Below are 115,343 nucleotides of genomic sequence, written 5' to 3' on the forward strand. Positions count from 1 at the left end.
CACACGCTGCACAAAATTTGAAACCAGCTAAAAACACCAGACCACACCACGGGGTGGCGGGCCCGGCAAATTCAACCAATTCAATACAATAAATTGGTATCAACAAACTTGGCACACTATTGAGTTCTCAAACAACAGACACACCCGGCACCACCACAACCAACTCGGTCGAGGATCGCTCCGGAGCAACTTTTCAAACTTACCCGGCCGCTTCACCCTAGTCAAATCGGCGATCCAAACTCAGTCTTGCCATTGGCTTCTGGGTCTTGGTGGCCGTTCAACTCCGGGGAGCAGCGCGGAAATAAACTCTACCACCACTTGGCCCGGCTGACAAAGCCGCCCTGAAGGCGGTGCAGAAAAGCCCGGAATCACGGGGATTCCGGGCCTCTCGCAGACACTCCTCGACGCGCGCCCGGTGAGGTGTCCGGGCGTTGCGCCTAGCCCAGCGGCTTGAAGTACGCGGCCCCGAGCGGAGGCAGGGTGACGGTAAGCATGGCCGGCTGTCCGTCCAGGCCTTCCTTCGTCGCGATCAGGGTTCCGGTGTTCTCCACCCCGGAACCGCCGTAGGTGGCGGCGTCGGTGTTGAGCACTTCCTGCCACTCACCGGCCGCCGGGACGCCCAGGAGGTAGTCCGTGTGCGGGCCGCCGGAGAAGTTCACGGCGCAGACCAGCGGGTTGCCGTCGGCGTCGCGGCGGATGAACGTCAGCACGTTGCGGTCCGAGTCTCCCCCGTTGATCCACTGGAAACCTTCGGGCTGGTTGTCCTGCTCGTACAGCGCCGGCGTGGAACGGTACAGCTCATTGAGGTCCTTGGTCAGGAGCTGCATGCCGTTGTGCGCAGGGATGTCCGCGAGCCACCAGTCCAGCCCGTACTGCTCCGACCACTCCGCTTCCTGGCCGAATTCGGTGCCCATGAAGATCAGCTGCTTGCCCGGGTGGGCCCACTGATATCCCAGGAACGCGCGCAGGTTTGCCAGTTGCTGCCACCGGTCCCCGGGCATCTTGCGCAGCATGGAGCCCTTGCCGTGCACAACTTCATCGTGGCTGATCGGCAGCAGGAAGTTTTCCGTGAAGGCGTAGACCATGGAGAACGTGATGGTGCCATGGTGCCACCGCCGGTTGTACGGGTCCTCGGCCATGTACTTGAGCGAGTCGTGCATCCAGCCCATGTTCCATTTGAGGCCGAAGCCCAGGCCACCGCCGCTCGTGGGTGCCGTGACGCCCGGGAAGGCGGTGGATTCCTCGGCGATCATGACCGCGCCGGGGTGGGTTTTGTAGACCGTGGCGTTGACTTCCTGGAGGAAGGAGATCGCTTCGAGGTTTTCGCGGCCGCCAAAACGGTTTGGCTGCCACTGGCCCTCTTCGCGGGAGTAGTCGAGGTAGAGCATGGAGGCGACGGCGTCCACGCGGAGCCCGTCGATATGGAACTCATCGAGCCAGTACAGCGCGTTGGCAACCAGGAAGTTGCGCACCTCCCTGCGGCCGAAGTCGAAGATCAGTGTTCCCCAGTCCGGGTGTTCGCCCAGGTTCGGATCGGCGTGCTCGTACAGGGGTTCGCCGTCGAACCGGGCCAGGGCCCACTCGTCCTTGGGGAAGTGCGCCGGGACCCAGTCCAGGAGGACGCCGATCCCGGCTTGGTGGAGTTCGTCGACGAGGTGACGGAATTCGTCCGGGTGCCCGAAGCGCGAGGTCGGCGCGAAGTACGAGGTGACCTGGTAGCCCCACGAGCCGCCGAAGGGGTGCTCGGCCACGGGCATGAACTCCACGTGGGTGAAGCCGAGCCATTTGACGTATTCCACGAGTTCCTTGGCCAGTTCGCGGTAACCCAGCCCCACCTTCCAGGAGCCGAGGTGGACCTCGTAGACGCTCATGGCCGAGTTGTGCGGATCGCGGGCGGCGCGGGCCTGCATCCACTCGGCATCCTTGAAGACATACGAGGGCTCCACCACCCGGGATGCCGTCAGCGGCGGGACCTCTGTGCCGAAGGCCAGCGGGTCCGCCTTTTCCACCCAGTATCCGTGCCGGGTCCTGAGTTCAAACTTGTAGCACGCCCCTGCTACAACCCCGGGGATGAAGACTTCCCACACACCGGTGGAACCGAGGGAGCGCATGGAGTGTTCGCGGCCGTCCCAGCCGTTGAAGTCACCCTTGACGCGCACTGCCTGGGCATTCGGGGCCCAGACGGCGAAGGACACGCCGTCGACGTCGCCCAGCGAGGACTTGTAGTGCTGCACATGCGCGCCCAGCACATCCCACAGGCGCTCGTGCCGGCCCTCGCCGATCAGGTGCAGATCCACTTCGCCGACGGTCGGCAGGTAACGGTAGGGGTCGTCCATGACCTGGGGCTCGTGGTCCTTGTAGGTCACCTCGAGCCGGTAATCGGGCACATGGCCGCGCTCGAGCGGCTCCATCACGGCCACCCAGACGCCGCTCGATTCGTGCGTCATGGGCGTCGAGCCTGCGGTCGTCACGACCGAAACCGCTTCCGCCAGGTGCTTGACCGTCCGGATGGTGACGTGGCCGTGGTCATCAAGGTGGGCGCCCAGGACCGAGTGGGGCGCGTGGTGTTCGCCGCTGGAGACCCTCGCAAGGGTCTCGCCATCCACAGGCAGTGGCGTGCCCGGCCGATCGATACGTGCTGATCCTGTCATTTTTATACCTTCCGCTGCGGCTTCGGCGGCGACGCCGGAACCTGTACTGCCGAGGAGACGACGCGATGCGTTCACCGGGATGGAGAGCCAGTCCGGCCTGTTCCGTAGTTCGTAGATGACTTCGTAGAGTGCTTTGTCGAGCCACAGCGCCACAAAGAGCGGCGAGTCCCGGTCGATGCTGCCGGGAATGACGTCGGCGTAGCCGGCCAGGAAAGCCTCAGCGCAGTCGTCCACCCAGGTTCCTGGCACCACGGCACCTGGGTTTTCGCGCACGGCGGCGCCGGCGGCGTAGTCGAAGGACCGCAGCATGCCAACAACGTCGCGAAGAGCGACGTCGGGGAAGTTGCGCTCGGAGATGGGGCGCAGGGGCTCGCCCTCGAAGTCGAGGATGGCCCAGCGCGGGGGGACCCCCGGCTCGCCCGGGACCATGCTGCCGGGAACCTGCAGGATCTGCCCGAGATGGAGGTCGCCGTGGATACGCTGGAGCGGCCCTGCACTGGTGCCCTTGAGCCGGCCGAGGAGACCGTCCAGCGCTTCTTCGTAAGGCCCGACGGCCTGGCCGGCCTGGGCCCAGGACTGGCGGACGCGCTCGGCTACTCCCGGCGCGATGTCCTGCCCCGGCGCAGATTCGGCGGCTGTGCCCAGGGCCTCGGCGAGCCTGCGATGCACGGTGGCCGTCGCCGCGCCCAGCGCGTGGGCTTCGGCAGCGAACCCGATCCCCCGGCTGGCCGCGTCCACGGCGAGCCGCCAGGCATCGAGTCCGCCGGCGAGGAATTCGTGCGCCACAGCAAGCTCGCCGGAGGCGAGACGGACAGTGGCGGGACGGACAGTGGCAGGACCGGCGGTACCGGGCTGGCCCGTCCCGGCGGCAGCCGCCGGCGTCTCCCACTCACCGGACACCCAGCCCAGGGTTGCCGGGACCTCCGAGGTGCGCCCTGCAGTCAGCGCCGCGCCGATTTCAACCTCGGGATTGTGGCCCTCGGACAGCACCCGGAAGAACTTCACGATGGCGACTGTGCCGCCGTCGTCGTCGTCCACGATCACCGAGCTGTTCGATTGCTCGCCGGAGAGGACCTTGACCTTGCCTGTTCCGGATGGCAGGCGGTAACCGGACTCCACCAGGTGGCCGGTGGCGTTGCCCGACGGCGTGGTTCCGCCGTGTCGCATGAGCTCCAGCCAGGCGGCGACGAATGAGGCGTCATGGACGCCGTCGTAGACCCACTGGTGGGCGGCATCAGCGCGGGTGCCGGGCAGTTCGCCGATCAGCGCACGCTCTGCCCCCGGCAGGGGTTCTGGCCGGAAACTGAGCGGCACCTGGACGACGTCGGTGCGGCTGCCGCCGGGCGTGGGGTAGGACACCGCGAGCAGCACCACCTCGAACGTGGCCGCACCGGCGGCCCCGCCGGCGGGTTCCAGGCGCAAACCGCCCGCTGGTTCGAAGGTGAACTCGGCGGTCTTGACAGGGAACCACCGCTGGCGCGGCAGCCACGCGCCAAGCAGTCCGCTCAAGGCCGGGGCAAGGGCTGGTCGAGTCATCTCAGCCCTCGATGGACAGGACGGGCATCGCCTGCGTGAACGGGGATGCCGGGTTGGAGGCGGCGGAACGGATCCGCAACCAGAAGAAATCGTGGCTGCCCAGGGTCAGCGTCAGCGTTCCGTCATCGCCGATGGCCGGGAAGGCCTGGCCGCCAAAGACGTCCCGGAGGCCACGGCCGGCGAAGTTCGGCACCCGCAGCGTGGCCGCCACGGGGTGCTGTGAGAGGTTGAAGGCGCACAGGATGGTCTCGGCGTCCTCGCCGGCGGCGTTGCCTTCCGGGAGTTCACGCAGGTAAGCGAGAACGACGTCGTGGTCAGCCTCCACATGCTTGAATCCGCCAAGCCCGAAGGCGGGGTGGTTCTTGCGGACGCTCAGGATCTGGCGGGTCCAGCGCAGCAGGGACCCCGAATGTGCGGCCTCGGCCTCCACGTTCGCCATGCTGTAGTTGTAGACCAGCGACTGGATCACCGGCAGGTACAGCTTGCCCGGGTCGGCGCTGGAGAACCCGGCGTTCCGGTCCGGGTTCCATTGCATCGGGGTGCGGACCGCGTCACGGTCCTCGAGCCAGATGTTGTCCCCCATGCCGATCTCGTCCCCGTAGTACAGGAACGGGCTGCCCGGCAGGGACAGCAGCAGGGCGTTGATGAGCTCGATCTCGGAGCGGGAGTTATCCAGCAGCGGGGCCAGCCGGCGGCGGATGCCGATGTTGGCGCGCATGCGCGGATCCGGCGCGTACCAGCCGAGCATCGCGGCGCGTTCGTCGGAGGTGACCATTTCCAGCGTCAGTTCATCGTGGTTGCGCAGGAACGTGCCCCACTGGGCGCCTTCGGGAATGTCCGGCGTGTCCTTCATCGTCTCGATGATGGGGGACGCCTTCTGGTCCCGCAGCGCGTAGTACAGGCGCGGCATGATCGGGAAGTGGAACGCCATGTGGCACTCCGGTTCCTCTTCGGTGCCGAAGTACTCCACCACTTCGGCGGGCGGCTGGTTGGCCTCGGCGATGATCACGCGGCCCGGGTAGCTTTCATCAACCATCCGGCGCAGCTGGCGGAGGAATTCGTGGGTCTGCGGCAGGTTCTCGCAGTTGGTGCCCTCCTCCTCGAACAGGTACGGGATGGCGTCGGCCCGGAAGCCGTCGATGCCCTGGTCCAGCCAGAACCGCACGACGTCGAAGAGCGCGTCGATGACCTTGGGGTTCTCGAAGTTGAGGTCGGGCTGGTGGCTGAAGAACCGGTGCCAGAAGAACTGCCGGCGGATGGGGTCGAAGGTCCAGTTGGATTCCTCCGTGTCCACGAAGATGATGCGGGCGTCTTCGTACTTCTCGTCCGTGTCGCTCCAGACGTAGAAGTCGCCGAACGGACCGTCGGGGTCCTTCCGCGACTCCTGGAACCACGGGTGCTGGTCGGAGGTGTGGTTCAGCGGAAGGTCGATGATCACCCGGACGCCCCGGGCATGGGCCTCGGCCACGAGCCGTTTGAAGTCGCTGATGGTGCCGAACTCGTCCAGCACGGAGTTGTAGTCCGAGATGTCGTAACCGCCGTCGCGCAGCGGTGACTGGAAGAACGGCGGGAGCCAGAGGCAGTCCACCCCGAGCCACTGCAGGTAGTCCAGTTTCTCGATCAGGCCGTGGAAGTCGCCCGAGCCGTCTCCGTTGCCGTCGGCGAAGCCCCGGACGAGGACCTCGTAGAAGACCGCCTTGCGGTACCAGAGGGGATCGTGCTGGAGGCCCGGGGCATTCAGTTCGAAGCTCCCCCTCGGGCTGAAGTGCTGGCTCGGGTTCTGCGGGCTGAAACTCACTGGCACTACCTCCGGATGCTAAGAATGTGAACGGGCTCGACGTGCGGGTCCAGGCGGACGTAGTTATATTCCCCCCATTCCCAACTCTCACCGGTCAGCAGGTCATCAACCATGAAACGGCCGTTGTGCGTGAAGTTCTCCGGGTCCAGTTCCAGCGCCGGCAGGTCCAGGGACACCGTGCTCTCCCGGGTGCCGTGCGGGTCCACGTTGACGACGATGATCAGGGTGTCCTTGGTCCCGTCCGCGAGGGTCTTGTGCTTGGAGTACACCACAGTGGAGCTGTCCGAGCTCTGGTGCACCGTCAGGTTCTGCAGGTCCCCCAGTGCGGGGTGCGCGCGCCGGATCCCGTTCAGCCGGGTCAGGTACGGGGCCAGGGTGCGCCCCGATTCTGCCGCCGCGTCCCAGTCGCGGGATTTGTACTCAAACTTCTCGTTGTCGATGTATTCCTCGGCGCCGGGACGCGCCACGTGTTCGTAGAGCTCGAAGCCGGCGTACACGCCCCAGATGGGGCTTGCCGTCGCGGCCAGGGCGGCACGGATCTTGAAGGCCGCCGGGCCGCCGAACTGCAGGTATTCGGTGAGGATGTCCGGGGTGTTGACGAAGAAGTTCGGCCGGAAGTAGGCCGCCGATTCGTGGCTGACCTCCTGGAAGTACTTCTCCAGTTCTTCCTTGGTGTTCCGCCAGGTGAAGTAGGTGTAGGACTGCTGGAAGCCGGCCCGGCCAAGGGCGTGCATCATGGCCGGGCGGGTGAACGCCTCGGCGAGGAAGACGACGTCGGGGTGCTTCTTGTTAACCTTGCCGATCAGCCATTCCCAGAACCACACTGGTTTGGTGTGCGGATTGTCCACGCGGAACACCTTGACGCCGTGGCTGACCCAGAGCATGACAATCCGGAGAATTTCGTTGGACAGCCCCGCGGGGTCGTTGTCGAAATTCAGCGGGAAAATATCCTGGTATTTCTTTGGCGGATTCTCCGCGTAGGCAATAGTGCCGTCGACGCGCGTGGTGAACCATTCCGGGTGGCTTTGCACCCACGGGTGGTCCGGCGCAGCCTGCAGGGCCAGGTCCAAGGCCACCTCGAGTCCCAGTTCGCCGGCCCGCGCCACGAACGCGTCGAAGTCCTCGAACGTGCCCAGGTCCGGGTGGATGGCGTCGTGACCGCCCTCGTGGGATCCGATGGCCCATGGCGAACCGGGATCGTGCGGTCCGGCGATCAGGGTGTTGTTCGGTCCCTTGCGGTGCTGGACGCCGATCGGGTGGATCGGGGGCATGTAGATGATGTCAAAGCCCATGGCGGCGACGGCGTCGAGGCGCTGAGCGGCGGTGCGGAAGGTGCCGGAGGTCCATTCCCCCGTGTCGTGGTTGCGCACGGCACCTTCGGAGCGCGGGAAGAATTCGTACCAGGCGCCGGACCCGGCAAGCTTTCGCTCCACCAGCAGCGGGTAGGGCTCGGAAACCGTCACAAGTTCGCGGATGGGCTGGCGTTCGACGACGGCGGCGACGTCGGCGCCGAAGCCGGCGGCGAGGCGTTCCTCGGGTGTCCGGGAGGTGTCTGAGAGGACGACGACGGCCATCCGCAGCGTCCTGCGGTCACCGGAGGGGCGGGAGGCGTCCTCGGAGGCTTCCGCCAGCAGCGCGGCACCTTCGGACAGCATGAGCTCGACGTCGATGCCGGCCTCCACCTTGACCTCGGCGTTGTGGTGCCAGGTGCCGTAGCGGTCGTGCCAGGCCTCGATGACGAAAGACCAGTTGCCGGTGGTGGGAGGGGTCAGGAGGCCTTCCCAGCGGTCCGTGCCCATTCCCCGGGGTCCGCGCGGCGGGGCGAGGCGGACCCGCTGCCGCTCTTTGCCGCGGGGGTCGAGCAGGACGGCGCTGACGCCGAGCTGGTCGTGTCCCTCCCGGAACGCGGTGGCTCCTACGACAATGGTTTGGCCCTCAACGGCTTTGGCGGGAAACTTTCCGCCCTCCACCGAAGGCTGCACGGCGGTGATCGGAAAGCGGCCAAATCGAAGGCCATCCGTGATCAGGGCCTTGGGCTTTTGCTTGGACACGGCGCTGGTTCGCGAGTTATTCGTCACGCCTCGACGTTATCTACAAAACGGCCAGAATGCTAAGGCCTCGAACGTTTTGCAGAGGTTTCCGGTCTTGGCGGACCGATATTCGTCATTTACCGGAAAGAATCCTAAAGCGGTTCCGGGGCACCGACTTGTCCGTTAGTGTTTCGCTGGTGAAGGCAATCCGCAGATTTACTGTCCGAACCGTTCTTCCGGAGTCGATCCGGCCGCTGGCCCGGCTCGCCACCAATCTCCGGTGGTCCTGGCATCGGCCCACCCGGGAGCTTTTTGAGGGGCTCAACCCCGGGATCTGGGCGGAGAGCGCCCACGACCCCGTGACTTTCCTGGGCCTGGTCAGCCGGGAAGAGCTGCAGCGCCTCGCCGCGGACCAGGACGTCGTGCAGCGTGTCCACGCCGCAGCCGACGACCTCGACCGGTACCTGGAACAGCCGCGCTGGTACCAGAGCCTGGGCGACGGCGCACCCGCGTGCATCGCGTACTTCTCGCCCGAATTCGGCATCACCGAGGTCCTGCCCCAGTACTCGGGCGGCCTTGGCATCCTGGCCGGGGACCACCTGAAAGCAGCCTCGGACCTTGGGGTGCCGCTGATCGGCGTCGGCCTCCTGTACCAGGCCGGCTACTTCAAGCAGTCGCTCTCCCGGGACGCCTGGCAGCAGGAAACGTACCCGGTCCTCGACCCCGACGGGCTGCCCCTGACGCTGCTGCGCGAGGCCTCCCCGGACGGCAATGGCAAACCGGTCCAGATCTCCCTGCCGCTTCCCCAGGGCCGGCGCCTGCTGGCGCACGTGTGGCGGGCCGACGTCGGACGCGTGCCGCTGCTGCTGCTGGATTCCAACGTTCCGGGCAACGACGAAGCCGCCCGCGGCATCACCGACCGCCTCTACGGCGGCGGCGGCGACCACCGGTTGCAGCAGGAACTCCTGCTGGGCATGGGCGGGGTCAAGGCGCTGCGGGAGTTCCAGCGGCTCACGGGCGTCCCCGCGCCGGAGGTCTTCCACACCAACGAGGGCCACGCAGGGTTCCTCGGCGTCGAGCGGATCCAGGAGTTGATGTCCGGCGCGGCGCCGCTGAGCTGGGAGGAAGCCCTGGCCGCCGGGCGGGCGTCCACGGTGTTCACCACCCACACGCCGGTGCCGGCAGGGATCGACCGCTTCGAAATCTCCCAGATTCAGCACTTCTTCGAAGCCGGCCTCGCCCCGGACGTCCCGGTGGCCAAGATCCTGGACCTGGGCCGCGAGGACTTCGCCGACGGCAACCCGTTCGTGTTCAACATGGCCGTGATGGGGCTGCGGCTGGCCCAGCGGGCCAACGGTGTGGCCAAACTGCACGGCGTGGTCTCACGCGGGATGTTCTCCGCCCTCTGGCCGGGCTTCGACCACTCCGAAATCCCCATCACCTCCGTCACCAACGGCGTGCACGTCCCCACCTGGGTGGACCCCCGCATCTCCGCGCTGGCGCGGGACCAGTTCGGCGCCGAGGCGGAGGCGCAGGGCCGGTGGGACCTGGCCTACAACGTCACCGACGAGGACCTCTGGGCATTGCGGCGCGAGATGCGGGTGTCCCTGGTGGAGGATGTCCGGCGCCGGCTCCGGGCCGCGTGGAAGAAGCGCGGCGCGGCCGACGCCGAGCTGGCGTGGACGGACTCCGTCCTGGACCCGGACATCCTGACCATCGGCTTTGCCCGCCGCGTGCCGACCTACAAGCGGCTGACCCTGATGCTGCGCGACCCGGAACGGCTCAAGGCGCTGCTGCTGCACAAGACGCACCCCATCCAGCTGGTCATCGCCGGGAAGTCGCACCCGGCGGACGACGCCGGCAAGAAGATGATCCAGGACCTCGTCCGGTTCACCGACGACCCCGCCGTGCGGCACCGGATCGCGTTCCTGCCCAACTACGACATCGCCATGGCCCGGACCCTGTTCCCCGGCTGCGATGTGTGGCTGAACAACCCGCTGCGCCCGCTGGAGGCCTGCGGTACATCCGGCATGAAGGCTGCCCTGAACGGTTCGCTGAACCTCTCGGTCATGGACGGCTGGTGGGATGAGATGTACGACGGCGAGAACGGCTGGGCGATCCCGACCGCCAACAACGATGCCTCCCCGGAAGAACGCGACGACATCGAGGCGGCGGCACTGTACGAGCTGCTCGAAACGCAGGTGGCACCGCGCTTCTACGGACTGACCGTGTCCGACGCCGCAGGCGCTGCCGGACCGTCCCAGCCCGGCCCGCAGGCGGTTCCCACGCACTGGGTCTCGATGATCAAGCACACCATGTCCCACCTGGGCCCGGCGGTTTCCGCGGAACGGATGCTCCGGGACTACGTCAACGTCCTGTACCGGCCCGCCGCGATCGCAGGACGCCGCGCTGTGGCGGACAATTACGCGCAGGCCAAGGCCCTGGCGGCGTGGAGCTCACGGGTCCGGGCCGCGTGGCCGCATATCCAGGTCGAACACGTCGACTCGGTGGGGGTCTCCGAGGACCCGCAGATCGGCGATCTGCTCCAGGTCAACGCGTACGTGGCGCTGCGTGAGCTCTCACCGGAGGACGTCTATGTTGAGGTGGCCTACGGCCGGGCCGAGGACTCCGACGAGCTGACGGACATCACGGTCGCGGAGCTGAAAGCCGCCGAGGACCTCGGCAAGGGCCGGCATCTCTTCAGCGGCACGCTGGTGATCGACCGTTCGGGGTCCTTCGGCTACACCGTGCGCGTGCTCCCCAAGAACGAGGCGCTGGCCTCCAAGGCGGAACTGGGCCTGATCGTCAACGCCTGACCGTCAACGCCTGCCGTCATGTTCCAGCCTCTTTTTAGAGGCAGACGGCAATGACGTCCAGGCTCTTGCCGGCGTAGCCTTCGGCGTCCTGCAGCGTTTCGCAGATCACGGCGAAGGAGCGGTCCGCCCGGAGCGCGGCAGGCACCTGCCAGATAAAGGTGACGGGAGCCTCGCCGTCGTCCGTCACGGTATCCGCGACGTCGTGCAGCGAATCGTGCAGGGCATCCAGGTCCGTGCCATAGTCCTCGGGGACGTCAAGGAGTTCGCCGAACGTGTCCAGGACCGCCTGCTTGGTGTCTGCGGCGGGAACCACCAGGGCGCGCCGGCCGGCGTCGCCGATTTGCGCCGTGAGTTCGTCGATGGTCCAGGTCTCTGCCGAGTAAATCTTCATGGGGTCCTTAGTCTCGAATTAATTAGGTGCGGTAGATATTGATCGTGTTGGCCTGGACGAGGTCGCGCTCACCGGAGGCGACGCGGGCGCCCTGACGCCGGTCATGGAGTTCGGACGTGGTCACCCGGAGTTCGAAGAGCCGGTGCCCGGTGCCGTCCTCGTTGCTCAGCCGCGGCAAGGTGACCTTGACGTCGTCGGCGCCGCCGTTGACCACCACGAGGCCGTCGACGTGACCGTCGTCGGACCCGAGCAGGAGCTGGATCACCCGGTGGCCGGGGTCATGCCACGTGTCTGCTGACATGGGCTTGCCGTCCACATCGAACCAGTGGAAGTAGGACTGGTTGTCACGCGCCGGGTAATCATGCGGCTGGCTGGCCAGAAACTCCTTGCGCAGCCGGATGACGCGCTTGGTGGTGCGCAGCATCGCATGGGATTCCGTGGTGCTGGTCCAGTCGATCCAGGCGAGCGCATTGTCCTGGCAGTAGGCGTTGTTGTTGCCCTGCTGGGTCCGGCAGATCTCGTCCCCGGCGGTGATCATGGGTACGCCCTGGGAAATCATCAGGCAGGCCATCAGGTTCCGCCTGCTTTGGGCGCGCCGGGCGAGGATGTCGCCGTCTTCGGTGGGGCCCTCGAAGCCGTGGTTGTAGCTGCGGTTGTCGCCGTGGCCGTCCCGGTTCTGCTCACCGTTGGCCTCGTTGTGCTTGCGGTCGTAGGCCGTCAGGTCGGCCAGGGTGAAGCCATCGTGTGCGGTGATCAGGTTCAGCGAGGCCAGCCGGGACCGGCCCGAGGACTCGAACAGCCGGGCCGAACCGGAGAGGGCGTCCGCGAGGCGGGCCACCGGGCCGCCGCTGCCGCCGCCGTCGATCGCAGCGCGGTCGGCGAGCCAGAAGCTGCGGACGGCATCGCGGAAGTGATCGTTCCAGTCCACCCACCCGGCGGGAAACCGGCCGGTCTGCCAGCCGCCGTAGCCCACGTCCCAGGGTTCGGAAATCAGCTTGACGCCGGACAGGACCGGATCGGCTCCTACGGCGACGAGGAAGGGGTGCCGCGGATCGAATTCGTTGGCGCTGTTGCGGCAGAGCGTGACGGCAAGGTCGAAGCGGAACCCGTCGATGTGGAACTCGCTCACCCAGTAGCGCAGGGAATCCAGCACCAGCTGCACCACGCGCGGTTCGCCGAAGTTCAGGCTGTTGCCGCAGCCCGTGGTGTCCACGTACCTGCCGTGGCCGTCGTTGCGGTAGTACTGCATCTCGCCCAGGCCGCGGAAGCTCAGGGTGGGACCGTCCGTGCCGCCCTCGGCGGTGTGGTTGTAGACGACGTCGAGGATGACCTCGAGCCCGGCGGCATGCAGCAGCTTGACCATGCCCTTGAACTCGTCCTGGACCGCGTGGGCGCCGGCGGCCTGGGCGGCCTCGGTGGCGTAGCCGGGATGCGGGGCGAAGAACGCGGCCGTGTTGTAGCCCCAGTAATTCGTCAGCCCGAGCTGCTGCAGGTGCGGCTCGTCCACGTGGAAATGCACGGGCAGGAGCTGGACCGCCGTGACGCCCAGCGAGATCAGGTGCTCGATCATGGCCGGGTGGGCCATCCCGGCGTACGTCCCCTGCAGGTCCTCCGGAATATCCGGGTGCAGCTTCGTCTGGCCCCGCACATGGGCCTCGTAGACGATCGTGTTGCGCCACGGGACCCGCGGGCTGCGGTCCAGGCCCCAGTCAAAATCGTTGCCGACCCGGACGCTGGTGATCAGACCCTCGCGTTCGTCGACGGCCCGGCCGTAGGGGTCCATCAGCAACGGCTGCTCGCCGACGGCATCGAAGTCCGTGCCGGGCATGGACAGCGGGAGGGCCTCATGTTCAGGGGATGCCCGGAAGCCGTAGCGCGAACCGGCGGGGATGCCCTCAACAATTCCGTGGTGGACGCCGTCCGTGAAGTTGGGCAGGGTCTTCACCTGCCAGGTTCCCCCGGGCGGCTGGTATGCGATCTCCAGGGTGGTCACGCCGGGCGCGTAGACGGCCACGTTGGCGAACGCGCCCCGGGGATCGTCCACTGCCGGCGACCCGGTATGTGGAACGCTGATCCCCAGCGGAAACGCCCGCGAAGCGTCTACGGTGGAAGCGGTATCTATGTAAGACATAACCATTGCTTAAAGCTTAGCCGGGCCAGACAAATGGCCCCCGTTTTCGTTTTCATGACGTTTTGCAGTGTACGGACCGCCGCACTGCATACTGTAATGGAGCGCCGAGTTGGAGGTAATTGTGCGCGTTGCACTAGCCCAAATCATTACCGGCCGTGACTTGGCCGCAAACCTGGACCTCGTGGACGCCTACGCGCGCCAGGCCAAGGCCGGCGGCGCGGACCTGGTGGTGTTCCCGGAAGCCACCATGCGGGCGTTCGGCAATTCGCTCCTGGATATCGCCGAGCCGCTGGACGGCCCGTGGGCATCCCGCGTCCGCGCCCTCGCCGCGGAGCTCGGCATCGTGATCGTCGCCGGCATGTTCACTCCCGGCACCGCCGGCAACGGCGCCAAGGTGCGCAACACCCTGCTGGTCACCGGCCGCCGCCTCGAGGCCAGCTACGACAAGATCCACCTGTTCGATGCTTTCGGTTTCGCCGAGTCGGACACGGTTGACGCCGGCACCTCCCCCGTTACCTTCGAGCTCGACGGCGTGACGTTCGGCCTTGCCACGTGCTACGACGTCCGTTTCCCGGACCTGTTCACGGAAAACGCGGACCGCGGCGCCGACGTCAACATTGTGTGCGCCTCCTGGGGCTCGGGCCCCGGCAAGGCCGAGCAGTGGAAGCTCCTGGCCCGCGCCCGCGCCCTGGACTCCACCACCGTGGTCCTCGCCTGCGGCCAGGGCGACCCCGCCAGCGTGGGTCACCCGGTCAAGGGGTCCGCCCCCACCGGCGTCGGGCACTCCGTGGTGGTCTCCCCCATGGGCGACGTCCTCGAAGAGCTCGACGGCGCCCCCGGCCTCCTCTTCGCCGACCTGGACACCGCCGCCGTCCAGGAAGCCCGCACGAAACTCCCGGTCCTGGCCAACCGCCACAGGTTCTAAGGCCTCGGCTACGGTTCGGCCTGGTCAGGTTTGCCTTGGTTAAGTCCCGCGGCCACCGGCGCCCTTTCCATGATCACCTCCGCGGGCACCGGCGCCCTGCCGTCGCTTAGACACCTCCCGCCGCCTACTTCGGCCGCTGAGCGGCCTCATCCGGCTCTGGTCGGCGATGCGCTCCTTTGCAGGACCCCGGCGCCCGCTATCTGTCGAGGTACTGCCGCCGGACTACTTCAGCAACAGCAACGCGGGGTCACTTCGCGCCCATTGTGGGGCCTCGGATGGGCGCGATCTGACCCCGCGTTGCTGTGGTCGTTCTCGCCTTAAACGAAAACGCTCCCCCACTAGAACTGAGAGAGCGTTTCGCCGTTTACTACCAAAGGTGAGCGAGACTCACCGCCGGAACCCGGCCCCGAGGGTTCTACTTAGCTGCGCGCTGGCGGGAGATTTCGTAGAGGGAGATGCCGACGGCCATGGAGGCGTTGAGGGATTCCATGGCGGAGTCGATCGGGATGGAGACGATCTGGTCGCAGTTTTCGCGGACCAGGCGGCTCAGGCCCTTGCCCTCGGAACCGACGACGATGCACACCGGTTCGGTGGCCAGGGTCAGCTCGGGCAGCGAGACGTCGCCGTCGCCGTCGAGCCCCAGGACGTAGATGCCCATGTTCTTGAACGCCTTGAGCGTGTTGTTCAAGTTGGCCGCGCGCGCGACGGGGACGCGGACGGCTGCACCGGCGCTGGTCTTCCAGGCCGAGGCGGTGACGCCCACGGAGCGGCGCTCCGGGACGACGACGCCGTGGCCGCTGAATGCCGAGACGGAGCGGATGATCGCGCCGAGGTTGCGGGGATCGGTAATGCCGTCGAGTGCGACGAAGAGCGGGGCGTTGGCTACGTGGCCCTTCTTCCAAGCCTCGAGGGTTTCTTCGGCGAGCTCGTAGGCGTCCTGGTATTCGTACGGCGGGATCTGCAGCACAAGGCCCTGGTGGATGGCGTCGTCGGTCATCCGGTCGAGCTCGGGCTTGCCGGTTTCCATCAGCGGGATGCCGCGTTCGGCGGCCAGCTTCAGGGATTCCTTGACACGGTCGTCCATTTCGATGCGGACGGCGACGTGCAGGGCCTTGGCCGGGATGCCGGCGCGCAGGGCTTCGACCACCGAGTTGCGTCCGGTGACGACCTCTTCGGTGGCGCGGCCCTTGGGACCGGAGCGGCCCGTGCGGGCGGCGGCGCTGGTGGTGCGGCTTCCGCTGGCGCGCTTGGCCTCGGAGCGTTCCGAGAGCTGCTTGTTCTTGAACGCCTTGTGGTAGGGGCGGTCCTCCGCCTTCGGCGTGGGGCCCTTGCCCTCCAGAGCCTTGCGGCCGTGACCGCCGGTTCCGACGGTGGGGCCCTTCTTCAATTTGACCGACCGGCGACCGTTGTTGGCCATGATTTCCACCCCTGCTTGTTACGTACTTCGTTGATAAGTCTGACCTCCAGTCTACTGACTCGAGTAAAATCCACGATTTCGGGGTGGCCCGGGAGGGACGTCAGACGGCGTGGGAGGCTCCGTTCAGCCGCGCTTGAGGCTCCAGCTCGCCCCATCCGGGCCGTCCTCGACGACGACGCCGGCCGCGGCGAGGGTGTCTCGGATGGCATCGGACGCCGCCCAGTCCTTGGCGGCCCGGGCGTGGGCCCGCGCCTCCAGCTGAGCCTCGACCAGGACGCCAAGGGCGGTGTTGGCTTGTTCGTCGGCCGCCGGCGTTGCGGTGGCGTTGAGGCCGAGGACATCCAGCATGGCGGTGACGCTGGCCAGCGCCTGACCCGCGGCGTCGAGGTCGCCGTCGGTGAGCGCCGTGTTGCCGGCACGTACGGTTTCGTGGAGCACTGCCAGTGCCTGCGGGACGTTAAGGTCATCGTCCATGGCCACCCCAAAAGCCTCCGGGACAGAACCAGCGGATGCATCCGGCCCCGGGTCAGGGAGGACCCGGCTTGCGCGGCTGAGGAAGCCGTCGATCCGCTCGACGGCGGCGGCTGCTTCCTGCAGCGACGTCGGCTGGTAGTCCAGGACCGAGCGGTACTGCGCCTGTCCGAGGTAGTACCGGACAACGCGCGGCGGGGCGATCTCGAGCATTTCCGTCGGGCTGACGGTGTTGCCGATGGACTTGGACATCTTCTCGCCGGCGTAGGTGACCATCCCGTTGTGCATCCAGAAGTTGGCGAAGCCGTGGCCTGCCGCCTGGGACTGCGCCATTTCGTTTTCGTGGTGCGGGAAGCGCAGGTCCAGGCCGCCGCCGTGGATGTCGAACTCGGTGCCGAGGTATTTGGTGACCATCGCGGAGCATTCGAGGTGCCAGCCCGGGCGTCCGGCGCCCCACGGCGAAGACCAGCTCGCCGTCGTCGGCTCCCCGTCCTTGTATCCCTTCCACAGCGCGAAGTCGCGGGGGTCCCGCTTCCTGTTGCTGAACTGAGGTTCGACGTCCGCGGCACCCTGCATGTCGTCGAGTCGTTGGCGCGTCAGCGAGCCGTACTTGGACCACGAACGCACGTCGAAGTAGACGTCGCCCGAGTCGTCGAGGGCCGGGTAGGCGTGGCCGCGGTCGATCAGCTGCTGGATGAGGGCGTGCATTTCCGGGATGTGGCCGGTGGCGCGGGGCTCATAGGTGGGGCGGGAGACGCCCAGGGTGTCGTAGGCCTTCAGGAATTCCTGCTCGTAGCGGTAGGCCAGCGCCCACCATTCCTCGTTGCGGAGAGCCCCGGGCTCGTCTTCGAAGTCGGGGCCGAAGGACGCGGCGGACTTGGCCAGGATCTTGTCATCAATGTCCGTGACGTTGCGGACGGCCGTCACCCGGAAGCCGCGGTACTGCAACCAGCGAGTCAGCTGGTCGAATGCGATGGCCGAGCGGATGTGGCCGACGTGCGGCATGCCCTGCACGGTGGCTCCGCAGTAGTACAGGCTCACCTTGCCGGGTACCAGGGGGACGAAATCGCGGACTTCGGCGGATGCAGTGTCGTAAAAGCGCAGGGTCACCGCTCCAGATTAGCTGATGGCGCTCCGCGGCCTGACCCGAGGCGTTGCCGGCAGGCCAGCCGCCGGGGACCACCGGCCCGGCGACGTACTTGGCGACCTACTTGCAGTATTGCCCGATCTTGTTGATCTGCTCGGTGAGCTGGGCTGTCTGTTCGTCCGTCTTGGTTCCCGTGGGGCTCGCCGCAACCTGCTTCATGATCTCGGCCATCTGCTGGATCGGGGCGCCCACCTCCGGCGCCACCTTGTCCGCGACCTCCTGGTAGTGCTGGCCAATCTGCCCTGCCTGCTCCTTCGCGCTCCCGGAGGGCACAAAGGTGTCGGTGTTGAGGAACTTACAGCTTTCCTCGACACTGAGCCTCGGAGTGGGGCTAGGCGTCTGGGGCGTCGTCGTGGAGGCGGCACAGCCGCTCAGCATGGTCCCTGCCACGAGTACGACGGCGGTCAGCAGCTTCTTCACGGGAGGTCTCCTGGCGGTTCGGAACGGGTGTCTCGGTTTGGCCTTCCCCTCAAGCGTAGGGGAACGCGGCCTGCGGTGCTTAGCCTGCCGGGTAGACGAGCGCTGTTGCCACGGCCGAGATCCCCTCGCCGCGGCCGGTGAACCCGAGCCCGTCGCTCGTGGTGGCCGTGACGCTCACCGGCGCCGCGGCAGCGGCGCTGAGGACCTGCTGGGATTCCTCCCGCCGCGGGCCGAACTTTGGCCGGTTGGCCACGAACTGGACGGCGATATTGCCGATTTCGAATCCGTGGGCGCGAACTATCCGGGCGGCCTCGGCCAGCAGGGTCACGCCGGACGCCCCGGCATATTCGGGCCGGTCCGTACCGAAGTGTGTGCCCAGATCCCCGATCCCGCAGGCCGAGAAGAGCGCGTCGGCGGCGGCGTGCGCCACGGGGTCGCCGTCTGAATGGCCGGACAGCCCCCGTTCCCCCTCCCAAAAGAGGCCGCCGAGCCATAGCGGCTGCGGCTCGTCCTCGGCGGCGAAGGCATGGACATCGATTCCGATCCCGGTCCTGGGAATGACCGGGGGAAAGACTGGCGGGTTGGTGGACATGCTCATCCCTCCACCCAGCGTGCGCCCAGGGGGCCTTCGAGGAGGCCTTCGGCCAGGATCAGGTCCAGGGGCGTGGTGATCTTCAGGGACTGGCTGGCGCCGCGCACCGCGTGGACGGGGACACCGATGAGCTCCACGAGCATCGCGTCATCCGTGACGAGGGCGGCCTGGCCGGCGTCGAACCCGGCGGCAGCCTCGTGGGCGCGTTTGAGGGTGCTCAAGGCGAATCCCTGCGGTGTCTGCACGGCGCGGAGCGAATCCCGGGGCGCCGTCCCGGTGACCAGTTCGGGGGCCACCGCGGCGCCGTCGCCGGTGGTCGGTTCGACGGTCTTGACGGTGTCGACGACCGGTATCACCGGAATGACGGCCGAGGCGCCGGCGCCGAGCGCCGCTGCCACGCGGTGGAAGACGGCCTCAGGCGTCAGTGCCCGGGCGGCGTCGTGGACCAGCACCGATTCGGTATCGGGCAGGAGGGCGGCCATCGCGGCGCGGACTGAAGCGGCGCGGTCCGCACCGCCGTCGACGACCGTCACAACGGGAATCAGGCCGCCGTGGCCCGACCCCGCGCCGGCGTGCCCGGCCGCAAGCTCCTGCGTGAAGGCCTCGCACAGCGCCCGCAACTCGGCGTCTCCCGGAGGGAGCGCAATGCAGATTTGCCGTGCGATCCCGGCTGCCGCCACGCCGCGAAGGGCGTGGGTGAGGATGCTGTCCCCGCCGAGAGGAACTTTTGCTTTCGGCATGCCGTAGCCCAGGCGCTGGCCGGAGCCGGCTGCCACAACAATGACCGCTGTGGCGGGACCGGCCGGTGCCGTATTCGTCGGTGCAGTATCCATGGGCACAAGACTACGTCCCCGCGCCTCGGACCATCCCGTTGCGCTATCAGTTGCGGCTGTCCTGGAGCGCTCAGGGGGACCCCAAGTGACAGGGCAACCGAGGGGCGGCGGCTGAAAATGGGCAAAAAGAAGCCCCGGCGGCTGACGCCACCGGGGTTCGATTCTTATCTGCGCCGGCCCTGCTGGGGGCCGGCCCTGTGCTAGGAAGCCAAGACCTCGTCGAGAACGCTTGCAGCCTTCTCTTCATCAGTCTTTTCAGCCAGTGCCAGTTCCGAAATCAGGATCTGACGGGCCTTGGCCAGCATGCGCTTCTCTCCCGCGGAGAGACCCCGGTCGTGATCACGGCGCCAGAGGTCGCGGACGACCTCGGCTACCTTGATGACGTCACCGGAAGCAAGCTTTTCCAGGTTTGCCTTGTAACGACGCGACCAGTTGGTGGGTTCTTCAGTGAACTCGGCCCGCAGCACGTCGAACACGTGCTCCAAGCCTTCCTTGCCCACTACGTCCCGAACCCCTACCAGGTCAACGTTTTCTGCTGGAACTTCAATGGTCAGATCACCCTGAGCCACCTTGAGCTTGAGATACATCTTCTCTTCGCCCTTGACGGTGCGCATCTTGATTTCTTCAATTTTGGCTGCACCGTGGTGAGGGTAAACTACTGTCTCGCCGACCTCAAAAACCATGTGGACATTCCCCTTTCCCGCAGACCAGTTTATCACGATTAAGGCATACAACTGGCATCAAAACGTGCCCGGAACCGCATGAATCCGGGGAAAATGGCCTCAATCCACCCCCTCAAACCCCTTGACGAATGCGGATAATAGTGCCTGCGGCCCTAACTGCCAAGAGGTTTCCGGCCCCCGCCAAGCCGGGTCTCGTCGCCGGAGGGGCAGGCTTGGCGGCACTTGTGTGTAGTCGCCGAATCCTTGTTTGCGGCCGATTGCGGCTAGGCTATGGCTGAATAATGTTCCAAGACTCTCAAGGAGTGCGTGACGTGCGTTTCACTGCGATGAACCGGGGCCAGCGCGGCAAGCTGGCAATGGCAACGGCTGCACTTGGCATCGGCCTGTTGTCCCTGACCGGCTGCGGCTACATCAACGCCCAGCAGACCACGGAGCAGTACTCGGCCTCGGACGGAACCCGGACTGATCTTGGTGCGCTGCAGCTGCGCAACTTCATCATCGTCTCCGATGGCGAGGACAAGCCGGGCCGCGTGATCGGCGCCGTGTACAACACGTCCTCCAACGACGTGGTGCTGACCATCAAGGGTGCGGAGGGCTCGCAGACCCAGGTTCCGGTCAAGAAGAACTCCTACACCATGCTCAACGACTCCTCCGACGCCGCGATCCTGGACCCGGCCGGCGCCAAGCCGGGCGCCGTCGTCGACGTCACCATCTCCGAGAACGGCACCAACAAGGACGCCAAGTTCACGGTTCCGGTCATGGACGGCACGATCGTCGACTACAAGTCGTACCTGCCGACGCCGGAGCCCACCGACTCCAGCACGGCCACGTCCACCGAGACGGCAACCTCGACCGAGACGGCCACGCCGACGCCAAGTAGCACCGACGGCCACTAGCCTCAAGGCCTGACCACACGCAAAAGGAGGGGCACCTGTAGGTGCCCCTCCTTTTGCGTGTCCCCTGATGTTCAACTGCGCCGGTCTTCCAGCTGCCCGGCGCACTGGCGGCCGGGCAGCTTCTTCAGACCCTTTAGGGCTCGAACTTGTAGCCCAGCCCACGGACGGTGATCAGGTACCGCGGCGCGGAGGCATCCGGCTCGATCTTGCTGCGCAGCCGCTTAACGTGGACGTCGAGGGTCTTGGTGTCCCCCACATAGTCGGAGCCCCAGACCCTGTCGATCAGCTGGCCGCGGGTCAGGACCCGGCCGGAGTTCCGCAGCAGCATTTCCAGCAGCTCAAACTCTTTGAGCGGCAAGGCGATCTGCTCGCCTCCGACGCTGACCACGTGGCGTTCGATGTCCATCCGGACGGGACCGGCCTGCACCGTGGTGGAGACAAGTTCCTCCGGCTCGCTCTGGCGCCGCAGGACGGCCCGGACCCGGGCCACGAGCTCCCGCGAGGAGTAGGGCTTGGTGACATAGTCGTCGGCGCCCAGTTCCAGCCCCACCACCTTGTCGATTTCCGAGTCCTTGGCCGTCAGCATGATCACGGGCACCCCGGAGCGCTGCCGGAGTTGGCGGCAGACCTCCGTGCCGGACTGGCCAGGCAGCTGCAGGTCCAAGAGCACGAGGTCGGCGCCGTTGCGGTCGAATTCGGTGATGGCGTCCAGTCCGTTGTCCACCACCTCCACCTCGAACCCTTCTTTACCCAACAGGTAGGACAGGGGGTCGCTGAAGGACTCCTCGTCCTCGACAATCAGAATCCTGCTCAAGCGGTAGCTCCTTGCTCATGGACGCCTGCGGCGTCACGTCGTTGCGGTCTGAGGTCCCGGCTGGGCTTTTGGGCAGCGGGCTTGCCCGCTTCGGGGGCGTCGCCGTCGTCCTGCCCTTCTATCTCGGGAAGTCGAATGGTGAACGTGGAACCCTGCCCGAGCCGGGACCACAGGGTCACCTCGCCGCCGTGGTTGGAAATGACGTGCTTGACGATGCTCAGGCCAAGTCCGGTGCCTCCGGTCTGCCGCGAACGGGCAGCATCCACACGGTAGAACCGCTCGAAGACACGTTCCTGGTCTTCGGCGCTGAGCCCATCGCCCTGGTCCGTCACCGAGACCGCCACGAGGCCGTCCTTGGCCCGGATGCCCACACCCACCTTGGTGTTCTCCGGCGAGTAGCGGATGGCGTTGTCGATCAGGTTGCGCAGGGCGGTCACGAGGAGGTCCTGGTCGCCGTAGACCATGGCATCGGCGTGTCCGCCGACCACGAGCTGGATGTTCTTGCTCTCGGCCGGCAGCGCGGAGCGGTCCACGGCCTCGCTGACGACTGTGTTGATGTCCACCGGGCGGCCCTGCTGCGCGACGTTGGCGCCCTGGAGCCGGGAGAGTTCGATGATGTCCTGGACCAGGGCCGCGAGCCGGGTCGATTCCTTGTGCATGCGCTTGGCGAAACGTTTGACCGCCTCGGGGTCGTCAGCGGACGACTCGAGGGCCTCGGCCAGGAGGGAGATCGCCCCGACCGGGGTCTTCAGCTCGTGGGACACGTTCGCGACGAAGTCGTTGCGGACTTCCTCGGTGCGGGTGAATTCCGTCCGGTCATCGGCCAGCAGGAGGACATATTCCTCCGTGATGACGGCGGCCCGGACCTGGACAACGATCGTTCCCTGGCCGAGCGGGCCACGCGGCAGCTCCAGCTGCTCTTCGAGGATGACGCCGTCCCGCCGCACCTTGGCCGTCAGGTCCAGCAGCTGCTGGTGCACCACCGTGTGCCCGCGGACCAGGCCGTAGGCGTAGGCGGCCGGGCTGGCACGGACCACGCCGTCGATCGCATCCACCACAACGAAAGCGCGGCCGAGGACGGCGAGCACCTCCGCGGCGCCCTCGGGCAGCGAGGGATCCTCGACGTCGACGTCGACAATGTGCCGCTGCTGCTCACTCACCCGGAACGCGAGTACGCCGAACATGCCAAACGAGAGGCCGATCAGGCCGGCGATCACGCCGATGAGCATTGGATCCACGGCTCCAGCTTATGCTCTGCCACGCGGCCGAAACCGAAATCTTCTGCGATTCGGGCGCCGGTTCAGCTAACGTTCACCTATTGGGGCGTAACAGTTCACCGGACACTGCAAGAGTTGACAGTTGGAGCGCCGGTAGGTGAACCGAAATAGGCCCGCCACTTCGATTGCAGGCAATATTTCCGAGGAAAGGACGCACACGTGCGTAAGGTTTTTCAGGAGGAGCTCGCCCAGGTAAGGGAACAGCTCGTCGAGATCTCAACGCTGGTCACAGAGGCCATCGACAAGGCCACGACAGCTTTCCAGGGCGCCGATATCGACCTCGCCGAGGACGTGATTGCCGCCGATGCCCGCATCGACTTCCTGCAGAACAGCCTCGACGAGCGTGCCATCGACATCCTCGCCCTCCAGGGCCCGGTGGCGAGCGATCTGCGCATGCTGGTTGGTTCGCTCCGGATGAGCGCCTCGCTCGAACGCATGGGCGACCTCGCCCGCCACTTGGCGCAGCTGGCGCGTCTGCGCTACCCGGCGTCGGTGGTCCCGGACCAGCTACGGGAGACCTTCAAGGCTTTCGCCGAACAGGACCTGCTGATCGCCCAGAAGCTCACGGAGCTGCTGGCAACCCGCGACCTCGGCGTGGCCCGGGAGATCATGAAGGCCAACGGCGCCGTCAACGACCTTCACCTGAGCGTTTTCCAGGCGATCGCCCGCAGCGACTGGCAGGAGTCGCCGGCCACTACGGTGGACGTTGCCCTGGCCAGCCGCTACTTCGAGCGCTTCGCGGACCACGGCGTCTCCGTGGCCCAGAAGGTCACGTACCTGGTGACCGGCGCGTGGCAGCCGAGCACGATCGAACACAACTGACTCCGGCCAACCGCGGCTGATCCAGCCGCCGGTACAACGGCACTGATAGCAACCGCGCTGGCACAACTGCGCTGATACAAAACGACGGCGTCCGGTCACCTTGGGGGTGGCCGGACGCCGTCGTTTGTGCTCTGTGCCCTGCTCAGTGCCTAATCGGGCGGGAGCCGGCTACTTCTTGCCCTGGTTGGCTACTGCCTTAATGGCCTCGGCGGCGGCCTCGGGATCGAGGTAGGTGCCGCCCGGGTTCAGCGGCTTGAAGTCCTCATCCAGTTCGTAGACCAACGGGATGCCGGTGGGGATGTTCAGGCCGGCGATGTCCTCGTCGCTGATCCCGTCAAGGTGCTTGACGAGGGCGCGGAGCGAGTTGCCGTGGGCGGTGACCAAGACGGTCTTTCCGGCCCTGAGGTCTTCCTTGATGTCAGATTCCCAGTACGGCATGAGCCGGATCAGGACATCCTTGAGGCATTCGGTGCGCGGGACGGCGTCGCCGAGGTCCGCATAGCGCGGGTCCCCCACCTGGGAGAACTCGGAATCGTCGGCCAGGGGCGGCGGCGGGGTGTCGTAGGACCGGCGCCACAGCATGAACTGCTCCTCGCCGAATTCGGCGAGGGTCTGGGCCTTGTCCTTGCCCTGCAGCGCGCCGTAGTGGCGCTCGTTGAGCCGCCAGTCGCGCTTGACGTCGATCCAGCCGCGGTCGGCTTTTTCCAGGGCCAGGTTTGCCGTGTTGATGGCCCGCTTCAACCGCGAGGTGTAGAGGATGTCGGGGAGGATGTTGTTCTCCACGAGCAGCTCGCCGCCGCGCACCGCCTCGGCACGGCCCTGGTCATTGAGGTCAACGTCCACCCAGCCGGTGAACAGGTTCTTGGCATTCCAGTCGCTGTGGCCGTGGCGCAGCAGAATCAGCTTGTAAGTCATGGTTTTCATCCTAGCCGAGCGGTTGGCGGCGGCGCCGAGCGTTACACCGCGCGCGTTTCAAAGCGTGCTTCAGGGCAACGCGGGGTCACTTCCGGCCCATCCCGCGGCCCACCACGGGACACAAGTGACCCCGCGTTGGAGGATAGGCTTGGGCGGTGGTGCAGAAGGCTGAACGGGTGCTGGCCCCCCGAAACCAGGGCGGAACGAGAAGCGGCGCGCGCGGCGGCAGGCCCGTGGGCAACGTGACCCGCGGAACCACGAACCCCAACCGGATGCGCCGCGTGGACCGCTGGCTGACCGGGCCGCAGGGCTGGCGGCTGCGGGCCGCGGCCGATCCCCTCGCCGTCGACCTCGGTTACGGCGCCTCGCCGGCCACCGCCGTCGAACTCTTCGAACGCCTCGCCGCGGTCCGCGCGGACGTACAGATGGTGGGGATCGAAATCGAACCGGAGCGCGTCCGGCACGCCCACGCCCTGGAGCGCCCGGGCCTGAAGTTCCAGCTGGGCGGCTTCGAGCTGCCCGTGACCGGAAAACCCGTGCTGGTCCGCGCCTTCAACGTGCTGCGCCAATACGAGGAAACCGACGTGGCGGGCATCTGGCGGCTGGTGCAGGACCGGCTGGCCCCGGGCGGGCTGTTCATCGACGGCACGTGCGATGAAATCGGGCGGCGCGCCGCCTGGGTGGCGCTCGACGTCGAGCGGCCGCTGAGCCTGAGCCTGTCCATGCGGTTCGGCGCCTTCGCGCTGCCCTCCGACGTTGCCGAAAGGCTGCCGAAGGCCCTGATCCACCGCAACGTCCCCGGCGAGAAAATCCACGCCTACCTGCAGGCGATGGACAAAGCCTGGCTGGAAGCGGCGCCGCTGGCGGCCTTCGGAAACCGGCAGCGCTTCGGGGCGATGTGCCGTGCACTGCTCGACGCCGGCTGGCCGATCCAGGACGGCCCGTCCCGCTGGCGAATGGGCGAAGTGACGGTCGACTGGGAAGCCGTGGCCCCGGGACCTTAGGCGGTCAGGCCGGTGTCACCAGGGGCCGTAGGGGCCCATGTTGCGGCCACGGCCGGCGTCTTTGACCGCGGGGCGGACGTCGGCGAGGTACACGGACGCGGCCGTCACGGCTGCAAGGCCGAAAATCCCGAGCGAACTGGCACCGCCGCCGCTGCCCAGCTGCGCGAGCAGGGAGAACAGGCCCACGGCGAACGCGCCGCCGGTCAGGGCCAGCCAGAAGGTCTTGGTCCGCTTCGATACGGCCTCGAACGCGTTGGCCTTGTGCCGGAGGCAGTCGAAAAACGCCCATGCCTCCAGGGCAAAGGCTACGACAGCCAGGACCAGGTAAACCCCGGATTCGACAAAGTAAATGAGTATGCGTCCGTCCACTCCCCCAGCCTAGCCGTCCAGAGTGCCCAATGCCTGCTCCAAATCGGTCCAAAGGTCTTCCACGTTCTCAATGCCCACGCTCATCCGGACCAGGTTGTCCGGCACGCTCTCCGGCTCGGCGGCGTGCCGGCGCCGGCGTTCGATCAGGGATTCCACCCCACCCAGGGACGTCGCGGGGAGCCAAAGCTGCAGGGCCCGGATCATGCGGTCCGCGGCTTCCGCGCCGCTGAGGCCACCGTCCTGCCCCACGACCGGAGCCACCTCGATGCACAGGACGGAACCAAACCCCTTCATCTGCGCCTTGGCCCGCGCGTGGCCGGGGTCCGAGGCCAGCCCGGGGAAGCGGACGCCGGCGACCTTCGGATGGCCGTCGAGCCGCTCGGCCAGGATCTGGGCCGAGGCCTGCGAACGCTCGATCCGCAGCGCCAGGGTACGGAGCCCGCGCAGCGCCAGCCACGCCTCGAACGGTCCGGCGATCCCGCCGTGGATGGTGCGGTGGTGCAGCAGGGCGGCGCGGAGACCGGCGTCGGAGGTCACCAGCGCACCGAGCACGACGTCGGAGTGGCCGGAGAGGTATTTGGTCACTGAATGCAGCACGACGTCGGAGCCCAGGCTCAGGGGCTGCTGCACCAGGGGCGTGGAAAAGGTGTTGTCAGTGACGACGATGGCGCCGGCCTCGTGGGCCGCGGCGGTCAGGGCCCGCATGTCCGCGACGCCGAGCATGGGGTTCGTGGGGCTCTCCAGCCAGAGCATGCTGGCGGCGCGCCCGCCGGCCGGGGCAAGCGCCGCAAGTACGGCGTCGGTGTCCGCGATGTCAACAGTCCGGAGCTCGAGGAACCCCTTGGCCGCCAGCTCGGTGGCCATCGTGACCGATCCCGCGTAGCTGTGCGACGGCATCACGAGCACGCCCTGGGCGGGCACCAGGGACAGGGCCGAACTCACGGCGGCGAGTCCCGAGGCGTAGAGCAGGCCCGGCAATTCCGCGCCTTCCAACTGGCCCAAAGCCTCTTCAAAGGGGTCCCACGTGGGGTTGGAATACCGTCCGTAGCCACGGTCGCCGTCGCCCAGCGGTCCCGTGCCGAAGTAGGTCGAGGACAGCACCAGCGGCGGGTTGACCGGTTCGTCGCGGGTGCGCGGCGGGCGCCCTGCCGCCACAACCAGGGAATCCGGCGAAAGCGTGGCGGCCTGTTCTTCAGTAAGACTCATGAGGACAGGGTACGTGGGCGCCCGGCAGGGTACCCAAGCCGTTACGCCGCAGACGATGCGCAGACTAGAGTGTCGGGGATTGTCGGTAGTCTAGAACCGTGACTACCCAGAGCCCCGGAGCGTCCCCTCGACAGTTGTCCGGTCAGTTGCCCGGCCTGTTGCCCGGACTGTTTATTGCCTTCGAGGGCGGAGACGGCGCCGGCAAGTCCACGCAGGCGGCTGAACTCGCCAAAGCGCTGGAATCCGGCGGCTTCACCGTGCTGCGGACCCGCGAACCGGGCGGCACCGCGATCGGCGAGAAGCTGCGTTCCCTCGTGCTCGATCACGGCCACGGCCACATCGATGCCCATACCGAGGCCCTGATTTTCGCGGCATCCCGTGCCGCGCACGCGAGCCAGGTCATCCGGCCCGCCCTGGAACGCGGCGAGATCGTCCTCACGGACCGGTACATCGACTCCTCGGTCGCGTACCAGGGCGCCGGCCGAGGCCTCGGAACGCAGGCGGTCCGGGACATCAATGCCTGGGCAACATCGGACCTGCAGCCGGACCTGACCGTACTCCTCGACGTCGAACCCGCCGTTGGCCGGCAACGGCGCACTGCCGGCGAGGCCGCCGAAGACCGCCTCGAGTCCGAGGCCGACGAATTCCACGCCAAGATCCGGACGGCCTTCCTGGACCTTGCCTCCGCCCGGCCCGAGGCGTATCTGGTGCTGCCCGCCCGCCTGCCCGTCGCCGAACTCGCCGCCCGGATCCTCGAGCGCGTCGAATCCCTGCTGGCCGTCACCCAAAGCAGCACAGCATGACAGTCTGGGACGACCTCCAGGGCCAGGACGCCGTCGTGGCCCAGCTGCGCCAAGCGGCCCAGAACGAAGGGCTCACGCACGCGTGGCTTTTCACCGGTCCGCCCGGCTCCGGCCGTTCCAACGCCGCGAAGGCGTTCGCCGCAGCCTTGAACTGCGACCAGGAGGACGTCAGCCTGCGCGGCTGCGGCGAGTGCCCGGCGTGCCTGACCATCCTCGGAGAAACCCACTCCGACGTCGCGTTCGTGCGCACGGAGAAGGTCACCATCACGATCGATGAGGCCCGCGAGCTCGTCTCCACCGCAGGGAACCGGCCGTCGTCGGGCCGGTGGCGGATCATCGTGGTGGAGGACGCGGACCGGATGGCCGAGCGGACCACCAACGTGCTGCTCAAGGCCATCGAGGAACCCACGCCCCGCACCGTCTGGATGCTCTGCGCGCCCTCCCCCGCCGATGTCCTCGTGACCATCCGCTCCCGCTGCCGCCCGGTCGCGTTGCGGCTTCCGCCCGCCGCCGCCGTCGCGGCCCTGCTGGTCAAGCGCGACGGCGTGGACCCGGCGGTTGCCGAGCGTGCCGCCCGTGCGGCGCAAAGCCACGTCGGGATCGCCCGCCGCCTGGCCCGGGACCCGGAGGCCCGGGAGCGCCGGCTCGAGACGGTGCGGTTCCCGCTGTCCCTTCGCGGCGTCACGGCGGCGGTCATGATGGCCGAGAAACTGGTCAAGATCGCCACCGAGGAAGCCAACAGCTCCAACGACGAGCGCGACGCCGCCGAGAAAACCGCGCTTCTGGCCACCCTCGGGGCCCCCGAAAGCGGCACACTGCCGCCGGCCATGCGGAGCCAGGTCAAGCAACTCGAGGACGACCAGAAGCGCCGCGCCAAGCGTTCCGTCACCGATTCCCTTGACCGCACCCTGACGGACCTGTTGTCCTTTTACCGGGATGTCCTGATCATCCAGATGGGGAACGCTGTGGAACTCGTCAACGTTGAACTCAGAAGCGAAGTCGAAGACTTCGCCTCCCGTTCCACCGCCGAAGTTACCCTTGCCCGCATGGACGCCATCAACAAGGCCCGCACGCGAATCACCACCACCAACGTGGCCCCGCTGCTGACGATCGAGTCCATGGCTTCCAGCCTTATTTGACGGTCCCTGCCGCTCAAACGATCATCTTCGCTTTCGTTCCTAGCCTCCAAGGAGAACCGCATGAAGCCTGCTCGACCCCAGCCCGCTAGATCCCGATCCCTGGCGATCGGCATGCGGGCCGTCGGCGCCGTGGCCCTGGTCCTCACGCTGGCCTCGTGCACCCTTTTCGGCGGCGGGGGCGAGAGCGGGTCCAGCGCACCGACCTCCGGGGCAGCGGGGCAGGCGGACCCGTCGATAGTGGCGGCGGCGCCGGCCGAACTGCGCAGCTACTACTCCCAGCAGGTCGACTGGAAACCGTGTGAGGGCAGCTTCGAGTGTGCCAAGATCAAGGTCCCGCTGGACTACAGCAAGCCCGACGGCGAGCGCATCGAACTGGCCGCCATCAAGCTCGCCACAACAGGTGACAAGAAGGGCACCCTGATGGTCAATCCGGGCGGCCCGGGCGGCTCGGGGTACGACTTCGTCAGGGACGCGGCCAACACCAACATCTCGGACAAGGTCCGGTCCGCCTACGACATCGTGGGCTTCGACCCCCGCGGCGTGAAGCGCTCCGCCCCGGTCACCTGCCTGACGGACAAGGAACGCGACGCGTCCCGCGCCAAGACCTACGCCCTGGATACCGACGCCGGACTGGACGCTGCCCTGGCCGACAACAAAGCCATCGCCGCCAAGTGCGTGGAAAAGACCGGCCCGGTTTTGGCCCACATCGACACCGCCAGCGCCGCGAAGGACCTCGACATCCTGCGCGGGGTGGCCAACGACTCGAAGCTGAACTACCTCGGCTACTCCTACGGGACCCTGCTGGGCTCCACCTACGCGTCGCTGTTTCCGGACAACGTGGGCCGGCTGGTCCTCGACGGCGCCGTTGACCCGTCGTTGAGCGCCGAGGAACAGACCAGCGGCCAGGCCGTGGCCTTCGAAAAGGCCCTCCACGCCTACGTCGCCAAATGCCAGCAGACGTCCGGATGCCCGCTCACGGGAAGCACCGAGGAAGGCATCCAACAGATCCGCAATGCCATCGCTGCCGCGGAAGCCAACCCGTTGCCGGCCCAGGACGGCCGGAAGGTCTCGGGGTCGACGTTCGTCAGCGGCCTCATCATCCCGCTCTACAACGATGACAACTGGCCGATCCTCACCCGGGCGCTCGCGACAGCCCTGGCCGGCGACGGGACCGGCATGCTGCAACTTGCCGACTTCGGCGCCGACCGCGATCCCAGCGGCACCTACACGTCAAACAGCACCTTCGCCTTCAACGCCATCAACTGCCTGGACTACCCGATGGTGTCCGACACCGCGTCCATGCGGGCCGAAGACCAAAGGCTGCGCCAGCTGTCGCCCACGTTTGGTTACTACTTCGCCTATGGCGGCAGCAATTGCAAGGACTGGCCGTACAAGAACGTCCGAACCCCTGCCCCAGTCGAGTACAAGGGCTCGGCCCCGATTGTCGTAATTGGAACCACGGGCGATCCGGCTACCCCCGTGGAATCGGCCAGCTCCCTGCGCAAGCAGCTTGGGAACGCCTCGCTGCTGACCTGGAAGGGCGAGGGCCACACGGCGTACGGCCGCTCCAACAGCTGCATCGGCACCGCGGTCGATGACTATCTGGTGGACGGAAAGGTCCCGGCGGACAACACCGTCTGCTAGGTCCCCGACGGCGCCGCAAGGCGGCTTCCGTCGCTCATTTTGACCCGGACGCCGGGACTCTATTACAGTTGTCTCTTGCATGATCCGCCCGGTTCGCCGGGCATTCATGTGGTTGCTTCCTTAGCTCAGTTGGTAGAGCGTCTCACTCGTAATGAGAAGGTCGCCAGTTCGATTCTGGCAGGAAGCTCGAGAAAAACCCCGTATCACCGCTGACTCAGCGGGGATACGGGGTTTTTTATTGGTTTCAGCGAGATGGCCGTGTGAGGTTAGGGCACACCTATGGCGCACTCCGTGGTTGAAGATACGATGCAGTCAAACACCTCCCGGGTGTCCCGGAGTTAAGCGCGTTGGCACTGACCGTTTTGGGGGAACACAGTGAAGCGTAGGACATGGATCATCCTTGCGGCGGTGTTGGTCGTTGGCGCCGTCGCGCTATTTCTGACCCGGTCCGCGGAAGACAGGGTCACCGCGGACGTAGTCTCCCGTACCGAGCGGTTCGTCATTCCCGCGGACTGGAAGCTGGAGGACAGCGTGGTGCGGCGGGAGATGTTTCTGTGCATGTCAACCAACCCGTGCCCCAGCATCGCCAAGCGCTGGGACGCCGGCAAAAGCCTCACCGTCGACGACTTGAAAGCCGTGAGCTCCGCAGCCGGTGTTCCCATGAACATCGAGGGCACCTGCACCAGGCGGCCGACCGTCGGCGGTACAACGACAGTCTGCAGCTCCTCGGGAACTGACGGGGAGTACTACTACAAGTTCAACGTGTCCAGCCCGGACAAAAGCGATCAAACGAACTTCGTGGTCCTCCTGGTCGAACCGCACCGCTGACCGCTCCGGAAAAGGGATGCCCGTTTTGTCTAGTCAGCGGACAAGGGCGCAGGCAGCCTGAGACCATTCGGGCCGCAACCGGGGCCTCGAGCCGTCGCCGGGTGCGCCTTTCGGTGCGGGTGCTTCGCTTTGCCGCGCGGGCGCCTTCGCTACTTGCAGGCGGCGAGGATCCCGGCGATGGCGTCGTGCTCGGGACGGGTCATCCACAACTTGTACTTGGCCTTCACAGCCGTCTGGCGGGCGACGTATTCGCACCGGAACGCCTTGTTGGCTGGGAGCCAGGCATCGGCCGAGGAATCTGACTTCTGCTGATTCGCGGGGCCGTCGGCGGCCATCAGGTTCAGCGGATCGTTGGCGAGCTGGAGGCGCTGGCTTGCGCTGATCTGCTGGGCGCCGGTCTGCCAGGCCAGGGACAGTGGGATGATGTGGTCAATCTGGACGTCGGCGGAGTTCTCGCCGCGGGTGAAGTTGATGGTCTTGCCGGTGTATTTGTCGGCAAGCTTGCCGGAGGCGATGACGCAATCCCTGGTCCCCGGCTTGGTCGTCACCTCGGTGAGGTCACGGCGGAGCATGTCGTTGCGGGTGTCGCAGCCGTTGTGGTCCACATCTGACCAGGCGGGACCGAACTGCCCGCGGCTGTAGCCGGTCTTCGGGGCCTTGCCTTTCACCGGAATGGACGCCAGCTGGGCTACGGCCGCGGCGGCCTCGCCCGGGTGCGCGGAACCAATGGCGGGAGCTTGGGACGCCGCTGCGCTGTGCACGGCGTCTGCGACTTTGGCGCCAGCGTGGGCTGCGGCATCACAGCCGGCGAGGGAGCCTGCGAGAAGCAGGCCGGTAAGGACGGTCAGGGACTTGGTGGCGGCGGAGCGGGAGATGTTCATGCCAATCATGAGTGCGGCGAAAATGATCAGATTACCCGCACTCCGATTCGCGACCGCGCAGGCCGAGCATGGAGTCGCTCACGTGCAGCTACGGCCGCGGCCCCAGGCTGCTTCTCTCGTGGTGATCAGATCGCCCCGGGAAACGCTTACCGGCGGATTCTCATGACAGCTCAGACGGCACAAAAAGGGGACCCACGGAAGTCAACGATTTCCGTGGGTCCCCTTGGATCAGGCGCCGGTCCAGGGGTGAAGTAATTGTGGACGTCGAGATACTTCACCGTGGCCGGGACTGGTACGCCGACCGTCCTCGCGCGGCCGGCTACTTCAGGGTGAGCACGGGGTTGATCGGAGCCTTCAGCGAATCCACCTGCAGGCCCACGGACAGTTTCTGGCCGGCGGCCACCTTGGTGGCCCAGTCCGAGCCGCTGCAGGTTACCGACACCTTGGGGAGGACTGTGCACGTGACGCCCCAGGAGTTGGCCACCCGGGTGACGTTCGGATCGGGCCAGCTCACGCTCCAACCGGGCGCCGCCCGGAGCCCGGTGACCTCGATATTGGCCACGTAGCCGCCGGTCCACGAACTGCCGAGCTTCCAGACCGCGGTGATCGGCGCGCCCGACGTCGGCGCGGGAGACGCCGTCGGCGACGGCGTGGGGGTCGGCGACGGCGTGGCGGTGGCGGTAGCAGCGGCGGTGGCGGTGGCGGTCGGGGACGGCGTCACAGTCGGCGTCACGGTCGGCGTCGGGGTGCCCGTCAGGATGGGCGCGAGCGCGGCGAGTTTGGCGGCCTCCGGGGTGCGCCAGTCCGCCTGGACAAGCCCGCCGGTGATGCCGCTGTTCGGGTTGAACGACCAATACGCGAAGCTCATGGAATTGGTCCCAAGGTAGGAGACGATTTTCTCCATCCACTGCTTGTCCGACGTGGTTTGCAGCGCGGTCCCGAACTCCCCGAGCAGAACCGGGGCGATGCCCTGCTTCTGGATGTAACCCCAGTTGGCATCCCACACGGCCGCCAGGTTGTTGGGGTAGCTGGGGTCGCTGAACCACTTCTGCGCAAACAACGACGCCGGGTAGTCGTGCGGGGAATAGACCACCCGGTTGGGCGTGGCCAGGGTGACCGGCTTGTTCTTGACGTCGGCCAGGCCGCCGCCCCACCAGGTGGAGGTTCCGTTTCCCTGGTTCTCGATGCCCTCAACGATGATCAGGAGATTGGGGTTGGAGGCCAAGACTGCGTTGCCGCCGCGGGTGGCCGCAGCCTGCCAGTCGGTGGCGGCGGCGCCACCCCACGTCGCCGCCCCTGCCGGCTCATTGTGAAGGTCGGCGCCAATGACAGTGGGATCGTTCTTGTAGCGGGCGGCGAGCATTTTCCAGTCAGCAATCCACCTCGACTCAGGGTAGGCGGAGGTATACCAGAGCGGGGACTGGTCGGCAGAGGACGGCCGGTGCCGGTCTAGGATGATCTGCAGGCCGTTGGCCTTCGCGCGGGCGATCACCGTGTCCATCAGGACCAGGGGCGTCTTGCCCTCCAACGCGTAGGCGCGGTTGGCCCAGTAGTTCAGATTGCCCTTGATGGATGTCGCGGCCAGGCACTCGTTGGAGAACGGCAGGCGGACGGTGTTGAATCCCATCGATTTGATGTTGGCCAAGGCCTCGTCGATGGTCAGGGTCCCCCAGAGCCCGTGCGGCATGCAGTCGGGGGTTTCCATGCCGAACCAGGACGCGGCCTTGATGGTGTGCGGGGAGTTGTTCGAGTCCAGGATCCTCCCGCCAGAGGTGTGCAGCCAGCCGGTGGGCGGCGGTGTTGTGGCGGCAGTGGCCAGGGGAAGCGAGGCCGCGGCGACGCCGGTGAGGGCCAGTCCGGCAGCCACAGCGATGCCCAGAAGTGTGGCAGTCACGCTCGGGCGTCTTCCCCCGGCGTGGAGTGGCGGATTCGAAAACGGTTTCACAGTTCCTCCGTGAGAATGGCGTGCGGGTGCGGCCTGGTATTGGTGCGGCTCTTGGCGCGTGGGGCGGCACCGAGGATGAAGGCCCCTTCCGGCTGGTGCCGGTGGGTGCCGTCCGAACTCATGGGTGTGTTGCCTTTCTGTCCGTCAATGTGGGTCCCCCCGTCCCGCACAATGCGGATCGGCTCTCAAAAAGTACCAAGCTGCCGCCAAGAAAGAACCCCTTTGGCCAATATTTCCTTCTGCGCCTCGACGCGGCCACAGGCCCCTGACCTGCGTATTGTCTTTTTCCGGGCCTTCCGTCAGCCTTAGGGAATGGAACGGCCCCGGCACAGGCGGCCAGCCCGCCAGCAACTCCCGGCGCCGCCGCCCGGAGTCCAAACCGAGAATTGGCGGCACCGGCTGTGGGGCCCGGTTATCGGCTTCGGCCTGGTCAGCCTCGCCGCGGACATGGTGTCCGACGGCGCCCGCCCGCTTGGGGGTCCCCTGCTGGCCCAGCTCGGTGCGTCCGCGCTTTTCGTCGGCCTCGTGACCGGCGCCGCGGAGGCCGCGTCCCAGGGGCTCCGGCTGGTGTTCGGCCCTTGGGCGGACCGCACCGGGAAGTACTGGACTTTCACGATGGCCGGCTATGTGCTCACAGCCGTGTGCATCCCGCTGCTCGCGTTGACGCCGTTCGCCGGGACCGCCGGGATGGCCCTGGCAGCCGTGCTCATCATCGGGGACAGGGTTGGCAAAGCCGTCCGCAGCCCGGCGAAAACCGTGCTGCTCGCCGCCGTCGCCGGGCCGGTTGGCCGGGGCCGTGGCTTCGCCGTCCACAAGTCCCTCGATCTGGCCGGGGCGCTTTTGGGCCCGCTGCTCGTCTCGGCGGTGCTGGTTGCCACCGGCTCACTGTCGGCAGCCTTTGCGGTGCTTGTCATTCCGGCGGCGGCGGCGGTGGCGATTCTCGTTTGGCTGCGTCGCCGCGTCCGGGATCCCGGCGCGGACAAGCCCGCGCCCGACGCCTCCGGCGTGCCGGAGCCGTCCCGCGGGAAGCCCGCCGGGCGGCCGCCGTCGGCGTTCTCCAGCGTCTTCATCTTGTTCGCCGTGGCCGCATTCTTCTGGAGCGCCGGACTGGTGGCCTTCGGCGTCATCTCCTATCACCTGACGACCGACGTGGCGGTCCCCGTCTCGGTGGTTCCGCTGCTGTACGCCGGCGCCATGGGGACCGCCGCCGTCGGGGCTCTCGCCAGTGGCGTCATTTACGACCACACCGGGGCGGCCGTGCTCCTGGCGCTGCCCGTGCTGATTATGGCGGTGCCGGTGCTGGCCCTGGCACCGAGCGCCGGGCTCGTGTTCGCTGGCGTCCTGGTCTGGGGCGCCGCCACGGGCATCCAGGACTCCACGGTCAAGGCGCTGGTCGCCGATCTGGTGCCCCAGCCCCGGCAGGGCACGGCGTACGGGGTGTTCGCGGCGTTCGAGGGGGCCGGCGCGTTGGCCGGCGGGGCCCTGTACGGGTCACTCTACGGCGCACGGCCGGCGCTCATCGCTGCCGTGGCCGCACTCCAAGCGACGGCCCTTGTCCTGCTGTTCGTCACGCTGCACCGGGTCCGGCACGCGTCACCTGGCCACGGGCCCGCGGATAGGCGGAGCTAACGCGCCCAGACCGAGGCCGCGCCGGAATGTCCCGTGATGATGCTCTGGTAAATGAAGAAGGCCCCCGCCAGGGCGCCGGCAACCAGGACGACTCCCCGGACAATCCGGTTGCTCCGAAGTCCGCCGAGGAACGCCAAGCGCCGGCCAAAGGGCTCGAAGGTGACTATCAACATTGCCGCGACCAGGATGAAAAAGATCACGGAAACCACTTTGAGCACGTCGCCCTGCTGGGCGTGCTCGTGGGCCAGCGCCGACGCCGGACGGATTTTCTCCAACTGTTCCCCTGCCTGTGCGGTCAGGAGTGTCACTGGCACCAGCCCCAGTGACAACACGCCCAGGGGCCAGGCCAGGTAAGCCCACCAGCGCCGTGCCACGGCATAAATGATGGCACCGAGACCTGCGATCGGCGCAAGGACCACTACGGCGTGGACCAGCAGGACATGGGCCGGGAGCCCACCAATTTCGATCACGTGAATCTCCTCCAGAACGTGAGGGCACCGGGTCTGATGACGGGGCCGCGAACTCGTGGCGGGGCCGGACTCCTATGATTCTTGCATGGGATCGCGGGAACTAGCGGGCATTGCCGGGCCGCTCTATGCATTGCCCTACGGGGAGTTCGTGGCTGCAAGGACGGCCGCGGCCAAAGAGGTCAGTTCCGTGGGCGTCACCGCCGCCGAGCAGCGTGCCCTGGCGGCCGAAGTCCGTGCCCTGCCCAAGCCGTCGGTGGCGGCATGGGCGGTGAACATGCTGGCCGCGCACAGCCCCGAAATCCTGCGGGAGGTCGCTGGACTGGGAACGTCGATGCAGGCGGCGCAGGACGCCCTGGATGCAGCGGACCTCCGGCGCCTCGCCCAGCAGCGGCGCCAGCTCCTCGCCAGCGCAGTAAGGGCGGCACACGCCCTGGCGGCCCAGCACGGACGGGCCATCAGCGCCGCCGTCGCGACGGAAGTGGAGCAGACCCTGCGGGCCGCCACCGCCGACCCGGGCGCCGCAGCCGCTGTGCAAAGCGGCTGTCTGCTCCGGGGGCTCTCGGCGGACGGGGTCGACGTCGTTGATCTTACCGGCGCCGTGGCTGTCCCGGGGAGCCATGCCGCCGCGGCGCCCGGTACTGGAGCCGTGCCGGCAACGGCCGGCGTCCGCGGGACACAACCGGCGTCCGCCGCCCGCGGGACCGAACCGCACCGGACCGCACAGGGCGGCGGAACTGCCGGCGGAAAGCCGCCAACGGAACAGCCCCGCCTCCGGGCCGTCGGGACAGCCCGGGTGACGCCCACGCCGTCGGCGGTGGAGCGGGCACGGGCCGGCCTGGAGGCAGCCGAAGTGGCCGCCGCGGAGGCCGACGAGGAAGCAGGCCGCGCGGCCGCGGAGCTGGCCGAGGCGACGGCGGAAACCACGCTGCTGGCCGATGAGGTGCGCGAACTCAGGCGGCGTCTGGACACGGCAGAAGCCGGGCTCAAAACGGCCCGGAAGCGTCACGAGCTGGCAGCGGCCCTGGCGCAGCAGACGGCACGGGCCGCCGACCGGCAGCGCCGAAAGGAAGTCCTGGCGCGGGAACGGGTGCTGCGGCTCGGCAACACGCCGGAGGAGTGAAGTCTGAGTGTCGGGGGTCGGTTGCACACTGGAATCATGGAGAACAACCAGAATTTCCAGCAGAGTTTCCACCAAGAGGCGGATTTCAACGACGCACAGGACGGCGTTCTGTATTTCGCGGTCACCTACCTGGACACTGACTGCGGCCGGATCCGCACCGAGAGCTTCGATGACGCTGCTGCCGCGGACCGCTTCGCCAGCCGGTGCGTTGCCGGCGAAGACGGCTGGGCCGTGGTCGATGCAATCACGGCGAAAGAGCGCCGGGCCGCCGCCTGACTCGGTAGTCCTTCCAGGCCGGCGCCTGGGTCCGGGCCTTCAGTCTCCGAGCGCGCGGGGTTGGCCGGTCACGGTCCCGGCCGGCGGGAGGGGGGCCGGACGCCCAAAGGGCCTCCACCCCTTGCGGGGTGAAGGCCCTGCGCAAACGCCGGCTGGCAGCCGGCGTCGCGGGAGTTGCTTAGGCGAAGTCGGAGACGGCCGGATCCGGACCGATCCGGCCGGCGTCTTCGGCGGAGCGGTCAAGCCCGTTGATGGCCTGGATGTCGGTCTCGTCGAGGCTAACGTCCAGGGCCGCGTAGTTCTCCCGGATCCGGGACTCGGTCACCGACTTCGGAATAACCACGTTGCCGATGGCCAGGTGCCACGCGATGACAACCTGGGCCGGGGTGGCGCCGTGCTTGGCGGCAATCTCGGCAATGACGGGGCTCTCGAGGAGCTCGCCGCCCTGGCCCAGCGGCGACCACGCCTGGGTGAGGATGCCCTTGGACGTGTTGAATTCGCGCAGGTCGGCCTGGCTGAAGAACGGGTGCAGTTCGACCTGGTTGATGGCCGGAACCACGCCGGTCTCATCGATCAGGCGCTGCAGCCCCTCCTTGGTGAAGTTGGAGACGCCAATGGTCTTGACCCGGCCCTGCTTCTGCAGCTCGATGAGGGCCTTCCAGGTGTCAACGTATTTGTCCTGCTTAGGCTGCATCCAGTGGATCAGGTACAGGTCCAGAGTTTCGAGGCCGAGGCGCTCCATGGATTCCTCGAACGCCTTCAGCGTGGACTCGTAGCCCTGATCCGCGTTCCACAGCTTGGTGGTGATGAAAATTTCCTCGGGCTTAAGGCCGGAACGCTCAATGGCGCGGCCCACGCCTGCTTCGTTGCCGTAGATCTTTGCCGTGTCGATGTGGCGGAAGCCGGCCTCAAACGCCTGGACAACCACCTTTTCGGCCACGTCATCTTCAACCTGCCACACCCCGTAGCCAAGCTGGGGGATGGTGTTTCCGTCATTGAAAGTCAGTTCCGGTGAAAAAGTCATATAAGTATCCTGCCAACTTCGGCGCCCTCCGGCCAGCGACAGGGCGCCGCTAAGCTAGGCGCGTAACCGGGAATACCCGGGATTTCAGGGAAATTCTGGGAATATCGGGAGCACCAACCACGCCGGGACGGTCCTGCGCAAAGACCAATCCGCGAAGCGGCTCAGGCCGGCGTCGGCCTGCTGCCGTCGGCCTCGGCAAGCCGCCGCTCGGCGTCGTGGACCTGTTCCAGCACGGAATCGGCGCGCCGGCGCACCGACGCGGCACCCGCCGGGACCGGCCCCACGGCGAGCCGGAGCATCGCGGCCGCCTCGGCCGTCATGGCCAGCGAATTGCCTGCCGTCGACAAGGCCCGGTGAACGCCTGCCAGGGGTCCCGGGATATCCAATCCGTTGCTGGGAAACCGTCGCTGGGCCTCCACGCAGACCACCCTGACCCGGGGCGCGAGTGCGGAGAGCTGGTTGGCGATCTCGACGAGTTCGCCGTACAGCGCCTCGTCCTCGACCCCCTCGAGGACCTGGTGGTAGCGGTCAAGTCCGCGGTTGAACCGGTCATGGGCGCGCCGCCAGAGCCCTTTGCCGAGTTCGGCGTCGTCTCTGCGGCCCTGCAGTGCTGCGCTGAAGAAGCCCAAGGTCGCGCTAAAGGTACTGGCCCGGACCGTGGTCCGGGTCCATGGGTTCGGGCGGCTCCGAGGGATCAGCACCGCGACGCGGTGCTGCGGCCCGGACCGGTTCGCCGTTCTCCCCGATGATGACGCCCGGCGCGATCACTGTTCCTGGGGGCAGCTGGCGCAGCTGCATCTGGGCGTAGGCGTGCTCCCTGGCGGCGTGCTGCGCCGCGATGGCCGTCTGGATGCCGTGGAAGAGTCCCTCAAGCCAGCCGACCAGCTGGGCCTGGGCTATCCTCAGTTCCGCGTCGGAGGGGGTGGCGTTCTCCGGAAAGGGAAGGTTGATCCGTTCGAGCTCCTCAACGAGCTCCGGGGCCAGGCCGTCCTCGAGTTCCTTGATGGAACGGTCGTGGATTTCAGCCAGCCGGACGCGGGCCGCGTCGTCCAGCGGCGCGGACCTCACCTCGTCCAGCAGCTGCTTGACCATCGTGCCGATCCGCATGACCTTCGCGGGTTGGTCCACGAGGTCCTGAAGTTCGCTGCCCCGGGGCGGCCTGGGCCCGGCACTGGATCCATCGGCGCGGCCGGACGGCACTGCAGCCGGTGAGGCCAAGGGCGTACCGGGCAGGGCGTCATCCAGGGGCGTGCCTTCGACGGGCACGTCGTCCGCAGTTTGGGCGCCGGACTGAGTGTCGTGCTGATCGCTCATGGCTTCATACTCTCACGCGCCCGGCGGCGCGGACCCGGCGTCCGCCGGAAGCGGAAGGGGCGGCGCCGGACACTCTCGTGCCCAACACCGACCCCTCCCCCGGCCAGAGCGGCACCCGCTCCGCAACACAGCTCAGCAGCACCGCCCTTGCGGGTTGGTGTCCTGCCGGTCGGTCTTCTCACGCCAAAACTCCCGCTCCGTCAGGGGAGGGTCGGTGTGTCCAGAGGCCTCATGGTGCTCCAGGTACTTTTTGTAGGCGTCGGCGCCCAGCACCCCGCCGAGGTACCCGGCAAACCCGCGGAAGCCGGCAAGGACCGCGTTCACGCCCGGCTCCGCATCAATGGTGCCCGGACTTTTCGAGCCGCTCTCCGGTCGGGAGTTGGTTCCACGCGGCCGCGAGGTCACGCTCCGCCGCCGTGGGGACAAACCCTGCCGGGGCGAAGACACGGGAAGCCTGCGCGGGGTCTTCGTTCTCGGCGTTGGGCAGCCCCGCGGCCGTGTTCCGCAGGGCCTTGATGGTTGCCATTACTGCCGTGATGATGACGATGATGCTCAGCACCACGAAGACGATCGAGAGCCATCCCTGGATCATCGTGTTGCGGACCACCGCCTCCATGGCGGCCTGGGTCTTGGCGGTGCCGAAGGACGTCTTGCCGTCCGCCAGCGCCTTGGTGAAGGCAGCATTGTTGGCGAAGTAGCCCACCGCCGGAACGGGCGAGAAGATCTTGTAGAAGCTCGCCGTGATGGTCACGACGGCGGCGAACGCCAGCGGCGCCGCCACGATCCACAGGTACTTCGGGGCGGTGCGTTTGGCAGCAATGGCCAGGCAGACCGAGAGGGCGATGGCCGCGAGCAGCTGGTTGGCGATCCCGAACAGCGGGAACAGGGTGTTGATGCCGCCCAGCGGGTCGGTGACGCCCATCAGCAGGACCGCGCCCCAGGCGGCCACCATGATGGCGGTGCAGAGCCAGGCGCCCGGGCGCCAGGAGTGCTCCTTGAACTTCGGGACGAAGTTGCCGATCGAGTCCTGGAGCATGAAGCGGGCAACGCGGGTGCCGGCGTCGACGGCCGTGAGGATGAAGAGGGCCTCGAACATGATGGCGAAGTGGTACCAGAAAGCCATCATCGCGGTGCCGCCGATGAACTGCTGCATGATGTGGGCAAGGCCGACGGCGAGGGTGGGCGCCCCGCCCGAGCGCGACACGATGCTTTGCTCCCCCACGTCCTTGGCCGTCTGCGCGAGATCACCGGCCGTGATGTTGACGCCGGACAGGCCCAGGCTGTTGACCCACGCGGCCGCGGTCTCGACGGTCCCGCCGGTCAGCGCCACAGGGGCGTTCATGGCGAAGTAGATGCCGCGGTCAATGGAGATTGCGGCCACGAGGGCCATGATGGCCACGAAGGACTCCATGAGCATGCCGCCGTAGCCGATCAGGCGCGTCTGGCGCTCCTTCTCGATCAGCTTCGGCGTGGTGCCGGAGGCGATCAGCGCGTGGAACCCGGACAGTGCGCCGCAGGCGATTGTGACGAACAGGAACGGGAAGAGGGCGCCGGAGAACACCGGACCGTTGTCCCGGCCGGCGAACTCGCTGAAGGCCGGCACGGTGATTTCGGGGCGGACCACGATGATGGCCAGGGCCAGCATCACGATCACGCCGATCTTCATGAACGTGGAGAGATAGTCGCGGGGGGCCAGGAGCAGCCACACGGGCAGGATTGCTGCGATGAAGCCGTAGACGATGAGGCCCCACGCGATGGTGACCTTGTCCAGGTGGAAGAACGCGGCACCCCATTCGGTGCCCGCCACGGCACCGCCGCCGATGATGGCGGCCATGAGCAGCACGAAACCGATCAGGGACACCTCCATGACCTTGCCCGGCCGGATGAAGCGCAAGTACACGCCCATGAAGAGGGCGATCGGGATGGTCATGCCCACCGAGAAGACGCCCCAGGGGCTCTCGCCGAGGGCGTTGACAACCACCAGGGCGAGGATGGCGACGATGATCACCATAATGAGCAGGGTCGCGACGAGGGCGGCCGTGCCGCCGATGACGCCGAGTTCCTCGCGGGCCATCTGGCCCAGGGAACGGCCGCCGCGGCGCATGGAGAAGAACAGGACCAGGTAATCCTGGACGGCACCGGCAAGGACGACGCCGATGATGATCCAGATCGTGCCGGGCAGGTAGCCCATCTGGGCCGCGATGACCGGGCCCACCAGGGGGCCGGCGCCGGCGATAGCGGCGAAGTGGTGGCCGAAGAGGACGTTGCGGTCCGTGCGGACGTAGTCCTTGCCGTCGGCCTTGTATTCGGCCGGGGTGGCCCGGCGGTCATTGGGCTTGGTCAGGTAACGCTCAATGACCTTGGAGTAGAAGCGGTAGCCGATCAGGTAGGTGCAGACCGACGCGAAAACAAACCAGATGGCGTTGACGGTCTCGCCGCGGACGATTGCGAGCATGAACCAGGCGACGCCGCCCAGCAGCGCGATGGCCGCCCACAGCGCGATCTTGGCGGGCGTCCAGGTGCGGTCCGCGGCGTCGCGGACGGACTCATCCACCGACGTCGGCGGGAGGGACGGGTCCGGAACGACCCCGTCGTCGAGTTGTGCGGTGCCGTGCGTGCTGGCGCCTCGCATGCTCCCGTGCGTGCTGTCGCCTTGTGTGCCATCTGGCATTGTGCCCATGTCTCCTCCTTGAGAAACCCAACGGGCAGTCCACCGGTACAGAACTGCCCCCCGCACCCTACCAATGCGGGCGGGCCCGGGCGGCAGTCCTGCGCCCGGCGGTGGGGATTGCGCGACGAGCGGTCGGCCGCGCTACGCCTGGAGGTTGCTGAGCTGCATGAGGCGGGCCTCGCAGAGGTCCAGCCAGCGCACTTCGGCTTCGGTCTGGAAGATGAGGGAGTCCAGCACCAGGAGCCTGGCGGTGTCGGCCGGGCGCTGGAGTGCGGCCGTGTCGCGGCGGGACTTGGTGTAGTCCTGCAGCGCCCGGATGGATACCGCCCGCTGTGCCTGGATGATGGCGCCGACGTCGGTCCCGGGAATCGTCAGGCCGAGGGCGAGCTTGATGGCCAGCTCATTCCGGGGCGGATTCGCGCGGGACACCGGGGCCATGAACCAGGCGCCGACCTCAGTCCGGCCGGCCGTCGTGATGCTGTAGATGACGTGCCCGTCGCCGTCGCCGCCGTCTTTGCGGACCAGCCCGTCGCGTTCCAGCCGGTCCAGGGTGGTGTAGACCTGCCCGATGTTCAGCGGCCAGGAGGATCCGGTGCGGTCCTCGAATTCGGTCCTGAGCTGATAGCCGTAGCGCGGGCGGTCCTGCAAGAGGGCGAGGAGACTGTGACGGATAGACATGGCGCCCCCCGGAATCGCGAATTCACGAAATCACACAGCATACACGCGCCCCAAGACGCGTGTATACCGCGTATGGACCTACGTTATCGTCATTGTTGCCCCGGCCGCAAAACATTGCATACTCCGACCGGAATAAGTAGGCCCCGACCTGCGGTTTAAGCCGGATCCGGCTTCCCCCTACATGACCAGCAGGACCTTGCCCACGTGGTCGCCGGAATCGAAATAGGCGTGTGCGGCGGCGACCTGGTCCAGCGGGAAGGTCTTGGCCACGAGGGGCCTGATCCTGCCGTCGGTCAGCATCGGCCACACGGCGTCGCGGACGGCGTTCATGATCACGGTCTTTTCCTCGACCGGGCGGGGACGCAGCGCTGTGGCGATGATGGCGGCCCGCTTCCGCAGCAGCTGGCCAAGGTCCAGTTCCGCCTTCGCACCGCCCTGCAGCCCGATCACCACGAGGCGTCCGTAGTCGGCGAGCGCATCGATGTTCTGCTCGAGGTACTTGGCGCCGACGACGTCGAGGATGACGTCCGCGCCTTTGCCGCCGTTTTGCGCGCGCAGGCTCGCCGGGAAACTCTCCTCCGCGTAGTTGATGGCGATGTCCGCCCCGAGGAAGGCCTTGGCGGTGCCGACCTTTTCCGCGTTCCCGGCCGTCGTGGCAACCCGGGCGCCCATGGCCTTGGCAAGCTGGATGGCCATGGTTCCGATGCCGCCCGTGGCTCCGTGGATGAGGACAGTTTCGCCCGGCTGCAGCTGCGCCGTCATGATCAGGTTGGAATAGACCGTCGCCGCGACCTCGGGCAACGATGCCGCCGTGACCAGATCCACGCCGTCGGGGATCCTCAGGACCTGGCCCGCGGGCACGGCCACCTGCTGGGCATAGCCGCCGCCGGCGAGCAGCGCCACCACCTTGTCCCCCACGGAAAACGCCTTGGTAACGCCCGGGCCGAACCCTGCAATCCGGCCGGAGACCTCCAACCCGGGGATCTCGGAGGCGCCCGGGGGCGGCGGGTAGAAGCCCCTGCGCTGCTGGACGTCGGCACGGTTAAGGCCCGCGGCCACGACGTCGATCAGCACCTCGCCGGGGCCGGCCACCGGGGACTGGACCTCACGGACTTCCAGGACCTCGGGTCCGCCGGGCTCTGAGATATAGACAGCCTTCATGGAGCACTCCCGATTCCTAACTGGCTCCGCGCACGTTCGCCGCGATCGCCAGGTCCGATCAACATCACTCCCCAGAATATGGCGGGGAGCTGCACACGTCCGCAAGCGCACCGTGTTTATGGTTTTTGTGGCAGCCGACTGCCTATGAAAGACTACTCGTTAGGGAAGGTTGTCCGAGCGGCCGATGGAGCTGGTCTTGAAAACCAGTGTGCGGTAACCCCGTACCAAGAGTTCGAATCTCTTACCTTCCGCGGGAGCGCAGATCTTGCGCGGTTCTAGAGGCCGGCCCGGGGCGATCGAAAGATCGTTCCGGCCGGCCTTACTCGTCCCCCGGCCCGGAGTGAACCTCCTCACCAGGCTCAGAATCATCATCCTGGCAACGGGGAACGGCGGGCTCACCACGAGTGCCCTTTTCAACAACCCCGCGTTCCCGACCCGGGCCGCCGCTAGAGCCTGGATGGCAACCGACCAATACGCCCAGCTTAAGGCGCTGCTCATCAGCCTGAACTACGTTTAAGGCAACTCCGGCGCCGGGTAACACGCTCTCTGGCGGGCACGAAACGTGCCCTCCCGTCAGCTGGTTGCCCGGCTCCGTTCGGTGGTGGCGTCTTCGCCTGCACTCCAGCTGGCCAGGAGGTGCAGCCGTTCGGCTGAGGGCGAGCCCGGCTCGGCGGTGTAGACCAAGAGGACCAGGCCCGGCTCCGCGGTGATCGCAAGTTCCTCGTAGGCCAGCGTGAGTTCGCCGGCCACGGGGTGGTGAAAGCGTTTGGTGCCGGACCCGTGGGTTCGCACATTATGGGCGCCCCACAGTGTCCGAAACGTCTCACTGCGGGTCGACAGTTCGCCGACCAGGTCCTGCATGGTGCGGTCGTGGGGGTCGCGGCCGGCTTCAGCGCGCATGATGCCGACGCACATCTCAGCGAACAAGTCCCAGTCGGGGTAGAAGTCGCGCGAGGCGGGGTCAAGGAACTGGAACCGCGCCAGGTTTGGGGTTCGGCCGCCGTCCCCGATCACCGGAGAGTAGAACGCCCGGCCCAACGCGTTCGTCGCGAGCAAGTTCTGGTACGGGTCGCGAACGAATGCGACGCCCTCGGTGATCGCTTCCAGCGCCCACTGGAGGCTCAGACGCGACCCGGCCTGGACGGTCGCGCGCCTGCGCGACCGCCCAGGGGCCGGGATGCCGTCTGCGGCGCGGGCCAGGTCGAACAAGTGCGCACGCTCGGTGTCGTCAAGCCGGAGGGCACGGGCGATGGATTCGAGCACGGAAGAGGACGCACCGGCGATGGAACCGCGCTCCAGCTTGGCGTAATACTCCACGCTGACGTCGGCGAGGACCGCAACCTCGCTGCGCCTCAATCCAGCCACCCGTCGGTTCGAGCCTGCCGCGAGGCCCGCTTCTGCCGGCGTGAGTCGTGCACGGCGCGACATCAGGAACTCACGCACTTCACCCCGGTTATCCATGCATCAAGGGTAAATCGCTGCGGCCGCACAAGGGGTTCCCTCCCGGTACACGTCTCATCGGGGACTCCCCCGCCCGCGAAAATCGGGCTTGACTGGCCGGAGGGTTGAGCAGTGCTTCCCGGCCTGCGGAACGGTTGACGCCGTCGGGCGACGCGCCACTTCCTGTGGCTGCGCAGCCGCGCTCGACCAACCCCAACGGTGAGGCATTACCGCCACGCACGAAAGGAACCGCATGACGACCGCCCCCACCCGGACACCGGCACAGGAAGCCAGCGCATTACGCGGCGGCATACGAGAGGACAGCGCACGAGAAGACAATGCACGGCAAAGACTGCCCCTGACCGCACTCGTGGTCCTGGCCGCCATGGGATTTATCCTCGTCGCCACCGAGACGATGCCCGCAGGCCTGCTTCCTGTCATTGCCGCCGGCCTCCACACGGGCGAATCCACGGTGGGTCTGCTGGTCAGCGCGTACGCCCTTGGAACGGTCGTCGTCACCATCCCCGCGATCATGCTGACGCGTGGCATGCGACGAAAGCCGCTCCTGCTTGGCGGTATCGCCGGTCTCGTGCTTGCCACAACGGTCACCGCAGTCTCACCCGATGTGACGTTGTCACTCGTGTCACGATTCTTTGCGGGCGCATTCTCGGGAATCATCTGGGGAATGCTCGCCGCTTACGGGCGCCGCATCAGCCCGCCCCGGCACGCAGGGCTGTCCTTGGCCATCGTGTCCACCGGGGCGCCCCTCGGATTCGCGTTCGGCACCCCACTCGGCGCCTGGATCGGAACAGCTTTCGATTGGCGCTGGTCTTTCGGTGCCCTGTCCGGCCTCGGGGTCATCGTGGCTGCGCTGATCCTCGGATGCGTCCCCGACGCCTCCGGCCAACCGCCAGCGTCACGGCTCCCCCTGGGTCGGGTGTTCAGAATCCCCGGCGTCGCCATCATCCTGGCCGTCATCGTCGCCTGGATGCTCGCCCACAGCACCATCTACACCTACATCGCCCCCTACCTCCGGGCCACCGACACCGGCCTCTCCGCCAGCCTGGTCCTGCTGGTCTACGGCATTGCGTCCGTCGTCGGAGTCGCCGTCACCGGCGCGCTGCTGGACCGCCATCCGAGGCCCCTCCTTCACCTCAGCGTCACCGTGTTCGTCGCTTCCGGACTCATTCTGCTGATCGGACATGCATCGGCAATGGCCATCCTGATCGCCGCCGCGCTCTGGGGCCTTACCTTCGGCGGCGCTTCAGCCCAAGTCCAGGGACCCCTCACCACCGCCGGAGGCGACAACGGAGACGTCGCGAATGCATTCCTCCCGGTCGCCTTCAACCTGGCCATCTTCGGCGCGGGCATTCTCGGTGCGCTCCTCCTGACGCCATTCGACGGGCTGGTGCTCCCGGTCGTCATGATCGCCCTCGGCATCACTGCCCTGCTGCTCACCCTGTACGGCCGGCGCTCGGCATTCCCGCGCCGGCTCTGACTCGCTATGCATTGAAACTGTCGGTGCCCCGTCATAGTCTCTCTGTGTCTCCACCCCGTCTCCACCACAAACCAGAGTCCGGCGGCCGCACGTCAACGGCCGCCACAGAGAGCAGGAGCTTCCATGCCCACACCCGAGCACTCCAACGGCGCACCATGTTGGATCGACCTCATGACATCCGATGCTGAAAAGGCCAAGTCGTTCTACGGTGCGCTGTTCGGCTGGACGTACCAGACCGGCGACGAAGCAAAATATGGTGGCTACATCACTGCCTGGAAAGACGGCAAGTCCGTCGCCGGCCTGATGCAGAAGCAGGAGGATCAGGCCGCCTGGCCGGACATGTGGTCCACGTACCTGCGCTCGGAGGACGCCGCTGCCACCGTCAAGGCTGCAACGGAACACGGCGGCCAGGTCTACATGGCGCCCATGGACGTCCCCGAACAGGGCAGCATGGCCATGATCGCCGACGCCACGGGCGCGTCGGTCGGCGTGTGGCAGCCGGCTGAGATGAAGGGCTATGAGCTGGCGGCCGAGCCCGGCGCCCCGGCGTGGCACGAGCTCCACGCCAAGGACTACGCCGGTGCCGTCAAGTTCTACCAGGACGTGTTCGGCTGGGACACCGACGTCATGAGCGATACCCCGGAGTTCCGCTACACCACCCTGGGCGCAGGCCCGGCGGCCAAGGCCGGGATCATGGACGCGTCGGCCTACCTCCCCGCCGAGGTCCCGTCCAACTGGCAGGTCTACTTCGCCGTGGACGACGCCGATGCCTCCATCGAGACGGCGGTGTCCCTCGGCGCCAAGGTGATTGACGGGCCGGACGACACCCCGTTCGGCAGGCTCGCGACGCTGGCTGACCCCACCGGCGCGATGTTCAAGATCGTGGCTGACACCGGACAGGGCGGGCAGTCCGCCACGGACGCCTAACTGCCTAACCGGCAAAGGCCCCGAAGCTCTTCCCACCTAATTACAAAAATTGTTGTAGGAAATACCGGCCAGACCCTTCCCCAAGGGCTACTGGCCGGTATTCTGCTGTGGAGCGTCCGGTGGAGGCACCCGGACACCGCTCACCCGCATCACCAGTCACCATTGCCCGGGGCTTTCGAGCCGCTCCGGGAAGGCTGCGGCGCGTCCCGCTGGGGGACGTTCCGCCGAATGCACGTGTAGTCCATACGTTGTTCATTCACCCCTGTTTGGATGGGCCCGGCACGACTTGACCAGGAGTTCTGGCCGGCCACTGTCCGCTGCACCCTGCGGACGCACTGCACCCTGCCCTTTACCCGGGGCACCCTAATGAGAGTCAGAGCGGATGAAACAAACACCCTGGAAAACAGCGCTGGGCACAGCACTGTCGGCGGCCCTGATCGCAGCCCCATTGGCGGCCGTGCCGGCTAATGCCACGGAACCCTCGCCGGCGGCAACCGGAACCTCGCCGGTGGTCATCAACGAGGCCTACCTCAGCGGCGGCAGTTCCGGCGCGGCCTTCAAGAACAAGTTTGTCGAGCTGTACAACGGCTCCGACGCGCCGGTCTCGCTGGAGGGCTGGAGTCTCCAGTACCGCTCAGCCCCAGGCACCGGGGCACCGAGTTCGGTGTCAGCCCTGGCCGGCAGCATTCCCGCCAAGGGCTACTACCTGCTCAAGGGCGGCAGCAACGGCACGGTCGGCGCCGACCTGCCGGCTGCCGACGCCACCGCCACCGGCTTCAACCCGGCCGGCGGCGGAGGCACGATCGTGCTGGCCAAACAGGCCGCCGCGCTCAACCCGTTGCCGACGGGCTCGGTGATCGAACCGGCCAACGTCGCGGACCTCCTCGGCTACGGCACCTCCAACACCTTCGAGGCCCAGGCAGCCGCTGCGCCGTCGGGCAACACCGACGTCAAGAGCCTGAACCGCAGCAGCGGCGCGGACACCAACAACAACGCCGCTGACGTCACCCTCAACGCAGCCATCACGCCGAAGACCGCCAATGGAGCCGCGGGCCCCGTGGATCCGCCCGTGGACCCGCCCGTGGACCCGGGCACTCCCCCCGCCAGCAAGACCATCGCCGAAATCCAGGGCACCGGCGCCGCGAGCCCGCTGGCAGGATCCTCCGTCACCACGCGCGGCCGCGTCACCGCGACGTTCCCCACCGGCGGCTTCGCCGGCTACTACGTCCAGACCCCCGGCACTGGCGGCGATCTCACGCCCGCCAACCACGCGGCGTCGGACGCGGTGTTCGTCTACTCGCCGTCCACGGTCGACTCCGTCAGGATCGGCGACTACGTCGAACTCACCGGCGCCGTCAGCGAATTCTTCGGCATGACGCAGCTGACCGTCGCCGCGGCGGCCGACCTGAAGAAGCTCACCGAGGCCGCCCCCGAGGTCAAGGCCACCGGCTTCGCGCTGCCCGCCGACGAGGCCTTCCGCGAATCCCTGGAGGGCATGCTGCTCGCCCCGCAGGGCCCGGTTACCGTCGCGGACAACTTCTCACTGAACCAGTACGGCGAGATCGGCCTGGCCGGCGGCACCACCGCGCTGGAGCAGCCCACCGCCGTCGCGGCCTTCGGCTCCGCGGAGTACACCGCCACGGTCGCGGCGAATGCCGCCCGCGGCATCAAGCTCGACGACGGCGCCACCACGAACTTCCTCAAGGACGCCGCCACCAAGGCCCAGGTGCTCCCGTACCTGACCACGGCCGATCACGTCCGGGTCGGCGCGCCGGTGACGTTTAAAACCAACGTAGTGCTCAGCTACGCGAACAGCGCCTGGAAGTTCCAGCCCCTGACCCAGCTGACGGCGGCCAACGCGGACACCGTGCAGCCGGCCAGCTTCGGCGCCACCCGGGCCGAGACCCCGGCCGCTGTGGGCGGCAACCTCAAGCTCGCCTCCTTCAACGTACTGAACTACTTCCCCACCACCGGCGACCAGGTGGCCGGCTGCACCTTCTACCCGGACCGGGACGGCAACCCCATCACGGTCAAGGGCGGCTGCGATGTCCGCGGCGCCGCGAACGCCGAGAACCTCAAGCGGCAGCAGGACAAGATCGTCGCCGCCATCTCCAAGTCCGGGGCCGACGTCGTCACCCTGATGGAGGTCGAAAACTCGGCCCAGTTCGGCAAGACCCGGGACGACGCACTCGCCAAGCTGGTGGACGCCCTGAACATCGCCACACCGGGGATCTGGGACTACGTCCGCACGCCCGCCAACGCACCCCCGCTGGCCGACGAGGACATGATCCGCACCGCGTTTATCTATAAGAAGGCTGCCGCCGAACCAATCGGCGAGTCCGTCATCCACAACGACACGGTCGCTTTCGCCAGCGCCCGCAAGCCGATGGCCCAGGTCTTCAAGCCCGTGGGCGCCGCGGATGACAAGAAATTCATCGCGATAGCCAATCACTTCAAGTCCAAGGGTTCCGCCGCCACACCGGAGGACACCGACAAGGGCCAGGGCGCCTCTAACCTCGCCCGCACCGCCCAGGCCAAGTCCCTGCTGGCGTTTTCCGACGAACTGCAGAAGTCCAAGGGCACCGACAAGGTCTTCCTGATCGGCGACTTCAACTCCTACGCCAAGGAGGACCCGATCAACGTCCTCACGGGCGCCGGGTACGTCAACCAGGACGAGAAGGCGACAAACGCCAACGGTTCCGCCAAGCATTCCTACCTGTTCGGCGGCCTCGTGGGCTCGCTGGACCACATCCTCGCCTCGCCGGCGGCCAACGCCGCCGTCACCGGCGCGGACATCTGGAACATCAACTCCGTGGAGTCCGTGGCCCTGGAGTACAGCCGCTACAACAACAACGTCACCGATTACTACGCTCCGGACCAGTTCCGCGCCAGCGACCACGATCCGGTGGTGGTGGGCCTGGACTTGCCCGTCACCCCGGCCAGCGTGGAGCTGAACTTCCTGGGCATCAACGACTTCCACGGCCGCATCGACTCCAACACGGTGTTCTTCGCGGGGACCATCGAGAAGCTGCGCGCCGCTGCCGCCCCGGGCGCCACGGCGTTCATTTCGGCCGGCGACAACATCGGCGCCTCGCTGTTCGCCTCGGCCATCGCCAAGGACCAGCCGACCATCGACGTGCTGAACGCGCTGGACCTGCGCACTTCCGCGGTGGGCAACCACGAGTTCGACGGCGGCTGGGCTGACCTGCGCGACCGCGTCACCGCCGGCGGGACCAACGCCAAGTTCCCGTACCTGGGCGCCAACGTCTATGCGAAGGGCACCACCACGCCGGTCCTGCCGGAATACACGGTCCTGGACATGAACGGCGTCAAAGTCGGCGTGATCGGCACGGTCACGCAGGAAGTGCCGTCCCTGGTCACGCCGTCGGGCATCGCGGACCTTGAGTTCGGTGACCCCGTTGACGCGATCAACCGGGTCGCGGCAAAGATCAAGGCGGACAAGCTTGCCGACGTCATCATCGTGGAGAACCACGACGGCGCCGGGTCAGGCGCACCCGACGGCGCCACTTTGGAGCAGGAAATTGCCGCCGGCGGCCCCTTCGCCAAGATGGTCCAGAAGGTCACCCCGGATGTGGCGGCGATCTTCAACGGCCACACCCACAAGCAGTACGCCTGGGACGCCCCCGTCCTGGACGCGGCGGGCCAGCCCACGGGCAAGACCCGCCCGATCGTCCAGACCGGAAACTACGGCGAGTTCATCGGCCAGATCCAGCTGACCATCGACACCAAGACCATGGCGGTGACCGGGTACAAGGCCGGCAACGTCCAGCGCACCACGAGTGCCGCGCAGCCCGCGGCCGATCTCGTGGCCGCCTACCCGCGGGTCGCGGCCGTCAAGGCCATCGTGGACAAGGCCCTGGCCGACGCCGCCGTGGTGGGCAACCAGCCGGTCGGCAAGGTCACCGCGGACATCACGACGGCGTTCGCCGGTTCCCCCGCCGTGCGCGATGACCGGGCCAGCGAGTCCACCCTCGGCAACCTGGTGGCGGACTCCCTGGTGGATGCGCTGAAGGCGCCGGACCTCGGCGCCGCCGAAATCGGCGTCGTCAACCCGGGCGGCCTGCGCAACGAGCTGTACTACGCACCCGACGGCACCATCACGTACGCCGAGGCCAACGCGGTGCTGCCGTTCGTGAACAATCTGTGGACCACGTCGCTCACGGGCGCGCAGTTCAAGACCCTGCTGGAACAGCAGTGGCAGACCAACCCGGACGGCACGGTCCCCAGCCGCGCCTACCAGCAGCTGGGCCTGTCCAAGAACGTGAACTACACCTACGACGCCGCCCGTGCCGCCGGTGACCGGATCACCTCGATCCGGGTCAACGGGGCATTGATCGACCCGGCGAAGTCCTACCGGATCGGGACGTTCAACTTCCTGGCCACCGGCGGCGACAACTTCCGCATCTTCAAGGAAGGCGCCGGCACCAAGGACTCCGGGCTCGTGGACCGCGACGCGTGGATCAAGTACCTGCAGGGCCACAACCCGGTCTCGCCGGACTTCGCCCGCCGCTCCGTGGCGGTCGTGAACACGACGGCGGCCGAGGTCAAGGGCGGCGAACCCATCACCCTGGCGGTTTCGAAGCTGGACCTCACCTCGCTGGGCAGCCCGGTGAATGCCTCGCTGCGCGCCGAATTCACGGATGCTGCCGGCACCGTGACGGCCCTGGGCACGGTACCGGTGACCGCCGGCGCCGCCACGGTGAGCGTGTCGGTCCCCGCCGGCGCCGCCGCCGGCACGGGCACCCTGGTGCTCACCGCCGTCGAATCCGGCACGGTGGTGAAAACGGCAGTGAAGGTCGCGGCCAGCGTCCCCGTCCCGCCGAAGTGCACGCCGCCGGTCAAGCCGACCAGGCCCGGGGATGTCGTCGGCCAGGTGAACTACGGGACAGCCATGGCCGCCTACCGGAAGTGCCTCCAGGGCTGATGCCTTAGCCCGGGCTTCCTGGTCCCGCACCACGGCACATGCCCTCCCCTGGCCCGCAGCAATGGACATATGCACCAAGTGTCCGCCGCCCGGCCCCACGGGAGGGCATGTCCATTCTTGGAAACAGGCGAGCCACAGGGCATGCCCACTCCTGGCCCGCAGCACTGGACATAAGCACCAAGTGTCCGCCGCCCGGCCCCACGGGAGGGCATGTCCATTCTTGACGGTCACGCGAGCCACTGGGCATGCCCATTCCTGAGCGGCGGCGGGGCGGGCTAGTGGTCCAGGATGTCGCGGGCGATCTCGTCGGCGTCGCGCAGGGTGCGCTGGCCGCTGCGGTAGACCGGGCCGGTCTTCGGCCGGGCCTCGGCGGCGATGGCCGTGCCCCATTGCGTGGCGGAGAGCTGGAGCCCGAGCACGTATAGCCCTGGTGTCACGGACCCGTTGGCACCCAGCGGGCGGTAGGGATGCGGGACGACGTCGAGCCCGGTGGTCTGCACCGGGGTCCCCTCCACGGTCATCATGAGGCGCGGCCGCACCAGCCCCTCGGCGAGCAACTGTTCCAACAGGGGCGAAGAGTTGACGGCCACGCGGTTGGCCGGGGCCAGCGCCTCGATCATCGCTGCCGCGGACACGGCGCCCGCCACTGCGTTCTCCATCCGCGCCCTCACCGCACCCGCATTCGCCGTCCCCGAAGCGGCACCGATCACGCCGGCACTGCCCACAAAACCACGGACCCCAGCACCGCCCGCGGCGGCACCACCGATGCCGGCAGGCTCCATTGCGGCACCTTCGGCCCCGCCGTCGGCGCTTTCATCCGTTCCGCCGCCCACCCACGGCGAGGCCGCGGTGAATGTCCGGGCCCGGCGATTCACGCCGAACTTGGGGTCCGGGCCCACGAAACGCACGATTCCCGCCCGTGCCAGTGCCGCGAGCTGCGCGGAGCGCAGCGCCGGCGGCCCGCTCGCCAGGCCTTCCACGAATGATTCGAACCAGCCCCGGAGGCCCGCGACCCAGGATTCGTCCGTGATGCCGCTATCGGCCACGGCGGTCTTGAGCACTGCCCGGCCGTGGTGCAGCGCGCCGATCGCCATTTTCACGGGGTCGTCCTCGCCAAGGGCCGAGCGCCGGGCGTCGTCGAGCAGGTAGTCGACGACGGCGGCGTCCAGTTCGGCTCTGGAGTCGAACGAGCGCCCGGCCAGGGGCGCCGCGAGGCCGAGCAGGTCCAGCCGGTAGGCGGCCCGGACATGGACGGCAATCACCGATTCCGCGGTGTGCTCCCACTTGGCGGTCGAATGCGCGTGGGGCCGCAAGGACTCGTTCAGGGCGCGCAGGAACTCGGCCGGGTCGGTCAGGATGGCATCGGGCTGCGAGCGCGCGAGCGTTGAGTAGTAGGCCCAGACCGCGTCCCGGTGCAGGAGCGGCCAGAGGTCGTAGTCGAAGGAGGGCCGGATTCCGGAGCCGGCGAACTTCGCGATCGCGTCCTCGGTGCAGTAGCGCAGCCGGACCGTTCCGGGGTAGTAGCCGGTGAGTGTCGCCTTCGCCCGGTAGGGGGTGCCGCGGCGTGAGGCGGCGATGATGAGCGGTTCGCGGCCGGACGGCAGATACGTCAGTTCACCGTTGTCCTCGCCGGCAACGAACCGGCCGCCGCGCCCTTCCGTCAGCTGTCCCATCACGTCAAAGAAGTTCAGGCCCATGCCGCGCACCAGGACCGGTTTGCCGGCCGGCACGCGGGACCAGTCGACGTCGGCGGGCGCCGCCGGCGGCACGTACAGGAGGCCGAGTTCTTCCGCCGCGGAAAGCAGCTCCCGCTGTTCAGGGTTCAACCGCGCGTCGAGGTGGCCCACGGCCAGCACCACGGAGTCGACGGTCAGCACGGTGCCGTCGTCGAGCACGACGTCGAACCGCACCGAAGCTTCCTCCGCGCCGGCCGGCCCGGAGGCGGCCGCAAGCACGGAGGCGGCGGCCGGCCCCGCGGCGGCGTGGCGGACGGACGTCGCCGTCGCCGCGTGGAAATCCACGCTGACGCCGGCCGGCAGCACGGTGAGCAGTTCCTCGAGGGTGGACCGCAGGTAACGGCCGTAAAGGGCCCGGCTGGGGAAGTCCGCCTCGCCGAGCCGGGAGACCTCGGCCCGTTCGTCGTCAGTGAGCGAAGGGTGCGGGTGGGCCTGCTGGCGTTCGCGCCACTGGTCGAACGTGTGCCCGGCCAGGGGCGGCGCGAGTTCGGGGTCCTCGGGGACCACGGTGGGATAGAAGGACTGCGTGTTCATCAGGTACAGCCGCGACTGTCCGGGCTGCCAGACGTGCCCCGGGCCCGCCGGATAAGGGTCGACCACGTCGATGTGCAGGGTGCCCGCGGAGCCGGCGGAGGCCCAGTTGGCGAGGAGCCGTTCCAGCACGCTCGTGCCCCGGGGACCGGCGCCTATCACTGCCGTCCGGATGCTTCGAGATATGCCCACGGCATCCAGCGTATCGGCAACCCGGCCGCCGGCTTGCCCTCCGTGTGACTTGCCACTGCCGCACCGATGTTCTTGGATGGGAAAATGACCACCACAGAAGCTGACCACCCGTCCGCGTCCGGCGAGGCCACCGGCGCCCTCCCGGCTGGAGGGACTTCCCCCGAACCCGTCGACGAGAACATCTGGCTGGAGGACATCTACGGCCAGGAGCAGCTGGCGTGGGTCCGTGAACAGAACGCGCGCACCGAGGAGCTCCTCGAGGATGCCGACTACGCCGACCTCGAAGGCCGGATCCTGGAGGTCCTCGACTCCACCGACCGGATCCCCATGGTGGGCAAGCACGGCGAGTGGTACTACAACTTCTGGAAGGACCGGGACAACCCCAGGGGCTTGTGGCGCCGCACCAGCTGGGACAGCTACCGGGCCGGGACCCCACAGTGGGATGTCCTGCTGGATGTCGACGCCCTCGCCGCCGCCGAAGGCCAGGACTGGGTCTTCCACGGCGCCAACTTCCTCCGCCCGGCCCCGGGTGAACCCCACCGGCGGGCCCTGCTGGCCTTCTCCCCCGACGGCGGGGACGCGAACCGCCACCGGGAGTTCGACGTCGAGGCCCGCGGCTTCGTGGACCCGGCCGACGGCGGCTTCGACCTCCCGACCGGCAAGGGCAACGCCTCCTGGCTGGACGGGGACACCCTGCTGGTCGCCACCACCGCCCAGGACCTGCCGCGGACCACTTCGTCCTATGCCCGCACCGGGGTAAAGCTGCGCCGCGGCGGCTCCCTGGCGCAGGCTGAGCAGATCTTCGACATTCCCGAGGACCACATGATGGCGATCGTGGCCCACGACTCCACTCCGGGCTTCGAACGCACGTTTGCCGTCGACTGGATCAGTTTTTTCGAGAAGAACACCTCGGTGCTGCGCGATGGTGCGTGGGTGCAGCTCGACGTGCCGGCGGACGTGAACCTGAGCTCGCACCGCGAATGGCTGCTGTTCCGCCCGCAGCGTGACTGGACCGTCAACGGCACCACGCACCCGGCGGGCTCCCTGCTCGCGGCCGGGTTCGAGGACTTCCTCGCCGGCTCCCGGGACCTCGCCGTGCTCTTCACGCCCGATCCGCACACCTCCCTGCAGTCCTGGAGCTGGACGCGGGACTTCCTGCTGCTGAACCTGCTCCGGGACGTGTCCTCGGAAATCCACGTCCTGGATCCGCGGCGCCCGGGCACGGACGCCGCATGGGCGGCCACCGTGCTGGACGCCTGCCCGCCGCTGCACGACGTCAATGCCTTCGCGGTGGATGACGAGGACGACGCCGAGGGCACGAACGACGACGGTACCGGCGGCGCCACCTCGGTCGCCGAGGGCGAGGCGCCGGGCGCCGGGAACGACTTCTGGCTGGTGGCCACCGGCTTCACGACGCCGACCACCCTGACCCGCGGGACACTCACCCGCGACGGCGGATCGGTAACCAGCACGCACGAGGTAATCCGGACCTCGCCGTCGTTCTTCAACGAGGACGACTACGAAGTCCAGCAGCACTTCGCCGCCTCCAGCGACGGCACGAAGATTCCGTACTTCCAGGTGGCCGCCAAGGACCTGGTGCTGGACGGCCAGAACCCGACCCAGCTTTCCGGCTACGGCGGCTTCGAGATTTCGCGGACGCCGGCGTACAGCGGCGCGATCGGCCGGGCGTGGCTGGAGCGGCGCACCGCTGAGTCCAGCGGCGCCGAGGGCGAGGGCACGCACCGCCGCGGCGGCGTCTACGTGGTGGCGAACATCCGCGGCGGCGGCGAGTACGGGCCGGACTGGCACCGCGCCGCCCTGCAGGGCAACCGCCACCGGGCGTACGAGGACTTCGCCGCCGTCGCGAAGGACCTGATCTCCCGCGGCGTCACGTCCCGTCAGCGGCTCGGCTGCGTGGGCGGGTCCAACGGCGGGCTGCTGGTGGGCAACATGCTCACGCAGTACCCGGAGCTGTTCGGCGCCGTGTCCTGCGGGGTCCCGCTCCTGGACATGCGCCGGTACACCAAGTTGTCCGCGGGCTATTCGTGGATCGGCGAATACGGCGACCCCGACGTGCCGGAGCAGTGGGAGTTCCTGAAGACGTTCTCCCCGTACCACCTGCTCAAGGACGGTGTGGACTACCCGGAGACGTTTATCTGGACGGCGACCTCGGATGACCGGGTGGGCCCGGTCCAGGCCCGGAAGATGGCGGCCCGCATGCAGGCCATGGGCATCCCCAATGTCTGGTTCCACGAAGCCCTCGAGGGCGGCCACGCGGGGGCCTCGGACAACCGGCAGGCCGCGGCCCTGCAGAGCCGCAGCCAGCATTTCCTGTGGCGTGCCCTGGCCGGCCAGGAGGCCTGATCCCGCGCCCCTGCCGCCGACGGCAACGCGGGGTCATATCCGGCCCATCCGGCGCCCCGTCATGGACCGGAAGTGACCCCGTGTTGTTCTGGAGCGGCCGTTTTGCACTGCGTGGCACCTTCTGCGTATCCTTGGTTGGCTAGTTAATAGCAATTGGAGACGTGCCAGAGCGGCCGAATGGGCTTCACTGCTAATGAAGTGTGGGGCACAACTCCACCGGGGGTTCAAATCCCCCCGTCTCCGCGTTTGGCCCCGGTCCTCGGACCGGGGCCTTTTGCGTTCCCGGGCAGGCCACGACGACACGACGCCGTTCAGACGTCGTTCGTTCGCCCTGGTCTGCCCCCGGCATTCACGTCCCGCCGCCCAGCCCGTCCGGTGGCCGGACGCCTCACGCCCGCCGGCGGATCCGGATGGCAGGATAGGCCCATGTCGAGCAACCCCATGAGCATCAGTGCGTTTGACGCCATCATCGTCGGCGGCGGCCACAACGGCCTGGCCGCGGCCGCGTACCTGGCCAAGGCCGGGCAGGACGTCCTGGTCCTGGAAAAGCTGGAAAACCCCGGCGGCGCCGCGGTATCCGCGCATGCGTTCGACGGCGTCGACGCCCGCCTCTCGCGCTATTCGTACCTCGTCAGCCTCCTGCCCCGGCAGATCATCGACGACCTCGGCCTGCGGATCACGCTGGCGCGGCGGCGCTATTCCTCCTACACCCCGGACCCCGCGGACGGCAGCCGGGCCCTGCTGGTGGACAACGGGGACGAGGCCGCCACGGCCGCGTCGTTCGCCGCCGTCGGCGCTCCCGACGGCGAGTTCGGCGCCTTCACCGCGTTCTACGCCGCCTGCCGGCAGCTCACGGAGGCTCTCTGGCCCACCATGACCGCGCCGCTGCTGGCGCGGTCCGACGCGCGGGCCCTCGCCGCCCGGGCCGGGGCCGACGCGGCGTGGGAGGCCATGATCGAACATCCCATCGGACAGGCGATCAGCCGGGAACTGGGCAGCGACCTGGTCCGCGGTGTGGTCCTGACGGATGCGCTGATCGGGACCTTCGCCCGGGCCGACGATGAGGACCTGCAGCAAAACATCTGCTTCCTCTACCACCTGATCGGCGGCGGGACGGGGGACTGGGACGTGCCGGTCGGCGGCATGGGCGCGGTCTCCGGCGAGCTGGAACGGGCCGCGCGCGACGCCGGCGCGACCATCCTGACCTCCGCGGACGTCACGGCCGTCCTGCCCGGCGGCACCGTGGACTACCGCCACGGCGGGCAGGACCACTCGTCTTCCGCCCGGTGGGTGTTGTCCAATGTGGCGCCGGTGGTCCTCGACCGGCTGCGCAACCGGCCCGCCACCGTCACTTCCGCGGGCGCCGTCACTTCAGCCGGTGCCGCTGCCGGCCCCAACCCGAATCATCGCCGCGAGGGCGCGCAGGTCAAGGTCAACCTCCTCCTCAAGCGCCTCCCCCGGCTCCTGGACGGATCCGTCAGCCCCGAGGCCGCCTTTGGCGGGACGTTCCACATCAACGAGACCTGGTCCCAGCTCGACGACGCCTACCGCACCGCGGCCGCCGGAGCCGTGCCCTCGCCGCTGCCGTGCGAAATCTACTGCCATTCGCTGACCGACCCCAGCATCCTGTCCCCGGAGCTGCAGGCCGCCGGCGCCCAGACGTTGACCGTCTTTGGCCTGCACGTCCCGGACCGGCTGGTCACGGCGGAGAACAACGAGGACCGCCGCGCCGAACTGCAGGCGGCTGTGCTGGCCTCCCTGAACTCCGTCCTGGCCGAACCCATTGAGGATCTGCTCCTGACGGATCCGGACGGGCGGCCCTGCATCGAAACCAAGACCACCCTGGACATTGAACGCGCGGTTGGGATGCCCCGGGGCAACATCTTCCACGGCGGCCTCGACTGGCCATTCGTGGAGGACGGCGAACCGCTGGACACCCCGGCGCGCCGCTGGGGCGTGGCGACGGACGATCCGCAGATCCTGCTCTGCGGCTCCGGCGCCCGCCGCGGCGGTGCCGTCAGTGCCATCGGCGGACACAACGCCGCCATGGCCGTGCTGGAATCGGAACCGCCCCTCCGCAATGGGTGATCCTGCGCAATGGGTGAACTGGACCGCGGAGACACGCGCATGAACGCCGCCCCCCGCGGAGCGGACCCGGCCGCGGGCAACTGGAGCCCGCGGCTGGCCCTGCTGGTGGCCGCGACGTTCTTCATGGAATTCCTCGACGGGACCGTCCTGACCACGGCCATACCCAGTATCGCCGCCGACTTCTCGGTGCCGCCCGCCGACGTGAACATCACCATGACGGCCTACCTGATGACGGTGGCGATGGGCATCCCGCTCAGCAGCTGGCTCGCGGAACGGCTCGGTGCCCGCCGGGTGTTCTGTCTCGCCATCGCCATCTTCACGGCGGCGTCACTGCTGTGCGCGCTCAGCCAGGACCTGACCATGCTGACCCTGAGCCGTGTCCTGCAGGGTGCCGGCGGCGCCATGATGGTCCCGGTGGGCACGCTGGTGGTGCTCCGCGGCACCCCGAAGAAGGACCTGCTGCGGGCGACGGCCTTCCTGGTGTGGCCCGGGCTGCTGGCCCCGGTCCTCGCCCCGCTGGTGGGCGGAGCGCTGACGACCTACCTGTCCTGGCACTGGATCTTCCTGGTCAACCTCCCCCTGGGCCTGGCGGCCTTCCTGGCCGCGCTGCGTCTGGTCCCCGCAGTGGGCGGTGACAGCACGCGGCGGCTGGACTGGTTGGGACTGGTCCTGACAACGCTCGGGGTGGGCTCGCTGCTGGTTGGGCTGGAACTCATCGGGGGCCGGGACGCCGGGCTGCTGGCGGCCGCCGGCATCGGGGTGGGCCTGCTGTTCCTGGCCGCCGCCGCGGCCTGGATGCGGCGGACCAGCACGCCGTTGTTCAATCTGTCCGTCTTCGGCGCGCGGACGTTCCGTGCGACGGCGACGGGAGGCTTTGTGTACCGCCTGACCATCAGCGCGGTGCCGTTCCTGCTGCCGCTGATGTTCCAGGCCGGTTTCGGCTGGGACCCGCTGCAGGCCGGGGCGATGGTGTCGGCCGTGTTCGTGGGGAACATCGGGATCAAGCCCGCCACGACGCCCCTGATCCGGCGTTTCGGGTTCAAGCCCGTCCTGGTGTTCGCGTCGCTGGCCTCCGCAGCCACCTTTGGGTTGTGCGCGTTGCTCGACGCCGGCACGCCGGAGCCGCTGATTGTCGCCGTGCTGGTGGCCAGCGGGGCGTTCCGTTCGATCGGGTTCTCGGCCTACGCGTCCGTCCAGTACGCCGACGTCCTCCCGGCACAGCTGCCGTCCGCCAACGCCGTCTCCGCGACGCTCGTGCAGCTCGCCACCGCGGCGGGGATCGCGGTCGGGGCGCTCCTGCTGCGGGTTTTCGAGGCAGGCAGTGACGCAGCATCCACCGGGATCGCCGGGGATCCGGCGGCACCGTACCGGGCGGCGTTCCTGGCCATCGCCGTCCTGATGCTCCTGAGCACCCTGGACAGCCTGGCCCTCCCCCGCAACGCCGGCGCGGAGGTCAGCCGGCCTGGCCCAGCACCAGGGGCAGAACGGCGCCGGCGCCCGCGAGCCTGAGGGCCCGCCCGGAGACGGTCAGGGTCCAGCGGCTGTCCACGAGGTCGTCCACGAGCATGACGCTCTGGCCACGGATTCCGGCCAGGGCCTCCTCCAGCTCCGGCCCCACCACCAGGCGCTCCCAGACGCCGGCGAGCCGGTACGCGCTGTTCCCGCCGCGGCCGCCGGTGGGCCCGCCGTGGCTGAGCTGCAGCTGGCCAAGATACGGGATACGGCCGATCTCGGAGATCCCGCGGGCCAGGGAATCCACCAGCAACGGCTTCCCGCGGGAGGGCAGGCTGATGATCGCGGCAGGCCGGCCGGCCCCGCTCCAGCCCGGGGTGCGGGCGTCTCCCGTGCCCCACTCCCGGAGCACCTGGACGCAGGCCTGCAGCATGCCGGGGTCCACGGGCCGGTCGGGCGCGCCGGCGGCGAAGGCCTCCCGCAGGGCCCCTCCCCAGCCTAGGTCCGTCAGGCGCGCCAGCACCCGGCCGTCGGCGAGGGCCTCTTCCGGTTTGATCTTGCCCTTGACCGGCACGCCCAGGCGGTCCATGCCGCTGGGCCACTGCAGCCGCGGTTCCAGGACGACGCCGGCCCGGCGCAGCGTCTGCCCGGCGGTCTCGGTGGCGTCCTCGGCGATATCGGCCCGGAACCAGCGGCCCGCGCAGTTGTCGCAGCGGCCGCAGGCGCGGGCTGTTTCGTCGTCCAGTACCGAGGTGATGTATTCCATCCGGCACCCGGCCGTGTCCTGGTAGATGACCATCGAGTCCTGTTCATCCACCCGGGCCTCGGCGATCCGGCCGTACCGCTCGGCGTCGTAGTTCCACGGCTGTCCCGTGGAGCGCCAGCCTCCGCCGACGCGTTCGACGGCGCCGTCCACCGCCAGGACCTTCAGCAGCAGCTCCAGCGGGGTGCGGCGCAAGTCCACCCGGGCCTCGAGCGCCACCGTGGACACCGCCGTGCCTGCCTCGGCGAGGGCGGTCAGGACCGCGGCGGCCTTCTCTTCGGACGGCATGGAAGCGGTGGCGAAATACTGCCAGATGTCGCGGTCCTCGGAACCCGGCAGCAGCAGGACGTCGGCGTTCGCCGCGCCACGCCCGGCGCGGCCCACCTGCTGGTAGTACGCCACCGGGGACGACGGCGCGCCAAGGTGCACCACGAAGCCGAGGTCCGGCTTGTCGAAGCCCATGCCGAGGGCCGAGGTGGCCACGAGCGCCTTGACCTGGTTGTCCTTCAGGAGCTGCTCGGCGCGTTCCCGGTCTGCGGGGTCCGTGCGGCCGGTGTAGGCGAGCACCTCGTGTCCCGCCTCGGCCAGCAGGCGTGCGGTGTCCTCGGCGGCCGAGACTGTGAGCGTGTAAATGATGCCGCTGCCTTGCAGATCCTGCAGGTGCGTCAGCAGCCAGCCCAGCCGTTCGCGGGAATCGGGCAGGGTCAGGACACCGAGCCGGAGCGAGTCCCGGCCCAGGGCGCCCCGGATGGTGAGCACGTCCTTGCCGAGCTGTTCCTCGATGTCGTGCACCACCCGGGAATTGGCCGTGGCGGTGGTGGCGAGCACCGGGACGGTGTCCGGGAGCTGCGTGATGAGGTCAGCGATGCGCCGGTAGTCGGGCCGGAAGTCGTGGCCCCAGTCCGAGATGCAGTGGGCCTCGTCAATCACCAGCAGCCCGGTCCGGCGCACGAGCTCGGGAAGCTGGTTTTCCCGGAAGGACGGGTTGGTGAGGCGTTCCGGCGAGACCAGCAGGACGTCCACTTCGTCGGCGGCGAGCTGCCCGCGGACGGCGTCCCAGTCCAGCTGGTTCGCGGAGTTGATCGCCACCGCCCGCACCCCGGCCCGCGCCGCGGCGGCGACCTGGTCCCGCATGAGGGCCAGGAGCGGGGACACGATCAGGGTGGGCCCGGCGCCGCGGCGGCGCAGCAGCAGCGAGGCGACGAAGTACACGGCCGATTTCCCCCAGCCGGTGCGCTGCACCACCAGGGCCCGCCTGCCGCCGTCGACCAGGGCCTCAATGGCCTCGAACTGGCCGTCATGGAACTCGGCTTCAGGATGGCCCACGAGTTCCCGCAGTACATTCTGGGCCTGTTCCCGGGTCGAGGATGTGGTGCCGGCTGGGGCGGTGCTGGAAAGGGCGTTCTGGTTACTGGCCATTGCTTCAGTATCCCAGCCCCCTCCGACAGCCATGAAGCCGGTTCCCGCTATGTGCACAATTCCGGGTGCGGACAGGCCGGCGCGTCAGGCCCGCAACGTAAGATAAGACGCGTGACTACGGACAAGACAAAGACTTTTGACCTCTCGACCTCGTTCAAGGCCTACGATGTGCGCGGAATCGTGGGGCAATCCATCACCGCGGAGATCGTCGAAGCCGTCGGTGCCGCCTTCGTCGACGTCCTGGAACTCACCGGCCAGACCGTGCTGGTGGGCGGGGACATGCGCCCCTCCTCCCCCGAGTTCGCCAAAGCCTTCGCCAACGGCGCAGCCACCCGCGGCGCCAACGTCCAGCTGCTGGACCTGATCTCCACCGACGAGCTCTACTACGCGTGCGGGGCGCTCAACGCCGCCGGCGCCACGTTCACTGCGAGCCACAACCCGGCCGAATACAACGGCATCAAGATGGCCAAGGCCGGCGCCGTGCCGATCTCCTCCGAAACCGGGCTCATGGAAATCCAGGCCCGCGCCGAGGAGTACCTCAACGCCGGCGCCATCCCCGCGGCCAGCAGCACTGGCCTGATTGGCGTGCAGGACGTCCTCAAGGGCTACGCGGAGTACCTGCGCAGCCTGGTGGACCTGCGCGGTTCGCGGCCGCTGAAGGTTGTGGTGGATGCCGGCAACGGCATGGCCGGCCTCACCACCCCGGCCGTGCTTGGCGATGCCCTGCTGCCCAAGCTTCCCCTGGAGATCGTGCCGCTGTACTTCGAGCTCGACGGGTCCTTCCCGAACCACCCGGCCAACCCGCTGGAGCCGGAAAACCTGCGCGACCTGCAGGCCGCCGTCGTCGAACACGGCGCGGACATCGGGCTGGCCTTCGACGGCGACGCCGACCGCTGCTTCGTGATCGACGAAAAGGGCGAGCCTGTCTCGCCGTCGGCCATCACCGGCATGGTGGCCCGCCGCGAAATCGCCCGCGCCCAGGGCCTCGGTGAAGACACGCCCACCGTCATCCACAACCTGCTGACCTCCCGCGCGGTTCCCGAACTCGTCGAACGCCACGGCGGCCGGCCCGTCCGCACCCGCGTCGGGCACTCCTTCATCAAGGCCGTTATGGCCGCGGAAGGAGCCATCTTCGGCGGGGAGCACTCGGCCCACTTCTACTTCCGCGACTTCTGGAATGCGGACACCGGCATGTTGGCCGCCATGCATGTCCTGGCTGCCCTGGGCGAACAGGAGGGCCCGCTCTCCGAACTCGGCCGCGAATACGAGCCGTACCGGTCGTCCGGCGAGATCAACTCGGAAATCGAGGACAAGGCCGCCGCCGTCGAGCGGGTCCGGAAGGACTTCCACGACGAGGACGTCGAGGTCGACTACCTCGACGGCAGCACCTTCATCGCCACCGACGGCAGCTACTGGTTCAACCTGCGCCCGTCCAACACCGAACCGTTCCTGCGCCTCAACGTCGAAGCCACGGACACCGCCACCATGGAACGCGTCCGCGACCGCGTCCTGGCGCTGGTCCGGGGCTAGCCGTGGCAGCCCACCCGGAAGAATCCGCCAACACCGGATCCTGGCGCGAGTCCGTGCCGGACGCCAGCGCCACGGACCTGGAGAACCTGCTCGGCACCGGCGTCGGCGCCGCGCAGGAGCAGCTGGAACGCAACGGCGGCTTCCTGCCGTTCGCCCTGGTGGTGCAGAACGACGGCGAAGTCCGGCTGGTGGCCGTGACACCCGCGGACGCGAGCGACGGATCGGACGCCGACTTCGACGCGGACGCCATGATCCGGGACCTGCATGAGCTGCTCCGGCAGCACCGGGAGGAATTCCGGGCCGCCGCCGTCGTCTGCGACATCACGCTGCTCGAGGAAGACTCGGACGCCATCCACGTCGCGGCAGAGCACCAGGACGGCTCCCTGTTCGCCGCCGTGCTGCCCTACGCCGCGAACGCCGGGACGCACGAACTCGAGTTCGGCCAGCTGGCCGCCGATACCAACGAGCCCGCCGTCTGGGTGGACTAGACCGCCCTAAGGCTGGGGATATGAAGATCAATGCGTTCGCCGATGTGAGCCTGCGCGCTTTGCTGGTACTGGCGGCCGCTCCGGACGGCGGCCTCCTGACCACCCAGAGCATCGCCGACGCCGTCGGCACGCCGTACAACCACGTCAGCAAGGCGATGGCGAAACTGCGAGCACTGGGCCTGATCGACGTCGAACGCGGCCGCAACGGCGGATCCCGGCTGAGCAGCGCCGGCCGGACCGCAACGGTCGGCCAGCTGCTGCGGCAACTCGACACGCGCCTGGACCCGGCCGACTGCATCGCTACGGGCGGTACGTGCCCGCTCATCACCGAATGCCGGCTCCGGGCCGCGCTGGCCCGGGCCCGGGAAGCCTTTTATGGCGAACTCGACGGGATCGTGATCGCGTCGCTGCCGACCTCCCGGCAGATGGCGCCCGTTTTTGCGGCGATCGGGCTGCGCCCGGGGCTCTGAGCGGCCCAGCAGTCCGGCCCGCGTCCTGCGGGAATCCGGCCCAATCTGGGGAAAACCTTTGGTTTGGCGTCCAAATGCCCGTCCTGGCGAGCCTGCCCATTGACTTCAAGCAGGCATGAGATGACAAAGTACCCCTAGGGAACGTCACCAAGCCGGTATTTTTTGTCTTTCCGGCCAGTCGAAGGGCCGCTGATGAAAAGTATCCGCTGGTTTAGCTCTGTCGGCGCCGCGGCGCTCCTGCTCACGTTCATCACGGCCCCCACCGCCCTTGCGGTGCCGACGGTGCTGGCGGTGGAGAGTGCGGCGGATACCTACACCTCCTCGTCGGCGCCCACCACGGACTTCGGCACGAGCGGCTCGCTGGCGGTCTACGGCTCACCGGATGCCACGACGGTACTCCGGTTCCAGTTCCCGCCAGCCCCGGCCGGGCAAACCCTGACCCGCGCGATCCTGCGCATCCGCACCACCAGCCTGGCCTCCGCCGGCTCCGCCAACACCCTCAACATCCGCTCAGCGGCCGACTCCTGGTCCGAAACCGGCACCCTCTACGCCAACCGCCCCGCGGTATCCGGACCCACCCTCGGATCCCTGCCCGGCGGCACGGCCGCCAACACGGCCTACGACATCACCCTGGACACCAGCCTGATGGCCGGCTGGACCGGATCCCGGACCCTGGCCCTGACCGGCACCGGCACCGACAGCTCCTGGTTCTGGTCACGCCAGGCCTCCGCCACGCTGCGACCCACCCTCACCCTCACCTACACGGACGCGACCCCGCCCGACACCACCGCCCCGGGCGCGCCCGGGGCCCTGGCCGCCACAGTCACCGGAACCGCCGTCGCCCTGTCCTGGACCGCAGCAACCGACAACACCGCCGTCACCGGCTACACCGTCCACCGCTCCACCACGGCAGGCTTCACCCCCGCCACCACCACCAGGATCGCCGACACCACCGGACTCAGCTACACCGACACCAACCGGCCCGCCGGAACCTGGTACTACCGCGTCACCGCCACCGACGCCGCCGGAAACACCGGCACCGGCTCCAACGAAGCCACCGCCACCATCCAACCCGGTGCCGCTGGGACTGCCACCGTGCTGGCTGTCGGCGACATCGCCTGTGCCCCCGGCGCAGTGGTCACCACGTCGGCGTGCCGCCATGGCGACGTCGCCGCCGTGGTCGCGGCCCAGTCGCCCGACAGGTTCATCGCCCTCGGGGACCTGCAGTACCAGAACGCCACTCTTGCCGAGTTCATGGGGGCCGGCGGCTACAACGACTCGTTCGGCGCCCTTAAGGGCATCACTTCTCCGGTGCTCGGCAACCATGAATATCTTGACAACACCCGCGGCTATTTCGACTACTTCTATGGCCCCGGCGTCACCACGGGCGACTTCGGGCCCCGGACGGACGGCTACTACTCGACGACGATCGGGGCCTGGACCTTCATCGCCCTGAACAGTGAATGCGGGCCCGGCGGGGTGGCGGGCGGATGCGGGGTCGGCAGCCCGGAATATTTGTGGCTGCAGGACCGTCTCACCAATTCCCCGACCGCGTGCACCTTGGTGGCGGCGCACCATCCGCGCTGGTCAACGGGCGTGAACCACGGCTCCTACCCGGAACTGGGACCGATGTGGGACCTCATGGCCAGCCACGGTGTCGACGTCATGATCTCCGGGCACAACCACGTCAGCGAGATCTTCAAGCCGATCGGCGCGTCCGGCTCAGGTGCGGTTCCGGCGCTCTCCCCGACCGGGATCCGGTCCTTTACCGCAGGCGCCGGCGGGGCGGATCTCCAGGCATTGTCGGCGAACACCGATCCCCTCCTGACCGCCATGGTGGCCCGGAGCCGGAGCGCCTTCGGGCCGCTCAAATTAACCCTGAACGAGACGTCCTACTCCTGGCAGTTCCTCCCCCTTTCCGGCATGACGTTTACGAACATGGGCACAACCGGTTCCTTCTCCGGCAGCGACACGTGCCACTGACACCGCCCATTCACACCGGCCGCCACGCCCGGGATCCCGCCGATTTGGCATAGATTTCTACGCAGTGTAGAACTGAGGCATAGATATTTGTATTTCAAATGCAAGTATCGCCGCGGGCCCCGGTTGAAGACGCCGGGCCACTACCTCAGGAGTCAACATGCTCTCGGACAAGTCCTTCCCGGTCATCGAGGCCACCCTGCCGCTGGTCGGTTCCCGGATCGGGGAGATCACCCCCAAGTTCTATGCCCGCCTCTTCGCCGCCCACCCCGAACTGCTGGATGGCCTGTTCAGCCGCTCCAACCAGCGCTCGGGCAATCAGCAGCAGGCCCTGGCCGGGAGCATCGCCGCCTTCGCCAGCCACCTGGTGAACAACCCGGACACCCTGCCGGAGACCGTGCTGTCCCGGATCGCGCACCGCCACGCTTCCCTCGGCATCACCGAACCGCAGTACCAGGTGGTCTACGAGCACCTCTTCGCCGCCATCGCCGAGGACCTGGCCGAGGTCATCACCCCGGAAATCGCCGAGGCCTGGACCGAGGTCTACTGGCTCATGGCGGACGCCCTCATCAAGCTCGAGAAGGGCCTCTACGCGGCCCAGGCGAACGCCAAGATGTGGACCCCCTGGAAGGTTGCCGCCAAGACCCCGGCCGGCACCGGCTCCATGACCTTCACCCTGGAACCGGCCGACGACACCCCCATCACCGCGGCGCTGCCGGGCCAGTACGTCAGCGTCAAGGTCACCCTTCCGGACGGGCTCCGCCAGGTCCGCCAGTACTCCCTCTCCGGCGACGCCGGCACCAGCCGCAGCTTCACCACCAAGCTCGACGACGGCGGCGAGGTCTCCCCCGTGCTGCACAACAGCGTGGCCGTGGGCGACGTCATCGAAATCTCCAACCCCTACGGCGAAATCACGCTCAAGGAGGGCGACGGCCCCGTGGTCCTGGCCTCGGCCGGCATCGGCTGCACGCCCACGGCGTCCATCCTGCGCTCCCTGGCCGAGTCCGGCTCGGACCGCCAGGTCCTGGTCCTGCACGCCGAAAGCAACCTGGACAGCTGGGCGCTGCGCTCCCAGATGACCGACGACGTCGAACGCCTGGACGGCGCCGATCTGCAGCTCTGGCTCGAGCAGCCCGAAGCCGGTTCCAACGCGGGCTTCATGACCCTGCGCGAGGTGGACCTCCCGGCCAACGCCTCGCTGTACCTGTGCGGCCCGCTGCCGTTCATGAAGAACATCCGCAACGAGGCAATCAGCGCCGGCATCCCGGCCACGAAGATCCACTACGAGGTCTTCGGCCCGGACATCTGGCTCGCCAGCTAAAACACTCATCGGTTGGAGTTCGACGGCGGCCCCGCACTTCTTCGTGAAGGTGGGGGGCCGCCGTCGCCAAGCGGTGCCCGCGCAGCCCTCGCAGGGCGCGTCACCCCGCGGCGGGCGCCCCGGTGATCGCGTGGCCGAAGCGCAGGAGGTTCCCGGGGTCGTACGTGGACTTCGCGGACCGCATCCGCTCATAGACCGCAGGGGACCAGGCCCGGGCCCGGTCGGCCTCGTCGCCCGGTGCGCCATGGAAGTTGACCAGGGTATAGCCGGTGGAGTGGGGAGCCATCGCGGCCAGGATCCCGCCGATGGAGGCCGATACGGCCTCGGCAAGGGGCGGGATGTTGAACCCGACGAGGAAGAGCAGGAAAGCCGCGTCCCGCCCCGACACCGCATCCGGCAACGCATCCGGCATGGCAGCGGTCCGGGCCAGCGCGCCGCCGAGCGGCCGGACCTCCACCAGCAGCAGCGGGCAGTCCGAGCCTTCCCCGGTGAGCTCGAGCAGGTCAGCCACAGTCTCTTCGCCGAAGTCCTTCAGGAGCGCTCCGCCGTCCATGAAGGGCAGCGGGTCCGCCGGGTCCATGTGGATCTGGTCGACGTCGAGGTAGCTCATCGGCCCGGCCGTGTCCATCAGCGGGGTCGAGACCGCCCGCATCGGGGCAAGCAGCGCGTCGCCGGCCTCGCGGTTTCCCAGGAAGGCAAAGCGCAGGTGCACGACGAACTGGTTGCGCAGCGGCTCGGGAACGAAGTCCATGTCCGGAAGCCGCAGCAGGGAGACCGAGGGTGAGGCGTCTTCGGGCAGCGTGGGCAGCCAGCGACGGAAGGCAGCCAGGACGGTGGCCGCATCCGCTCCGGGATAAATGATGCCGCCGCCGTAGAAGTCACTGAACGGAAAGAGGCTGAACTCAAGGGCGGTCACGATCCCGAGGTTGCCCTTGCCGCCGCGCATCAGTGCAAACAGCTCGGCCTCGGCGTCGGCGTCGATCCGCCGCAGCGCGCCGTCGGCGGTGACAATTTCCATGCTGCGGACGTGGTCCGCCGCGAAGCCGTGGGCGCGGCCGAGCACGGGCAGCCCGCCGCCGAGCGTGTAGCCGACGACGCCGACGTCGGTGCTGGAGCCATGCAATCCGAGGAGCCCGTGCGGCACGCTGGCCTCCAGGACGGTGCGCCACTTCACCCCCGCGCCGACGCGTGCGGTGCGTTCACCCGGATCGATCTGCAGGTCCTGCAGCCGGCGGGTGTTGATGAGCAGGCCGCCATCGATCGCCGATTCGGCGCCGTGCCCGGTGGACTGGACGGACACGGGAAGCCGGCGCTCCGCCGCCCATTTCACCGCGGCCGCGACGTCCTGGGCATCTGCGGCACCCAGAACGACGTCGGGCCGGTGCACCGTCGCGACGTTGAAGGCGAACGTCTCCTCCGCGAATGCGGGGCTGTCCGGCAACGCGACCGGACCGCTGACAGCCCTGGACAAAGCATCGATGTCGTCATTGACAAGCATGAGGAACTCCTGAAATCTCGCTGACCGCGAGCAGGTCGGGGGCGCGGCCGCACCCGCCCGGAATGCCCCAGCGCACGCTCCAACCGGCGGCCGGCCCGGCTGATGGAATGCGGACAAGCCTAGGGATCTGGCCGGACGTGGCCTAGGGACCTAAGTCCCGGCGTCCCGGACGGCAACGAAAACGGCGGCCCCGCATCTTCCGGGAAGATGCGGGGCCGCCGTCCCTCTTGCACTGTTATAGGTGCTGTTGGGCCGGCTGCTACTGCTCGGCGGCCATGCGCTCCTTGAGTCCTGCGAGTTCGGCGCGCAGTGCCTCGGGCAGCGAGCTGCCGAAGTTGGCGAACCACTCCTCGATCGAGGCCAGCTCGGTGGTCCACTCCGCGGGGTCGACACGGACGGCCTCTTCAACCTGGGCCGGGGTCATGTCCAGGCCCTTGAGGTCGATCGCGTCAGCGGTGGGGACGAACCCGATGGGGGTCTCCACAGCGTCGGCCTTGCCCTCGAGGCGTTCGATGGCCCACTTCAGGACCCGGGCGTTGTCACCGAATCCGGGCCAGGCGAAGCCGCCCTCGGAATTGCGGCGGAACCAGTTGACCAGGAAGATCTTGGGCAACCGCTCCGGGTTGGCCTTGGCGGACAGGTTCACCCAGTGGTTCAGGTAATCGCCTGCGTCGTAACCGATGAAGGGCAGCATGGCCATCGGATCCCGGCGGACGACGCCGACGGCACCGGCTGCCGCGGCAGTGGTCTCCGAGGACAGGGTGGAGCCCATGAAGATGCCGTTGGACCAGCTGCGCGCCTCAGTGACCAGCGGGATGGTGGTCTTGCGGCGGCCGCCGAACAGGATCGCGGAAAGCTCCACGCCGTCCGGGTTGTAGTACTCCTCGGCCAGCATGTCGATCTGGTCGATCGGCGTGCAGAAGCGGGAGTTCGGGTGGGCGGCGGGCGTGTCCGATTCCGGGGTCCAGGAGTTACCCTGCCAGTCGGTCAGGTGAGCGGGCACCTCGTCGGTCATACCTTCCCACCACACACCGCCATCGTCCGTCAGGGCGACGTTGGTGAAGATGCTGTGGCCCTTGGCGATGGCGCGCATCGCGTTGGGGTTGGTGCCCCAGCCGGTGCCCGGCGCCACGCCGAAGAGGCCGGCCTCGGGGTTGACGGCGCGGAGCTCGCCTTCCTTGCCGAACCGCATCCAGGTGATGTCGTCGCCAAGGGTTTCGACCTTCCAGCCCTCGATGGTCGGATCCAGCAGGGCGAGGTTGGTCTTGCCGCAGGCCGACGGGAAGGCGGCGGAGATGTAGTAGTTCTTCTGCTCCGGCGAGGTCAGCTTGAGGATGAGCATGTGCTCGGCCAGCCAGCCTTCGTCGCGTGCCATCACCGAGGCGATGCGCAGGGCGTAGCACTTCTTGCCGAGCAGGGCGTTGCCGCCGTAGCCGGAGCCGAAGGACCAGATGGAGCGCTCCTCCGGGAAGTGGACAATCCACTTGTCCGGGTTGCAGGGCCACGGGACATCGGCCTCGCCGGGGGCCAGCGGGGCGCCCAGGGAGTGCAGTGCGGGGACAAAGAACGCGTTGGTCGCGGTGATCTTGTCCAAGACCTTGGTGCCGATGGTGGCCATGATGCGCATGGACGCGACCACGTAGGCACTGTCCGTGATCTCGACGCCGAACTTCGGGTCCTCGGCGTCCAGGTGGCCCATCACGAAGGGGATCACGTACATGGTGCGGCCGCGCATGCAACCGGCAAACAGGCCGCGCAGCTTTTCCTTCATCTGCGCCGGGGCCATCCAGTTGTTGGTGAAGCCGGCGTCGTGTTCCTTCTCGGAGCAGATGAAGGTCTGCTCTTCGACGCGGGCCACATCGGCGGGGTCGGAGAACGCCGCGAAGGACTTGGGGAAGAGTTCCTCGTTCAGCCGGGTCAGGGTGCCGGCGGCAACGAGCTCGTCGGTGAGCCGCGTGTTCTCCGCTTCCGACCCATCAACCCAGTAGATCCGGTCCGGCTGTGTCAGTTCAGCCACCTCTTCTACCCATGCCAGCAGACCGGCATGTGTGGTGGGTGCCTTTTCAAGCAACGGCAGTCGCGCCAGATCTCCCATTACGGTTCCCTTCCTCGGGTTCAGTGGTGTGTCCTAAATGCTAGGGCTCGGCAGGGGGCCCATTTCGGGCCCGGACATGGGATGACCAGGGCGGAATAAATCAAAAACCGCGGAAATTCAAGGAACTGGCCGGCCACCATCCCTCCTTTTTGTGACTAAGGTCACGTAGACCGGTCTAGTCGGCTAAATTACACCCGCTTCGATTTGTAACTGGGCCCGGCCTCGCGTAAAGTAATTCGAGGTTCGGGGAGAGAGAAGTTCTCCAAGAGCCGAGAATGCGCCCATAGCTCAGCTGGATAGAGCGTCTGTCTACGGAACAGAAGGTCAGGGGTTCGAATCCCTTTGGGCGCACAGATAAAGATCCGCCCCGGTTCGCCGGGGCGGATCTTTTGCTTTAACCGCCGGGTGCCTTAGGCGCCAGGGCGCCGGGTTAGGCTCCGCCTGCTGCTGGGCCGGAGCGGCCCAGCAGCAGGGATCAGGACGTGGTCCGGACGATGATGTTGCGGATGTCGTCGAAATGCGTGCTGAGCCGCTCGGAGGCGAGGGCCTTGTCCGCCGTTGCGACAGCCTCATAGATCCCCCGGTGCACTGCGGCCGTTGCCTGCAGGTCGACGGCGTACGGTCCGCCGAGTTCGAGGTGGATCCGGCGGTAGACCTTCCAGAAGACGTCCATCAGGCTGATCAGCAGGTCGTTGTTCAATGGCTCGAAAAGCCTGCGGTGGAATTCCGCGTCGGCCTCTATGAAGGGCTCGCCCGCGGCAGCCAGGGCTTCCATCCGGTTCACGGACTCCTCCACGGCGGCCAGCTGTTCGGCGCTGATCCGGTCCATGGCGGCGCCGACCAGGCCCGATTCAAGTGCTTGCCGGACCTCCACGAGCTGCAGGGCTTCCTCGCCCTGATGGCGCAGCGACAGCCGTGCCCGGAAGGTGAGCCCGTCGGTCAGGGCCTCGAAATTGCTCGGCGCCACGAACATGCCGAACCCGTGGCGGATCTCAATGACACCCAGCGCCTGGAGCGCCTTCAAGGACTCGCGCAGGGTGTTGCGGCCGACGCCGAGTGCCGCCGTAAGCTCGTTCTCGGTCGGCAACGGGTCGCCGGGAACCAGGTCGCGTTCCAGGATCAGCTCCAGGATGTCCGACTGGAGCGCCCGGAGCCGGGCCTGGGCGCTGAACCTCGCCAGCGGTATGGCCGGGCCTGTTGTCATGTTGCGTGCGGCCATGGCCGCCTCCTCCCCCAAGTATGGTCCCAACAGTATCGACCGTCCCCCGTCCTGCAAAGGGTTCGGCCCGGCACATTACGCCGGAACCCCGCACCGCCGGAGCCCGGAGTTCCCCCGGATCCGGCCATGGCCCCGGCGTAGGCTGGTGCCATGACGGCACAGATTGAGCGGGAATTCGATGTCATTGTGATCGGCGCCGGGGCTGTGGGCGAGAATGTGGCGGACCGCGTGGTCCGCGGCGGCCTGACAGCAGTGCTCATCGAGGCGGAGCTGGTCGGCGGCGAGTGCTCCTACTGGGCCTGCATGCCTTCGAAGGCGCTCCTGCGGCCGGGCACTGCGCTGCATGGCGCGCAAAGGGTCCCCGGCGCCCAGGAAGCAGTCACCCGCACCCTGGATCCGGCAGCCGTGCTGAAGCGGCGGGACTACTTCACCTCGAACTGGCAGGACGACAGCCAGGTCAAGTGGGTGGAGGACACAGGCATCGAACTGATCCGCGGCCACGGCTGGATCACCGCTCCGCGGCAGGTCGAGGTGGCCGGGCTGGACGGCAACGGCTACGCGCTCACGGCCCGGCACGCCGTGGTGGTCGCCACGGGCTCCGCCCCCAACCAGCCGCCGGTCGAGGGGCTTCACGACGTCGAGTACTGGACCACCAGGGAGGCGACCTCGGCCCGCGCGGTCCCCGCGCGGCTTGCGGTCCTCGGCGGCGGCGTTGCCGGCGTCGAACTCGCCCAGGCCTATGCCCGCCTTGGCTCGTCCGTGACACTCGTGGCCCGCGGCGGGCTCCTGGGCGTTTTCCCGGAGCAGGCCGCAGACCTGGTCGCTGCCGGCCTGCGCGCCGATGGCGTCGACCTCCGCCTGCACACGGGTACGCGGAGTGTGCATGAGAACGACGACGGCTCCCTCACCGTCGTGCTCGACGGCAGCCCCAAGGACGGCCCGGGCGCCGGCCCCGCTGCCGGCGCGGCCCCCGGCGCGACGGTCACGGCAGACAAGCTGCTTGTCTCCACGGGCCGGCATCCCGCCCTTGAGGGGCTCGGCCTGGACAGCGTCGGCCTCGCGGCACCGGAGGGCGGGACCCTGCGGCTCACCACCGATTCCACCGGACTAGTCCACCACGCCACCGAGAACGATGTGTCCGGCTCCCCGTGGCTCTACGCTGCGGGCGACGCCGCCGGACGGGCGATGCTGACGCACCAGGGCAAGTACGGGGCCCGGGCCACCGGAGACGCCATTGCCGCCCGGGCCAAGGGCGAACTCAGCGGCGAGCCGGCACCGTGGAGCCGCTTTGCCCAGACGGCCTATGAGCACGCGGTGCCGAACGTGGTGTTTACCGATCCGGAACTGGCGAATGTCGGCCGGACCATGGCGCAGGCGGAGAAGGACGGCTTCCGGGCCTCCGCCGTGGAACTCCCCATCCAGGTGGCCGGTTCCTCCCTGCACGCCGAACACTACGAGGGGTGGGCGCAGCTGGTCATCGACGAGGACCGCAAGGTGCTGCTGGGCGCCACGTTCGCCGGCCCGGATGTGGCTGAACTCCTGCACGCAGCCACCATTGCGGTGGTGGGGGAAGTGCCGCTGGACCGGCTGTGGCACGCCGTGCCCTCCTATCCGACCATCAGCGAGGTCTGGCTCCGCCTGCTGGAAGAGTACGGCCTCTGACCGGCCGGGGATGAGCCGCCGGCGCCGCCGCCCCGTGGCACCGGCTGAGGCTGCGGCCGCAGGCGGCGGCACGTCTCGTTCATCACACCGCCCGCATTCTATTTGAACTGACTGGTCAGTTTAGTTAGCCTTGAGTGGACATCGTTCCTGCGAAAGGCCCGCTTTGCTCTGCGTACACCAGCTCTCCGTGACCGGCCGGCGGGATGACCTCCTGCCGCCCACCTCGCTGGAGGCCGCACGCGGTGGCCTCCTGCTCGTCGAGGGCGTCCGCCAGGACCAGCGCACCGCCCTGGCCCTGGCCCTGAGCGGGCGCATGAAGCCGTCCGCCGGAACCGTGGGCTGGGACGGAAGTGCCCGGATCAAGGACCTCCGGCAGGCGAGCAGCGTGGTCGACTCCCCTGGCGTCAACGAGCCCGAACAGCACCTGAGCGTCCGCGACCTCGTCACCGAGGACCTGGCCCTGGTGCCGCGCCGCCACCGCGGCGCCGCGCGCAGCACACCCTGGCTCAGGCTCAACGGGTTCGAAGACATTGCCTCGCTGTGGACCGAGCAGCTGCCGGCGGGTCGGCGGATCGAGCTGCTCACGGCGCTTGCCCTCGCCAATCCGGACACCGGCCTCCTCGTGGTCGACTCCCCCGATCGGCACAGCGGCGACACTGCCGACTGGCTGCCGCGGCTGCAGGAACTGGCGCACGACGCCGGGCGGCCGCTCGCCGTCGTCGCCACCGTCACCCGGATCCCGGAGCGCTGGTCCGGGCCCGCCGCCATGATCGGCAATGCACTCGCGCACGAAAAGCTCGCGCCCGAAACCCTCCCAACAGAACCCCTCTCCCCCGAAACCGAGGACGCAAAGTGACTGTGCTGCGGCTGGCCCGCTCCGAGCTCAAACGAATGACCGGCGGGCTGCTGCCCAAGCTGACCATCCTGGCCCTGGCCCTGGTCCCGCTGCTTTACGGCGCCGTGTACCTCTACGCCAACTGGGATCCGTACGGCAAGCTGAACCAGATCGATGCCGCCCTGGTGGTCCAGGACTTCGGTGCCACGGCCGCCGACGGCACGCGGCTGGAGGCCGGCCGGAAGGTCGCCGAGTCCTTGGTGGATGGCCACGTCTTTAACTGGAAGACGGTCGCCAGCACCGAGGAAGCGGACCAGGGCGTCAGTAATGGCACGTACGCGTTCGCCCTGAAAATCCCGCAGGACTTTTCCGCGAACCTGGTCTCCCCCGGCAGCTTCGACGCCGCCAACCAGGCCATGCTCAACGTCACCACCAACGATGCCAACAACTATCTCCTAAGCACTATCGTGGACAAGCTGACCACCGCGGTGCACACCACGGTCGCCAAGGAGGTGGGCGAGGAGACCGCCAACCAACTCCTCACCGGATTCGGCACCATCCACACGCAGATGCTCAAGGCCTCCGACGGCGCGGGCCAGCTCGCCGACGGCGTCGCCCGGCTCCACGAGGGCACCGTGACCCTGCACCAGGGCACCGGCGAGCTCAAAACCGGTGCCACCGAGCTCTACAACGGCGAGCTCAAGCTCCGCGACGGCGCCGCTTCGCTCAGCGCCGGGGCCGGCCAGCTCAGCAGCGGCCTCACCCAACTCAAGGACAAGACCGCGGCCCTGCCCGCCGACGCAAAGCGGCTGGCCGACGGCGCCGCGCAGGTGGCGGCCGGCAACGCCGCGCTCACCGCCGCGTTTAACAACACAGCGCAGGCCATCCCCGGGCAGCTTGCCGCCGCGCAACAGTCCGCGCAGCAAGCCGCCGCGCAGGCCCAGCGCAGCAGGGTGGTGGACTCCACCTCCCGCCTGGTCGCCGCCGGCGTTCTCACGCAGGAGCAGGCGGACAAGGTAGTGGCCGACGTCGACGCCACCCCCGCGCCGCCCGCGGCTTCCGCGGCTTCAGCTGCGGCGGCTGCCTCCGGCGCCAAGCTGCAGGCCGCCGCGGCGCAGGTCCAGAAGCTGGCCGACGGTTCCGCCGCCGTCAGCGCCGGCGCGGCCCAGCTGGCGGGCGCCGCGCCGGCCCTCAGCGATGCCGTCGCCAAGGCCTCCGCGGGGGCGGACCATCTCGCCGGCGGTTCGGCGGCCCTCGCCGCCGGCCAGCAGAACGCCGTTGACGGCGCGGGCAGGCTCGTGCAGGGTGCGCAGAAACTTGACGACGGCGCGGCGCAGCTGGAGAGCGGTGCGGCGACCGCCTCCGACGGCGCGGGAACACTCGCCGCGGAACTCGCCAAGGGCGCCGGCAAGGTCCCCAACCCCGACGATGCCCAGAAGCACAGCCTCTCCAAGGTCATGGCCGATCCGGTGGCCGTCAGCAATGTCTCGCAGGCCAAGGCCGGGTCCTACGGCGCCGGTCTGGCACCGTTCTTCCTGACGCTGGCCCTGTGGATCGGCATCTTCATGCTGGTGCAGGCGATGCGCCCGGTCACCCAGCGGGCGCTGGCCTCCAATGCACCGGCCTGGAAGATTGCCGCAGGCGGCTGGCTCCCCTTCCTGGCGGTCTCCGCCGTGCAGGCGAGCCTGCTGACCCTGGTGGTGGACGTGGGGCTCGGACTGGACCCCGCCCACCCGGTGCTCATGTGGTTCCTCATGCTGGCGGCCGCGATGGCGTTCAGCGCAATCATCCAGGGCGTGGTGGCGCTTTTGGGCTCGCCCGGCAAGCTCGTGGTGCTCATCCTGCTGGTGCTGCAGCTGGTGTCCTCTGGCGGCACTTTCCCGTGGCAGACCACGCCCGAACCGCTGCACGTGGTCCACCAGATCCTGCCGATGGGCTACGTGGTCAGCGGCATGCGGCACCTGATTTACGGTGCTGACCTGGCACTGATCCTGCCCACCATGCTGGGTCTGGTTGGCTACACTTTGCTGGGACTGGCAATGTCGACCGTTGCCGTCCGAAAGAACAAATACTGGACTCTCAAGACGCTGAAACCGGAGATCGCCGTATGACCACCAGCCCCAGCGGCGGCAGCCTGGCAGGTTCCGGGGACGCCGGGAAAAAGCTCCGCCCAGCCCGCACGAACGCCACAAAACAGAAACTGTTCGAGGCGTCCATGGAACTGATCGGCGAGCGCGGCGCGGCGGGCGTGACAGTGGACGAGATCGCCACGGCAGCCGGGGTGTCCAAGGGCACGGTGTATTACAACTTTGGCAGCAAGTCGGACCTGATCGCCCAGCTGCTGCGCCACGGCGTGGACATCCTCCTGGCACGGCTCTTGAGTGTCCGCGACGACTCCGCCGATCCCCTCGCCGCCATGGAGGAGATGATCGGCCAGGCCATGGACTTCATGGCCGAGTACCCGTCCTTCGCCCGGCTTTGGGTCAGCGAAAACTGGCGCACCCCCAGCGAATGGCAGGACACCTTCGCCGAGCTCCGCGGGCGCCTGCTCGCGGTGATCGGCTCAGCCATCGACAGCGTCGCCGCCGTCTACCCCGTGGATTCCGGCGTATCCCGGGGCAGCCTGGAAACGGCAATCTTTGGGGCCTGCTTCGTGGTGGGCCTGGACCGCCAGACGTACAACCCGGAGCGGACCAGGGAGCAAAGTGTGGCCGCAATCATGGCCTCCATGCGCGGCTACGTCGTGAAGCAGCCGCCCGCTCAGGCATGATTGTTCACATGCGTCACATGGGTACCAGTGGGAAAGTCGCCATCGGAGCGTTCCTCACTGCCCTGGCACTTCTGGTCCTGACCGGAATCACCCTGCACGAGTGGGTGCTGGTGTGGTTCGTCGGGGCTGCCGCCACGGCCTATGTGGCCTGCGTGGCGGAGGTGGTGGTCCGGCGCCGGCACAAGACTTTGGCCGCGAGCGGGGTCGGCAGCATCCTCTTCATCGCGTTCGGGGTCGCCTTCCTGCGCCAGTGGGGGCTGGCCTTCAACCCCGATCCCGATGCCCTGTCCACGCGCGTCGATTCCGAGCATCCGGATTTGTACTTCTATCTGGCCGCGGCCGCCGGAGCCGTCACCTTACTGTTGCTGTTCGCCGGCACTGTCATGCCCGGCAGGAGCCACGGCCGACGTTCCCCGGGCCGGGCTCCGCGGCGCCGCCCGGCGCCCGTCGCGCGAGGCGCGGGGTCCAGGTCCGCGAACCCGCGGCCTTCCGCGCCGCGCCCGACGCCGAGAGGAACCGCCGCCCGCCCGGCGGTTCCGCGGGCGGCTGCCCGGCCCGCGGCCAAGTCACCGGCCAAGCCCGCGGCGAAGACTCCGGGCAAGCCCGCGGCGAAGACACCGGCCAAGGCACCTGCCCCCAAATCACCGGCCCGGGCCTCCGCCCGCCGCTGAGTTCCGCGCACCGCCACCCTGACGGCGGAGCGGCTCAGCTCAGGAGTTTCCGCCCGGAGGCAGCTCAGGGGTTCGGCTCAGAGGTTTCGCGGCCGGTCTTCCCGGGGGGCCGCATCCGGGCCCGGGGTGGTGTCGGACCGGGTGACGTCCTCGCGGCTGCGCTGGTCGGCCGACGCTTGCTCGCCGGACGCTTGCTGGCCGGGGACGGGGGTGCCCGCTGCTGGCTCGGCGGTGGCCCGCTCGGCGCGCAAATCCCCACGGGTCGGCATTTGCGCGCTTTCGGCTTCGCGTTCGGAGGTGACCACGTCAGGGTCCACTTCGTCGGCTTTGCGCAGTTGCTCCTGCGCGCCGGAGCGGACGCTTTCGGCCTCCTCCTTGCGGTTGCGGGCTTCCTGCCGCAGCCGCTCGGCCTCAAGGTCGGCCTCTTGGGCGTCGGCCTCGGCACGGGCCGCCTTGGCCTCGCGTTCCCGCGCAGCGAATTCGTCGGCCTTGGCCTGTTCACGCATCTCGGCGGCGCGGTTCCGGTCCGCGGCCACCTTGCGCTTGCGGCTGACCATGACCGCCACCGCCACGATCGCGAGCACCACGACGATGCCGACGATAATTCCTATGAGCTGCCCTGAATCCACGTTGATCACCTTTTCTCCGGGTTGCAACAGATGCCCCAAAACCACTGGAAAAAACCACATGACTAAACAGCATCAGTAAAGCGCAGATCGGCGCCGGTTGCTATGGATTCCGCAGCCCTCACCGGGCGGACCTGCGGTTATTTGGCGCGGGGGACCTTGAAGTGGGTCAGCTTGGCGTCCTGTCCGTCCAGTTCGGCCCAGGACTTTTCCGTCTCCAGGATGGTCAGCCCGCTGGTCGGATAGCGCGTGGCGGCGTCCATGTAGGCATCGTGGTCGGAGTCTCGCGACGCCAGATGCATGGCAAGGTCCTGCACACCGGGCATGTGTGAAATCACCATGAGGGTGGTCACGGTGTCCGGGACATGGTTGATGACGGCCAGCATGCGCAAGGCGGAGGCGGCGTACAGGCCATCCTCGAGCTTGGGCGTCGGCGCCTTGTCCCCGAGGGCGTGGCACACCCACGTGCAGGTCTGGCGGGTCCGCAAAGCGCTGGAGCAGAGGATGAAATCAGGGACCACGCCGTGCTTGAGCAGCCACTTTCCGGCGACGGGGGCGTCCTTGTGGCCGCGTTCTTCGAGCGGCCTTTCGTGGTCGGCAACCCCGCCGGGCCAATCGGACTTGGCGTGCCGCATGATCACCAGCCGTTTGATGTGATGCGCGCTCATGCCCCAATCCTAGTGCGGTGGCTGGCCCACGGGCGCGCATCCCACCAGCGTTCGCTCAGTCTTCAAGGACAAAGGTCACTTCCAGCACGACGTGCCAGGCAACGACGGCGCCGTCGCTGATTTCGACCTTTTGTTCCTTTACCCATGCCCCCGTGACATTGCGAAGGGTCTTGTTAGCCCGGTCGATGCCCTCCTTGATGGCAGCATCAAACGAGGTCTTGGAGTTCGCGCTCAGGGTAGTAATCCGTGCAACAGACATGTTTTCCTCCCAATAGTCGGCTCAACGGTCCGAGACTACGCCGGCCCCCCGAAAGGCAACAGAGCCCAACCAAAACCACCCGCCGGCGGCTTCGCCGGATTTGGGGCCGTGCCCGCTTCGCGGTGCCCGCCACGCCGCGGCCCCAAAATCCGGCCTCGCCGCCTCAGCTTCTGAGGCACGTACAAGACAACCCAGCCGCGGAGGCACCTACCCGTCAGCGAGCCCACCCGAAGCGAACGTCGTGGAATGTGTCTGCCCGGCGGAAGCGAAGTGGGTTTCCGCGTAGTGCCGCATCGCCGACTGAGGAACGAAGGAGGTGTCTAAGGCACGGCGGAAACTCGCTGAAGCTTCCGGGAAAGCGAAAGCGCCCGCCCCCTACAAGTAGGGAACGGACGCTTTACGGCAAGGAAGAAGCTAGATCGAGTATTCCGGAGCGGCCCAGACAACCACTTCGGGGTGCTCGTAGAACCGGTAACCCTGGCCGCGCACGGTGCGCACGGTGTTGGCGAGGCGGCCGAGCTTGGAACGCAGGCGGCGGATGTGGACGTCGATGGTCCGCTCGTTCGGGACCTCTTCGGCGTTCCGCCACAGGCCTTCGAGGAGCTCGTCGCGGCCAACGGTGCGGGTGCCGTTCTCCACGAGGTAGTTCAGGAGCTCGAACTCCTTGAACGTCAGGTTCAGGGACTCGCCGTCGAGGTGCACCTCACGGCGGGCGAGGTCAATCAGCACGCCGGAAGGCCGCGGATCCTGCGGCTGCTGCAGGCGGGCGGTCTCGGTGCGCTGGCGGGCCCCTGCGGTGGGGTCGCCGAAGGTCGAGCGGACGACGTCGAGGGCGGAACCCGGGGCACTGGCCGGCGCGACGGCGACGGCGGCGTAGCTTTCGGCGCCGGCCACGAGCGACTGTGCGTAGGCCCGGATTTCCTGGGCAAGCTTGGCGATGGAGGTGCCGGCCGCAGCCGCGGTTTCCTCGTCGATGCCCATGTACAGCACGAAGCCGCGGGCGACGTTGTCACTGGGAGCCGGACGGACCGGGCTGCCGGCACCCGGGGCGATCACGGGGGTGGGCGCCGTAGCGGGGGCGGGCGGAACGGCACGGAGCTGGCCGTAGGAGTCAGGGTTGTAGCCCTGAGCTGCATATCCGGGGGCGGGGAAGCTGCCCGTGGATCCGGCGGGGGCGAACGCGGAGCGGCCGCCAAAGCCCTGGCGGATCCCGGAGGCCTGGCCCGCCTTGCTGGCGTTACGGACGGAGATGTGGACGTATCCGGATGCAACTGACATGGAATGCTTACCTCAATGTGAATGGCCGTCATCGCGGCTCGAATGCTTCTTTCCCCGCAATGAAATTGGGGAGGGGCGCCCGACTCTGGGCTGGGGGGCGAATGCCTAGAAACCTTTAGGGGTGTAAAAGTTAGGCGTGCATTCGACAACAGCGCATCTCGGTACCAGCGGGTGTGCTGATCCAGGAAGCTGCGGCTGCAGGTGCTGTTGAGTTCTTGTTCACAATTGAAGTGTGCAACGTAACAATGTAAACGTGCAAGTAACAATGGACCCCGGATTCCACATAGTGAGACAGATCAAGGATTTGTAGCGCAAGTCACAATTCTGCAGCGGCAATAAAATAACAAGTGTTTTACTGACCGGAAGGTCAGGAAGCATTCTTTGTCGAATATTATTCGGCCTCAAGCCGCAAAGCGGCGGAAATCATTCACAGCACGGCAAGTTGGGCAAAACCGGGTCTGCCCACCGTTCCCTGCGCGGGGGTCCACGGAGTGGGCAGCCGGCATTGCCGCCGGCCAGGCACGGCGGCAATGCCGGCTGCGGCGGTCAGTTCGACTGGCCGGTGGCCGTCGCCGCCACCACGATGACGGAGGCCGCCGTGTAGCCGGAACCTTCCTTGGCCGCCACGATCCGCACCGTCCCGCCCGCGACGATGTCCGCCACGCTCAGCTGGGCGCCCGTGCCGCCGGCCTGCTGGCGCCGCTGTTGCAGATTACTCACCACCACGTCGCTGCCCAGCGCATAGCTGCGTGTGAAACCGTCGCTGCTCTTGACCGTCACGGAGGAAGAGCTGATTTCGCTTACTGTGCCCAGCTGCTCGGCCATCGTCGTGTAGGCGCTTCCTTGCAGCACAACGTATTCGGCATGCACGGCCGCGGAAAGCCCGCTGCCCATCCCGCCGGCAGCGAAGTCGCCGGGACCGCCCTGCCCCGGCATGCCGCCTCCCCCGAAACCGCCTTGCGCGGAACCGTCTTGCGCGGAGCCGGGCACGCCGGGGGCGAAACCCTGGCCGCCGGTTCCCCCGGCCGCCGCCCCGCCGGCGGCACCAGTGGCTGCCGTGGCACTTGAGGTCAGGGCATAAACGCCCGCCCCGGCGCCGACAGCCAGGACAGCCGCGGCCCCGGCGACGGCGAGCCCCCGCTTGAGGGTCCAGGGCTTCGCCGCCGAGGCCGTCTTGGCGGAACTTCCCGGCGCGCCCCAGCCCGTGGCCGCCGCAGTCGCGGGAGGCTCCTGCCGGGGCATGCCCCAAGCCGGTTCCGACGCCGGAACCGTCCAGACCGGGGGCGCGCCCCAGCCGGCAGCTGGGCCCGCTGCCGGTTGCCCGGCGTCGTGCTGTCCAATGTCGGTGTGTCCGGCGTCGTGCTGCCAGGCAGCGCTGGGCGCGGTCACGGGCGCGGGCGCCGCTGTTGCGCCGGTTGTGGGCGCGGGGGCGGGTACGGGGGCTGGCTCGGGGGCTGGCTCGGGGGCTGGTCCGGAACCGGCTGCGGGATGCTGACCGCTCATGGTGTTTCTCCTTAGGGTGCGGATCGGTGTTCACCCCAGAGTGGTGAGCGATCCTGTGCCTGGGCTGTGCGGGCCGACAGCCCGGCCTGTGACGTTCGGGCCTGACGGGAAGGGCGGATTGAGCGCGGCCGTCGCCGCCTGTACGGTCCCGCAACGGCGTCCAGCTCGCTAGGCTGGGATTCACAGGTGCCGCACAGGGTCCCCAAAGCCGCGCCTAACCGGCAGATCGGAGAGTTGTCCCATGGCCACTTCGCACTCCATGACCAACAACCTTCCCCAGCTCACGCATCCGGACGGCTCCCCCATCCGTGCCCTCGTGGTGGATGACGAGCCCAGCCTCTCCGAACTCATGAGCATGGGCCTGCGGATGGCCGGATGGTCCGTGGCCGTGGCCGAGGACGGGCCCGGCGCCGTCCGGCTGGCCAAGGCGTTCCGCCCCGATGTGCTGGTGCTGGATGTGATGCTGCCCGGGTTCGATGGCGTCGAACTGCTGAGCAGGATCCGCGCGTTCGCGCCGGAGGTGCCGGCGCTGTTCCTGACGGCCAAGGATGCCGTCCAGGACCGCATCACCGGGCTGGCAGCCGGCGGCGATGACTACGTCACCAAGCCGTTCAGCATGGAAGAGGTGCTGCTGCGCCTGCACCGGCTGGTCCAGCGCTCCGGGGTGGCCGCCATGGACACCGCCGAACTCGTGGTGGGAGACCTCGTGCTCAATGTCGACACCCGCGAAGTCACCCGGGCCGGGGAGGAACTGCACCTGACCGCCACGCAGTTCGAGCTGCTGCGCTACCTCATGGAAAACCCGAAACGGGTCATCAGCAAGGCCCAGATCCTGGACCGCGTCTGGGACTACGACTTCGGCGGGCAGGCGAACATCGTGGAACTGTACATTTCCTACCTCCGCAAGAAGGTCGACGCCAACCACGCTCCCATGATCCACACGGTGCGCGGAGCCGGGTACGTCCTGAAACCGGCGGACTGATCCGTGCCCTCACTTTCCGGCATGACCCGCGTCCCCGGACGCGACTGGCGCAACCCGTCCACGTGGCATTTGCGCACCAGGCTGGTCCTGGTTGCCATGGCGCTGCTCGTGGCCATCTGCGGCGCTGTGGGCTTGTTCAGCTACGCCTCCATGGACCTCTTCCTCACCCGGCAGCTCGACACCCAGCTGGACCAGGCCTCCCACCGTTCGAGCGAGTTCGGCCGGCCCTCCTCGGACGATTCGGGCAGGCGCCCCGACCCCCTCGAAGCCCGGGGACAGGGCGTCGGGACGCTTAACGCCCGGATAGTGGACGACGAAGTCAGTAGGGCCGGCTTCCTGGCCGGGGACGGCGCGGTCAAGAGCCTCTCCCCCGCCGACAACAAGGTTCTCCTGACCCTCACCCCAAACGGTGTGCCCGTGGACCGGACCCTTTCGGCCGGCGCCTACCGGCTCACGGCCGCGCGTGCGCCGTACGGCGACGTGATTGTGACCGGACTCCCGCTGGCAGAAAAGCAAAACACCCTGACCTCCCTGGTCTGGACCATGGTGGTGGTGTCCGCAGGCGGGCTCGTGTTGATCGGGCTCGCCGGCACGGCCCTGATCCGGCGGACCATGAAGCCGCTGGAACAGCTCTCCGAGGTGGCCACCAAGGTCTCCCGCCTCCCGCTGGACGCCGGCGAGGTGGCGCTCGGGGTGCGCGTCCCGACGTCGGCGGCCCATCCCGGAACGGAAGTGGGCAGCGTGGGCTACGCGCTGAACAAGATGCTGGACAACGTCTCCAACGCCCTCGAAGCGCGGCAGGAGAGCGAGATGAAGGTCCGGCAGTTCGTCGCCGACGCCTCGCACGAACTCCGCACCCCGCTTACGGCCATCCGCGGCTACACGGAGCTGATGCGAATGACTGAGCATTTCACCCCCGACGGCGAGAGGTCCCTCGCCCGTGTGCTAAGCCAGTCCGAGCGGATGACCACGCTCGTGGAGGACCTGCTGCTGCTGGCGCGTCTGGACGAGGGGCAGCCGCTCAAGATCTCCGACGTCGACCTCACCCAACTGGCCATCGAGACGGTCAGCGATGAGAAAGTCATGGCCCCGGACCGCATCTGGCAGCTCGAACTTCCGGACGAGCCCGTGGTGGTGCGCGGTGATGCGACCCAGCTTCACCAGGTCCTCGCCAACCTCCTTTCCAATGCCCGCAAGCACACCGAACCCGGGACCAAGGTGGTCACGGGCGTCATGCGCTCGGCTGACGGCAGTGCCGTGGTCACCGTGACAGACAATGGCAGCGGCATCGCCCCGGAATTTATCGGCCGGGTCTTCGCCCGCTTCGCCCGGGCCGACGCCTCACGCACCAATCCGGCGTCGAGTCCCGCAGCCCTCCCCGCCAGTTCGGTGGTCGCGACGGCGGGGGTCGGGTCCGGGGCCGCCGCCCGCCCGTCTTCCGGCGCCGTTTCCGGCAGCCGCGGAGGCCAGGGCACGGCGACCGCCGCGCCGACTTCCGAGGGCACCAGCGGGTTGGGCCTGTCCATTGTCCAGTCGATCGTGGAGGCCCACGGAGGAACCGTCGAGGTCACGTCCCGGCCGGGCCGCACGGAGTTCGCCGTGCGCCTGCCCGCAGCGCCGCCCGCATAGACGGCGCGGCCGGCACCGCAAGGACCCTGGACCGGACGATTGGTGAACCCAGCGCAACCCGCCACCCCGGCCCTGTGATTCCTGTTACCAAAATGTGACTTAAGCGGTTGGGTCCTGTAGCGTCTTTAGAGTGCGCCGCCATCGGTGCCGCATATCCGGACGGACGCCAAACTCTGCCGCTTCCCGGATTCCGCTGGACCAGGCAGAGGCGGGGGACCCAGAGTTCCCGGGCATTTTGCATTCATGCGCCCTCGGGGTGAAGCCGACACGTGATATTCCGTGCGGCCGGATGACCTCATCCGAACCCGACAGCTAACTCCGCCGGCGTTGAGAGGCCACCATGACTGACTTCCAGGTACAAACGCGCCCTGACGGCGATTCGCATTCCCGCTCAGTTGGCGCAGCTAAGTCGCGCCACCGCGCCGAACCGGCCAAACGGGCATCCGCCCTGTCGCGGTTCGCCGCCGGACTCGGTACAACCGGCCGCCGTGCCGCCGTCGTCACCGCCGCGTGCGCGCTGCTGCTGGGTGGCGGCGCCGCCAGCCAGGCGGCAGAGCCGGGCGCCCACACGGCGAACGTTGCGAGCCAAACGGCCACGATCGCCGACCCGCTGGCCAAGCTCAACTTCGAGCGGGTCCAGGTGGCTGGGCCGACCGCTCTGGCGGAAAAGAACGTGGCTCCCCAGATCTCCGAGGTTAAGGCAGCCGAAGCGCTGATCCCCGCCCCCGCTGCCCCCGCGGCTCCCGCACCCGCACCTGCTCCGGCTCCCGCGGCAGCCCCCGCTCCCGTTCCCGCACCGGCACCCGCACCGGCAGCCGCTCCTGCCCCCGCACCGGCCCCCGCACCGGCGCCGGTCGCAATCGACGACCCTGCCGGGGCCAAGGCCTACGCCGCGTCCCAGCTGGGCCGCTATGGCTGGGCACCTGGCCAGATGCAGTGCCTGCACAAGCTGTGGACCAAGGAATCTGACTGGAAGACCACCGCGACGAACGCCAGCAGCGGCGCCTACGGCGTGGTCCAGTCCCTGCCCGCAACGAAGATGGCGAGCGCCGGGGCCGACTACATGACCAACTACCGGACCCAGATCAACTGGGGCCTGAACTACGTTAAGTCGCGCTACGGCTCCCCCTGCGGCGCCCTGAACTTCCACTACGCACACAACTGGTACTAAACCGGCACTAGCCGCCCCCAGGAGGCCCCGGATCCACACGGATCCGGGGCCTCTTTGTGTCTCCACGGCCGGACCTGCCCGACAGGCCGACTTCCACAGCCCCAGCACAGCTTGACCCTAAAGCCCTCATATGGGCCGCCGGGAAAGTTGAGCCATGACATTCACAGACCAGGCCACAGGAACCCTGCCCCGCACCGCGGCGACGCCGGCCGGCCCGGCGGCACCCGAGACACCCCCGGGGCTTGCGCTGGCCGACGCGCCCGCTCCGGGCCCGTTCGCCGGGGCGCTTACCGGCCCCGGCGCCCGGCGCACAGCCATCGATACGCGCGCCAGCACGCCCCTGCTGGACGTCACCATCCCCGTCTTCAACGAGGAACGGGACCTCGAAGCCTGCCTGCGCCGGCTCCACGCCTACCTGCTCGGCGCCTTCCCGCACTCCTTTCGGATCACCGTGGCGGACAACGCCAGCACCGACGGAACGCTGAAGGCCGCGGAACGCGTAGCCCGCGAGCTGCGCGAAGTGAAGGTGGTCCATATGGCCGAAAAGGGCCGCGGAAACGCACTTCGCAATGTGTGGCTGGCCTCGCCGTCGCCGGTCCTGGCGTACATGGATGTGGATCTTTCCACTGATCTGGCGGCCCTCGGACCGCTCCTTGCCCCGCTCATCTCGGGGCACTCCGACCTGGCGATCGGGACGCGGCTGACCCGCAACTCCCGCGTGGTCCGCGGTCCCAAGCGGGAATTCATCTCGCGCAGCTACAACTTCCTGCTCCAGGCCCTCATGGGCGCCCACTTCAGCGATGCACAGTGCGGCTTCAAGGCGATCCGGTCGGACGTGGCCCGGCAACTGCTCCCCCACACGCTGGATAACGCCTGGTTCTTCGACACCGAGCTGCTGGTCCTGGCAGAAAAGTGCGGCCTGCGCGTCCACGAAGTGCCGGTGGACTGGACCGACGACCCGGATTCCAGCGTGGACATCGTTCAGACCGCCCTCGCGGACTTGCGCGGCATGGCACGGTTGAGCCGGGACCTGGTCTCGGGCCGGATCCCGGTTCCCGACCTGCGCGCCGCCCTGGCCCGCGGACCGCTGCCGGCCGCCGCCCGGGCCCAGGAACAAAGCCCCGGCGGAAGCCTCTTCGGACAACTCGTCCGCTTCGGCAGCATCGGGGTGGCCTCCACCCTGGCCTACCTGGCGATTTTCCTGCTCTGCCGCGGGTTCATGGACCCGCAGCTAGCAAATTTCCTCGCGTTGCTCACCACCGCCGTGGCCAACACCGCCGCCAACCGGCGCTTCACGTTCGGCATCCAGGGCAGCAGCCAGGCCGCACGCCACCACTTCGAGGGACTGCTGGTCTTCGGCATCGGGCTGGCCCTGACCTCTGGCGCACTCGCCCTCGTTCACGCCGCGTCGGGAGCAGCACCGGACCGCTGGCTTGAACTGCTCACGGTCACCGCCGCCAACCTGGCCGCCACAGCCGTGAAGTTCCTGCTGTTCCGGCTGGTGGTTTTCCGCCACCGGCCCACCACTGCCGTTCCGGCGTCCGGCGCCCCCGATCCTTCCCTCCCCCGCACAGAAAAGGCCAAGTAAATGACGGCAACCATCAGCCCCACCGCCGGAGCCGAGAGCGGCTCCCCGGCCGGCAGCACCCCAGCCGCCCAGGAAAGGCCCCGCCCGGTACCCGGAGACGGCGGGCCGGCGCCCCAGCTGCCCGCGTCCCAGGCCCCGGCAGCCCAAGGCCGCCGGGACCGGCTGCTGTTCGGACGGCAGCCCCGCTGGGTGCGTCCCTCGGCAGCGCTGCTCCTGGTGGTCACCGCGGCGTTGTATCTGTGGAATCTGGAGGCCACCGGCTACGCCAACTCCTTCTATGCCGCGGCGATCCAGGCCGGGACCAAGGACTGGACCGCGCTGCTCTTCGGCTCCCTCGACGCCGGCAACGCCATCACGGTGGATAAACCGCCGGCCGCCCTCTGGATCCCCGCCCTCGCGGGACGGATCTTTGGTTTCTCGGCCCTGAGCATGCTTATTCCCCAGGCGCTCATGGGAGTGGCCGCCGTCGGGCTTCTCTACCTGACCGTCAAGCGGGTGTCCGGGCCGGCCGCTGGCCTGCTCGCCGGCGGCGTCCTGGCGCTGACCCCAGTGGCCGCCCTCATGTTCCGGTTCAACAACCCGGACGCGATGCTCACCCTGTGCCTGGTGCTGGCGGCTTACCTCACCACCCGCGCCATCGAGAAGGCCGGCTGGAAGTGGCTCGCCGCGGCCGGCGCGGTGATCGGCCTGGCGTTCCTGAGCAAGATGCTGCAGGGCTTCCTGATCGTTCCCGGGCTGGCCCTGGCCTACCTGTGGGCGGCGCCCACCACCCTCGGCCGCCGGCTCGTGCACCTGCTGGCCGCCGCCGCCGGGATCGCCGTCGTGGCCGGAAGCTACATTGTGCTCTTCCAGCTGACCCCGGCCTCGGTCCGGCCGTACATGGCGGGGTCGGAGACCAACAGCTTTCTGGAACTGACGTTCGGCTACAACGGCCTGGGCCGGATCACCGGATCCGGTGGCGGGATGCCGGGCGGAATGCCGGGCGGCAACGCCGGCGGCCCGGGCGGCAGTGGCAACGTCGGCTTCGGCGGCGCCGCCGGGATCACCCGGATGTTCGGGACCAGCTTCGGCGGCGAGGTGTCCTGGCTGCTGCCGGCGGCCCTGATCCTGCTGGTGGCCGGGCTGTGGTTCACCCGGCGCGAGGCCCGGACCTCAAAAACCCGTGCGGCGCTCCTGCTGTGGGGCGGCTGGCTGGTCCTCACGGCCGGAATCTTCAGCTTCATGAGCGGCACCGTGCACCCGTACTATGCCGTGGCGCTGGCCCCCGCCATCGCGGCGCTGGCCGGCATCGGTTCCCTGGAACTGTGGCGGGGCCGGGCCTACTGGCCCGCCCGGGTTGTCCTGGCCGTGACGGTGCTGGCCACCTCGGTCTGGTCCGCCGTGCTCCTGGGCCGCGATCCGGCCTGGCTGCCGGGGCTCCGGGTGATCATCGTGGTCCTGGGCGTCCTCGCCGCCGCGGCCCTGCTCCTGCGGGCGGACGGCATGGCGGCTCTCCCGGCACGGTTCCGCAAGGCCGCCACGGCCGGGGTCGTGATCCTCTGCCTGCTCGCCGGCGGGCTCGGAAGCACCGCGTGGACGCTGGCGACCGTCGCCCAGCCGCATTCCGGTTCGATCCCGACCTCCGGCCCCACCGCGTCCGCGATGGGCGGCGGCTTCGGGGCCGGCCGGGCCGGCAGCGACGGCGCGGGCAGTGACGGCATGGGCGGCGGCCCCGGCGGGGAAACGTCCTCGGCGGAGCTGACCGCGCTGCTGCAGTCCTCCGGCGCCAAGTGGTCCGCGATTGTCTCCGGCGCCACCCAGGCCGCGAGCCTGGAACTCGCCACCGGCACCAGCGTGATCGCGCTCGGCGGCTGGAACGGCGGCGACCCCTACCCGACGCTCGCACAGTTCCAGGCGATGGTGGACCGCGGCGAGATCGGTTACTTCATTTCCGGCGGCATGGGCGGCATGGGCGGGGGCCGCGGAGGCAACTCCGAGGTCGCCACCTGGGTCGCGGCCAACTACCAGGCCCAGACCGTGGGCAACGCCACCGTCTACAAGCTGGGAGCGTAGGCCGCCATGACTGACACCCTGAGCCCGGGCCCCGGCACGGCGCCGGCCCGCACGCCGGGGCCGCCGCCGCCGCAAGTCCCGGAAGGCCGTCGGCGACTGGAGCGCCCGGCTGCCGGCGGCACGCGCGCCGTCCCTGGCGCCCGGGCGCTGCGGCAGCGGCTGGAACTGGCGGGCCTGCTGCTGGCCACGGCCGTGCTGTACCTCTGGAACCTCGGCGCCTCCGGCTGGGCGAACGCGTTCTACTCCGCGGCGGCCCAGGCCGGGTCACAGGACTGGACGGCCTGGTTCTTTGGCTCGTCCGACGCCGCCAACGCCATCACCGTGGACAAGCCGCCGGCGTCGCTGTGGGTGATGGGGCTGTCGGTGCGGATCTTCGGGCTGAGCTCCTGGAGCGTCCTGGTGCCGCAGGCGCTCATGGGGATCGGCACGGTCTGGCTCCTCTATCTGGCCGTCCGCCGGGCCGCTGCCCCCGCCACGGCCGACGCCGGCCTGGCCCACCGCGCGGGGCTCCTCGCCGGTGCGGTCATGGCGCTGACACCGGTAGCCGTGCTGATGTTCCGGTTCAACAACCCCGACGCCCTGCTGGTGCTTTTGATGACCGCGGCCGCCTACGCCGTGTTGCGGTCCATCCAGGACGCGCGCGTGCGCTGGCTGCTGTTCGCCGGGGTGCTGCTGGGCTTCGGGTTCCTCACCAAGCAGCTGCAGGTCCTGCTGGTTGTCCCCGGCTTTGCCGTGGCCTACCTGCTCGCGGCGCCGGCAGCGGCGGGCAGGCGCGTTCTTCACCTGCTCGGCGCCGGGGCGGCGATGGCCGTCGCCGCCGGGTGGTGGCTGGCCGCCGTCGAACTCATTCCGGCGGCGGACCGCCCGTACATCGGCGGCTCTCAGAACAACTCCATCCTGGAGCTGACCCTGGGCTACAACGGCCTGGGCCGGCTGAACGGGGATGAAACTGGGAGTGTGGGCGGCAGCAACGGCTGGGGCACGCCCGGGCTGTTCCGGCTCTTCAACAGCGAGTTCGGCGGCCAGATCGCCTGGCTGCTGCCCTCGGTGCTGCTGCTCGGAGCGGGCCTGCTCTGGCTGGGCCGCCGCGCGCCGCGCACCGACCCGGTACGGGCTTCAGTGATCATCTGGGGCTCCTGGGTTGCCGTCACCGGGCTGACGTTCAGTTTCATGGCCGGGATCATCCACCCGTACTACATGGTGGCGCTGGCACCCGGGATCGCCGGGCTCGCCGGGCTCGGCGGCGTCCTGCTCTGGCAGCGGCGGAACCAGCCCGTGGCGGCGGCCGTCCTCGCGCTGGCGATCGTGGCGGCCGGGGCCGTGGCCGCCGAACTCCTGGTCCGCACCGCGGCGTACATGCCGTGGCTGCGCTGGGTGGCGCTCCTGGGCGCGCTCACCGCTGCCGGCCTGGTGCTGGCCGCCGCGGCCCCGGGGGCTAGGGGGGTCGCGGGGGTGAAGGGCAGGGGCATGTTGGCATCCAGGACGGTGGCGCGTACGACGGCGGCGCTCGCCGTCGCCGCCGCCCTCGCCGGGCCGCTGGCCTACTCGCTGTCCACCGCGTCCACGGCCCACAGCGGCTCGATTGTCAGCGCCGGGCCGGCCGTTTCCGGCCGGGGCGGGGCCGGGATGCCGCCGGCCCTCGGCGGTGCGGCGGGAGGCGGCTTCGGCGGCGCCACGGCGGCAAACGGCAACGGGACTGGCGCCGGCACGGGCATCGGCCGCGGCCAAGGGGCGGGCGGAATGGGCGGCCTGCTCGGGGCCAGCACGCCGTCGGCGGCGCTCGTGACCGCGCTGCAGACAGACGCCGGGGCTTATACGTGGGCCGCCGCCGTCGTCGGATCCAACAACGCCGCCGGCTACCAGCTGGCGACGCAGCTCCCGGTGATGGCCGTGGGCGGGTTCAACGGCACGGACCCCGCGCCGACCCTGGCGCAGTTCCAGCAGTATGTGGCCGACGGCAAGATCCACTACTTCATCGCCGGGCGCCTCATGCAGGGCGAAAACGGAGCCAACGATGCCGCACAGATTGCCGCCTGGGTGCAGGACAATTTCACGGCCCAGACCGTGGGCGGGACCAGCGTGTACCTGCTGGCACGCTAGGCCAGCGGCGTCGCCGTCGCTAGAAGGTGAACGACAGGGTGCGCAGGCCGGCGCCGGTGACGTGCGTAGTCAGGGTAACCGCGGAGTAGTCGGGAATGTGGAGGACACCGTCCGGCAATTCGCCGGCGTTGGGCCCCACCGCCACGGTCCGGACGCCGGCGGCGACGCCCGCGGCGATGCCGGCCGGGGCGTCCTCGAACACCACCGCGTCGGCCGGGGCGACACCCAGCAGGGAGGCCGCCCGGAGGTATCCCTCAGGGTGGGGTTTGCCCCGCATGACATCCTCCGATGTGACCGAGACGGCCGGGACGGCGATCCCCGCGGCCGCCATCCGGACCTCGGCCAGGTCCCGTGACGCGCTCGTCACCAGCGCCACGGCGTCCGGCGGCAGGCTCGCCAGCAGCTCCGGGGCGCCCGGCACCGGAACAATGCCCCGGGTCTCGGCCAGCTCCATCCGGCCGAGCTCGGCCGCGAGGGCCTGGATGTCGGAACCGGCCGGGGCAAACCTGCGCACCGTGTCCATGGCCTGGACCCCATGGGAGGAGCGCAGGATCTCGCCGATGTCCAGGCTGTAGCGGGCCGCGAACGTGGTCCAAACCTGCTCCACGATGCTGGTGGAATCCACCAGCGTGCCGTCCATGTCGAACAGGACGGCGCGCGCGGTCAGGGTGGTGGTGCTGGAACGGGATGGAAAGCTCATGCCTCCATCCTGCCGCATGGCCCCGCCCAACCCGTTGGCCGGCGGCCTGCCGCGCGCAGCCTGCCGGGATCAGCCGTTGGGCCGGTGGGGGATGTACTGCACCGCCCATTTGTTGCCGTCGGGGTCGGCGAAGTGGACAAAGTGCCCCCAGTCCTGGACGTCGACGTCGCTGACGTCCACGCCGTTGTCCTTGAGCTGCTTGTGCGCGGCCTGGATGTCGCTGACCACAAGCTGCAGGCTGGGGGCGGTCCCGGGCGGGGCGTCGTTGAGGCCCTCGCCGATCGCAATCGAGCAGCCGGAGCCCGGCGGGGTCAGCTGGACGAACCGGAGGCCCTCCATGGGCCGTTCGTCGTAGTCGGCGTTGAAGCCCACCTTGTTGACGTAGAAATCCTTGGCCCGGTCCACATCGGACACCGGCACAAACACGAGTTCAAGTTTCCAATCCATGGCGCACAGGCTAGCGCGGTCCGCGGCGAGGCGGAAGGTGTCCCGGGCGGAGCGTGCGCTAGCCCGCGATGCCGTACAGGCGGTCTCCGGCGTCGCCCAGGCCGGGCACGATGTAGGACTTCTCGTTAAGCTTCTCGTCGATCGAGGCCAGGACGATCGTCACGTTGGCTTCGGACAGTTCTTCCTCCAGCTTGGCCAGGCCCTCCGGGGCGGCGAGGAGGCAGATGCAGGTGACGTCGGAGGCGCCCCGCTTGAAGAGGAACTTGATGGCCTCGCGCAGGGTTCCGCCGGTGGCAAGCATGGGATCGAGGACGAAGATCTGCCGGTCCGTGAGGTCCTCCGGGAGGCGCTCGGCGTAGGTGATGATGTCCAGGGTCTCTTCGTCGCGGGCCATGCCCAGGAAGCCGACCTCGGCGGTGGGGACCAGCTTGGTCATGCCCTCGAGCATGCCGAGCCCGGCCCGGAGAATCGGGACCACCAGAGGGGTTGGCTTGGTGAAGGCGGTGCCGACGGTGGTGCTGACGGGCGTCTCGATGGTCACCGGTTCGGTGCGGACGTCACGCGTGGCTTCGTAGGCCAGGAGCGTGACGAGCTCCTCGGTGAGCTGGCGGAAGACCGGGGACGGGGTGTTCTTGTCCCGCAGAACGGTGAGCTTATGGGCGACCAGCGGGTGGTCCACAACGAGAGTGCGCATGGGTCAAAACTATCACCCGGATGCTGAGGACCGTCCCGCTGGGCCGGGGGTATCGGCGTCGTTCGCGTCGGCCTGTACCGTGCCGCCGGCAGTGCCACCAGCAGTGGCGCTGGCGGCACCGTTATGGAGGTGGGCGGGATGCTCGAAGGTCGGCGCGTCGCCGGCGTGTTCCCGGCGCCGCAGCGCATGGAAGAACCGGTGCGCCATGATCACAATCCCCACCCAGGCCAGCCCGATGACCCAGCCGACGATCACGTCGGTCAGCCAGTGATGGCCCAGATAGACCCGGCTGAGGCCCATCGCGACGATGAAGATCACACCCGCGGCGATCAGGCCGATCCGGGCGCCGGTCCGTTTGATCTGCAGGCAGGCCAGGTACACCACGAGGGCGATTACCACTGTGGTGTTGAGCGTGTGACCGCTCGGGAACGACGGCGAGGTCTCGTAGGGCGGCACGGCGTCGGCATGGTCCGGGCGGACGCGGCCGATCATTTTCTTGCCCAGGGTTGTGGCAGTCACCGACGCGGCGGCCGCGCCGCCGATCAGGATCAGCGGCCGCCAGCTCCGGGAGGTGAAGATCAGGAGCGCCGTCAGGATGCTGCCCAGGATGGGCATCCCGATGCCGCCGCCGATGTTGGTGAACCCGGTGATAAAGGCGTCCAGGCCGGGGCTGCGCAATTGTTCCATGAACGCCAGGGCTGGCTTGTCCAGGTTCGCGAGGCCGGCGTCGTCCACCACGTTGTCGTAGACCTCGGCACTCACCAGCGCCAGGATCACCACCACCACGCCGCCCACCAGCATGGTGATCCAGAGGGCCGCGTACGGCACCACCCATTTGCCCCAGCGATGCGCCAACCAGTTCTCTGTTCCGGTGGTCACGGCCGTCTCCCGACTACTTGTCTACATTAACTACTTGTCTAAATTAACTACTTGGCCGCACAGCCGAGCTGCACAGCATGCTTAGGATCGAAACTATCATTGACCCATGACTGCCCCTGAGCCCCGCCATGCCCAATGGATGAGCCTTGCCCTGGCCGAGGCCCGGAACGCACTGGCCACCGCGGACGTGCCGATCGGCGCCGTCGTGATCGGACCGGACGGTTCCGTGTTGGGCGCCGGGCGAAACGAACGCGAGGCTCTGGGGGACCCGACGGCGCACGCCGAGATGGTCGCCATCCGGGAGGCCGCCGCGCGGTTGCGGGCGCACCGGGCGTTGGAAGGCAAGGGCGACGACGGCTGGCGGCTGGAGGACTGCACCCTGGTAGTGACGCTGGAACCCTGCGCGATGTGCGCGGGAGCGATCGTCCTCGCCAGGATTCCGCGGGTGGTGTTCGGGGCCTGGGATGAGAAGGCCGGCGCCGCCGGTTCCGTGTTCGACATCCTCCGCGAGCGCCGGCTCAACCACTGGGTGGAAGTCATTGCGGGCGTCAGGGAGCAGGAGTGCGCCGCGCTCCTGCGGGAGTTCTTCGCCGGGCACCGCGCCTGATCCGTTCCGGCTAACTCACGCCGCTAGCTAGCCGTACCGGCGGCCGGGGACCCTGCCTCGGCGGCTCCTGCAGCTGCCGCGAGCCCATCGATCCGCTTCTGCCGGGAGGCCGGCGAGTCCAGGCTGAAGGCCCGGAAATCACCGAGGTCCTCGCGGATCCAGGCTTCCACCTCGGCGATCCGCTGCGTCACGGCGGGCGTGGGGCCGTGGAACAGCCAGGGCACGATCCTCTCCTTGGCGGGATCGTACTGCCAGAGTCCGATGATCCGGCCGCGGTCCAGGATCGGGTGGTCCGGGAGATCGGCCTGCAGCGCGAGCGACCCCAGCGCCGGCTTGTGCAGGTCCCCTTCGGCCAGCAGGTCCGCCGCGTTGCGGCGCAGCAGGAACAGGGAGTCCGTTCCGGCCAGCAGCTGGATCTGTTCCCCAGCCGGCTCCTCGAAGGCGGCGAGGCTGCCGACGTCCTCCGGCAGCATCCACAGCGGGTCGCCGCCGGCGGTGGCCAGTGCGGTGGGCACCTCGACGGCGCCAACGGCGGCGAGCGCCGCCTTGCTTTGCGCCACGGTGAATCCCGTGAACCACTGCGACTGTTTGAACGTGGCTCCGCCGGTCCAGCCCAGGTAGCGGCGGATCAGCTCGGTGCGCGCGTCGTCGTCGTCAAGATCGCTGGGCGGCAGGCCCCAAGGCTGGTAGGCGTAACGCTGCTGGTCCAGGCGCCCGTTCGCCGGGACCCGGCGGATCCGACCGTCCGACTGCAGGATCCCCAGGGCGGTAGGCAGCGTGGTGGTGGCGCCCTTCTTCTTGCCTTCCTCTCCCAGGTTGCGCACTGAATCGCCGAGTTCGTCCTTGAGCTGCCGCGGATCCATGGGCCCGTCCGCTTCGGCGAGGGTGTGCAGCACCTGCTCTTCCAGAAGCGTGATCTCACCGCGGTCCACGCCGAGCCGGCCGACCACTTTGAATGCCGACTCGGCCGCGTCCCGGCCCAGCTGAAGCGCCCAGGCAAAGTCTTCGCGGCCCAGGACGTACGTGCAGCCGCGGGCGACGGGAAGTTCAAGGATCCGGTGGGCGAGGACGTCGGCGTCCACCTGTTCGCGGCGGATGCCGGCGCGGGCGAAGAGAGTGAGGTAGGGGTTGGCGCCGCCCACGGACCGAGCCCAGCCTGCCCGGGCGAGGACCTGCTCGGCCGTGCAGCCGGCCAGCGAGCCGTCCAGGCCCTGCCGGTGCCAGGACCATGCCCGGAGCCGCTCCGGGGTCAGGCTCTGCGGCTCCGGCAGATTGGCGGGCTCTTCTACCGACGGCGATTGCGTGGCGACAGGGTGGGTGCTCATGGGCTCATTCTCCAACAGCTTCTCTGTCAGCGGTATCAAGAAGCCGTATCAACCCGCGCCGTCTGGTTTCCCGGGGGCCCCGCTTCACCGGTTTCAGTGGTTTCAGTGGTTTCAGTGGTTTCCGCGGGTTCCGCGGGTTCCGTCGACAGGAAGCCCAGAACGGTCCGGGCGGTGGCATCCCAGCCGGGCAGCCGGCCCCGGGCGGCCGCTGCCGCCTCCCGCCAGCGGTCCCTGAGTGCCTCGTCGTCCAGCCAGCGGCGGAGCAGGTCCGCCAGCGGGGCGGGGTCCGTTCCGAGCCCGACGGCGGCGCCCGGCAACCCGGGCCCCGGGAAGTCCGGCGCCGGCGAGTCGGGCGCGGCAGTGCCGGGCAGGGCGCCGGCGGCGAGCGCCTCGACGGCTCCGGTGCCCTCGCGCACCACCACGGGAATGCCGCGGGCCAGCGATTCGGTGACCACCAGGCCGTAGGTTTCGGCCCGGGAAATCAGCAGGCTGAGATCGGCCGCATCCCATTCAGCATCCAGTGCCGGGCCCCGGAGCTCGCCCGGGATGCGGACCCTCCCGGCCAGGCCGAGTCGTTCCAGGGAGGTCCGGAGCTGCGCGGCGTAGGCAGAATCGGCGGTGTCCGAGCCGATGAGGGACGCCGTCCAGGGCACATCCGCGAGCCGGCCAAGCGCATCCAGCAGGAGCGACTGATCCTTGTTCGGCAGCAGCGCCGCCACGGCGATGAGGTGCGGGGCGCCGGGGCCGGCGGACAGGCTGCCGGCCGCGAGCGGGGCGGGCGCCGTCCCGGGCAGTGCGACCCGTAAGCCGTCGAGCCCGTGGCGGGCGCGGATGTCCGCCGCGGCTGAACCGCTCGTGCAGATGACGCCGGCGGCGGCCCGCAGGGCCCTGCGTTCGCGCTCCGGGTGGTCCGGCAGGGGCATGTGCAGCAGGATCCAGACCCTGGCCCCGGCCGCAGCGGCCGCTTCCAGTTCGTCGGGCGCGCCGCAGGCCAGGAGGCTGTCGACCACCGTCACTGTGCCCAAGGTTGCGGAACCGGCAGATGCGGGGCCGACGGTCCTGGCCGGGCCGCCGTCGGGCTCCGCGTGCAGCAGCCTGGCCAGGCGCCGCCGGTCCCCCGCGCTGCCTCCCGGCCAGTCGCCGTCGAGCGGACAGGTTTCCACCGCGGCACCGAGGGCCGCCAATTCGGCGGCGAGCGCCGCGTTATAGACGTTGCCGCCGGAGTTGTGCCGGACATTGCCGGGCACCACCAGACGGACGCGAAGGCTGGCCGGCGGCATCTGCGGCGCCTAGCGGGCGTCGAAGTCCAGCGAGTAGCTGGCCCAGGCATCGGGGGTCTCGCGCAGGGTGACGTCCAGCCCGGCGAGGTCCCGCCCGTCCGTGCCGACGCGGATCTGGGCGGCGACGGCGTCGGCGATGTACCGGGCGAGGGCCTCGGTGGTGCTCAGCTTGCCGGAGAAGTCCGGGTGCTCGTCGAGGTTCTTGTAGTTCAGCTCGTCCAGTACCTCGTCCACTGCGTCCCCCGCCGCGCCGATGTCCAGGACGATCGCGTCGTCATTGAGTTCACGACGGCGGAACGTCACCTCCGTGACGAACGTGGCTCCGTGCAGGCCCTGGGCCGGGCCGAAGACCTCGCGCGGAAGGCTGTGGGCGATCATGAAGTTGCGGCGGACGGTCAGACTAAACACGGGCTACCTCGTGGCTTCGGTGGGCTGGTCAGTGGATTTGAATTCGGCGGGCTGGGTTTCGACGGATTGCGCGACGCTGGATTGGGCTTCGGTGGACGGGTACTCAATGACGTGGCAGAGGGCATCCAGGGTCCCGTCGGCGAGCCGCTGGACGACGCCGGGGAGTTGCGCGAACGGCGAGGATCCGGTCAGGAAGACGTCAAAGACCGGGTCCTGCAGCAGAGACACGGCGAGCGCGAGGCGCTCGGCGTTGGTGCGGCGGTGCCTGCGGGCGCGGGCCACCATCCCCACCTGGCTGGCCCGGATGGACAGGCGGCGGGCATGGAAGTCCTCCCCCAGCGGGAGTGTGACCAGCCGGTCGGCGTACCAGGACATTTCGATGATGTCGCCTTCGTCGCCCACCAGCTGCAGGCTCCGTTGCAGGCCTTCCTGGGACGCGGAGCAGTGGATCACGATGTCGCAGTCCGGGAGGGCGTCATCGGGGTGGCTGAAGTCGACGCCGAGGGCGGCGGCGAACGCACGCTTGGCAGGGTCGACGTCGATCAGCTGCAGCCGTGCGAGCGGAAAGCCGGCCAGGAGCCTGGCCACCATGCCGCCGACCAGTCCGGCCCCGATCACGGCGACGCGGTCGCCCAGGCGGGGCCCGGCCTCCCAAAGGCCGTTGATCGCGGTTTCCACGGTGCCGGTGAGCACCGCGCGGCGGGCCGGGACGCCGTCGGGGATCGCCGTGAGGGATTCTACCGGGACTATGAAGCGGTCCTGATGCGGGTAGAGGCAGAAGACAATTTTCCCGGCCCAGGCCTCCGGCCCTTCCTCGACCACCCCCACGGTGAGGTAGCCGAACTTCACCGGGTACGGGAACTCCCCCGCCTGGTTGGGGGCGGCCATAGCACCGGCGACGCACTCCGGGACACTCGCATGGTGGACCACCAGCTCGGTGCCCTTGCTGATCCCCGAATACAGGGTCCGGACCAACGCCTCGCCGGGTCCGGGGGCGGGCAGGTCCTCGCACCGGAGCTCGCCTTGTTCCGGGCCGACGGTCCAATAGGCGGTGGCGGTGGTGTGCCGTTCAGAAGTAGTCATTGTGCTTACGAATCTAGTGCCCGCACAGTTCGCCGGGAAGGGTGCAGGGTTCCGGCGAGTCGGCGAACGGCTGCCGTTGGGGCTCGTTTTGTGGATGGGCGCCTTGCTCCGGTACCCTAGTCAGGTTGGTGACGTGTCCGAGCGGCCGAAGGTGCAACACTCGAAATGTTGTTTGGTGTAAAAGCCAACGTGGGTTCAAATCCCACCGTCACCGCCAATGAAAACCCCCGGGAAACCGGGGGTTTTCAGCATTCTTAGGACCTTCGTGGTGCACTCTTGGTGCATATTTCGAGGAATCATGGCCGCATCGAGGTGCTGATGCACACACTTGGGGTACCGCGGCGGCGCCCAAGCTCTTTCACCTCAGAGATGGAAGCTCCTTCTGGGCCAGTCGTTTCACGGCTTCGGGCGTTGGCCGGCCTCGCGCCTCGTCTAGGGCGACCCTCAACTGCGCGGCCAGAATGCTATTGCGCAAATGGAGAGCCAGTTCCCTCCGTGATGCGGGGGATCCGTCCGAAGCTTCCCGTCCAGCGACTCAGAGTGTCGAAGGTGACGGCAACGGCGGCGGTGTCAACTGCGCCAGTCGCACCACTGCTTCCGCAGTCTCTCGCCCACGGATCTCGTCTAGGGTGACACGGAGTTGGGCTGCCCGGATACCGCTACGTGTACGTCGAATGGTTTGTTCCCTGAAGGTCCGGGATTCCTCTTCACCAGCAGACATTGGACCGCCCCTCTTTGCCCCGTTGCTCACATCATGTCAGAGAGGACAACAACCGCAAGGTGGCCACGTTAAACAATGCGGGTGGACTTCAACGCCCACAACATAACGGTCATTATGTTGTGGATTGACTGCGCACTCTCGGGCGAAGAAGCGGCCAGCAGCCTGGTGGGTGTTTGCACGACGATCCGCCGGTATAGGAACCTGCGCCGACAGGGTTTTGCCGGCGGGGGCCGCGGGAGGACGGGCTCACCTCCCGCGAGCCTAACGTCGCCTCACACTCCCGGACTAGGCCCGACGAGCCCCCTTGTGCAATGGCGAACGTCATGCAACAGTGCGCCCATGACTCAATCCATCGATGCTAAGGTCGTGCGCAAACTCAGCACAATTCCAGTTCGTGTGTCTCGCCAAATGACCGCCACCGAGTATCAGGTGCGCGTGGCCGAGGTCCTCAACCTTTTTGACATAGAAGCAGTGGGTGACGAAACGGGTGTGCATTACGGGGGCGAGGGCGTTGCGCTGGAAGATCAGCCTCTACTCGCGGCCATTCGCGTACTCATTGGAAGGCGATTCGGCGTCCCGGATGATCTGCATTAGGCCGACAGTAGGTGTCCTTCGGATCTGGTGTCGCGTTCCTGGGTCTTGGTCCAGACGAAGGGGTGGCATCGGTCGTTCCAGCCGTCACACTGGTTCTGAATCAAACTGCCACATTCATCTGGCTTGAGCCGTAGGGGTTCAAATACCCGCAATCTAGCGCTTTGCCTTGCCACTATTGGCGCCGGAGAGGTTTCAAATCCCACCGTCACCGCCACACGTGAAAGGCCCTGCTTCCCTTTATTTACAAAGGGAAGCGGGGCTTTTGCTTTCCTGGAAAAGGGGCCCCCGCTGTAACGCAGCAGTCACAGAACATTAGTGAACGGGTGTGGGCAACCGCATGTGGGGCCCTCTGGGCCGCAGCAAGGCCGGGGCAACGCGCAGTTTGCGATCGACGCATGCACCGAGGCGGCTGAGATTCTGGTCAACCAGGCCGAGACCGACATTGAGACCCACAATCCGGCCCATGCACCCCGGTGAGGAGACCGTCGGGGACCAGGCGCTGGAGGCATTGGCGAGGATGCCATCACCTGCTAGGCTCCCCAGAATCCCCACACGACCGCACGCACGTCGCAATCACTCAGGAGGTTCGCGGTGCCGGACACCACCTGCCACATGTCGATCTCGCTGGACGGCTTCGTCGCCGGGCCGGACCAGAGCCGCGAGAACCCTCTGGGCAAGCGGGGGCTGGAGCTGCACCGCTGGCACATCGGCGACCCGCGGGCCAACGATGCCGACAAGGTCGCGAACGACTGGCTCATGCGTCCGCGGGGCGCGTATGTGATGGGTCGGAACATGTTCGGCCCGATCCGCGGGGACTGGGATGAGGAATGGACAGGGTGGTGGGGAGCCGAACCGCCGTACCACGCGCCGGTATTCGTGCTGACCCATCACCGACATGACCCGATCCAGATGGGCGGCGGAACCACCTTCCACTTCGTCACCGAGGGCTTCGACGCGGCCTACTCCGCAGCGCGCCAGGCCGCCGGGGACAAAGGCGTGGACATCGCCGGTGGGGCCTCGACCGTCCGACAGGCACTGATCGCCGGCGTGATCGACGAGCTCACCCTCGACATCGCACCGGTCCTGCTCGGTTCGGGCGAGCGCATCTTCGACGGGGTTGAATCCTTCGGCTTCGAACCGGCCGAAGTGCTTCACTCACCGCTGGCCACCCACATCCGCTATCGCCGCGCCGGCTAACTCTGTCCGCACTGCCGGCCTCCCGCGCAGCAGGACGGTCATTCACCCGGCTCGGGGTAGCCGGTGGCGACGGCGAGACCGTCGGTGGACCAGCCCAGTGCTGTGGCGGGTGGACTTCGGGCCTCACTACCAGAGAGGTGCGCCGTGGGGAGCGGGGAGAGAATGAGCAGGGGCCGCAAGGTATGGCTCGGTGTGCTGGCAGGAACGGTCGCCGCTGTCATTGCTTTCTTCCTTTGGGCATCGTGGAAGAGCGATCAGATCGTCGCTGAGCTCAAGTCGATTGCCGACCGCCTCCAACCAGAGCCGGGATGGGAGCCCTTGAGGACCCAGAAGCCGGTGGGCAGCGCGCTGTGCATCCCGCTCGATGGACCTTGTTCCCAGTACGCATACCGTTGGGACACTCACCAGAAGTACCGGGAGGGTGACCTGGAGAAGTACATCCAGCAGGTGGGTTTGATGCCCCAGGAGTACAAGCCATGCGTCCGTGAGCAGAGGGTCAATGCAGGCGGACTGGACTGCCGGGGCATTGGAGTCATCGACGGCTGGAACGTACGCATTACGGTCACTGACTACGGTCAGGACGACACCAACATTGTGCAGATCGTGGTCAACAAGTACGGCTACTGATCCTGGTTTTGTGTTCGAGGTTCCGGCGAGCGCGGACAAGCGCTCAGGTCTCCTCGTCGAGTTGCTCCATCTCCAGGCACGCGTCCTCGTAGGACACCTCGCCGCTGCGGAAGGCCTGCTCGAGTTCCTTGGCCCTGCCGCGTGAATAGGCCGAGCCCAGCCTGCCCGTGATGCCGGCCTCCAGATAGTCCAGGCGCGCGTGCGTGGGCCGGTGGCCTTGGGCGACCAGGTGCCGGCAGATCGCAGTGCGGAACCAAACGCCAGGGTGCATCACGCGATATGCGTAGGCTCTGGGATCGACTAAGTACATGCCTCCATGGTTCAACTCCCCGCTGAGAAGACCATGAGTTTCTTCTGGGTGATCTGGGCAAACGACTTCCCGGGACGGTCAAAGACAAACAGGGAGACCCTGCTCCCCCTGGCACAAGGGAAGCAGGAACCAGTCTCCCGCCTATCCCCGGACGATCACCACGTCCAGGGTCCGCGGGCCGTGGACGCCTTCGACGCGTTCGAGTTCGATGTCGCTCGTGGCGCTGGGGCCGCTGATCCAGGTCTGCGGGCGGGTGCCGTCGAGCCGGCGGAGGGCCTCCGGCAGGATGGCGGTGATGTCCCCGGCGCTGACGATGCAGATGTGGCGGTCCGGGACGAGGCTGATGACCCTGCGGCCCTGGTCCGGGCCCGCGTCGAGGATGATGGTGCCGGTTTCGGCGACCGCGACGGCGCTGCCGGTGACGACGGCGTCGATCCCGTCGAGCTCGTCGACACTCAGCCGGTGCCCCGGGCCGTCGGTGACGCGGCGACCGGAGCCGGCGTCGTGCGCGTCCGCCTCCGCGAACAGCGCCTGGTCCAGACCGTGGGGCACGGCGTAGCGGCCGGTTCCCTCGAGGAGGACCGCGAGCCGCTGCGGCACCGCGGCCGCTTCCTCGACGAAGACGTTCGCCTTGTAATCCAGGAGCCGGTCCGTCAGCAGTTCGATGAGCTCTTCCTCGCCCAGCTCGGAGGCGCGCCGGTAGTCGCGGGGCACCTCCGGTACCGCCGGTGCGTCCCGGAGGGCCGAACGGATCCGGTCGAGTATGTCTGCGCGCGCGTTCACGGGTTCTCCTTCGGGCCGGGGGCCTCGGTGCCGGCAGCCGGGGCGGCCCCTGCACCAGGTCCGGCAGCCGGGGCCTGGTGTTCCTTGTCCCACCATTGCCGGAAGGTCTGCCCCGGCGGTGCGGGGATGTCCCGGCTCTGGGTCCAGCCGGCGGCGATGCCCGGCAGCTTGGTGATTTTCCGGTCCGGTCCGGCGGCAAGCCGGCCCAGGGGCAGCGCCTTCTCCACGAGGCCAAGGTTCTTTCCGGAGGACAGCGCCCAGGAGGCCGCTTTCATGCCGAGGTCCATCTGGCTGGGCAGCCGCTCCCTCCCACGCTTCCCGCGCTTGTCGCGTTTGCTGTCCACGTCCTCGCCGCGCAGGTGAACCAGGATGTCCGGGATGTTGATCTTCACCGGGCAAGCGTCGTAGCAGGCCCCGCACAGGGACGAGGCATAGGGCAGGGAGTTGTTTTCCTCGGCCGTGATCCCAGTCAGCAGCGGAGACAGGATCGCGCCGATCGGTCCCGGGTAGGTGGATCCGTAGGCGTGCCCGCCGGTGCGTTCGTAGACGGGGCAGACGTTCATGCAGGCGCTGCAGCGGATGCAGTGCAGAGCCGAGCGGCCCATTTCGTCGGCCAGGGCGGCGCTGCGTCCGTTGTCCAGCAGGACCAGGTGGACGTTCTGCGGCCCGTCATCGGCCGTGACGCCGGTCCACAGCGACGTGTACGGGTTCATCCGCTCGCCCGTGGAGGACCGCGGGAGCAGCTGCATGAAGACTTCGAGGTCCTCCCAGCCCGGCAGCAGTTTTTCGACGCCCATGACGGTGATGAGGGTTTCCGGCAGGGTCAGGCACATGCGCCCGTTGCCTTCGGATTCGACGACGGCGAGGGTCCCGGAGTCGGCGAGGGCGAAGTTCGCGCCGGACACGGCCACCTTGGCGCTGAGGAACTTGCGGCGCAGGTGTGCCCGGGCGGCCGCGGCGAGGCGGGCCGGCTCGTTGGTCAGCTCCGGATCCACCCCCTCCATTTCGCGCAGGAAGATGTCCCGGACCTGGCTGCGGTTCTTGTGGATGGCCGGCACCAGGATGTGGCTGGGCTTGTCGTGGTCCAGCTGGACGATGAGCTCGGCGAGGTCGGTCTCGAACGCCGCGATGCCCTGTTCCTCGAGGTATTCGTTGAGGCCGATCTCCTGGGTGGCCATCGACTTGACCTTGACCACCTCGGTGGCGCCCTGGTCGCGGATGAGGGCGGCCACAATCCGGTTGGCTTCGCCGGCGTCCCGGGCCCAGTGGATGGTCCCGCCCCGGGCGGTGAAGTTCGCCTCGAACTCCTCGAGCAGCTCCGGCAGCCGGGCCATGACGGATTCCTTGATCGCCCGGCCGGCCTCGCGCAGCTCCTCCCAGTCGGGGAGTTCGGACACGACGGCCAGCCGCTTGTCCCGGATGGTCCGGGTGGCGTGGCCGAGGTTGGCCCGCAGCTGGGGGTTGCCGAGCTCGCGGCGGGCCGCTTTCGGGAAGGGCTCGTGTTCGTGCAGGTTGCCGATGCCGAAGACCGGCAGGGACGGCATCCCCAGGAATGTGCCGCTCATCGTGCGGTCCTTCCGGTGGTGAGGCGGACGTCGCCGGAGACGGCGGCGGGATTCTCGACGGTGCTGGCCAGGATCTCGGCGAAGTGCATCGTGGTGACGCCGCTGCCCTGCCGGGACAGTCCGCCGCCGATGTGCATCAGGCAGGACGCGTCGCCGCCGGCACAAAGGTCGGCGCCCGTGCCGCAGATGTTGGCGGTCTTGTCCGCCAGCATCGCCGAGGACACGTCCGCGTTCTTCATCGAGAACGTGCCGCCGAATCCGCAGCACTGCTCGGCCTCGGGCAGCTCGGCCAGCTCGATGCCGCCGACCGAGCGCAGCAGGTCCAGCTGCCGGTCGCCGAGCCGGAGCAGGCGCATGCCGTGGCAGCTGGGGTGGTAGGTGATCCGGTGCGGGAAGTACGAGCCCAGCTGCGCCGCGGCGTCCGTGACGCCCAGGACATCCACCAGGAGCTGGGAGAGCTCGTAGGTTTTGTGCCCGACGGCGGCCGCGCGGGCTTCCAGCCCGGCGTCCCCGCTGCGGCGCGCGACCATGGGGTGCTGGTGCTGCACGGAGGCGACACAGGAACCGGACGGTGCGACGGCGACGTCGTACTCATCTTGTTCGAAAGCCTTCACATGGTTGGCGACGACGGGCAGCGCCTCCTTGAGGTAGCCGCTGTTGACGTGCATCTGCCCGCAGCAGGCCTGGCCGGCCGGGAAGATCACCTCGTGGCCGAGGCGTTCCAGGATGGACACCGTGGCGCGGGCCGTGGCCGGGTACATGGCGTCCACGATGCACGTGGCGAACAGTGCGATCCTCACAGGGCACCTCCGCTGGTGACAGGGCTGGCGGCGGCCCGGGCTGAGGGCACGTACTCCGCCGGGTGCTGGGAGGCACGCACCACGGCGCGCAGCTCCCCCAGCCCGCCGCTGAGCACGCCGGCGGCGCGGGCCTGGACCAGGACGTTGCCCAGCGCCGTGGCTTCCACGGGTCCGGCGATCACGCGTTTGCCGGTGGCGTCGGCGGTGAGCTGGCACAGCAGCCGGTTCTGGGATCCGCCGCCCACAATGTGCACGACGCCGGCCCGGACGTCCGCGAGCCGTTCGGCGTCGGCGATGGTCCGGGCGTAGCCGGCGGCAAGGCTGTCCAGGATGCACCGCACGATGTGCGCGGGATGCTCCGGCAGGACAGCGCCGGTGCTGCGGACCGCGGCCCGGATCCGTTCGGGCATGTTGTCCGGGGCGATGAAATAGGGGTCGTCGGCGTTGATGACCGGCCCGCCGGGCGGAAGAGTCGCGGCAGCGTCGAGCAGTTCCTCGAGCCCCGGCCGGTAGCCTTCGGCGGCCCAGGTGCGCTGGCATTCGCTGAGCAGCCAGAGGCCGCCGACGTTGCGCAGGTAGCGGATGGTGCCGTCCACGCCGCGTTCGTTGGTGAAGTTCGCGGTCCGGCTGGCCTCGCTCAGGACCGGGTGGGACAGTTCGACGCCGACCAGGGACCACGTGCCGGAGGAGACGTAGGCGAAATTCTCGTTAGTGCCTCCGGCGCCAGCACCTCCGCCGCCAGCGGGTACGGCGGCGACGGCCGAGGCGGTGTCGTGCGAGCCGACGGCCACCACCTTCGTGGCGGCGGGCAGGCCGGTCCGTGCGGCGGTCTCCGGGAGAAGGGTGCCGAGGATCTCGCCGGGCTGGATCAGCGGCGGGAACAGGTTCGTGGGGAGGTCCAGGGCGGTGAGGAACTCCGTGGCCCATTCCCCCGCGACGGCGTCGAAGAGCCCGGTGGTGGAGGCGTTGGTGGCCTCGGTGCGGCGCTGGCCGGTCAGCAGGAACCCGATGAGGTCCGGGATCAGCAGGGCCTGCAGCCCCTCCAGCGCCGGCTCCGTGGCGAGCTGGTAGATGGTGTTGAACGGCAGGAACTGCAGGCCGGTGGTGGCGTAGAGCCGGGCCGGATCGAGTTTTTCGTGGACCCGGGAGATGGCGGCACGGGACCGGTCGTCGCGGTAGCTGAACGGCGCCGCGATGAGTTCACCGGCGTCGTTGATCAGCCCGTAGTCCACCGCCCAGGTGTCGATCCCGATGCTGGCGATGCTCTCGCCGCGGGCCGCGGCCGCAGTGGCGGCGGCCGCGAGTCCGGCGAGGACCTCGGCGAACAGCGCGTCGAAGTCCCAGCGGAGGCCGCCGTCGAGCTCCTTGACCCCGTTGGGGAACCGGTGCACGGTCTCCAGCTCGGCCCTCGCCCCACCTGGACTGCCCGCGACCCGGCCCAGGATGACCCGGCCGGAGGACGCGCCAATGTCGATTGCGACAAAAGCACTGCCGCCGTCGACACCGGTATCCGCTGGTGCTGCGGTGCTCATCGCAGGAAGGCCGCGGCCACGCCGGCGTCCACGGGGATGTGGAGCCCGGTGGTGTGGGAAAGCTCGCTGCCGGTGAGCACGGCGGCGGCGTTGGCCACGTTTTCGGGCAGGACCTCGCGCTTGAGCAGTGTGCGCTGGGCGTAGTACTTGCCCAGCTCCTCTTCCTGCACCCCGTAGACGGCGGCGCGCTTGGCGCCCCAGCCGCCGGCGAAGATCCCGGAGCCGCGGACCACGCCGTCGGGGTTGATGCCGTTGACCCGGATCCCGTACTCGCCCAGTTCCGCGGCGAGGAGCCGGACCTGATGGGCCTGGTCTGCCTTGGTGGCGGAGTAGGCGATGTTGTTCGGGCCGGCGAACACGGAGTTCTTGGAGGAGATGTAGATGATGTCCCCGCCCATCTCCTGGCCAATCATCACCTGGGCGGCGGCCTTCGCCACCAGGAAGGAGCCCTTGGCCATGACGTTGTGCTGGAGGTCCCAGTCCTTTTCCGTGGTTTCCAGGAGCGGCTTGGAGATGGAGAGCCCGGCGTTGTTGACCACCAGGTCCAGTCCGCCGAAAGCCAGCACGGCTTCCTGGATGGCGGCGGCGATCTGGGCTTCGTCGGTGACGTCGGCCTGGACCCCGATCGCGACGTCGGCGCCGCCGAGTTCCGCGGCCACGGCCCGGGCGTTGTCCAGGTTCAGGTCTGCGATGACCACGCACGCGCCGTCGGCGGCGAAGCGGGTGGCGATCGCCTTGCCGATGCCCGACGCCGCCCCGGTCACCAGGGCGATCCGGCCTGCGTGGGATTTCGGCTTGGGCATCCGGGCCAGCTTGGCTTCCTCCAGGGCCCAGTATTCGATCCGGAACTTCTCGGCTTCCTCGATCGGGGCATAGGTGGAGACGGCTTCGGCGCCGCGCATGACGTTGATGGCGTTGAGGTAGAACTCCCCCGCCACCCGGGCGGTCTGCTTGTTCGCGCCGAAGGAGAACATGCCGACGCCGGGCACTAGCACGATCGCCGGGTCCGCGCCGCGCAGGGCCGGGCTGTCCGGGGTTGCGTGCCGGTCGTAATACCCCTGGTAGTCCTCGCGGTAGGCAGCGTGGAGTTCCTTCAGCCGGGCCACAGAGTCTTCAACCGGGGCGTCGGCGGGCAGGTCCAGCACCAGCGGCTTGACCTTGGTGCGCAGGAAGTGGTCCGGGCAGGACGTGCCCAGGGCCCCGAGCCGCGGGTGTTCGGCGCTTTCCAGGAACTCCAGGACGGCGGGGTGGTCGCTGAAGTGCCCGAGCTGCGGCTTGTCGGTGGAGGCGAGTCCGCGGATCACGGGGGCCAGGGCGGCGGCCTTCGCGCGGCGCTCGGTCTCCGGGAGGGCGCCGTAGCCGGGCAGCTTGGGACCGAACGGTTCGTTCTTGCCATGGTCCTTGATGTACTGCTCGGCCTGTTCGATGATCCACAGCGAGTTGGCTTCGGCTTCCTCGCTGGTGGCGCCCCAAGCGGTGATGCCGTGGCCGCCCAGGATGGTGCCGACGGCGTGCGGGTTGGCGTCCTTGATCGCGGCGATGTCCAGGCCGAGCTGGAAACCGGGTCGCCGCCAGGGCACCCAGGCCACTTTCTCGCCGAAGATCTCCTTGGTCAGGGCCTCGCCGTCGGCGGCCGTGGCGATAGCGATCCCGGAGTCCGGGTGCAGGTGGTCCACGTGTGCGGCGTCGACCAGGCCGTGCATGGCGGTGTCGATCGACGGCGCGGCGCCGCCCTTGCCGAACAGGCAGTAATCGAACGCGGCCACCATGTCGTCTTCACGCTCGACGCCGGGGTACACGTTTTTGAGCGCCTGCAGCCGGTCCAGCCGCAACACGGCAAGGCCTTCGGCCTTGAGCGTGCCCAGGTCCCCGCCGGAGCCCTTGACCCACAGGAGCTCGACGTCGTCGCCGGTCACGGGGTCCTTCGCGTTGCCCTTGGCGGAGGTGTTGCCGCCGGCGAAGTTGGTGTTCCGCTTGTCCGCGCCGAGGCGGTTGGAACGGGAGATCAGTTCTTCAACAGTCGTGTTGGTCATTACTTAAGCGCCCCATCCGGCCTGGTGGCCGCCGACGCGGTCCTCGTTGATCTTCTTCTGGTAACCGCTGGCCTTGAAGGCGGCCATCGGGTCCGCGGGCAGGCCGCGGGATTCACGCCACTGCGCCAGGGCGGGGCGGACATCGGTGTAAAAGGCATCGTTGAAGATGCCGTTGGCGGCCAGGACGTCGCCGCTGCGCTGGGCCTCGGCCAGCGCGTCGGTGTCGATCAGCAGGGCGCGGGCGGTCATTTCCTGGACATTGAGCACGGACCGGATCTGGCCCGGGATCTTTTCCTCCAGGTTGTGGCACTGGTCCAGCATCAGGGCGACGCCGGACCCGTCACCGAACCCACCGCCGCGGATGACTTCGTGCATGATCCGGAAGAGCTGGAAGGGATCCGCCGCGCCGACGATCAGGTCGTCGTCCGCGTAGAAGCGGGAGTTGAAGTCGAAGGAGCCGAGCTTACCCAGGCGCAGCAGCTGCATGACGATGAATTCGATGTTGGTGCCGGGGGCGTGGTGGCCGGTGTCAAGGCAGACAAAGGCCTTATCGCCCAGGGCCAGGGTCTGGGCGTAGGAGGTACCCCAGTCCGGAACATCGGTGTGGTAGAACGCCGGCTCGAAGAACTTGTACTCCAGCACCAGGCGCTGCTTCTCGCCCAGGGCGGCGTAGATTTCCTGCAGCGACTCGGCCAGACGGTCCTGCCGGCCGCGCATGTCGTCCTGGCCCGGGTAGTTGGTGCCGTCCGCGAGCCAGATCTTCAGATCCCGCGAGCCCGTGGCGTTCATGATCTCAAGGCACTCGAGGTGGTGGTCGATCGCGCGGCGGCGGACGGCCGGGTTCAAGGACGTCAGGGAGCCGAACTTGTACTCGTCGTCCTGGAAGGTGTTGGAGTTGATGGTGCCCAGGCCTACGCCGAGGTCCGCCGCGTACTCCTTCAGGGCCGCGTAGTCATCCACTTTGTCCCAGGGGATGTGCAGCGCCACAGTGGGCGCGAGTCCGGTGAGTTCGTGGACTTTCGCGGCGTCGGCCAGCTTTTCGTGGACCGTGCGGGGGGTGCCGGGGGTGCCGAACACCTTGAAGCGGGTGCCGGAGTTGCCGTAGGCCCAGGACGGGACCTCGATGGCGAGTTCCCCGAGGCGGCCGAGGGCCGTTTCTGTGGTGTTCATGATTGTTCCTTTTGCGGTTGGTGGTTGTCCCCGGAGGCGTTGGCCGCGGACAACTGGTCCTCGAGATTGAAGATTTCGGTGAGCTGGAGGAAGCCCTGGTCCGGCGCTCCGGCGAGGTCGTCGAAGAAGCCGCCCATGTCGGCCTGCCAGCGGGCGTTGACGTCAGTGGCTGCCATCCGGGCCTGGGCTTCGGTCAGGCTGTCCGTTTCGAAATAGCCGATCAGGAGCCCGTCGGGCCGGAGGAAGAGTGAGTAGTTGTTCCAGCCCGAGGCCTTGAGGGCCCGGAGCATCTCCGGCCAGACGGCTGCGTGCCGGCGGGTGTATTCCCCGATCAGCGCGGGCTTGACCTGGAGCTGGAAGCAGACGCGTTGCGTGCTCATGAGAGCACCACGTGGCGGTGTTCGATGCCCAGCAGGGATGCGGCGGCCTTGATGTCGGCGGCGCGGTGGCCGACGCACAGGGCCCAGTGGTGGCCGATTCCGGTCTGGCTCCAGACGTCCACCCAGAGCCCGGGGTCCCCGCCGAAGTCCACCCGGGAGGTCGTGTTGCCGATCTGCAGGAGCGGGCCGGGAACCACCTCGCCTTCGGACGTGACGAACACGTAGCTTCCGTCCGGATCCTGGCCGAGCCCGAAGGTGGTGACGGGACCGTGGCGAACATCGAATTCGACCGAGACGCCCCAGCCGCGTTTGCCGTGGTAGATGCCGAGTCCGCGCAGGAGCGGGTCCTGGGCTGACACGGCGAGGTGGGCCGGGCCGTCGTGTCCCATTTCAACCACGTTGTCCAAAAAGTTCAGGGCCTGGATCTCGGTAAATGACCCCCCGGCGCCGATCGCCTGGGCCGCCAGCATGGCAATGGAGGTCCGCAGCTCGAACTCGCCGGCCATCGGGATGCCCCGGGCCGTCAGGATGGAGGAGCCCAGGATCATCCCGGCGCCGAGCCGTTCGTGCTGTTCGCCGGCCAGTCCACGGTGATAGTAGGCCACGGAGTCGAGGTCGAAGTCCTCCACAAGGCGGTCCAGTCCCACCGACACCTTCGCGCCCCACGCGAAGTCGTCGTCGTTCACGGAGTCATCCACAACGAAAAGTTCGCGGGCGAGCCCCAGCCGTTCGGTCACCTCCGCGTCCGTGACGGCGTTGACCCGTTCGCGGAGGTCATCGAATTCCAGCACCTCCACATGGGAGCCGAAGGTGGTGGACACGGTGGTGAGGTCGGTGGCGACGTCCAGCATGCCCGGATAGAGGTGGCCCATGAGCCCGTGCCGGGCATTGCGGAGCCGGGCGCGGACGCCGGCGGCGTGGACCCACGCGGTGATCCGCTGCCAGGCGGACTCCTGCTTGAGGTGGCCCGAGACTGAGCGGAACTCGATCCCGGCCCGGCGGAAGACGTTGGCGACCTCCGGCACCGGGCACTGGCCGCAGTAGGCCAGCCACTTGCCGGTGTCAAAGTTGGCGTGGTCCATCGCTTCGGTTGGCTGCAGGTCGATCACCAGGACGGGGGTCTTCGCGCGCTGGGCGATGGGCAGGACCATGGAGGACGTCAGGTACGTGGTGAGGAAGATGACGATGAGGTCGCAGTCGGCGACGCGGAGCTTTTCGCCGGCCGCTGCGGCTTCCTGCGCATCGGAGATGAAGCCGGCGTCGACGACGTCGGCGTCGAGCTCCTGGAAGCGGCCGGTGACGTAGCGGACGGACTCCCGCAGCTGCGGCAGCAGCTCAGGGAACTGGGGCCAGTAGGCGCCGAGACCGCCGGAGACCAGCCCGATGCGGGTGGGGCGGCGCCGGTGCGGTTGCAGCAGCCGGTCTGCCGGTTGTTTCTGGTTCATGTGGGGGCCTTCCGGCATGAAATGGGGATCTGGGGCTCCGGGAATGCGGTTTCCGGGCACGGCTGTGGAGAAGGCGCCGTGGGCCCGGCGCTGCGGCACCGGTGATGTGGAACGGGGTGGGTGGAAGGGATGAGGTGCCGGGCGGGCTGTCGGCGGCCCGCCCGGCCGCTCGGGATGGGTCAGTAACGGATCAGAAGTTGTACTTGTCGATGTTCTCGGCGTTGAAGACGGTCGGCGGCCCGACAATCACGAGGCCGCCCTTTTCGACCTTGCGTTCGCCAAGCTC

At 68.2% G+C, this 115,343-nt stretch carries 95 protein-coding genes, 5 tRNA genes and 1 riboswitch (1 of these 101 running past the window's edge); of the genes, 43 read left to right on the forward strand and 57 right to left on the reverse strand.

Going from position 1 to position 115,343, the window contains the following annotated elements:
• Positions 1–437: 437 nt before the first annotated feature.
• The 3 genes from C566_RS0109995 to C566_RS0110005 are packed head-to-tail and all read right to left on the reverse strand — an operon-like array spanning position 438 to position 8,063.
• Positions 438–4,187 carry a 1,4-alpha-glucan branching enzyme gene (locus tag C566_RS0109995; RefSeq protein ID WP_026266564.1) on the reverse strand — a complete coding sequence of 1,250 codons (3,750 nt, stop codon included), beginning with the start codon at positions 4,185–4,187 and terminating at the stop codon, positions 438–440.
• 1 nt (position 4,188) lies between these two features.
• On the reverse strand, positions 4,189–5,985 hold the full coding sequence (gene treS / locus C566_RS0110000; protein ID WP_018774200.1) for a maltose alpha-D-glucosyltransferase: 1,797 nt from the start codon (positions 5,983–5,985) through the stop codon (positions 4,189–4,191).
• Positions 5,986–5,990: 5 nt separating this feature from the next.
• Positions 5,991–8,063 carry an alpha-1,4-glucan--maltose-1-phosphate maltosyltransferase gene (locus tag C566_RS0110005; RefSeq protein ID WP_155846851.1) on the reverse strand — a complete coding sequence of 691 codons (2,073 nt, stop codon included), beginning with the start codon at positions 8,061–8,063 and terminating at the stop codon, positions 5,991–5,993.
• Positions 8,064–8,212: 149 nt separating this feature from the next.
• Here C566_RS0110005 and glgP point away from each other — a divergent pair, with 149 nt between their 5' ends.
• Positions 8,213–10,831, forward strand: a complete 2,619-nt coding sequence (gene glgP / locus C566_RS0110010) for an alpha-glucan family phosphorylase (RefSeq protein ID WP_026266565.1) — start codon at positions 8,213–8,215, stop codon at positions 10,829–10,831.
• Positions 10,832–10,865: 34 nt separating this feature from the next.
• Here glgP and C566_RS0110015 read toward each other — a convergent pair whose 3' ends face one another.
• Together C566_RS0110015 and glgX are read right to left on the reverse strand one after the other, a co-directional pair.
• On the reverse strand, positions 10,866–11,222 hold the full coding sequence (locus tag C566_RS0110015; protein WP_018774203.1) for a barstar family protein: 357 nt from the start codon (positions 11,220–11,222) through the stop codon (positions 10,866–10,868).
• Between the two features lie 22 nt (positions 11,223–11,244).
• Positions 11,245–13,359: a glycogen debranching protein GlgX gene (gene glgX / locus C566_RS0110020; protein ID WP_026266566.1), complete on the reverse strand. Its 2,115-nt coding sequence runs from the start codon at positions 13,357–13,359 to the stop codon at positions 11,245–11,247.
• Between the two features lie 115 nt (positions 13,360–13,474).
• On the opposite strand from glgX, the gene C566_RS0110025 reads away from it, so the two are divergent.
• A complete protein-coding gene (locus C566_RS0110025; protein ID WP_026266567.1) occupies positions 13,475–14,278 on the forward strand; it encodes a carbon-nitrogen hydrolase family protein in 804 nt (267 codons plus the stop codon).
• Positions 14,279–14,693: 415 nt separating this feature from the next.
• Here C566_RS0110025 and rlmB read toward each other — a convergent pair whose 3' ends face one another.
• From rlmB to C566_RS0110055, 6 genes are all read right to left on the reverse strand, one after another.
• Entirely contained in the window at positions 14,694–15,695 is a 1,002-nt protein-coding gene (gene rlmB, locus C566_RS0110030) for a 23S rRNA (guanosine(2251)-2'-O)-methyltransferase RlmB (protein ID WP_026266568.1), read from the reverse strand.
• Positions 15,696–15,818: 123 nt separating this feature from the next.
• Positions 15,819–17,276, reverse strand: coding sequence for a cysteine--tRNA ligase (gene cysS / locus C566_RS0110035; RefSeq protein WP_018774207.1), 1,458 nt, complete (start codon positions 17,274–17,276; stop codon positions 15,819–15,821).
• Positions 17,277–17,373: 97 nt separating this feature from the next.
• Positions 17,374–17,733, reverse strand: a complete 360-nt coding sequence (locus tag C566_RS0110040; RefSeq protein ID WP_018774208.1) for a hypothetical protein — start codon at positions 17,731–17,733, stop codon at positions 17,374–17,376.
• A gap of 79 nt (positions 17,734–17,812) precedes the next feature.
• Complete coding sequence (ispF, locus tag C566_RS0110045) at positions 17,813–18,331, reverse strand: 2-C-methyl-D-erythritol 2,4-cyclodiphosphate synthase (RefSeq protein WP_018774209.1); 519 nt, start codon at positions 18,329–18,331, stop codon at positions 17,813–17,815.
• Positions 18,328–19,158 (reverse strand): IspD/TarI family cytidylyltransferase, encoded by an 831-nt coding sequence (locus tag C566_RS0110050; RefSeq protein WP_018774210.1) that lies wholly within the window; start codon positions 19,156–19,158, stop codon positions 18,328–18,330. The genes ispF and C566_RS0110050 overlap by 4 nt, the downstream gene beginning before the upstream one ends.
• A 200-nt stretch (positions 19,159–19,358) precedes the next feature.
• On the reverse strand, positions 19,359–19,841 hold the full coding sequence (locus C566_RS0110055; protein WP_026266570.1) for a CarD family transcriptional regulator: 483 nt from the start codon (positions 19,839–19,841) through the stop codon (positions 19,359–19,361).
• Positions 19,842–20,167: 326 nt separating this feature from the next.
• Between C566_RS0110055 and C566_RS0110060 the strand changes: the two genes are divergently transcribed.
• Positions 20,168–20,737 (forward strand): hypothetical protein, encoded by a 570-nt coding sequence (locus C566_RS0110060; protein ID WP_018774212.1) that lies wholly within the window; start codon positions 20,168–20,170, stop codon positions 20,735–20,737.
• A gap of 133 nt (positions 20,738–20,870) precedes the next feature.
• Here C566_RS0110060 and C566_RS0110065 read toward each other — a convergent pair whose 3' ends face one another.
• Positions 20,871–21,551, reverse strand: coding sequence for a response regulator transcription factor (locus C566_RS0110065; RefSeq protein ID WP_018774213.1), 681 nt, complete (start codon positions 21,549–21,551; stop codon positions 20,871–20,873).
• The gene (locus C566_RS0110070) at positions 21,548–22,780 is read right to left on the reverse strand and encodes a sensor histidine kinase (protein ID WP_018774214.1); all 1,233 of its coding nucleotides are present in this window, start codon (positions 22,778–22,780) and stop codon (positions 21,548–21,550) included. The genes C566_RS0110065 and C566_RS0110070 overlap by 4 nt, the downstream gene beginning before the upstream one ends.
• Positions 22,781–22,987: 207 nt before the next feature.
• Between C566_RS0110070 and phoU the strand changes: the two genes are divergently transcribed.
• Positions 22,988–23,650, forward strand: a complete 663-nt coding sequence (phoU, locus tag C566_RS0110075) for a phosphate signaling complex protein PhoU (RefSeq protein WP_018774215.1) — start codon at positions 22,988–22,990, stop codon at positions 23,648–23,650.
• A gap of 168 nt (positions 23,651–23,818) precedes the next feature.
• Here phoU and C566_RS0110080 read toward each other — a convergent pair whose 3' ends face one another.
• Positions 23,819–24,565, reverse strand: coding sequence for a phosphoglyceromutase (locus tag C566_RS0110080; protein WP_018774216.1), 747 nt, complete (start codon positions 24,563–24,565; stop codon positions 23,819–23,821).
• Positions 24,566–24,720: 155 nt separating this feature from the next.
• Here C566_RS0110080 and C566_RS0110085 point away from each other — a divergent pair, with 155 nt between their 5' ends.
• Positions 24,721–25,569, forward strand: a complete 849-nt coding sequence (locus tag C566_RS0110085; RefSeq protein WP_018774217.1) for a hypothetical protein — start codon at positions 24,721–24,723, stop codon at positions 25,567–25,569.
• Positions 25,570–25,584: 15 nt separating this feature from the next.
• Here C566_RS0110085 and C566_RS0110090 read toward each other — a convergent pair whose 3' ends face one another.
• Together C566_RS0110090 and C566_RS0110095 are read right to left on the reverse strand one after the other, a co-directional pair.
• The gene (locus C566_RS0110090) at positions 25,585–25,938 is read right to left on the reverse strand and encodes a DUF2516 family protein (RefSeq protein WP_018774218.1); all 354 of its coding nucleotides are present in this window, start codon (positions 25,936–25,938) and stop codon (positions 25,585–25,587) included.
• A 9-nt stretch (positions 25,939–25,947) separates the two neighbouring features.
• Positions 25,948–27,144 carry a trans-sulfuration enzyme family protein gene (locus C566_RS0110095; protein ID WP_026266571.1) on the reverse strand — a complete coding sequence of 399 codons (1,197 nt, stop codon included), beginning with the start codon at positions 27,142–27,144 and terminating at the stop codon, positions 25,948–25,950.
• A 146-nt stretch (positions 27,145–27,290) separates the two neighbouring features.
• Here C566_RS0110095 and tmk point away from each other — a divergent pair, with 146 nt between their 5' ends.
• From tmk to C566_RS0110120, 5 genes are all read left to right on the forward strand, one after another.
• The gene (tmk, locus tag C566_RS0110100; protein WP_018774220.1) at positions 27,291–27,947 is read left to right on the forward strand and encodes a dTMP kinase; all 657 of its coding nucleotides are present in this window, start codon (positions 27,291–27,293) and stop codon (positions 27,945–27,947) included.
• Positions 27,944–29,086, forward strand: a complete 1,143-nt coding sequence (locus tag C566_RS0110105) for a DNA polymerase III subunit delta' (RefSeq protein WP_018774221.1) — start codon at positions 27,944–27,946, stop codon at positions 29,084–29,086. Before tmk ends, C566_RS0110105 begins: the two co-directional genes overlap by 4 nt.
• 60 nt (positions 29,087–29,146) lie before the next feature.
• On the forward strand, positions 29,147–30,730 hold the full coding sequence (locus C566_RS0110110) for an alpha/beta hydrolase (protein ID WP_026266572.1): 1,584 nt from the start codon (positions 29,147–29,149) through the stop codon (positions 30,728–30,730).
• A 114-nt stretch (positions 30,731–30,844) separates the two neighbouring features.
• Positions 30,845–30,917, forward strand: a tRNA-Thr gene (locus C566_RS0110115).
• A 188-nt stretch (positions 30,918–31,105) separates the two neighbouring features.
• Entirely contained in the window at positions 31,106–31,558 is a 453-nt protein-coding gene (locus tag C566_RS0110120; RefSeq protein WP_155846852.1) for a hypothetical protein, read from the forward strand.
• A gap of 149 nt (positions 31,559–31,707) precedes the next feature.
• Here C566_RS0110120 and C566_RS0110125 read toward each other — a convergent pair whose 3' ends face one another.
• From C566_RS0110125 to C566_RS23330, 3 genes are all read right to left on the reverse strand, one after another.
• Entirely contained in the window at positions 31,708–32,448 is a 741-nt protein-coding gene (locus C566_RS0110125; RefSeq protein WP_018774224.1) for an HNH endonuclease family protein, read from the reverse strand.
• A gap of 310 nt (positions 32,449–32,758) precedes the next feature.
• The gene (locus C566_RS0110130; RefSeq protein ID WP_018774225.1) at positions 32,759–34,333 is read right to left on the reverse strand and encodes a cellulase family glycosylhydrolase; all 1,575 of its coding nucleotides are present in this window, start codon (positions 34,331–34,333) and stop codon (positions 32,759–32,761) included.
• A 47-nt stretch (positions 34,334–34,380) separates the two neighbouring features.
• Complete coding sequence (locus tag C566_RS23330; RefSeq protein ID WP_018774226.1) at positions 34,381–34,506, reverse strand: hypothetical protein; 126 nt, start codon at positions 34,504–34,506, stop codon at positions 34,381–34,383.
• A 190-nt stretch (positions 34,507–34,696) separates the two neighbouring features.
• On the opposite strand from C566_RS23330, the gene C566_RS0110140 reads away from it, so the two are divergent.
• Entirely contained in the window at positions 34,697–36,013 is a 1,317-nt protein-coding gene (locus C566_RS0110140) for an MFS transporter (protein WP_018774227.1), read from the forward strand.
• On the opposite strand, the gene C566_RS0110145 is transcribed toward C566_RS0110140, so the two are convergent.
• On the reverse strand, positions 36,010–36,483 hold the full coding sequence (locus C566_RS0110145; protein ID WP_018774228.1) for a DUF2231 domain-containing protein: 474 nt from the start codon (positions 36,481–36,483) through the stop codon (positions 36,010–36,012). The two genes, C566_RS0110140 and C566_RS0110145, sit on opposite strands and share 4 nt — an antisense overlap.
• A gap of 85 nt (positions 36,484–36,568) precedes the next feature.
• Here C566_RS0110145 and C566_RS0110150 point away from each other — a divergent pair, with 85 nt between their 5' ends.
• The gene (locus C566_RS0110150; RefSeq protein WP_018774229.1) at positions 36,569–37,603 is read left to right on the forward strand and encodes a hypothetical protein; all 1,035 of its coding nucleotides are present in this window, start codon (positions 36,569–36,571) and stop codon (positions 37,601–37,603) included.
• Positions 37,604–37,639: 36 nt separating this feature from the next.
• Positions 37,640–37,879: a hypothetical protein gene (locus C566_RS21310; RefSeq protein ID WP_018774230.1), complete on the forward strand. Its 240-nt coding sequence runs from the start codon at positions 37,640–37,642 to the stop codon at positions 37,877–37,879.
• A 178-nt stretch (positions 37,880–38,057) separates the two neighbouring features.
• Here C566_RS21310 and C566_RS0110160 read toward each other — a convergent pair whose 3' ends face one another.
• The 7 genes from C566_RS0110160 to C566_RS0110190 form a co-directional block, all read right to left on the reverse strand.
• A complete protein-coding gene (locus C566_RS0110160) occupies positions 38,058–38,903 on the reverse strand; it encodes an aldo/keto reductase (RefSeq protein WP_018774231.1) in 846 nt (281 codons plus the stop codon).
• A gap of 161 nt (positions 38,904–39,064) precedes the next feature.
• Complete coding sequence (locus tag C566_RS0110165; RefSeq protein ID WP_018774232.1) at positions 39,065–39,532, reverse strand: hypothetical protein; 468 nt, start codon at positions 39,530–39,532, stop codon at positions 39,065–39,067.
• Between the two features lie 7 nt (positions 39,533–39,539).
• Positions 39,540–40,217, reverse strand: a complete 678-nt coding sequence (locus tag C566_RS0110170; protein WP_018774233.1) for a bacterial proteasome activator family protein — start codon at positions 40,215–40,217, stop codon at positions 39,540–39,542.
• Positions 40,218–40,349: 132 nt separating this feature from the next.
• Complete coding sequence (locus tag C566_RS0110175; protein WP_018774234.1) at positions 40,350–40,541, reverse strand: YbdD/YjiX family protein; 192 nt, start codon at positions 40,539–40,541, stop codon at positions 40,350–40,352.
• Between the two features lie 13 nt (positions 40,542–40,554).
• Entirely contained in the window at positions 40,555–42,849 is a 2,295-nt protein-coding gene (locus C566_RS0110180) for a carbon starvation CstA family protein (RefSeq protein ID WP_026266573.1), read from the reverse strand.
• A 180-nt stretch (positions 42,850–43,029) separates the two neighbouring features.
• Complete coding sequence (locus C566_RS0110185) at positions 43,030–43,566, reverse strand: PadR family transcriptional regulator (protein ID WP_018774236.1); 537 nt, start codon at positions 43,564–43,566, stop codon at positions 43,030–43,032.
• A 177-nt stretch (positions 43,567–43,743) separates the two neighbouring features.
• Positions 43,744–44,727, reverse strand: a complete 984-nt coding sequence (locus C566_RS0110190) for an NAD(P)H-quinone oxidoreductase (protein WP_018774237.1) — start codon at positions 44,725–44,727, stop codon at positions 43,744–43,746.
• A gap of 163 nt (positions 44,728–44,890) precedes the next feature.
• Here C566_RS0110190 and C566_RS0110195 point away from each other — a divergent pair.
• Positions 44,891–44,978: transfer RNA gene (locus C566_RS0110195), tRNA-Ser, on the forward strand.
• 322 nt (positions 44,979–45,300) lie between these two features.
• Here C566_RS0110195 and C566_RS0110205 read toward each other — a convergent pair.
• A complete protein-coding gene (locus C566_RS0110205; RefSeq protein WP_026266574.1) occupies positions 45,301–46,188 on the reverse strand; it encodes a helix-turn-helix transcriptional regulator in 888 nt (295 codons plus the stop codon).
• A gap of 232 nt (positions 46,189–46,420) precedes the next feature.
• Here C566_RS0110205 and C566_RS0110210 point away from each other — a divergent pair, with 232 nt between their 5' ends.
• From C566_RS0110210 to C566_RS0110220, 3 genes are all read left to right on the forward strand, one after another.
• A complete protein-coding gene (locus tag C566_RS0110210) occupies positions 46,421–47,665 on the forward strand; it encodes an MFS transporter (protein ID WP_155846854.1) in 1,245 nt (414 codons plus the stop codon).
• A 123-nt stretch (positions 47,666–47,788) separates the two neighbouring features.
• Positions 47,789–48,592: a VOC family protein gene (locus C566_RS0110215; protein ID WP_026266575.1), complete on the forward strand. Its 804-nt coding sequence runs from the start codon at positions 47,789–47,791 to the stop codon at positions 48,590–48,592.
• A 382-nt stretch (positions 48,593–48,974) separates the two neighbouring features.
• Entirely contained in the window at positions 48,975–53,537 is a 4,563-nt protein-coding gene (locus tag C566_RS0110220) for an ExeM/NucH family extracellular endonuclease (protein WP_018774242.1), read from the forward strand.
• Between the two features lie 275 nt (positions 53,538–53,812).
• On the opposite strand, the gene C566_RS0110225 is transcribed toward C566_RS0110220, so the two are convergent.
• Positions 53,813–55,996, reverse strand: coding sequence for an FAD/NAD(P)-binding protein (locus C566_RS0110225; RefSeq protein ID WP_026266576.1), 2,184 nt, complete (start codon positions 55,994–55,996; stop codon positions 53,813–53,815).
• 84 nt (positions 55,997–56,080) lie between these two features.
• Here C566_RS0110225 and C566_RS0110230 point away from each other — a divergent pair, with 84 nt between their 5' ends.
• The 4 genes from C566_RS0110230 (at position 56,081) to C566_RS0110245 (ending at position 61,957) form a co-directional block, all read left to right on the forward strand.
• Entirely contained in the window at positions 56,081–58,360 is a 2,280-nt protein-coding gene (locus C566_RS0110230; protein ID WP_018774244.1) for a prolyl oligopeptidase family serine peptidase, read from the forward strand.
• Positions 58,361–58,515: 155 nt separating this feature from the next.
• A tRNA-Ser gene (locus C566_RS0110235) sits at positions 58,516–58,603 on the forward strand.
• Between the two features lie 183 nt (positions 58,604–58,786).
• Positions 58,787–60,448, forward strand: a complete 1,662-nt coding sequence (locus tag C566_RS0110240) for a phytoene desaturase family protein (protein WP_018774245.1) — start codon at positions 58,787–58,789, stop codon at positions 60,446–60,448.
• Between the two features lie 39 nt (positions 60,449–60,487).
• Positions 60,488–61,957, forward strand: coding sequence for an MFS transporter (locus C566_RS0110245; protein ID WP_026266577.1), 1,470 nt, complete (start codon positions 60,488–60,490; stop codon positions 61,955–61,957).
• Here C566_RS0110245 and C566_RS0110250 read toward each other — a convergent pair.
• Entirely contained in the window at positions 61,902–64,082 is a 2,181-nt protein-coding gene (locus C566_RS0110250; protein ID WP_018774247.1) for a RecQ family ATP-dependent DNA helicase, read from the reverse strand. The two genes, C566_RS0110245 and C566_RS0110250, sit on opposite strands and share 56 nt — an antisense overlap.
• Positions 64,083–64,193: 111 nt before the next feature.
• Between C566_RS0110250 and C566_RS0110255 the strand changes: the two genes are divergently transcribed.
• The 5 genes from C566_RS0110255 (at position 64,194) to C566_RS0110275 (ending at position 69,871) form a co-directional block, all read left to right on the forward strand.
• Entirely contained in the window at positions 64,194–65,612 is a 1,419-nt protein-coding gene (locus C566_RS0110255; protein WP_018774248.1) for a phosphomannomutase/phosphoglucomutase, read from the forward strand.
• Positions 65,613–65,614: 2 nt separating this feature from the next.
• Positions 65,615–66,100, forward strand: a complete 486-nt coding sequence (locus C566_RS0110260; protein ID WP_018774249.1) for a hypothetical protein — start codon at positions 65,615–65,617, stop codon at positions 66,098–66,100.
• A 20-nt stretch (positions 66,101–66,120) separates the two neighbouring features.
• Positions 66,121–66,570 (forward strand): RrF2 family transcriptional regulator, encoded by a 450-nt coding sequence (locus C566_RS0110265; RefSeq protein ID WP_018774250.1) that lies wholly within the window; start codon positions 66,121–66,123, stop codon positions 66,568–66,570.
• A 192-nt stretch (positions 66,571–66,762) separates the two neighbouring features.
• Positions 66,763–68,553 carry a CBM96 family carbohydrate-binding protein gene (locus C566_RS23335; protein ID WP_018774251.1) on the forward strand — a complete coding sequence of 597 codons (1,791 nt, stop codon included), beginning with the start codon at positions 66,763–66,765 and terminating at the stop codon, positions 68,551–68,553.
• A gap of 157 nt (positions 68,554–68,710) precedes the next feature.
• Positions 68,711–69,871, forward strand: coding sequence for a globin domain-containing protein (locus C566_RS0110275; protein ID WP_018774252.1), 1,161 nt, complete (start codon positions 68,711–68,713; stop codon positions 69,869–69,871).
• 100 nt (positions 69,872–69,971) lie between these two features.
• Here the strand turns inward: C566_RS0110275 and C566_RS0110280 are convergent, their stop codons facing one another.
• Both C566_RS0110280 and C566_RS0110285 read right to left on the reverse strand, forming a co-directional pair.
• Positions 69,972–71,369: an FAD-binding oxidoreductase gene (locus C566_RS0110280; RefSeq protein WP_018774253.1), complete on the reverse strand. Its 1,398-nt coding sequence runs from the start codon at positions 71,367–71,369 to the stop codon at positions 69,972–69,974.
• 259 nt (positions 71,370–71,628) lie between these two features.
• Positions 71,629–73,464, reverse strand: coding sequence for a phosphoenolpyruvate carboxykinase (GTP) (locus tag C566_RS0110285; RefSeq protein ID WP_018774254.1), 1,836 nt, complete (start codon positions 73,462–73,464; stop codon positions 71,629–71,631).
• A 277-nt stretch (positions 73,465–73,741) separates the two neighbouring features.
• On the opposite strand from C566_RS0110285, the gene C566_RS0110290 reads away from it, so the two are divergent.
• Positions 73,742–73,815 (forward strand) — tRNA-Arg (locus C566_RS0110290).
• 124 nt (positions 73,816–73,939) lie between these two features.
• On the opposite strand, the gene C566_RS0110295 is transcribed toward C566_RS0110290, so the two are convergent.
• A complete protein-coding gene (locus tag C566_RS0110295) occupies positions 73,940–74,668 on the reverse strand; it encodes a FadR/GntR family transcriptional regulator (RefSeq protein ID WP_026266578.1) in 729 nt (242 codons plus the stop codon).
• 165 nt (positions 74,669–74,833) lie between these two features.
• Between C566_RS0110295 and C566_RS0110300 the strand changes: the two genes are divergently transcribed.
• The 5 genes from C566_RS0110300 (at position 74,834) to C566_RS21315 (ending at position 80,621) form a co-directional block, all read left to right on the forward strand.
• Positions 74,834–76,345, forward strand: coding sequence for a dihydrolipoyl dehydrogenase family protein (locus C566_RS0110300; protein ID WP_018774256.1), 1,512 nt, complete (start codon positions 74,834–74,836; stop codon positions 76,343–76,345).
• A 163-nt stretch (positions 76,346–76,508) separates the two neighbouring features.
• The gene (locus C566_RS0110305; protein WP_018774257.1) at positions 76,509–77,201 is read left to right on the forward strand and encodes a hypothetical protein; all 693 of its coding nucleotides are present in this window, start codon (positions 76,509–76,511) and stop codon (positions 77,199–77,201) included.
• Positions 77,198–79,291 (forward strand): YhgE/Pip family protein, encoded by a 2,094-nt coding sequence (locus C566_RS0110310; protein ID WP_018774258.1) that lies wholly within the window; start codon positions 77,198–77,200, stop codon positions 79,289–79,291. Before C566_RS0110305 ends, C566_RS0110310 begins: the two co-directional genes overlap by 4 nt.
• A complete protein-coding gene (locus tag C566_RS0110315; RefSeq protein WP_018774259.1) occupies positions 79,288–79,950 on the forward strand; it encodes a TetR/AcrR family transcriptional regulator in 663 nt (220 codons plus the stop codon). The genes C566_RS0110310 and C566_RS0110315 overlap by 4 nt, the downstream gene beginning before the upstream one ends.
• A 17-nt stretch (positions 79,951–79,967) precedes the next feature.
• Positions 79,968–80,621, forward strand: a complete 654-nt coding sequence (locus C566_RS21315; RefSeq protein WP_018774260.1) for a hypothetical protein — start codon at positions 79,968–79,970, stop codon at positions 80,619–80,621.
• A gap of 77 nt (positions 80,622–80,698) precedes the next feature.
• Here the strand turns inward: C566_RS21315 and C566_RS22120 are convergent, their stop codons facing one another.
• From C566_RS22120 to C566_RS0110345, 5 genes are all read right to left on the reverse strand, one after another.
• A complete protein-coding gene (locus C566_RS22120) occupies positions 80,699–81,250 on the reverse strand; it encodes a hypothetical protein (RefSeq protein WP_155846855.1) in 552 nt (183 codons plus the stop codon).
• Between the two features lie 137 nt (positions 81,251–81,387).
• A complete protein-coding gene (locus tag C566_RS0110330) occupies positions 81,388–81,915 on the reverse strand; it encodes a SixA phosphatase family protein (RefSeq protein WP_018774262.1) in 528 nt (175 codons plus the stop codon).
• 55 nt (positions 81,916–81,970) lie between these two features.
• On the reverse strand, positions 81,971–82,174 hold the full coding sequence (locus C566_RS0110335) for a dodecin family protein (RefSeq protein ID WP_018774263.1): 204 nt from the start codon (positions 82,172–82,174) through the stop codon (positions 81,971–81,973).
• Positions 82,175–82,588: 414 nt separating this feature from the next.
• Positions 82,589–83,452: a winged helix-turn-helix domain-containing protein gene (locus C566_RS0110340; RefSeq protein WP_018774264.1), complete on the reverse strand. Its 864-nt coding sequence runs from the start codon at positions 83,450–83,452 to the stop codon at positions 82,589–82,591.
• A 546-nt stretch (positions 83,453–83,998) separates the two neighbouring features.
• Positions 83,999–84,955, reverse strand: a complete 957-nt coding sequence (locus tag C566_RS0110345; RefSeq protein ID WP_155846856.1) for a hypothetical protein — start codon at positions 84,953–84,955, stop codon at positions 83,999–84,001.
• Between the two features lie 241 nt (positions 84,956–85,196).
• On the opposite strand from C566_RS0110345, the gene C566_RS0110350 reads away from it, so the two are divergent.
• The 6 genes from C566_RS0110350 (at position 85,197) to C566_RS0110375 (ending at position 94,477) form a co-directional block, all read left to right on the forward strand.
• Positions 85,197–85,937: a response regulator transcription factor gene (locus C566_RS0110350; protein WP_018774266.1), complete on the forward strand. Its 741-nt coding sequence runs from the start codon at positions 85,197–85,199 to the stop codon at positions 85,935–85,937.
• A gap of 21 nt (positions 85,938–85,958) precedes the next feature.
• On the forward strand, positions 85,959–87,566 hold the full coding sequence (locus C566_RS0110355) for a sensor histidine kinase (protein WP_018774267.1): 1,608 nt from the start codon (positions 85,959–85,961) through the stop codon (positions 87,564–87,566).
• A gap of 181 nt (positions 87,567–87,747) precedes the next feature.
• A riboswitch (cyclic di-AMP (ydaO/yuaA leader) is annotated at positions 87,748–87,907 on the forward strand.
• A complete protein-coding gene (locus tag C566_RS22710) occupies positions 87,907–88,737 on the forward strand; it encodes a hypothetical protein (protein WP_018774268.1) in 831 nt (276 codons plus the stop codon). (Overlaps the previous riboswitch by 1 nt.)
• Before the next feature lie 154 nt (positions 88,738–88,891).
• Entirely contained in the window at positions 88,892–90,325 is a 1,434-nt protein-coding gene (locus C566_RS0110365; protein ID WP_018774269.1) for a bifunctional glycosyltransferase family 2/GtrA family protein, read from the forward strand.
• On the forward strand, positions 90,326–92,377 hold the full coding sequence (locus tag C566_RS0110370; protein ID WP_018774270.1) for a glycosyltransferase family 39 protein: 2,052 nt from the start codon (positions 90,326–90,328) through the stop codon (positions 92,375–92,377).
• Between the two features lie 6 nt (positions 92,378–92,383).
• Positions 92,384–94,477: an ArnT family glycosyltransferase gene (locus C566_RS0110375; RefSeq protein WP_018774271.1), complete on the forward strand. Its 2,094-nt coding sequence runs from the start codon at positions 92,384–92,386 to the stop codon at positions 94,475–94,477.
• A 19-nt stretch (positions 94,478–94,496) separates the two neighbouring features.
• Here the strand turns inward: C566_RS0110375 and C566_RS0110380 are convergent, their stop codons facing one another.
• The 4 genes from C566_RS0110380 to C566_RS0110395 form a co-directional block, all read right to left on the reverse strand.
• Positions 94,497–95,177, reverse strand: coding sequence for an HAD-IA family hydrolase (locus tag C566_RS0110380; RefSeq protein ID WP_018774272.1), 681 nt, complete (start codon positions 95,175–95,177; stop codon positions 94,497–94,499).
• Between the two features lie 69 nt (positions 95,178–95,246).
• Complete coding sequence (locus tag C566_RS0110385) at positions 95,247–95,624, reverse strand: glyoxalase superfamily protein (protein ID WP_026266579.1); 378 nt, start codon at positions 95,622–95,624, stop codon at positions 95,247–95,249.
• Positions 95,625–95,682: 58 nt separating this feature from the next.
• A complete protein-coding gene (upp, locus tag C566_RS0110390) occupies positions 95,683–96,318 on the reverse strand; it encodes a uracil phosphoribosyltransferase (RefSeq protein ID WP_018774274.1) in 636 nt (211 codons plus the stop codon).
• Positions 96,319–96,330: 12 nt separating this feature from the next.
• The gene (locus C566_RS0110395; RefSeq protein ID WP_018774275.1) at positions 96,331–97,197 is read right to left on the reverse strand and encodes a phosphatase PAP2 family protein; all 867 of its coding nucleotides are present in this window, start codon (positions 97,195–97,197) and stop codon (positions 96,331–96,333) included.
• 106 nt (positions 97,198–97,303) lie between these two features.
• Between C566_RS0110395 and C566_RS0110400 the strand changes: the two genes are divergently transcribed.
• A complete protein-coding gene (locus tag C566_RS0110400; RefSeq protein ID WP_018774276.1) occupies positions 97,304–97,804 on the forward strand; it encodes a nucleoside deaminase in 501 nt (166 codons plus the stop codon).
• A gap of 23 nt (positions 97,805–97,827) precedes the next feature.
• Here the strand turns inward: C566_RS0110400 and C566_RS0110405 are convergent, their stop codons facing one another.
• The 4 genes from C566_RS0110405 to C566_RS0110420 are packed head-to-tail and all read right to left on the reverse strand — an operon-like array spanning position 97,828 to position 101,900.
• Positions 97,828–99,129 (reverse strand): DNA glycosylase AlkZ-like family protein, encoded by a 1,302-nt coding sequence (locus tag C566_RS0110405; protein WP_018774277.1) that lies wholly within the window; start codon positions 99,127–99,129, stop codon positions 97,828–97,830.
• Positions 99,130–99,164: 35 nt separating this feature from the next.
• A complete protein-coding gene (locus tag C566_RS21325) occupies positions 99,165–100,409 on the reverse strand; it encodes a glycosyltransferase (RefSeq protein WP_018774278.1) in 1,245 nt (414 codons plus the stop codon).
• Positions 100,410–100,418: 9 nt separating this feature from the next.
• Positions 100,419–100,817: a 6-pyruvoyl trahydropterin synthase family protein gene (locus C566_RS0110415; RefSeq protein ID WP_018774279.1), complete on the reverse strand. Its 399-nt coding sequence runs from the start codon at positions 100,815–100,817 to the stop codon at positions 100,419–100,421.
• 3 nt (positions 100,818–100,820) lie between these two features.
• Positions 100,821–101,900 carry a hypothetical protein gene (locus C566_RS0110420; protein WP_018774280.1) on the reverse strand — a complete coding sequence of 360 codons (1,080 nt, stop codon included), beginning with the start codon at positions 101,898–101,900 and terminating at the stop codon, positions 100,821–100,823.
• 127 nt (positions 101,901–102,027) lie between these two features.
• On the opposite strand from C566_RS0110420, the gene C566_RS0110425 reads away from it, so the two are divergent.
• The 3 genes from C566_RS0110425 (at position 102,028) to C566_RS0110435 (ending at position 104,412) form a co-directional block, all read left to right on the forward strand.
• Positions 102,028–102,117: transfer RNA gene (locus C566_RS0110425), tRNA-Ser, on the forward strand.
• 843 nt (positions 102,118–102,960) lie between these two features.
• Positions 102,961–103,215, forward strand: a complete 255-nt coding sequence (locus C566_RS21330; protein WP_018774281.1) for a hypothetical protein — start codon at positions 102,961–102,963, stop codon at positions 103,213–103,215.
• Positions 103,216–103,806: 591 nt separating this feature from the next.
• On the forward strand, positions 103,807–104,412 hold the full coding sequence (locus C566_RS0110435; protein WP_018774282.1) for a dihydrofolate reductase family protein: 606 nt from the start codon (positions 103,807–103,809) through the stop codon (positions 104,410–104,412).
• Positions 104,413–104,450: 38 nt separating this feature from the next.
• Here C566_RS0110435 and C566_RS22715 read toward each other — a convergent pair whose 3' ends face one another.
• Positions 104,451–104,633 (reverse strand): hypothetical protein, encoded by a 183-nt coding sequence (locus tag C566_RS22715; RefSeq protein ID WP_155846857.1) that lies wholly within the window; start codon positions 104,631–104,633, stop codon positions 104,451–104,453.
• 97 nt (positions 104,634–104,730) lie between these two features.
• Between C566_RS22715 and C566_RS0110440 the strand changes: the two genes are divergently transcribed.
• Positions 104,731–105,039, forward strand: a complete 309-nt coding sequence (locus C566_RS0110440; RefSeq protein ID WP_155846858.1) for a hypothetical protein — start codon at positions 104,731–104,733, stop codon at positions 105,037–105,039.
• 43 nt (positions 105,040–105,082) lie between these two features.
• Here C566_RS0110440 and C566_RS0110445 read toward each other — a convergent pair whose 3' ends face one another.
• The 10 genes from C566_RS0110445 to rhaS form a co-directional block, all read right to left on the reverse strand.
• Positions 105,083–105,349: a hypothetical protein gene (locus C566_RS0110445; RefSeq protein WP_018774284.1), complete on the reverse strand. Its 267-nt coding sequence runs from the start codon at positions 105,347–105,349 to the stop codon at positions 105,083–105,085.
• Positions 105,350–105,490: 141 nt separating this feature from the next.
• Positions 105,491–106,132 carry a LutC/YkgG family protein gene (locus C566_RS0110450; protein WP_018774285.1) on the reverse strand — a complete coding sequence of 214 codons (642 nt, stop codon included), beginning with the start codon at positions 106,130–106,132 and terminating at the stop codon, positions 105,491–105,493.
• Positions 106,129–107,697 (reverse strand): LutB/LldF family L-lactate oxidation iron-sulfur protein, encoded by a 1,569-nt coding sequence (locus tag C566_RS0110455; RefSeq protein ID WP_018774286.1) that lies wholly within the window; start codon positions 107,695–107,697, stop codon positions 106,129–106,131. Before C566_RS0110455 ends, C566_RS0110450 begins: the two co-directional genes overlap by 4 nt.
• Positions 107,694–108,497 carry a (Fe-S)-binding protein gene (locus C566_RS0110460; RefSeq protein WP_018774287.1) on the reverse strand — a complete coding sequence of 268 codons (804 nt, stop codon included), beginning with the start codon at positions 108,495–108,497 and terminating at the stop codon, positions 107,694–107,696. Before C566_RS0110460 ends, C566_RS0110455 begins: the two co-directional genes overlap by 4 nt.
• A complete protein-coding gene (locus C566_RS0110465) occupies positions 108,494–110,029 on the reverse strand; it encodes a rhamnulokinase (protein WP_018774288.1) in 1,536 nt (511 codons plus the stop codon). The genes C566_RS0110460 and C566_RS0110465 overlap by 4 nt, the downstream gene beginning before the upstream one ends.
• Positions 110,026–112,062 carry a bifunctional rhamnulose-1-phosphate aldolase/short-chain dehydrogenase gene (locus tag C566_RS0110470; RefSeq protein WP_018774289.1) on the reverse strand — a complete coding sequence of 679 codons (2,037 nt, stop codon included), beginning with the start codon at positions 112,060–112,062 and terminating at the stop codon, positions 110,026–110,028. The genes C566_RS0110465 and C566_RS0110470 overlap by 4 nt, the downstream gene beginning before the upstream one ends.
• Positions 112,063–112,065: 3 nt before the next feature.
• Positions 112,066–113,232: an L-rhamnose isomerase gene (rhaI, locus tag C566_RS0110475; RefSeq protein WP_018774290.1), complete on the reverse strand. Its 1,167-nt coding sequence runs from the start codon at positions 113,230–113,232 to the stop codon at positions 112,066–112,068.
• Positions 113,229–113,612, reverse strand: a complete 384-nt coding sequence (locus tag C566_RS0110480) for an L-rhamnose mutarotase (protein WP_018774291.1) — start codon at positions 113,610–113,612, stop codon at positions 113,229–113,231. The genes rhaI and C566_RS0110480 overlap by 4 nt, the downstream gene beginning before the upstream one ends.
• Entirely contained in the window at positions 113,609–115,057 is a 1,449-nt protein-coding gene (locus tag C566_RS0110485) for an L-fucose/L-arabinose isomerase family protein (protein ID WP_018774292.1), read from the reverse strand. Before C566_RS0110485 ends, C566_RS0110480 begins: the two co-directional genes overlap by 4 nt.
• 190 nt (positions 115,058–115,247) lie before the next feature.
• Positions 115,248–115,343 carry the end of a rhamnose ABC transporter substrate-binding protein gene (rhaS, locus tag C566_RS0110490; protein WP_018774293.1) on the reverse strand. It continues 972 nt past the right edge of the window, so 96 of the gene's 1,068 nt are visible here — the last part of the coding sequence; its start codon lies beyond the right edge, outside the window; the stop codon is at positions 115,248–115,250.

This window comes from Arthrobacter sp. 131MFCol6.1, from assembly GCF_000374925.1.
Taxonomy (GTDB): domain Bacteria; phylum Actinomycetota; class Actinomycetes; order Actinomycetales; family Micrococcaceae; genus Arthrobacter.

What these genes read in the sequence shown, in the direction of transcription:
- C566_RS0110185 (WP_018774236.1), bottom strand. Translation starts at nt 43,566, where the DNA reads ATGTCTATCCGTCACAGTCTCCTCGCCCTCTTGCAGGACCGCCCGCGC.
- C566_RS22710 (WP_018774268.1), top strand. Translation starts at nt 87,907, where the DNA reads ATGACTGACTTCCAGGTACAAACGCGCCCTGACGGCGATTCGCATTCC.
- C566_RS0110330 (WP_018774262.1), bottom strand. Translation starts at nt 81,915, where the DNA reads ATGAGCGCGCATCACATCAAACGGCTGGTGATCATGCGGCACGCCAAG.
- upp (WP_018774274.1), bottom strand. Translation starts at nt 96,318, where the DNA reads ATGCGCACTCTCGTTGTGGACCACCCGCTGGTCGCCCATAAGCTCACC.
- C566_RS0110350 (WP_018774266.1), top strand. Translation starts at nt 85,197, where the DNA reads ATGGCCACTTCGCACTCCATGACCAACAACCTTCCCCAGCTCACGCAT.
- C566_RS0110380 (WP_018774272.1), bottom strand. Translation starts at nt 95,177, where the DNA reads ATGAGCTTTCCATCCCGTTCCAGCACCACCACCCTGACCGCGCGCGCC.
- C566_RS0110055 (WP_026266570.1), bottom strand. Translation starts at nt 19,841, where the DNA reads ATGGTTTTTGAGGTCGGCGAGACAGTAGTTTACCCTCACCACGGTGCA.
- C566_RS21315 (WP_018774260.1), top strand. Translation starts at nt 79,968, where the DNA reads ATGGGTACCAGTGGGAAAGTCGCCATCGGAGCGTTCCTCACTGCCCTG.
- C566_RS22715 (WP_155846857.1), bottom strand. Translation starts at nt 104,633, where the DNA reads ATGACAGCGGCGACCGTTCCTGCCAGCACACCGAGCCATACCTTGCGG.
- C566_RS0110295 (WP_026266578.1), bottom strand. Translation starts at nt 74,668, where the DNA reads ATGACAACAGGCCCGGCCATACCGCTGGCGAGGTTCAGCGCCCAGGCC.
- C566_RS0110220 (WP_018774242.1), top strand. Translation starts at nt 48,975, where the DNA reads ATGAAACAAACACCCTGGAAAACAGCGCTGGGCACAGCACTGTCGGCG.
- C566_RS0110170 (WP_018774233.1), bottom strand. Translation starts at nt 40,217, where the DNA reads ATGAGCGATCAGCACGACACTCAGTCCGGCGCCCAAACTGCGGACGAC.
- C566_RS0110240 (WP_018774245.1), top strand. Translation starts at nt 58,787, where the DNA reads ATGTCGAGCAACCCCATGAGCATCAGTGCGTTTGACGCCATCATCGTC.
- C566_RS0110385 (WP_026266579.1), bottom strand. Translation starts at nt 95,624, where the DNA reads ATGGATTGGAAACTTGAACTCGTGTTTGTGCCGGTGTCCGATGTGGAC.
- glgX (WP_026266566.1), bottom strand. Translation starts at nt 13,359, where the DNA reads ATGGTTATGTCTTACATAGATACCGCTTCCACCGTAGACGCTTCGCGG.
- C566_RS0109995 (WP_026266564.1), bottom strand. Translation starts at nt 4,187, where the DNA reads ATGACTCGACCAGCCCTTGCCCCGGCCTTGAGCGGACTGCTTGGCGCG.
- C566_RS0110080 (WP_018774216.1), bottom strand. Translation starts at nt 24,565, where the DNA reads ATGACTTACAAGCTGATTCTGCTGCGCCACGGCCACAGCGACTGGAAT.
- C566_RS0110215 (WP_026266575.1), top strand. Translation starts at nt 47,789, where the DNA reads ATGCCCACACCCGAGCACTCCAACGGCGCACCATGTTGGATCGACCTC.
- C566_RS0110060 (WP_018774212.1), top strand. Translation starts at nt 20,168, where the DNA reads ATGAACCGGGGCCAGCGCGGCAAGCTGGCAATGGCAACGGCTGCACTT.
- C566_RS0110400 (WP_018774276.1), top strand. Translation starts at nt 97,304, where the DNA reads ATGACTGCCCCTGAGCCCCGCCATGCCCAATGGATGAGCCTTGCCCTG.
- rlmB (WP_026266568.1), bottom strand. Translation starts at nt 15,695, where the DNA reads ATGGCCAACAACGGTCGCCGGTCGGTCAAATTGAAGAAGGGCCCCACC.
- ispF (WP_018774209.1), bottom strand. Translation starts at nt 18,331, where the DNA reads ATGAGCATGTCCACCAACCCGCCAGTCTTTCCCCCGGTCATTCCCAGG.
- C566_RS0110470 (WP_018774289.1), bottom strand. Translation starts at nt 112,062, where the DNA reads ATGACCAACACGACTGTTGAAGAACTGATCTCCCGTTCCAACCGCCTC.
- C566_RS0110070 (WP_018774214.1), bottom strand. Translation starts at nt 22,780, where the DNA reads ATGCTCATCGGCGTGATCGCCGGCCTGATCGGCCTCTCGTTTGGCATG.
- C566_RS0110190 (WP_018774237.1), bottom strand. Translation starts at nt 44,727, where the DNA reads ATGAAGGCTGTCTATATCTCAGAGCCCGGCGGACCCGAGGTCCTGGAA.
- C566_RS0110365 (WP_018774269.1), top strand. Translation starts at nt 88,892, where the DNA reads ATGACATTCACAGACCAGGCCACAGGAACCCTGCCCCGCACCGCGGCG.
- C566_RS23335 (WP_018774251.1), top strand. Translation starts at nt 66,763, where the DNA reads ATGAAAAGTATCCGCTGGTTTAGCTCTGTCGGCGCCGCGGCGCTCCTG.
- C566_RS0110015 (WP_018774203.1), bottom strand. Translation starts at nt 11,222, where the DNA reads ATGAAGATTTACTCGGCAGAGACCTGGACCATCGACGAACTCACGGCG.
- C566_RS0110160 (WP_018774231.1), bottom strand. Translation starts at nt 38,903, where the DNA reads ATGACTTTTTCACCGGAACTGACTTTCAATGACGGAAACACCATCCCC.
- C566_RS0110105 (WP_018774221.1), top strand. Translation starts at nt 27,944, where the DNA reads ATGACAGTCTGGGACGACCTCCAGGGCCAGGACGCCGTCGTGGCCCAG.
- C566_RS0110300 (WP_018774256.1), top strand. Translation starts at nt 74,834, where the DNA reads ATGACGGCACAGATTGAGCGGGAATTCGATGTCATTGTGATCGGCGCC.
- rhaI (WP_018774290.1), bottom strand. Translation starts at nt 113,232, where the DNA reads ATGAACACCACAGAAACGGCCCTCGGCCGCCTCGGGGAACTCGCCATC.
- C566_RS0110345 (WP_155846856.1), bottom strand. Translation starts at nt 84,955, where the DNA reads ATGAGCGGTCAGCATCCCGCAGCCGGTTCCGGACCAGCCCCCGAGCCA.
- C566_RS0110445 (WP_018774284.1), bottom strand. Translation starts at nt 105,349, where the DNA reads ATGTACTTAGTCGATCCCAGAGCCTACGCATATCGCGTGATGCACCCT.
- C566_RS0110420 (WP_018774280.1), bottom strand. Translation starts at nt 101,900, where the DNA reads ATGACTACTTCTGAACGGCACACCACCGCCACCGCCTATTGGACCGTC.
- C566_RS21325 (WP_018774278.1), bottom strand. Translation starts at nt 100,409, where the DNA reads ATGCCGCCGGCCAGCCTTCGCGTCCGTCTGGTGGTGCCCGGCAATGTC.
- C566_RS0110095 (WP_026266571.1), bottom strand. Translation starts at nt 27,144, where the DNA reads ATGAGTCTTACTGAAGAACAGGCCGCCACGCTTTCGCCGGATTCCCTG.
- C566_RS0110280 (WP_018774253.1), bottom strand. Translation starts at nt 71,369, where the DNA reads ATGCTTGTCAATGACGACATCGATGCTTTGTCCAGGGCTGTCAGCGGT.
- C566_RS0110275 (WP_018774252.1), top strand. Translation starts at nt 68,711, where the DNA reads ATGCTCTCGGACAAGTCCTTCCCGGTCATCGAGGCCACCCTGCCGCTG.
- C566_RS21310 (WP_018774230.1), top strand. Translation starts at nt 37,640, where the DNA reads ATGGAGAACAACCAGAATTTCCAGCAGAGTTTCCACCAAGAGGCGGAT.
- C566_RS0110480 (WP_018774291.1), bottom strand. Translation starts at nt 113,612, where the DNA reads ATGAGCACGCAACGCGTCTGCTTCCAGCTCCAGGTCAAGCCCGCGCTG.
- C566_RS0110050 (WP_018774210.1), bottom strand. Translation starts at nt 19,158, where the DNA reads ATGGATACTGCACCGACGAATACGGCACCGGCCGGTCCCGCCACAGCG.
- C566_RS0110355 (WP_018774267.1), top strand. Translation starts at nt 85,959, where the DNA reads ATGACCCGCGTCCCCGGACGCGACTGGCGCAACCCGTCCACGTGGCAT.
- C566_RS0110375 (WP_018774271.1), top strand. Translation starts at nt 92,384, where the DNA reads ATGACTGACACCCTGAGCCCGGGCCCCGGCACGGCGCCGGCCCGCACG.
- C566_RS0110335 (WP_018774263.1), bottom strand. Translation starts at nt 82,174, where the DNA reads ATGTCTGTTGCACGGATTACTACCCTGAGCGCGAACTCCAAGACCTCG.
- C566_RS0110140 (WP_018774227.1), top strand. Translation starts at nt 34,697, where the DNA reads ATGGAACGGCCCCGGCACAGGCGGCCAGCCCGCCAGCAACTCCCGGCG.
- C566_RS0110125 (WP_018774224.1), bottom strand. Translation starts at nt 32,448, where the DNA reads ATGATTGGCATGAACATCTCCCGCTCCGCCGCCACCAAGTCCCTGACC.
- C566_RS0110250 (WP_018774247.1), bottom strand. Translation starts at nt 64,082, where the DNA reads ATGGCCAGTAACCAGAACGCCCTTTCCAGCACCGCCCCAGCCGGCACC.
- C566_RS0110265 (WP_018774250.1), top strand. Translation starts at nt 66,121, where the DNA reads ATGAAGATCAATGCGTTCGCCGATGTGAGCCTGCGCGCTTTGCTGGTA.
- C566_RS0110465 (WP_018774288.1), bottom strand. Translation starts at nt 110,029, where the DNA reads ATGAGCACCGCAGCACCAGCGGATACCGGTGTCGACGGCGGCAGTGCT.
- C566_RS0110180 (WP_026266573.1), bottom strand. Translation starts at nt 42,849, where the DNA reads ATGCGAGGCGCCAGCACGCACGGCACCGCACAACTCGACGACGGGGTC.
- C566_RS21330 (WP_018774281.1), top strand. Translation starts at nt 102,961, where the DNA reads ATGACTCAATCCATCGATGCTAAGGTCGTGCGCAAACTCAGCACAATT.
- C566_RS0110205 (WP_026266574.1), bottom strand. Translation starts at nt 46,188, where the DNA reads ATGGATAACCGGGGTGAAGTGCGTGAGTTCCTGATGTCGCGCCGTGCA.
- C566_RS0110405 (WP_018774277.1), bottom strand. Translation starts at nt 99,129, where the DNA reads ATGAGCACCCACCCTGTCGCCACGCAATCGCCGTCGGTAGAAGAGCCC.
- C566_RS0110285 (WP_018774254.1), bottom strand. Translation starts at nt 73,464, where the DNA reads ATGGGAGATCTGGCGCGACTGCCGTTGCTTGAAAAGGCACCCACCACA.
- C566_RS0110150 (WP_018774229.1), top strand. Translation starts at nt 36,569, where the DNA reads ATGGGATCGCGGGAACTAGCGGGCATTGCCGGGCCGCTCTATGCATTG.
- C566_RS0110210 (WP_155846854.1), top strand. Translation starts at nt 46,421, where the DNA reads ATGACGACCGCCCCCACCCGGACACCGGCACAGGAAGCCAGCGCATTA.
- C566_RS0110455 (WP_018774286.1), bottom strand. Translation starts at nt 107,697, where the DNA reads ATGAGCGGCACATTCCTGGGGATGCCGTCCCTGCCGGTCTTCGGCATC.
- C566_RS0110230 (WP_018774244.1), top strand. Translation starts at nt 56,081, where the DNA reads ATGACCACCACAGAAGCTGACCACCCGTCCGCGTCCGGCGAGGCCACC.
- C566_RS23330 (WP_018774226.1), bottom strand. Translation starts at nt 34,506, where the DNA reads ATGAGTTCGGACGGCACCCACCGGCACCAGCCGGAAGGGGCCTTCATC.
- C566_RS0110340 (WP_018774264.1), bottom strand. Translation starts at nt 83,452, where the DNA reads ATGTCAGTTGCATCCGGATACGTCCACATCTCCGTCCGTAACGCCAGC.
- C566_RS0110110 (WP_026266572.1), top strand. Translation starts at nt 29,147, where the DNA reads ATGAAGCCTGCTCGACCCCAGCCCGCTAGATCCCGATCCCTGGCGATC.
- C566_RS0110315 (WP_018774259.1), top strand. Translation starts at nt 79,288, where the DNA reads ATGACCACCAGCCCCAGCGGCGGCAGCCTGGCAGGTTCCGGGGACGCC.
- C566_RS0110370 (WP_018774270.1), top strand. Translation starts at nt 90,326, where the DNA reads ATGACGGCAACCATCAGCCCCACCGCCGGAGCCGAGAGCGGCTCCCCG.
- C566_RS0110485 (WP_018774292.1), bottom strand. Translation starts at nt 115,057, where the DNA reads ATGAACCAGAAACAACCGGCAGACCGGCTGCTGCAACCGCACCGGCGC.
- C566_RS0110245 (WP_026266577.1), top strand. Translation starts at nt 60,488, where the DNA reads ATGAACGCCGCCCCCCGCGGAGCGGACCCGGCCGCGGGCAACTGGAGC.